Genomic DNA, 115,343 nt, shown 5'->3' with positions numbered 1-115,343 from the left:
GAAATGGATTTCACAGCAAGCTTTTTCAGGAGCAATCCGGGTCATTATGGTAAAATAAATCGTAATCGTATTCGTTCCCGAGGGAGGCTGCAAGAGCGATGGCCAATATTAAAGAAATTGCCCGGATTGCCGGCGTTTCAGTTACAACCGTATCCCGTGTGCTGAATAACCATCCCTACGTGAGTAAGGATAAACGGGCAGCTGTTCTGCGGACGATCCAAGAACTTGACTACTCCCGTAATATGAATGCCGTTCACCTCATTACCGGCCGTACCCGGGTAATCGCCGTAGTCATCCCTTATATTAATCTGTTCTATTTCTCGGTGATCATGGAAGGATTGGCGCGTGAGGCGCTCGCCGTTCAGTACAGGCTGATTTTGTGTCAGACGGATTACAAGCCGGATGAAGAAATCAAGGTCCTTGAAATGCTGCGTAATAAGGAAATCGATGGTGTAATTATTGTATCCACTGCTTTACAGCCTGAAATCATTGAAGAATACACGTCTTACGGACCTATAGTGACCTGCCAGGACAGCGGAGTCCGGCGTTATTCTTCCGTATATATTGAGCATTACACCGCTTTTACCCATGGACTGCAGTATTTAATGGACAAAGGCTACCGCAGTATCGGCTACTGTGAGGGGAGAAGGCATGGAAGCAGCAGCACCATCAGACAAGAAGCCTTTCATGACTTCATCTCCAGAACAGGCCTTCCCTTTCAGGAAGAATGGATGCTGTTTGACTGCATGACGGAGGAGGATGGAGCCGCTGCACTGCATCGCCTTTTGGGGATGAAGGATCGCCCTGCAGCCATGATTATCGCCGGAGATCATGTGGCTGCCGGGTTCATTCTGGAAGCAGGCAAACATCAGATTTCAATTCCAGAGGATATGGCAGTTATCGGGTTTGATAATCAGCCTATCGGAAGACTGCTGGGGTTAACCACGATTGATAACCAGCTTTTTCAGATGGGAGCTTCTGCATTTCAGATTATTTATGGGCAGATTACCGGTACCGAGGACAGTAAACCGGTCTATCGAAAGCTGGAGCACCGTATTATTGAGCGCTCAACTGTTTGAGGATCAAAGAAAAGCATGTCCTTGTCTTTAGCAGAAAAAGTGACGACAACAGGCCTCTCCCATCCGGGAGAGGCTATTTAGCATGTCCGAAAAGTGTGATATAAATCATATATTTTTATTGACAGTCCCAGTTTGCAGATTTATGATGAAGCCAACGCAATTGATAATCATTATCAACCATACATATAAAAGGGGTGTCTTCATGAAGTTTCAATACGTTGTCCCGGCAGGTCTGCTTGCTGCATCGATTCTGTTCGCCGGATGTGCGGCCAGTGAAAATAAGGTCAATACTAGCGGGAACTCATCGGGTACTGTCAACGGCTCAAACGCCGGAGCGGGAAACCCTGTGAATGCCGCAGCTGCTCCTGAAGCAACAGCTGCAGCCGCTGACTTCACATCCGCCATTGAACAATACCGGGCTTTCGTGATTGAGCAGTGCGATGCTTTTGTGAAAGAAACGGAGAATTTCACGAATGCCGTCAAGGAAGGGAAATTGGAAGAAGCCAAAGTCCTCTATGCCCCGGCCCGGATGTATTACGAACGGATTGAACCGATTGCCGAAGCACTTGGCGATTTGGATCCGAATATTGATGCCCGTGAGAATGATGTGGATCCTGCTGAATGGCGCGGCTTCCACCGGATTGAGAAAGCCCTCTGGCAGGACAAGACTACGGATGGAATGACGGAAACAGCCGACCGTCTGCTAAGCGATGCTCAGCTGCTGCGGGCGAAAGTTGAGACTGCCGAAATTGATGCAAGTCTGCTTGTAACCGGCGCAGTAGAGCTCCTTAACGAAGTCTCCTCCTCTAAAGTTACAGGTGAAGAGGAGCGCTATTCACATACGGATCTCTATGATTTCGTTGCCAATGTAGAAGGTGCGGAGAAAATATACGAGCTGCTTAAACCTCTGCTGGCTGCGAAAGATCCGGCACTGGAGCAGACCATCGGTGAACGGTTCACCGCGCTTGAAGATGAGCTTGCCCCATTTAAATCCGGGGATGGATATGTTTCATATGAAGTGCTCAAGGAAGAGGAAGTACGCAAGCTAAGCCAGAATCTCGATGCTCTGGCCGAGCCATTATCCAATATGGGGACGATCTTGGGAGTGTGACCAGAATGAAAATCAACGACGAATACGCCCAAGGGCAACACCCGGCAGAAGGCCGCTTACCAAAGAAAGACTCTTCGGATCATCTGATGGGCAAAAAAGTAAGCCGGCGGGATCTGCTGCGGCTTTCAGGAGTTGGCGGACTAGGACTGCTGCTGGGAGGCAGCTCCATCGGAGGAATCATGGCTGCACGCAGCGCTGCTTCCTCTGATAGTACTGTATCGAGTCCGGTACCGGCAGAAGATACTATTCCCTTTTACGGTGAACACCAGGCCGGGATCTTAACACCTGCACAGAACTTCATCTGCTTTGCAGCCTTTGATTTAACAACAAGCAAGCTGTCTGACGTCAAAAAGATGTTTCAGGACTGGACCGCAGCCGCCGCAGCCATGACATCGGGCCAACTGATCGGGAGCGCTAACGACAATCCCAACCTGCCGCCGAGCGACACAGGTGAATCCGACGGATTGTCACCTTCCCGTTGCACATTGACCTTCGGTGTCGGGCCTTCTTTCTTTGACTCTAGATTCGGATTGTCCGCCAAACGACCTGCCTCTCTTCAGGATCTGCCAGCCTTTCAAGGTGACAATCTCGAGCCGCAGTGGTGCGGTGGCGATCTCTGCGTCCAGGCCTGTGCCGATGATATGCAGGTCGCTTTTCACGCCATCCGGAACTTGGCGCGGATTGCCCGGGGGACAGCAGTTCTGCGCTGGACACAAGAAGGCTTCCAGCGCACCGCAGCAGCAGACCCCAAAGGGGCTACTCCGCGCAACCTCCTCGGTTTCAAAGACGGTACAGGCAATCCCGACGTGAATGACAGCCAAGAGATGAATAAAGTGGTATGGAACAGCAGCAGTGATGGCCCCTCCTGGATGAGCGGCGGTACTTACATGGCTGTCCGCCGTGTCCGACTACGCATCGAGATCTGGGACCGTTCTTCACTGAGCGACCAGGAGGCAACCTTCGGAAGGCACCGGCAATCCGGCGCCCCTCTTGGCGCAAGCGATGAGTTCGCAAGTCTTGACCTGAAGGCAGAGGATGCTTCAGGCAGACCTGTTATTCCTGCGAACTCTCATTCCGCGCTGGCTCACGGGGACGGGACCATAAAAATGCTGCGGCGCTCCTACTCCTTCTCCAGTGGAATGGATGTGAAGACAGGACAGCTCGATGCCGGATTGCTGTTCATCAGCTATCAGCGCGATTTAATCAAGCAGTTCGTAAGCATCCAGCAACGGCTGGCCGCAAACGACAAGCTGAACGAATATATGACCCATACCGGCAGCGCAGTTTTCGCCTGCTTCCCGGGAACCCGCGAAGGAAGCTATATCGGGCAGGCACTGCTTGGTTAAGCTTGCGGGGGATGGATGGAAGAGAAAAAAATAAGAGTTAAAGTGCTAAGAGCCAGAGAGCTAAGAGCCAGAAAGCTAAGAGCCAGTGAGCTAAGAGCCAGTGAGTTACGAGCCAGAGAGCTAAGAGCCAGTGAGCTAAGAGCCAGTGAGCTAAGAGCCAGTGAGCTAAGAGCCAGTGAGCTAAGAGCCAGTGAGCTAAGAGCCAGTGAGCTAAGAGCCAGTGAGCTAAGAGCCAGTGAGCTAAGAGCCAGTGAGCTAAGAGCCAGTGAGCTAAGAGCCAGTGAGCTAAGAGCCAGTGAGCTAAGAGCCAGTGAGCTAAGAGCCAGTGAGCTAAGAGCCAGTGAGCTAAGAGCCAGTGAGCTAAGAGCCAGTGAGCTAAGAGCCAGTGAGCTAAGAGCCAGTGAGCTAAGAGCCAGTGAGCTAAGAGCCAGTGAGCTAAGAGCCAGTGAGCTAAGAGCCAGTGAGCTAAGAGCCAGTGAGCTAAGAGCCAGTGAGCTAAGAGCCAGTGAGCTAAGAGCCAGTGAGCTAAGAGCCAGTGAGCTAAGAGCCAGTGAGCTAAGAGCCAGTGAGCTAAGAGCCAGTGAGCTAAGAGCCAGTGAGCTAAGAGCCAGTGAGCTAAGAGCCAGTGAGCTAAGAGCCAGTGAGCTAAGAGCCAGTGAGCTAAGAGCCAGTGAGCTAAGAGCCAGTGAGCTAAGAGCCAGTGAGCTAAGAGCCAGTGAGCTAAGAGCCAGTGAGCTAAGAGCCAGTGAGCTAAGAGCCAGTGAGCTAAGAGCCAGTGAGCTAAGAGCCAGTGAGCTAAGAGCCAGTGAGCTAAGAGCCAGTGAGCTAAGAGCCAGTGAGCTAAGAGCCAGTGAGCTAAGAGCCAGTGAGCTAAGAGCCAGTGAGCTAAGAGCCAGTGAGCTAAGAGCCAGTGAGCTAAGAGCCAGTGAGCTAAGAGCCAGTGAGCTAAGAGCCAGTGAGCTAAGAGCCAGTGAGCTAAGAGCCAGTGAGCTAAGAGCCAGTGAGCTAAGAGCCAGTGAGCTAAGAGCCAGTGAGCTAAGAGCCAGTGAGCTAAGAGCCAGTGAGCTAAGAGCCAGTGAGCTAAGAGCCAGAGAGTTAAGAGCCAGAGAGCTAAGAGCCAGAGAGCTAAGAATATAGGAGCTTCAAAGCCTAAGAGAATCAGAGCTTCATGACTTAAGATCTTACGAGCTTCAGACTAAGAGCTTATGAGCTTTCTATATCGCCTGCTTCCGGCAGAGACCATCTGCAGAAAGACCAAGGAGGATTACCCCTAATGTTATCTCCAATGAGCACCACTCTAAGGGTGCGAAAGTCAGCAGCGCTGCTGCTCATATTGTGCGCGCTGCTGCTGTGCGCGCCGCTTCCCGGCCTATCGGCGGAGAGCTCCGGCCGGCATGACGAGCTGCTGCCGCCGCTTGGCGCAGCGCTCGTCGAAGCTGGCCAAGGGCGGTGGGACGCCGCTGCTGCCGATGTCGAGACGTTCGCGGCGCTATGGCGCGCCGCGCAGGAAGGCACGCCGGACCCGGCACTCGCCGGTCCGGCTGCCGCTGTAGAAGCCGCGCTTGCAGACGCGGCTTCCAGCCTGGCGGCGGGCGGCGCTAAGCCCGCGCCCGCCAAAGCTGCGCTGTCCACGCTCGCCGGAGCCGTGGACGCGTACGTCACCGCCGCCTCCGGGACGGGCGGCGGCGAGGGCAGCACTGCCGCTGGCCGCGAGGCAGCGGCAGTGCTGCTTCCCGCGGCGGAGCACACGCGGGATGCGGCGCTCCGCGCCGATTGGGCGGCGGCGAAAGCGGCGTATCAAGCCATCGTAGATGGCTGGACACCGGCCGAAAGCGCCATCCGCAAGGATAATCCAGCTGTATATGGACAGCTGGAGACTACAATGAGCCTGCTGCGCATCGCATTGCAGGCAGAGCCCCTTCGCGTGGACGCAGCGAAGGCGAAATCCGAGGCGCTGTATACGCTGCTGGCGGATTACAGCGCAGGTAAATCAGCCGCTGGCGGCACCACGGATGCCGCACAGCCGGCTTCCATTGAGGGCTTGCTTGCCTACTTGAGCGAAGCCCGCTCCGCAGCAGCCGATTTGGATAGCACTTCCGCTGCTGATGTCATGGAGCAATTCATTGCCGCTTGGCCGCAGGCGGAAGGTAAAGTGCAGATCGCTGCCCCTGAAGTTTATACCAGCATAGAGAACGAAAGCGCTGCGGCCACCGGCTATCTGCTCTCCGATCCTCCTAAGCTGGAACAGGCTTTAACGGTCTTGGACAACATGATCTCCGAGCTAATACCACTTGCTGGTGAGGCCAAATATACTGCTTGGGATGCAGCACTGATTCTGCTTCGTGAAGGACTCGAAGCAATTCTTGTACTCGCTGCACTGCTGGCTTATCTAAAGCGCAGCGGCAGCCAGGGGGCCCGCAAATGGATCTGGTCCGGCGCAGCTGCAGGATTAGCCGGAAGTGCCGGGATGGCCGTCATCCTGACTTACGTTATTTCCCGGGCGGCAGCGGGCGGTGCACGTGAGATGATTGAAGGCATCACCGGCCTCATTGCCGTTGTGATGATGCTAACCATCGGACGATGGATGCACGGAAAGTCGAGCACTTCCTCTTGGAACAGCTATGTCGGGCGCCAGATGGATGGGGCTCTAGCCACAGGGAGTCTTTGGTCCTTATTCTCTATCTCCGCGCTCGCAATATTGCGGGAGGGTGCTGAAACTACGATTTTTTATGTGGGAATGGCGCCTTCCATTGAAGCTTCTCAGCTCCTTCTGGGTATTGGAGGCTCGCTAATCCTATTGATCCTTCTCGGTTATGCCATCATCGCGCTTAGTGCCAGACTGCCGGTTGCTTTGTTTTTCCGTGCAGCGACCCTGCTCATTTATTATCTGGTATTCCGGTTTCTGGGCGAAAGCCTGCACGCACTACAAGTGGCGGGCAAAATTCCGGCACATGTCCAGGCAGGTTGGCCTTCCGTAAGCTGGCTCGGCTTGTATCCGACACTTGAAACTATAATACCTCAGCTCTTACTCCTTCTCTTCATTGCCTGGGAGCTGGTGCGCCGGAGAACGCCAAAAACTGCACAAACGGTATAGTATAAAAGCTTGTTAATAGGGTGTGTTCCGGAAGCCGCGAAAAGGCTTCCCGAACACACCCTTGCTTTATTTCTAGGGATTCACTCGACGCTTGTCTTACCAAAGCTTGTCTTAGCAAATTTACCCGAAAAACTGGCGCTAATCCCGCGAAATATGCCGAAATTGAAGAATTAGCGTGAAAAACCACCGTTAAATCCGAGAAATAGTACGTTTGGGCGTGCCAATCTGTGCATTAACGCCAATTTTTACAACTAATTAAAGTAAGAGAGTGAGTAACAGCAATTTAACGTTAGAAATTCCAGCTAATATACCAGTGAAGGATCAATTTATCTCCATCACTTCATCAGTTGAAACTTCCGCGGGAGAACATTACTTTATTAAATATTCTTTCTGAGAAAACCGCTTCTATTTGTGGTTGTTTCTATAAAGAGCTTCTGATTCTGGTAAATATCTCATCTATCTATGTCTCAGCGGGTGCAGTTCTATAGGCTTTCTATAGGCTGAAGGTGAATTTTTTGCGAATAAGGGCATCCTACAGAAGTTAACTATTGCATCGTGGGAGGTTTTATTTTATTCTATAGATGAAAATAATTTTCTTTATTTTGAGTATATTAATAAAAATAATTTCAAGAAACCAGATGCTGTTTTAAGTTCTTATTATCAGAAGAGGTGGAACGATGGCTCCGATCCTACACGCCCTGGATCACGAAATGTCCAAGCTTTCGCAAATGGAACGCAAGCTCGCGGAACGTATTCTGGCAGCTCCGGGGGATATTATTCATATGGGGATTACCGAACTTGCGGAGCAATGCGGCACCAGTCCTGCCACCGTCACGCGGTTCTGCAAGGCATTTCATTTCAAAGGCTTTCCCGATTTCAAAGTAAAGCTCGCCTCGGAAATCGCGCAAAGCGACAGCGGTCTCCAGGATGGAACGTCCTCTTATCAGGATATCGTGGCCGGCAATCCGCTTTCAGTCATTGTGGAGGCTATGCAGACCAACCATCTGGCTTCGATCCGGGATACGACTTCGCTGCTCGACCTCGGGCGGCTTCAAGAAGCCGTAGAACTATTATGCCGCGCCCGGCGGATTGATCTGTACGGAATGGCTACCTCATCGATTGTCGCTCAAGATTTCTACCAGAAGCTGATCCGCATCGGTGTGAACTGCACCGCTTTTGCTGACTCCCATATGCAGATTACTTCCGCTTCCACATTGTCGGAGGGTGATGTTGCTTTTGCTGTATCCTACTCAGGAGAAACGCCGGAGACGATTGATGCGTTAACCTGTGCCGGAGCAAGCGGAGCCAGCACCATCGCTTTAACCTCCTACGGGAGCAGCACTTTGGCTACGAATGCCGACATCCCGCTCTTCTCTTCTTCGCTGGAGCAGGGAATGCGCCGGGGGGACATGGCGTCCCGAATTGCCCAGCTGCACATTATTGATATTTTATTTACCGGAATGGTCAGCACCCGATTTAAAGATTTCATTCCTAAGCTGGAAGAATCCTATCGCAACGTCCAATATTACCGTAATAAACGGGGAGGCTAAACTTAATGAATATTTTTAAATTTCAAAATGACGAGGATTTCGTCCAAACTGGTGCTAATCTCATTGTCAGTCTGCTGCAGAGCAATCCTAAAGCAGTGCTCGGCTTGGCTACCGGCAGCTCGCCAGTCGGCGTGTATGCGCGTGTAGTTGAAATGTACCAAAAAGGGCTGGTGAGCTTCTCTAAGGCTTCCTCCTACAATCTCGATGAGTACGTGGGACTGCCTGTAGACCATCCGCAAAGCTACCGCAGCTTCATGAATGAGCATCTGTTCAATCATGTTGACATCGACCTGTCCCGGACTCATGTACCAAACGGCAACGCTCCTGACCTGGATGCAGAATGCCTGAACTATGATAAAATGCTCGAAGAAAACGGCCCGGTTGATCTGCAGATTCTGGGTATCGGCGCAAACGGTCATATCGGCTTCAATGAGCCAGATGCCAGCCTGAGCAGCGGTACGCATGTTGTAGATCTCCTGGAAGAAACGCTTGAAGCTAATGCGCGCTTCTTCCCGACGATTGATGATGTTCCCCGCCAAGCGGTAACTATGGGTATCGCCAGCATTTTGAAAGCCAAACAGATTGTACTGCTTGTTCGCGGTGAAGAGAAAGCCGAGGCCATCCGCAATGCGATTGAAGGTCCGATCACAACCCAATGTCCAGCCTCTCTCTTGCAAAGCCATCCCAATGTGGTCGTTCTGCTTGATGAAGGAGCCGGAAAATGGCTGAAATAACAACGAACCCGGGACAATTACTGTTCGGAAAAATACTGACTCCCCACGGCCTCATCCAAGAAGGTGTCATTGCAGTCTCGGATGAGATGATCCATTATGCCGGTGAAGCGCAGTGGCTGCCACAAGATTATGCGGACTGGACTCCAATCGAATCGAAGGAAGGCTTGTTCATTCCCGGCTTTGTAGACGTGCATGTGCACGGCGGTGCCGGTTATGATTTCATGTACAGCAATGCAGAAGCGCTTGATGCCATCACCCGCTTTCACTGCTCGCAGGGAACTACCACAATGCTCGCTACAACAATGACCGCTCCTAAGCACGAGATTGATTCTGTTCTGTCGGAAGTGGATGCATACCGCTCACGCAGCATGCCGTACGCCCAGCTTGCCGGTGTCCATCTGGAGGGACCGTTTATCAGTCCGAAATGGCCCGGAGCCCAGAATCCCGAGCATATCGTACCGGCCAACATCGATTGGCTGGAGGAATGGGAAGCTCTCTACCCTGGTCTGATTCGCCAGGTTACACTGGCTCCTGAACGGGAGGGTGCGCTGGCTGCTATCACTTGGCTGCGCAAACGGGGGATCACTGCAGCACTCGGCCACACAGATGCAACATATGATGAAGTTATTACAGCTGTCCAAGCGGGACTCAATCAGGCAGTGCATGCCTTTAATGCTATGACACCGCTGCATCACCGCAAGCCGGGTACAGCAGGTGCAGTGATGGGTGAAGAGCGTATCCGTGCGGAGCTCATTGGCGACGGGATTCATGTTCACCCGGCCGTTGTCCAGTTGCTTGCCCGCCTGAAGAACAACAGCAATCTGCTGTTGATTACCGATGCGATGTCCGCTGCCGGACTTAGTGACGGAGAATATAAGATTGGCGATCTTCCTGTGCTGGTTCAGCAAGGAATCGCGACACTCAAGGAACATCCGGAGTCCCTTGCTGGCAGTACGCTTACTATGATCAAGGGCTTTCAATTTCTGATCAAAGAAGTTGGCTTATCCCTTGCCGATGCCTCGCGGGCGGCAAGTCTTACTCCTGCGATGTCACTTGGAATGGAACGCAGTATCGGTACCATCGAAGCCGGCAAACAAGGGGATATCCTGCTTCTGGACAGTAATCTGAACCTTGAGGGTGTATGGGTTCAGGGTCGACGGGTTACGTTCTGATTCGAGTGAATTGAACTCCTTACTAAATAGAACAGCCATCCTTAGCCTGCTCGGCGATAAGGATGGCTGTTCTTGCATTTAGACACTTCATATTGAATATAACGTATTCCGTTAACGGTTATTGATGTCGCTCCGTGCCGGAAATATACGATTCACCATGGTCCGGAACTCATTTACGAAGCCCTGCAGCGGGTATCCGGCGCGTGCCTGATCGGCATAACCATTCACACGCTGTACGAAATCGGGATTGGCCGATACATATACTGTTGTAATCTCCGGGGCGTAGCTTCTGATTTGATTAGCTACCTTGTCCTTTATGCCCATGGAGATATCGCCATTCCTATTGTTCATCCGATTTCCTGTCCCCATGCTTCCGATACCCATCGTACCCTTTGATCCGCTTCCTCCTGCTGTTCCGGTCATGGCTCCTCCTGCACCGTCTGCAGCTCCGCGGCCTGCACTTAAGCTGTTCAGCATACCGCCTCTCATTGTGCCGCCATACGCAGAACCACCGTTCATGCCGTTCATGCCGGTCATGTTCCCGTCCGTACCGTAAATTCCATTGTTGTTCAAGTCGCCTACACCGCCGTACTGGGTACTCCCTTTACCGGTAATCCCTTTGCTTTTACCGAACATCGCTCCACCGGTACCCGTCAATGCCCGATTAGGCATCTCTTCACTGTAGCCGGTCATCGTCCGGTCAAGCCCCGTCCGTGTCGTTCCCCTGGCTTCTCTTGTGCCGTTTAGACTTAATGGTGTTGGTCCGTTACCTGTACCTAAAGCCGAGGGATTCCCTGCACCAGTAACATTGTCCAGTGTAACAGCTACATATGCGCTTTTACCTGCCAGCATGACGTTCGCCGTTCGGATCTCCGGCATTGCCGCGATACGGTCAGCCAGATCCTGGCTCATCTCCAGCCGGTCGAAGTTATGTGTTCCGTTCATCCGTCCAGTCGTATTTACATTTAGCCGCCCGTCGTTTACTCCCCTGACATTCTTAGTAGTGACTTTATTATTCCCGGCGGCGTCATTCGTGCCGCATCCCGATAAACTGACCATGCCAAGAAGTAAGGCCACTGAAAGGGATGTGTTGATTGTGGATCGCAACATGACTGAACCTCCATCTCTGCAAAATATAATGTTTAGTAACACTGGTTAGCATGTACTGCCCCAGGGCAGGTTATGCTGAAAGGATTTGACATTCGATCTGCTTAACCGTCACCGGTCAGTGTTGAGCGGCATATTTTATAAACAGTAAGCATGATTTCCGGCAATTTGGTTCAGGAGGGTTGGGCATGAAGATATTATTCACGTTCTATGTACCGAGTGGCGGTGTTGAAACACTGAACAATCTGAGGTGCGAGAGCCTGCAGCGTAGCGGTATCGAATGCCATGCACTGTATCTCAAGCCGGGAACGGCAAGCCACAATAAGGCCGCATACCCGGTATTTATTACTTCTGAGGATTCAACCATCCAGCAGTTACTGATTAAGCATCGTTATGACGCGATTGTTGTCACTTCGGATTTTAGTATGATGGAGCGACTTCGGCGACTGGGTTATACAGGGATACTGATATATGAATCACAGGGTCTAGGAACCCGAGACTATGCGGAGATTGTAATTAAGAATGCTGCTCCTTTTCTCCAGTCGTACTGCAATGCAGTGCTGATTCCGCCTACGGATCATTTGCTGGAGCTTTTTATGTCCATATGTCCTTGGCTGCACCGGTTTGTTATTCCCAATATCGTGGATGTGCATACGTTTTGTTACAAACCGGCGGAACCGCCTATAGATCCTGTAATCGCTTGGGTAGGCAGGATTGAACCTAATAAAAACTGGCGAGAATTCCTCCATATTGCGAAACGCCTCCGGGAGCATAAGCCTAATCTGCATTTATGGATGTTTCATGATCCTGATTTGGCGGGAGAAAGCGAGAAGGAGCAATTTGATATTGTTCTGCATGAACTTGGACTGAGCGACCGTCTGGTCGTGTTCACTAATATCCCGAACGGATTCATGCCAGTCTATTATTCCTCGATCGTTAACTCCGGCGGGTTTCTGCTCTCTACATCCATAACGGAAGGATTTGGTTATGCGGTTGCTGAGGCCATCTGCTGTACCTGTCCGGTACTGAGCACGGATTCCGACGGTGTCCGTTCTTTTATTTCACATAATGTTACAGGCAAGTTCTACCCGCTGGGCAATGTGGATGTAGCTTTAATGGAGGCATTGGAGCTGATGGACAATCTGCCTTTGCGGGAATCTATCCGACAGCAGGGAAGAACATCTATGGTAGCTAATTATGGATCAGAGCAGTATGCAGAGTCTTTTCGTAAAATGCTGAATGCCTTTTCCATATTCTAAGGAACAACAAAAGAACCTTCATCCCGCTTATGCGGTTTGAAGGTTCTTTTCGTTGTATTCATCTGCTTATTTGGACAAAAAATGATATATTTCCTTTTGAAATACCTCTGCGCTTCGTTCCCAGTTGAACCGCTGTGAATCCTGCTCGCCATTCCCGGCTAGCCGTTGGCGCAAGCCCCTGTCGTTAATTAAGCGGATGACATCGTTACCTAATTGATTCTCATGGCGGTAGGACATCAGGCAGTTATGCTCATGGACGCAATATTCCATATTCCCCCCGGCATAGGTAGTGACTAGAGCAGCTCCACAGCGCATAGCTTCCAGTCCCGGCAGTGAACCTGAATCATAGGTACTGGAGCTTACAAAGATATCTGTCTCATTATAATGAAAGCAGAGTTCTTCATCATTCCCGGGTGTACGCATCTGAAACATGCCGTCATCCGCAAGTTCCTGAAGCATTACAGATTGGGATAATTCTGCAGGTGGAGTAATCAGGTAGATATCCACCTCCGGATGGACTTCCTTGACCCATTTCAGCTGCCGAAGCAGATATTCCTGCTCCCGGTGTCCCGAGAATCCACCTTCTGGCTTCCGGACAATCGCCGAGACTAACACCCTCTTCCACGGCAACTCCCTGAACCCTTGGTTATAGAAAGCCGGTCCTACTCCAACCGGAATAATCTTCCCTTTAATTCCGTGATTCAGACGGATGGTTTCTTGCTCCCAGCGGGAGATAACCATCAGATTTTTACAGATGTGATATGAGGCATAGGACAGATTGTTATTCGGCAAAAAGGAGGGCTCGTAACATAGCGCCAACCGGATATGAACTCCTCTGCCCAGCTCGCTAGCCTCTTGCGCCGGAGCAACAGTCGTATAATAATTCGAGACAATAACATCTGCATAGGGAAAGTCGATGGCTTCCAGATTTTTTTTGCCAGTCAAAATGATTCCGCACCGTATCTCATACTCCACAACTCCACCAAGCGGCATTACCAGATTCACTTCATGTCCTAACGTCACGAGATGATTAGCCAGTTCAAGCAGCATTCTCTGCGCTCCACCCCGACACAAGGTCAGTATTGGAATGGTTACTCTCATCGCCCCCGCTCCTTCCGCAACAGACGTGAAAGACTCTTGTAATGAGACTCCTGGACACGGACAATCTCGCGTTTCTGCTCTTCACCATGCAGGGCTGAGCCCATGAGTGCATGAACACGATAGTCCAGCAATGGCTCTTCGAGATATGACCAGTCATACCGCTGCAGGATGCGAAGCCATAGATCATAATCCTGGGTATATAGAAGCGACTCGTTAAACAAGCCCACTTTGCGTAATATATCAAAACTCATGACAACCGTACTTCCGTTCACGGGGCATCCCTTCATCATGATCTCGATCTGGTGAGCCCGGTCCCGGAACGGATTACTTATAATAGAAGAATACCGCTCTCCGAGGTTGTTGATATAATAAAAACCGGTATGGCAAAAAGACGTACCCTCCCGCTTCATCAGATCGACCTGCTTCCTGATCTTATCGGGGTGAAACCGGTCGTCTGAGCTTAACCACGCGAAATAAGAGCCGGAGGCGGCACTTATTCCGTGATTAAGGGCTGTTGCTGTACCGCCGTGAGCTTTATGAATATATTTAATTGTATCCAGGTAAGGCGCCAGATTCCCGGTATGGATCGTTGAGCCATCATCAACAACGATGATCTCGATATTCTCATAGCTCTGGGCCAAAACGCTCTCGACAGCCTCATGAACGTACGGGCAATTGTAGAATGGAATAACCACCGAAACCTTTGTTCTCTTATCCATGGGTCCAAGCTCCTTCTCCGATGAACGGCCCTATAGATTTTTATAGGCAAGGAGAGCATCCAGAGGAGGATGATCTGCACCGAAGGATTCAAGAAATGATAGATTCCCTGCATGATGGAAACCTTTCAGCACAATCACATCGTAGCCCAGCTCCTGAAAATCCTCCGGCTCCCAGCCACTGCTATGCTTCTGGTAATACTCTCCATTTAAATGATAGTGATCCACTCCAGACTGCGGAAAAAAACCCTTAGGGGTGAAGACAATTACTCGCCGTGAGGCGATACGTTCCGCCATGGCCAGCACTTTTTTTCCGTCCGCCATCGTAAAATGCTCTATCGCATCAATCATCGTAACCATCGAAAAGGACTTTGGCATAAAAAGCTTACTCAGATGACGTGCATCCGCATGAACAGGGATGATGTGGGGAGAATGGAACGCGCGGTTGATGAGATAGGGACGGTGTATTTCAAGGCCTACGATGACGGCAGCCTCATATTGTTCAAGTAATGTGCCCGTTCCGCAGCCAATGTCCAGAATACTTTCGGCGAATTTCAACTGCTCAAGCAGCAAAGGCAGAAAGTCCTTTACAGTGATCTCCTGCAACATCGTTCATTCCTCCTACACGTTATACGTTTGCGGGTTATCCTCCCATGGATGTAATCAAAGCCTGGAGCGGAGCATTGTACCGTGCTGATGTAGCTGCTGCTTCGGCCATGATCTGGTTGTAGTGTTTAAGCGTACCCATTCCATCATGGCGGCGGTAGGCAGTTAAGGACTGATTCAGCATGACCGGCAAATAGCCGTTAAGAATCGCCCGATACCACAAATCAAAATCATGGGTGAACGGCAACCCTTCATCAAACAACCCGATCGCACCGAATATATCTCTCCGGAACATAACAGTGCAGCCGTTGATAGGATTGGCATTTAGAAAGCATCGCAAGAATTCAAGCGGATTCGTAAAAACCACGGAGGCATTCAGCTCAGTCAATTGGGATAATCCGTTGATATAGTTAAAGTTGGTATAAGTGATCAAGAGGCCATTCTGCTGCATGAAGATCGCCTGATTATTCAATTTATCGCGGTAAAACATATCATCCGAGCTGAGCCAGGCGACATAATCTCCCGTAGCATGGCGAATGCCATGATTCAGCGCGGAGGCAGTACCTCCATTGCCTTTTCCTAAATAATGAATGTAAGGAAGATACGGAATGATCCGCTCTCCATGAGAGGTTGAGCCGTCATCAACTACGATAATCTCGTGAGGCTTTAGCGATTGGGCCAATGCGCTCTGCAGCGCCTGCTCAATATAGGGGTCATTATGAAAAGGAATGACAATAGATACTTTCGGATTCATCTTATACCGCCTCCCGTGCCGCTTCGGAAATAGTCCATTATATCAGAAAGTGACCGATCCAGCGGAATTTCCGCCTGCCAGCCGAGATCTGCTGCATCCACCTCAAGGGGGACAGCCCTTCCAGAAACAGGTATGCTATCCCTGACCCTATTCGGAGAAGAAGGTGAAGGGGCTGGAGTACTCCCCCCGACCCCCTCTGGATCGGGCCCCCAATCCATGGGTATAGGAGCACCCGACAATTGCAGCAGCCGTTCCGCAATTTCTCCTAGCTTACGTTGTTCTCCCGAGCCAATTCGGTATATGGTGCCGTTCTGCCCCTTCTCCAGTATCCTTTCGTATGCCTTGACCGCATCCCGCACATCGAGGAAATCACGAAGAGTCAAGCGGGAAGACAATTTGAAAGGGGGGCGGGGCTCCCCTCTTTCACTGCGGATAATATGCTCTGCCAGCAGCGAACAGAATCCGGTGGAAGGTCCGGGACCCATAAGGTTACACGGCTCCGCCAACAGAATCTGCTGCTTAAAGAGCGTACCCCAAGCCAGCGATACTAACTCCTCCAGAGTTTTAGTGAGACTATAAGGATGAGGCGGCAGGGCTGTGCCGATTCTATACTTCAGCCCCGATCCGGCAACCAGCACGCGGATGGAAGGATTGGAACGCGCCGCCTCCAATAAATACAGCGTAGACATGACGTTAGTCTCCATGTAGAGCAGCGGATTCTCCCAGGACTCCGGCACGGAGTTCTTACCGGCCAGATGAAGAATTTCATCCGGAGCGGTCTCCCCAACCATCCGGGCAACCGCCTGCCGGTCGCTCAGTTCGCAGATATATACCTGAACCCCATCCGGAAATAAAGGTAGGGCAAGATCGCCGGGGCGAATCTGCTGACGCAGCACCGCCGTTACTGCTGCCCCCTTCTGGACGAAATAGTTCACGGCATGCCGCCCGGTGAACCCGCCGGCTCCCGTAATCAGCACTCTCCGCCCTCTCATGAGGTACCTCCGGGAGTCTTCATCCATGCCGCAAGCTCCGAAAGCATCACAGGATAGGAAGGAAGATCAAAATGGACATCTGTACGTGTGCATATGAGAGTCCGGTCCTGCACAGGAGTATCGTCCGGAATAATCTCGACATTCTCCTTGCCAAAAGCTGTCTGCATGTATTGCAAAAGTCTATATTTACTAAGAGGCTCAGGATGAGCCAGATGAATCAATCCATCAACCGGGGATTCCAGCAGGTGATCAATTACCTTGGCCAGCTCCAGAGTGGTCACCCCGTTCCACATGACATTAGAGTATCCAGGAACGGTTCCGGTCTGTGCCAGAAACCACTCCATCAGTCCGATGCCCCCGGTGCGGATCTCCGGACCAATAATGGAGGTGCGAATGGTTAGATGTCCCGCATCCCGAACCTCCCCGAGGCTCTTGGTAATGGCATAAACGGAAGTGCCATCTGGAGTATCGTCCTCCGTATAACCGCCGCGTGTTCCTTCGAACACGCAGTCACTGCTTATATGAATCAACCGGGCATGAATCATGTCGGCGGCCCTCCGCAGACGGTGAGGCAGAAATCCGTTGACATGGTAAGCCCCGATAACATTCTCCTGGGCAAATTGATTCAGTATGCCCATCGCATTTATGATGCAGTGGGGGGAGACGATCTCCACCAGCTTCTCCACCCCGGCAATATCGTCCGCATCCACATACAACCCTCCGAGATCACGCTTATCCCGGGTTGTATGGAAGACATGATGTTTGCCCTGGCGGCGAAAGTAGTCCGCCAGCATATGACCCGCCATCCCGTTTCCGCCGAGGATAAGCAGCTTCATTGCAGAAAACCTCCCCGGATGAGTATCTCTTTGATCTCCTTTTTATTCATGAGATTTGTCTCAGAACTGAAGCTGTTGAAAGAGACTGGTGTATACCGGCTGTAATAGGCTTTCAGCCCCGGCATATCCAGCGTAGGCAAAATTACGAGGTATTGCTCGTCGTACACCACAGTCGTCTGGCTTTCAAAATCACTCATCAGGATTTCATGAATTTTCTCTCCGGGCCGGATACCTGCCTCCACTAGACTTACATTCTCCTTCCCGGATGCTTCTATCAGCACCTCAGCCAAATCGATGATCCGGCATGTAGGCATGGTCATGACAAATATTTCACCGCCAATACTGACCTCAGAAGCTTTAAACAGTAAGGTGATCGCATCACGCAGGGTCAGGAAGAAGCGGGTCATATTCATATCTGTAATACGGACCTGCCCTTTATCTTTAATCTGTTTCATGAATAAATGCACAACACTGCCGTTGGTTCCCAGAACATTGCCGCCCCGTACGGTAACAAAACGTGTATTGGAGCCGAGCAGATTAGCATACACAATCAGCTTCTCGCCAATCGCCTTCGTCATTCCGTAGAAGTTGGACGGATTGGCTGCTTTATCGGTCGAAATATAAATTACTTTGCTGACATTACAGGCAATAGCTGCCTCAATCACATTCTGCGTACCGACCACATTCGTCTTGAGTGCTTCATAAGGCTGATCCTCACAGACCGGAACATGCTTCAGGGCCGCCAGATGGAATACATAGTCCACCCCCCGGCATGCTGCCGTTAAGGCATCCTTGTCTCTGATGTCCCCAATGACAAAGCTGAGTCGGTGATCCTCGAACTCCCGGCTCATCGCTACCTGGGCAGACTCACTGCGTGAGAAGATGATGATCTCTCTCGGGCCTTGCGGCAGTAGCTGTCTAATCAATTCATGCCCCCAGGAACCGGTACCGCCTGTGACCAGAATCCTTTGATTATTAAACATGCAGGTTCCCTCCAAGCAGAAATTTAACTACCTTCATCGAAACGTCCGGGGTCAGGTATCCCTCGGGTGCCTCCCAATTCCGCTCCAGCGCTGTCATCAATTTGACGCAGCGCACGATGCTTCCGCTATCCACTCCCGATACTACGTTGCTCCCGCAATCTACAGTTTCCGGGCGTTCGGTAGTTCTGCGAATCGTAATCGTCGGCACACCCATCAAGCAGCATTCCTCCTGGACGGTTCCACTGTCCGTAATAGCACAGCGTGCATGCTCCTCCAAAGCTACGAAGTCAAAAAATCCAAAGGGTTCATAAAATTCCACTAGCGGGTTCATATGCAGGGATAATTGCTCTGTAAGCTTGGAACGTGTGCGGGGATGAATACTGCAGATCAGGCGGATTCCGAAATGCTCGGCAACCCCGTTTAGACCGGACATAATTTCCTTGAGAGACTGTGGATCATCAACATTTTCAGCCCGATGGGCTGTGACCAGGAAATACTCATCCGGTTTTAATCCGAGCTTCTGCAGTATTTCACTAGCCTGGATTTGCTCCTTATAACGGGTTAACACCTCGAATATCGGATTTCCCGTCAGGACGATACGCGAACCGGGAAACCCTTCCTTGAGCAAATGCCTTTTGCTCTGCGGCGTATAAGGCATGTTTATGGTAGACACAGCATCAATGACGCGGCGGTTTTTCTCTTCCGGTACCCTCAGATCAAAGCAGCGATTCCCCGCTTCCATATGCATGACTGGAATACCCATGCGCTCGGCAAGGATTGCACATAAGGCGCTGTTGGTATCCCCCAGCAGCAGGACGCGGTCCGGCTGTTCCTTCTGGAGAATCGTCTCCAGTCCGCCGAACATCGCAGCGAGCTGGCCTCCCAGTCCCGACTGCTTCTCTTGCAGTACATAATCCGGAGCACGAAGCCCAAGCTCAGTAAAGAAAATCCCGCTAAGACTGGCGGTGAAATTCTGTCCCGTATGCACCAGCACATGCCGGTCCGCATGCTGGTCAAGAAGCGGAATGATCACGCTTAAGCGGATGATCTCGGGCCGTGTGCCCAAAATCGTCATGATCTTCATGAGTTCACTCCCCTGCCTTCTTTATTGATGAATTGGCCCATTGACCACAAGTAAATCTTATATATCACGGTGAACTTTGGGCGTTAAGGCGTTAGGGTGTTAGGCCGCTCTGCGGCGGCGGCTTGCCCGGCGCTTGCCTGACTTGCGCCGCCGGGCGGAACCTGACCGCCGCTTGCGCCCGGCGCGGCGCGGCTTTGCCGCCGGGTGACGCCGTCCCCGGCGGGCCCGGGTCTTGGCGCGGCTCAGCTTGCCGCGCCGGAGCTTACGACGGCGCAGGCGGGCCCGGCGCTTGCGGCGGACACGGCGCGGCGGTGCGGCTACTGGCCCAGCCGCTGCCGCGTCTTGCGCTAACGCCGCAGCTTCCGCTGCCGCAAGTGCGCCTGCCGCGGCGAGTGCCTCCGCTGCCGCGGCCTGTCTCGCGGCGATGCGCTCCGCCTGCGTCAAGCAATAGCGGAGGTTCCACACCTCCGCCAGCCCCTGCAGGCGTGCGCGGTAAGCGAGCGGCCCGTATACGGCCTCCACCCGCTCACGTGCATAGAGCCCTACGGCTTGCGCCAGCCCCGGCTCCGCCAGCAGAGCGCAGACCTTATCGGCGAGCGCCTCCTTATTGCCCGCCGGAACGAGATACTCGGAGCAGCCTACCGCTCCCAGTATTTCAGCCAATCCACCGGAATCATAAGCAACAACCGGTTTGCCGAATGCCATCCCCTCCAGAGCTGTCATTCCGAAGCCCTCGCGGATCAGGCTTGGTACTACAAGCAGATCCAATGCGCAGTAAGCGGCAGGTATACACTCCTCATATCCTTCAAAATGAAAATGAGAGGATAGTCCCTCCAGCTTCACCTTACGTACGCAACGCTCATAATAGCTCTTATCTCCCGGAGTCCCTATAACTAGGAAGTGGCTGTCCGGGTGCCTAGCCGCCACCAGTACGGCCATACTTACGAAATGTTCCAAGCCTTTTTCCTTATTAATGAAGGAAGAAATGTATCCAATCAAAGGTTTAGCCGGAGCAACATGCAGCTCTCTGCGGCGTTCCCCCCTCAGCTTGCTCCAGGCCTCCGGCATAAAATCGGCATCATTCCAGGAAGGTGGCAGCAGGATGACCTTACTTGCACGAATATACTCCGGGAAAGGTGAAGCAGCCGTATGCGAAATAATCAGGATCTCGTCACTATTCTGGTGAATCAGATCCACACTGATGGATGTGTATTCGTTATCCGTAATCGTCTCGGAAATTTTCCAAACTACCGGTATCCCGAGTGATTTAGCTGCAATCGCCGGCAGCACGTGTACGCACGTGCTGGTAATGACTAGCGCCGGATTAATATTCTCCAGCCATTGCCGCAGCTCCCGATATTCAGATCCGGCCTGAAGCTGCCGGGCATCTTCCGGAAGCCCGGCATAGGGAGTGTACATCCCATAGAGCAGTGGAATCGGCAGCAGATGAACCTGGATTCCGCTGTTTCGGGCTTGGTGCGTCAGCTTACCCTCCTGGGGAGCTACAAGCAGGCAGTTGAAATAGAGGGACAGCTCCCGTGCGAAGAACAGTAGAAGCTTCTCTGCACCCGTAATACTGCGTGTATTGGATACATGGGTAAAGAGGACAATCGTCGCTTTATCCGCCATGGGCGTCTTGGCGCTCCCTCGAAAGGTCTCGGAGCAACCATTCACCTCCTAAAAGTTTTGCGAAGCAAAACTCACTTCGTAAGCATGCCATACCCGGTACTCCAGTATATGGCCGGAGGGACAGATGCTGGCACGACACCTGTCCCCCCAGTATTCGCACAAATTCATTTCCGGGTCAGCCAAAAATAACAGTCAGCAGCTGATTCAAGCGTTTAGTATACGTATGATCCTGGAGTGTACGCTCCAGAGCACGCAGTGCAATCGCCCGGCGTTCCTCTTCATGCGTCAGATAAAAACGGACTTTCTCCATCATTTCCTGCGGACTGGTATAGGTTTCAATCTCTTCACCCGGTTTATAGAAAGAGCTTAGGTCATCCCTTGCGTCACATAGCTGCAGTGTTCCGGTAGCGGCGATTTCGAAGGTTCTCGGATTAGGTGAAGCTGCCGGGATCGAAAGAGTATTGTTATTGCCAAGCTCATCGATATGGGAACGATGCAGGTTAATGACAATTTTGGACCCGCTGTACGCTGCCGCAGTCTCCTGCGGTGACATCCATTTGCCGATCTCAATCCGTTCCCCATATAACGGCGCTTCCGGAAGACGGTCCCACCAGATTCCGTTAATGATCGTGTTGTATTGCATCAGTTCAGGCATAATGGGCCGGAAGAAATCCACCCTGTTCCAGTACGCAGAACCGATAAAGCTGATTTCCCGCGAGATCGGTGAACGTGTAAGTGTCGGACGGTAGTGGTCGCGGTGAGCGGCAAAAGGCAAGTAATGAACCTCCTTGCAGCCGAGACCTCGGTAGAACTCAATACAATTACGTTCAAGCGTAAAGACGTAATCATAATGGGCGACGAGTTTCATTGTAAAATCGGTATAATACGGGTCATCTGTAAGCCAAATCGCCGTAAGGATGCCAAATCCCCGCAGAATGGCGATTTGATCCAGCGGCAGATCCATTCCATCCAGCACGAGCACCAGATCCGGCCGGTTCTGTGACGCAAGTTCGACCAGATTTTGACGAACGTCCGTTACGGTGACTTGGGTTGTTAATTTCTGCAGCGAGGACAGGACCGCATCATCGAGCGGAGAATACGGATACCCCTTGCCGGATGCAACATACATCACGTGAATATTTCGGACAGGCTGCGGCTCTTCTGGACGACCGTCCAGTATAGCCAATCTCCCTCTCAGATAGCCCTCATCATAACCACCCTTGAAGCCGATAAGTCTTCCTCTCAGTTTCTCTTCTTCCGCAATCGTCAGCGGGAACGGCGGAACAGGCATTACAAAATCATTGTGCATGGGTTGTCGCTCCTTTTGTACGAGTCATGTCGTTCAAACACGCTGGGTAATCACATTAAGCAGGTGTGGCAGCCGGGCCATAAAGGTATGTCTGGTCAAAGTAGTATGGAGACTTCTCACCGCGTAGAGACGGCGGTCCTGTTCATGCCCCAGGTAATACTCCATCTTCGCCTGCAGCTCTTCAGCTGAGCCAAAGGTATCCAGATCATAGCCGGGTCTATAATAATTCCCCAGATCCTCTCTGACATCAGTTAGCTGCATCGTCCCGCAGGCACTAATCTCATACGTACGGGGATTAATGGAGCGTGATGGCAGTCCGAACGAGTTGCGGTTATCCTGACCCGGTTCCCAAGGTCTGTGGATGTTGATTACCAGCTTCGCGCCGCTATAATAGTTCGCTGTCTCCCCCGGTGGAATAAATCCATTGCTAATACAGGGGGCCAGCTTGTCGTAAGTGCCTAATCTCTCCCAGAAGCCTCCGGCAATCAGTGTCTTTTTACGGCTAAGGTAAGGGGCTAGCTGATCAAAAAGCTCTGTACGGTTAAAAAAGGCGTTGCCGATAAAAACAATGTCATAGTCATATTGGGGTCCGGTGCGGCGCGGATAAAACATTTTGGGATTGACGCATAAGGGCAGGTAATGAACCGAGTCCGCACCCAAAGTACGGTAGAAGTCCACACAGCCCAGCTCATGCGTGAATACATGGTCATAACAATTGCAAATCACTGAGGTATCCTCTGTAAAATAAGGATCATCCACAAACCAGATGGCTGTCCGGATACCCATCTTGCGGATCTCCGCAATCTGATCCAAATGATTCTCAGGGAATACATGCAGCCCGTTCATCACAAGCACCACTTCCGGATGCTCCCGGGCCGCCATTTCGAGCATGGCTTCAGGAGAACTGATGATCAGTTCACTCACGAGCTGGCCCAGCGCATCTATTACACCGGCGTCTATCGCCTCGAACCCTTGAGGCACGTACATCAGCTTAAGCGGCCTGTGTTCCCCCGTCTGTTCGGGAACCATTCTTCGTACAGCCTCGCACATGCCGAGCAGGTACCCATCCTGATAGCCGTTACGGTATTCCCGCTTGCGCTCTCTTTTCATGTGATCTCACGTCCTTCACTTGGCCCTTTCATCTTCTCAAGACAGTATAACTATATGCGGAGTCAGCATCCGCCTCATGGACATCTGTCTGTAGCAGGGCGAAATTGGCATTTGTCCCCTGTCTTTCGCCCGAAGCATGAGCCTTTCGGAAGGCTCCATACCAAAAAAGCAGCAAGCTCCGTTAGGGAACCTGCTGCTTTTTTTCTGTATAAACAAGCTGAACTTAAGAATCTAACAAAAAGGCAAAGGTAACGGAGGGGGATTTTTGGAACTGTAGGAGCGGGAGCGTCCGCCTTTGTCTCCGGATTTCAACCGCGAACAGCGGTTTTAATAAAGAAATCTGGAGACAACAGCGGCCGGAAGTCCAAACATTCACCGTAGTTACTAACTCGCCTAACTGGCAAATTCTTAGCTTCATTCCATATAGAAAGAAGATAGAATAGAGGGTCTGCTATCCCCTCCGAGTACCCCTCGCAACTAGCTTGCGGACAAGCCATGCGAACATCACGACCGCCATCATATCGAAGCTGACATTGAACATAAACAAATGTTTGCCGATATCCGCGCGCCCGTCACCCATGATTGGAACAAGGAACGAAAAGATCCCGATCAATCCCAGCAGCATCAGCAGCTCAATCGCCATTTTGCCCCTTCGGCTGGTGCTGCGGAAGTATTCGTAGAGCGCTCCGGCGAAATAAAGCAGATAGAATGAGCCCAGAAAACCAAGCGTGTGGGGCACAGTTTTGTTCTTGAATTCGCTCCATCCACTGTATGTATAGGTAAGCGCCCCAGGCGCTTTATGTTCCAGCTTCTCGTAATTCCCAAGATAATAAGGGCGAATGGACATGCTGTTTCCGGCCGCATATTTCATATTATCCAACAGCCGACCCGGATGTTTAATATAGAAGAATAGAATATCCTTGTGCGACACACGGTCATAGAAATCGGGTCCAAGCGAAGGATCATCCTGTTTAATGGCTGTTCCGCTCTGGAAATAGTTCGTTCCCGCCAGCACCTCAAGTCTCTGAGGCAGCCCGAGCTCCTGTAGATCCCCTCTGACATCCTTCGATTCGTTCAGCACCCCGAAGAATACCGTCTGATACAGATTAATATGCTTGAGCTCCTTCGGCGCACCGGCGTACAGTAAGGCAGAAACCGCAAGCACAGCCCCGGAGAACCACAAAGCCAGCTTTCTCCAGCTTCCCGCCCCTTGCAGGGTGGACAACCGCAGAAAGATTAAAGCAAAGGCGATGCCAATTGGAGCATTCTGGATTTTGGAGCAGACCAGAAAGATTACCGCGATAAAAAATAGCGTGAGCTCTTTCGTGGTTGGCTTCTCCCGAGTGACTAATCGCAGTCCGAGCGCAAAAGTCAGCAGCATAAACACCATGGATACCGGTTCGCCAAACAGCGAATTGAAATAGGCCAAATATCCGATGTCATAAAAAACAAACAACAGAACCGCTCCCAGCAGCAGCCCCTCCGTCCATGAGCCGCGAGCAGTATTCTTTACGACAAGCCAGGTTGCGGCGAGCAGAAGAAGAATATATACCGCTCCCAACATCCGGATATCAAAGTAGCTGCCGTGAACCAGACCGCCGAGCAGCCGGGGGATCAGCACCAGAAAGATTTGACTGGAAGGATAAAAGCCGGTGAATAAATCATCATAGGCAAAGCGGGAGTGGCTGTAGCTGAAAAAACGGTCAGCATACGGCTCTCCAGCCTCATAGTAATTCAGACCGATCGTATTCATCATCCGCAGGAAATCGCCGTTATCGGCAACTCCCGTAAACGGGGTGAAGAACATTAGTCCAACAGCAATGACAAGGCCTGCGAGGACCACTGCATTCTCCGGTTTGAAGAACTTTCTCATCCATATTCCCCTCCTAGCGCTGCGGAAGCAGCTTCACATATTCATCCGATAGATTCATCAGCTTCAAGATATAGTTGTAGTCATTTTCATATTTTGCGAAGTCGGTAACCGGCTGATAAGTATCCAGCGACACCGCCTCACCATCGCTGAATCCCTTGCCGGGAACAAACATAATATCATTATTAAAAAAGGACCCCGTCGGCAAATAATAGCGCATCCCGACTACATTACGATCTATGTTGAGCAAATCATGTCCAAAAGCCGTATAACCCTCGGCCGGCAATGAGACACCCAGCACGTTGGCCAACGTAGGCATAATGTCCATTTGACCGCCAGTGGTATCCACCTTCTGTCCTCCGGCAAGCCCGGGCACATGCATAATCAGAGGGATATTAAAGCGGCTGATCCGTGAATCGTACCGGATGCCAAGGGCTTCCTCTACCTGCGCAGCATCCACATCCTGCGGCTGCAGCCCAAAGTGATCACCATACAGCACAAGTACGGTATTCTCCCACAATCCATTTTTCTTAAGTCCGTCAATCAGTGTACCCAGTGCATAATCGGTATAATTGATCGCCGTCAGATAATCTCCAAGCATGGTGTCCTTCAGATGGTCAGGCACTGTGATTTTCTTGAAGGAATCCGGAATCTTGAACGGATGGTGACTGGATGCTGTAACAAACTGTGCGTAAAAAGGTACTCCTTTGGCCTGCAAGGCACCCAGTTTCTCTACTCCCGTCCGGTACAATTGCTCATCTGAGGCTCCGAATGCGTTGAAATGATCATTCGTGAAGGAGTTCTTGTCGTAGTAGCCGTTAAATCCGATCGCCGGATACAGCTCATTTCGGTTCCAGAATCCTACCTTATTTACATGAAACGTATACGCCTCATACCCTTGCTCACGCAGAAGACGGGGCAGGCTCGGCAGCACTCTATCGCCGAATCCGGTGGACATCGCAAGCGTACCGATGGGATAGATTGACGTATTGCTCATGAACTCGGCATCGGATGTATTTCCCGGGCCGATCTGCTGAAAGACATGCGGGAAATAGAATCCCTCTTCAGCCAATCCGTTCAGCACCGGCGTCAGCACCTGGCCATCCAGGGACTGATGAAGCGGGAAATTCTGAAAGGCTTCCATCTGCACAACAATAACATTCTTGCCCTTTTGTGAAGCAAAATACGACGGGGTCGTTCCCGCTGCCTCATCCGTGTAGGAATATCCGGATTCCAGGGCAGCTACTTTTGCCGCCGTCTCCTTGATATCTCCGGTTCCTACAAGACCGTTATCTTCATTAGCCTTAATGGCAGCCACCACTTCATAGTTCAGGAATCCGGAGCTTTCCGCCTGTACCAGCTCATTCGTAATTCCGCGTGCCGCATGAATAGAATAGACCGAAAGAGACAATCCGCCGATGACGCTGATCAGAATAACAATCAGATGAATTCGGCGGGTTCGCAGTGAGATATAGCTGCTAGAACTACGGGTTCTTGCAGAGCTCCGGCTCCAGCGACGAATAGCAGCAAATAGTATAAACAGTATAAGGTCAACAAAAAATAAATAATCAATCCACTGTACCGTAGACTCCACGCTTTCCTTCACCTGAAATACCTGGTTCAGCTCATAAAACGCCAAATAGGTGGGGACCGAACCAAAGTGATTAAAATATACGCTTGCCGCAAACAGCAAGAAAGAGAGTATTCCGTTAAATATCCAGAACGCGCTCGTCTTCGCTTTTGCAGGTGTCACAAGATAGATAATTCCCATCAGTAGCAGCATCGGTGCAGCATCTGCCGCGACCCATTCCCAAGCTATCCTGTCAAAGAACAGTATTCGCAGCAGAAGCAGCTTCAGCAGCAGAATTCCTGACACCATATAGAAATGGACTCTCCCGCGCCCATATATTACATCCTTATTCATGTTCCTCTTACCTTTCATTTGTGAAATAATTTCCAGATGTCTGTAAAATATCAGATTTACTTAGTATAGCAATACTTAATATGTATATCAAAACTAAGTTCCCGACTATCAGGTGGAATAAAATCGCAAATTTGTCGAACAAAGCGGGGAATCAAGCGAAAGAGGCTACGAAATCCACCCTTAGCACTGACTCAGCGGTTATGCTGCGAAAGCGGCAGGGCAGATCGTAGCCTATGGTTTTAAGGCAATGGGTCAGTCACGGATCAGGTTAATGCCAATGGAGTTCGCGTAAGGAGCCGTTGAATAGAACGGTTCGCCTCATGCAGCACCGTCTCTTTATCAACCGTTCGAAGTACGCCTTTCTCCATAAGAATTTCACCATCGACAATTGTCGTTTCCACATCTGCACGTGTGGCCGAATATACAATTCGGGAAATCGGGTCCACATCGTATGAGGGGAAGGTATGGAAATTATACAGGTTTAGAATGGCGAGATCGGCCTTCTTTCCCACTTCAATACTCCCGATTTGATCCTCCATCCCAACGGCTTTGGCCCCGCCAATCGTAGCCATGCGGAATACGGTTCTGGCATCCATCGTTGTTGGTCCATGCTGCGGCTTCTGAACGAGCGCCGCAAGTCTCATTTCATTGAACATATCCAGATTATTGTTACATGGTGCTCCATCTGCTCCAAGACTTAGGGAGATATGCTCCTGCAGCATTCCGGGAATATCGGCAATGCCGGAAGCCAACTTCAGATTGGAGCCGGGGCAATGACTGACATGAACTCCTCTGTCATGCAGAATCCGGTGCTCCTGCTCATCCATCCAGATACAATGGGCCAGAATAAGACGCTCATTGGCGAGTCCCAGATGATCCAGGTAGACGATATTGCGCATGCCTGTCATCGCCTGCACAATTTCGATTTCCCCAAGATTCTCTGAAGCGTGGGTATGAACCTTTACCCCGTAATGCGCGGACAAATCGCGCACCTCCGTGAGCAGCCGTTCCGTGCAGGAGATTACGAAACGAGGAGAGAACGCATATTGTATACGTCCGCCGCCATACCCGTTCCATTTCTCCAGCAGATCAACACTCTCCTGAAGAGATGCGGTTGTATCCTCTTGAAGCGGCTCCGGTACATCTCCACCTTTTTGATCCATCATCACTTTACCGGACAAGGCTCTGATTCCGCTTTTGGCAATCGCTTGAAATGCATAATCCGTATGATGCACCGTCTCCATATCTACAATCGTTGTAGTTCCGCTAGTGATCAGTTCCCCGATGCCGAGCATAGCTGAGTAATAAATCGACTCCTGATCATGCGCCGCCTCCAGTGGCCAAATCCGCTTGCGCAGCCAGTCCATCAGCTCCAGATCATCCCCTTTGCCGCGAAACAATGTCTGGCATAAATGAATATGCGTCTGCACAAACCCGGGAATGATCGTACGATTTGTAGCATCTATCACCTTTTCATCCAAGAGGGGAACAAGGCTGCCGCCAATTTCAGTGATTATATTACCCCTGATTCTGATATCGCCCCGGAGAATCTCCTCCTGCTTGTTCATCGTTACAATTTCCGCATTTTTGATAAGCAGATTGCCCATAGCCGATTCCCCCTTGTCATTATTGATTGCCCAGCTTGGATGTAACACAAAATGGCCACAAAAATATGCCGGAGCATATTTTCGTAGCCAGAAATTTACGGTTCCCGGTAGAGACCCTTAAACCAATTATTAAGGATATACGAAAAAAGGACTATTCAATTAGAATTTGAATAGTCCAATCATAAAGCAAAGACAAGTTCAATGTCAAGAAAGTTGACGCCAAATTCGAATTAATTCAATATTTCCACAAAAAAACGCAATGCATGTAACTTTTTATAACACAAACTCTAGTTCAGTTGCTTTTATAGGTTCATCGAAGAGATTATCTTCTCAAATACAGGAAACTCTGCGGTTCGCCCCGGAAAATGCACCTCGCCCCGGCGGTCATACCCCAAGCGGGAATACAGATCCAGTGCTCTCGAATTTTTAACATAGGTATCTAGCCGGATACTTCCATAACCATGCACCGCCGCATACTCTTCGGCAAAAGTGATCAGCTTTCTCGCGATGCCTTTCCCCTGGACCCCGGGATGTACGGCAAGCCGGTGCATCACTAAATGCGGCCCCTTATTGTCAGTCCAGCGTATATGCTGATATTGCTCCGCCTGATTCTCATCCAGGACCAGAATTCCGGTGATCCGCTCTTCCTCCAGACAGACAAACAGCGCGTTGCGTTCAATATCCCCACTAAGAATCTCCCGGTTCGGGTAACTTTCATCCCACTGGTCGCTTCCACCCTTTTGCATCACCAGCACACATTCTGCCACAAGCTCCATAATCTCATCCAGTTCATTCATCTGCGCAGTCCGAATAGTATTGTTCATGGTTACCCTCTCCCCTGTTGTCTTTAAATGTTGTATCTACTTCTTATATTCTAGCAGTCTACCACGAAATGAAGGTTTCGGTCTCCTTAACGCAAACTGACCCGTTCCAATAACCATGAACATGGTTAAAGAAACGGATCAGCTTCAGTTCTTAACAAACACTTCATGAGAACAGTGGGAGACTCTTCAATTACGAGCTGACTACATTCACATTCACCTTATTAATCACATAGGTACCCAGCAATTCGAATTCTTCAATCATTTTACCGGCGTCCATGTCATAAAATCGTTTAACGGCAATTTCACCAAACAAATTTTGCCGCTGGGAAATAATCGCATCCAGTACACCCTTCTTCAGGTACTCCAGATTGTCCGGGTTATTGTCGAACCCGATGAATTTGGCCCCTGTCAATCCATGACGCTGTGCATAAAGCGCGGCAACACCGCCGAAATCTCCGTCCACACCTGCTGCCAGATCAAAGGAAGGACTACTCTGCACTATTTTCTCAAAATCATCGAGTCTTTGGCGATGGTCCAGGAATCCTCTTTGTACACCTACAATTTCAACATCCGGATAACTGGTAAGAGCATCCTTAATCCCTTTCAAGCGGCGTTTCTGGTTCTGTTGCTCATCGTTCAGCGCACTGAGGATGACCTTTCCGCTGCCGCCTAGTATTTTAGAGATCAGGTTACCCATATTCTGGCCTGCTTCATAGTCATCCGTGCCTATAAATACGGCTCTACGGCTATCCTTCATATCTGTATCCACGGTGATGGTTCTTACTCCAGCGGAACTTAGCTCGTCCACCACAGGTACGAGAAGTCCTCGGTCGGCCGGAATTAGAATTAGGTAGTCTATGCCTTCCTGCTTAAGCTGGGCAATCGTCTCCATTTGCTCTTTGGCACTCGATGTGCTCGTATGTCTGCTTACAAATTCAAAGCCGTATTTGTATGCTGCCTTGCGTGTGTTATCAATCATGACTTCAGTGAAAGGATGACCTTCCGGCAAGTTACTGACAAAGGCTACCCGCTTGCTTCGAATGTCCTGAAGTTCCACCTTATACTGATTCACGGATTCACCGATCTTATCCACAACACTCCACAATGTACCGGCTAAATCGTACAAAATATCATTCGATCCCTGCTGCTGCATACTGAGTGATGCCGCTTCTTCCGTAGATGCAGCAGACTCCTGTGCAACCGCAGCAATGCTGGTAATGGAATGGATAATGTGATCCTTGGACTCGTCGAGCACCGCAAATTGTTCTCTGATCATCCCCTGATGCTCGATCAGTTCTGCTACACTACCGTTAATATGTTCAAAAGCACTGCGGACATCTTGGATCGTCTGCTGCTGTAACTCAAACTTCTCCGATGTGGAGGCCATCTGGGAGACCGCTAAGGTAATCTCATTCTTAAACGATGCGACAAGCTTGCCGATTTCTGCAGCTGACTTGAAGCTTTGATCCGACAGCTTGCGGATTTGCTGGGCTACCACAGCAAATCCGCTGCCTGCTTCGCCGACTCTCGCAGCTTCAATCGTTGCATTTAATGATAACAGGTTGGTCTGTGAAGCGATATCAGTGATGGTCGATGTAATCAGGTTCACCTGATTTGCGCTTTCATCCAGCTTTTGCATCCGGTTGATAACGTTCTTCAACTCTTCCTTCGTCTTATCACTTGACTCAATCGTACGCAGTACGTTGGAATTCCCCTGCTCCTTGAGCTCTCTCAGACGGGCAACACCCTTGTCCATCGTATCAATAGCCGTAAGCATCTGCTGAAATCTTACGGCCAGCTCAGTGGTTGCCTTGATTCCATTATCCGCGTCTTCCGCTTGCTGGCTCGCGCCATGGGAGACAGCCAGATTGGCTTCCGTCATTGCCTTGGATTGTTCGGAGGATTCAGCCGCCGTGTCAATTACTATGGAGGTAAGCTTCATGATCTGACCGAGTGAGTTCTGAAAATCTTTAGTGAGATTCGTAAACTCGTCCAATATGTATGCCGCTTCCGCACTCTCTTTTATTAATTGAGAGGTTTGAGCATTAAGCAGCAGGTCCTTGTTTCGCAGCACTTCCGCTGTCAACCCGATGTAATTCTCTGTTCGAGGTCTTATAAAAAGTACAGAAGCGAAGCCGATAATCCCTAATACCAGAAGAATATTTCCAGTTAAAGCATCAACTTGCCTCAGCGCCAGACCCCCTAGCAACAATACGAATACTGCGGTCCCACTGTACTTCCCGATTCCCTTGAGCACGGCATTTCCTCCATCCGGGTGTTGTATATTTGTATTGTAAGGGATTACAGTGGTAATTACAGTAGTTTTTTTATTTTTTGCATTCTGGGGAGGCAGCACCCACAGGCTGCCCCCCTTTAGCATGCTTCTCAGCTAAATTCCAGTTTATGCCCGTCCTCGAAGCCCTTGGCGAAACCCGCGTCGAATCCCACGTTGTACGCTTCGGTGTAGCCCTGCTGAAAGGCGTCTCCCGGCGGCATTTCCGGCGGGACGCCGAGATCCGGGGGGAGCGGAACAACCTCCACGGCGGCCGGAGGAACAACGACAGGTACTACGCTGACCGGCGGGTGAACCGCAACCTTCCGGACAGCACGCCGGCGGATACGTCTCTTTCTGCGCAGCAACAGCCCTTTCTTCCCCTTTCCGTAGCGGATGAGTCTCCGCGTACGGCCTCTGCGGACCTTACGGGCAAGACCCTTACGGACTCTAGCTTTAGCACGCAAAAGCGCTCCTCTGCGCGAGGATGCTCTTGAACGAAGCGCTCTGAGGCTTTTCTTTTTCTTCATGCTCTACTCCTCCTGTACTCCGTGACTCTTGCACTTGCCTCCGGCACAGGCTTGCTGAGCCATGGGGCAGCGGGTACCCCTGTCTTCTGCCGGTGCAGCGAAATCCCGGACATCATCCGGCACATGGCGCTTTGATATTCACTTAAAATCCTAACATTGTCACTCAGTTTGCGGGCGGTCACTTCGGAGTGCTCCGTAAGTTCGGCAATACTCTCCAGAATGGTCGCCAGTGCAGCCTGACTCCGTGCTATAGAGCGGATCATCTCCAGCTTGACGGCACGTTCCGAGAGTAAAGGATCTGTCATTTGTCTTCATCCCCGAATCCGAAGCCATCCCCCATACCGCCAAAGCCTTCCCCGCTGCTTTCTTCCCCACTGCCAAGAACAGCTTTCAAATTGCTGTACAGTCCATTCTCCAGCTTGGTTAGTCCTTCCACCAGTTCCACAACCTGCTCATGGATGGACAAGGATTCCTTTAATTGTGACTCGTGATTGTCGAAAGCCTTTGCGTGGATGTGATGATATGTCCACTGCTTCACCTTCTCCGCTTCCACCGCCTTGGCTTCCAGAATCATTGCGATGTTCCACTGGATAGCGGCGCTCGACTCCAGCATTTGCAGATATGCTTTTTCTCTGCTCATGATCCGCCTCCCGCTTTTAACGCTACTCTTCTTCCAGGCCGTTCAGCTCCTTGATGACTCTGCCAACACCTTCAGCCATCGCTTCTTCCAGATCAGCAAGCGCGTTCAGGTAAGAAATGATATTCTTGTTCACCTGACCTGAGCTTTCAATTAAACCGCTGGTATCGCCAAAATCGGGGTCCGAATCCGGCAGATCATGAACGATCTGCGACATTCGGACAGCAACATGACGTTCAGCATCCAGAATTCGCGCCATCTGTTCGTGCGTATGGGCCATGTGCTGCAGCACCTTGGTGATCTTATCCTGCATCTTCATGTCTCCTTTGCTCAAACGCCCTGCTACAGCATATGCGGCAGAAGCCCTAGCTGTGCCGGGTAAGCCGCAGGCTTCAGCGAAGGTGATAAATATAAAAGACACGAATACCTCCCTAAGGTACCCGTGTCCTTTATTGGGTCATCCGTTTAATTGCTGCCTTATGGCAAAACATCTCTCAGCTTATCCCCGGCCTCCTGCAGAGACTGGAACGTTCCTGCATCACTCCACCATTCCTTAAGCACATCGTAGCTAAGCTTGCGGTCTTTGGCGTACAGATTATTGACATCTGTAATCTCCAGTTCTCCCCTCTTTGAAGGAGATACGTGCTTGATAATTTCAAACACCTCATCATCATACATATAGATGCCAGTTACACAATATCCGGTTTTGGGATGCTTCGGTTTCTCTTCTATATAGGCAATTAAGGCCGGGTCCACACTGTCAAACACAGGAACACCATATCTGCGGGCATCCTCCACCGGCTTAAGCAGAACTTTAGCCGTTCCTTTCGGTTGTTCGAGGTAGCTTGAGATATAGGGTGTTAAATCGTCGAGAAAAAGATTATCCCCGAGCAGAACCACAAACCGTTCACCTGCTGGAATGAAACTTCTTGCCAGTTCCAAAGCCTCCGCAATCCCTCCGGCAGCTTCCTGAATTTTGTATGTCAGGGATACACCGAATGCTTCACCGCTGCCTAAGAAGTCCGTATACAATCCGGCTGACTGCTTGCTGATGACGAGAAGAATATCGGTTATGCCACCCCGGCGCAGCCGGTCAATGCCGTAACACACCATAGGATATTTGCCGACCGGAAGCAAATGTTTGTTCATAAGCCGGGTCAGCGGATGCAGCCTTGTGCCTGTTCCGCCCGCCAGTATGACTCCTTTCACTACCTTTCCTCCTCAACATTTAGTGGAGCACAGCGCTCCCAGCACCTTGGTCATCGCAATACAAGTTATTAATCTCCGCATTTTCACATGAATACCGCGGGATCAATATGCCATTTATCTACAAATAGCTTACGGTTTCGCTCCACCAGCTCCTGCAATCTCTCGTTATAATCCCTTTTAAAGCTCGCGCTTCCTTCATGGTGTACCAGGCAATCCCCGGCGATTAGCAGCCGATAACCCAGCAGCCGGGCACGAAAGCAATAATCATCATCTTCATAATGGCCCGGCGAGAACCTCTCATCAAGCAATCCTGTCCGTTCAAGCAGTTCCCTTTTAAACAATAAGCACAACCCTACCAGACGCCGGCATTCGCTCCATTTAGAGGGATCGGGCATATTAGCATTTTCTGTAACCCTATGAAATTCTTCTATACCCTTGTACGTAGTCTTCACCTGCTGCCTGCCGCTGGCATAATTGGTGACAGGCCCAACCATGCCGGTATCTGGAGAACTGTACAATGCCGACCTCAGGTTGGACAACCAGTTTCTTGATACGGTAACATCATTGTTCAGAAGCAGTAATTCTTCACCGGAAGCAAGACGTAAGCCCCAGTTGCAAGCAGCCGGAAATCCGCTATTGGCAGGCAGTGAGACGAAAGCAAGCTTCTCGGTCCGGCAGTATTCCGCCGTTCCGTCCTTTGATCCATTGTCGACCACAATGATTTCATATTGTTGGGGCGTATGCGCCCGAATCGCCTCGATACAGGATCGCAGCATGCTAAAGCCATTGTAAGTGGGAATAATTATGCTGGTCTTCGTCATAACCCATTCCTCCATGATGCCATTAAGCGCCTTTTCTCCGCATGGTTACCACCGGTGAGCAGCCGGTTTCCTTCTCGTGCCAGCACCTCTTGCAGTGCTTCAGCATGATCACCTGAGATCAACAGCTCCATAGCATTCCCCTGACCCGTGTTCGCCTGGCGCTGGCGATTCTTCTTAATTACATTCACTGTCCCTGCTTTCGTTACAAGCAGCTTATGCATTAAGGCGATTGCCTGCGCTTTCGGCGGAACCATGAGCTCTTGGTATCCAATGACTTCCACCGCCCGGCGGGACAAGGCATGAGGTACTGCTGTCAAGGAGCCGGTACCCAGATCATCCCGACCCAAAATTGTATTTAAAAACAGTTTGCACCGGGTCACATCGTCCCAAAGGGCAAAAGAAGGAAGCAGGGAATCAATATCATTAAGCGCTACATCAGCCCCTTTGGCAATGACCTCCAGGAAGGGCAGAAGCAGGGGTGCAGAAATCACCATATCCCCATCCAGAAAGAGCAAGATATCCCCCCGGCTCAGCTTAGCTCCAATAGCCCGGCCCACATCATGTCCGGCAGATTCCGGACAATGTACAATAATCGCCTCCCTGCTCAACCTCGCCCGCTGAAAGCTGCGATCCTGGCAGCCGTTGAGTACAACAATAATCTCCTCCGGATTCAAGCGTGAGGCCTGCCTGATCACCTGTGAAATCGTATCTTCTTCATTACGTGCCGATATAATGACCGACAGCGTGCGGCGTAAACCTGATATACCGGTACGCCATAAGCTCTGCAGTTTACGGGAATTTGGAGGGCCAGATGTTTGAATTCGCTTTAAGGTCTTACGTGTCTTGCGACCCGGACTCCCTGCGGAGATCCCCTTCCGGGAATAGGCTGAACCTCTGCGTTTCCTCATAGCCATTTCACCTCACCAACTCCCGGCGGCGCGCCCCGTCAGGAAACCCGGCTCTGCTTCCCCGTCTTTTGAGCACCAGATCGATAGCTTCCAGATGATCTGTGACAACCAGATGCTGTAGAGGATCTTTACCATCTTTCTTGCGGCGGACTGCATTCAGCTTACCGACGGGCACAGCATGCACCGGCTCTACCCTAAGCCCTTCCAGAACAGCATAGACATGCGCAACCGGAGGCCGCGATAAAATTGAAGTTCCCAGCACCTGGAGCGCCCTGCGGCTCATTGCATGCGGCACGGCCGTCATGGAACAACCTTTCAGATCGGGACGGTCAAGCATAATATTCAATACATGCTTGGAGAGTACAACCGGGTGAGGACACGTGCTCCGGACCGGACCGGAATAATCATTCAGGGCCACATCCACTCCGCCCGCAATAGCCTTGACAAAAGGACGGAGGAGGGAAGCTGACAGCATCAGATCACCATCGGTAAATAGCAGAATATCTCCTTTGGCTGCTTCAGCCCCGATACCGCGGCCGACGTCGTGCCCAAGCGGCTCATCAAAGGTGATAACATGTGCTCCGCAATTTCGGGCTATAGCTTCGGTACCGTCCGCTGATCCATTGGAAATAACAATGACCTCGCAACGCGGGTGAACACCTCTGGCTCCAGCAATCGCCTTCGCAATGGTTCCTGCTTCATTCATGGCAGGAATGATGACCGAAACCAAAGGCTCAGGATGATTAACCGGGTACAACTGTGCAGTTTGCCGTGCGGGCTGCACGGAACGCTGCAACGGACGGGCAAGCCGCCGCCCCGTGCGGCGGGCAACTGATCTTCTGGTTTTCAAGCTCATCCACCTTCCTTGCAGGGGCATGTTCCCAGGCTGAGGGTACACCACAGTTTATGTATTCCGTCGTACAGGGTAACGGCCAATGTCTCCTTTCACCAGAAAACGGGACAAATGTAGGGGGTAAGCCAAAAAACAGTACGCCACCAATTACCAGTGACGTACTGTTTTGAAAGTTCGGCGTTATTTTATTGTTATCAGTCAAACAACCGGTCATCTCCCGTAATGGTATATAGCGGAGTACCGATGGCAATCCAGGAAACCACACCATAGAAATGCTGAGTTTCTTTCAGGCGCACCACTTCAATAACGGCATCGCCTTCATTCCTGCTCTTCAAGGAAGCGTGGAAGAAAGGCTGGTTGGTCATTGCAACAAGCACATATCCGGTGTGGCCAAAACCTTCCTCAAAGGTGATGTTGACATCCACGCTGGTACTATTTCCATTGAACATGAACGCCGTCATGCCGAACTGCTGGAGTGCCTCGCGGCTGCCTGCGCTTTGCACCGGGCTGAAAGCCAGATGATGGCTCTGAATCGCTCCGCGTGCCAGATGTTCGCCGCTAATGGCAGAAGGTGCAATATGGAAGCTTTGCACGCTTTCTTCCTCCAAATGGCGGGACTGTACAGCGAACGGAGATAATTTGGAGGAATCAATGACTTCATCCTGAAGCTCATCGGCCCCTACAGCTCCGGGAGCCAGCTGTTGCTGACCGACACTGCCCGCTGCCAATTTATTTCCGGTGATGCTGCCGTCTGGAAGCAGATCGGCGGTTTTTACCTCATCGGCCAGATGTGAAAGCTTAATACTGCCTGTGCGAATATGCCGGCTGTCCACAGCATCTTCTGCCAGATGGACGGCGTTCACGCTGTCCTGCCCCAGCTGTCCTGCACCGATGGCACCTTCCTGCAGCTTGACGCTGGTGATACTACCATCCGGAATCAACTCTGCACTCCGTACTTCCTCAGCCAGATGCTTAAGCCTAATTTCGCCTTCACGGATGTGCCGACCGTCAACCGAACCGCCAGCCAGATGCATATCTCCTACACTCTCCGGCCGAATATGGATAAAGCTAACGGATTGCTCTGCCAGCTTATCGCCGTTCACACTACCGTTCTGAAGCTGAATGGATGACACCGCGCCAGGCAGAAGATGGCTGTTGCCGATGGTCAACGGTCTGATCTGCGCCCCGCCGACACTTCCCGTAGACAGATGCCGGGCTTGAATCGAACTGTCTGCCAGTTTGTCGGCCGATACCGCACCAGCTTGCAGAGCAGCTCCCGTGACACTGTTCTCAGCCAGATGCTTGCCTTCAACCGCTCCCGGTGCCAGATGCTCCGAATCCACAGCCTCGATCTGCAGTACGCGTCCGCTGACACTGGCATCGCTCAGATGCTTCTCCTCCACGGTGTTCAAAGCGATATGTCCGCCGCCTATTGCCTCACTTGAAATTGTTCTTCCGGTCACCGCTTCATCGGAGATATGGCGTGTTTGTATGACGGCTTCCTGAAGCTGTGCCGGCCCTACGGCTTCCGCGCTCAAATGGTGATTGCTGACCGATTCATTCTGCAGGTGAGTTCCCTCTACGGACTGAGCCGCAATTTGGGGTCCACACACTGCAGAATTGGCAATATGTCTGGACTGTACCGCCTCATCGGCAAGCTTCGTCCCCAGCACGCTTTGATCGGCAAGCTTGGAGGTAGTGACCGCCTGTTCTGCGAGCTGTGAGGTGTGTACCGCCTCCTCCGCCAGCTTCTCCGAAGAAACGCTTTGGTCGACCAGATGATAACCGCTCACACTGCCCTCTGCCAGATGATAACCGTCAATGCTACCTTCCTGCAGCTTGCTGCCGCCCAGAGTCCCGTCAGGAATCAGTTCCGCACTCCGTACTTCCTCTGCCAGATGCGAAAGCGTAATACTGCCTCTGCGAATATTCCGGCTGTCCACGGCCTCGTCTGCCAAATGATCGGTGTTCACGCTGCCCTCTGCCAGATGATAACCGTCAATGGTACCTTCCTGCAGCTTGCTGCCGCCCAGAGCGCCGTCCGGAATCAGCTCCGCGCTCCGCACTTCATCCGCCAGATGCGTAAGCGTAATACTGCCTCTGCGAATATTCCGGCTGTCCACGGCCTCGTCTGCCAAATGATTGGCGTTTACGCTGCCTTCTGCCAGATGATAACCGTCAATGGTACCTTCCTGCAGCTTGCTGCCGCCCAGAGTCCCGTCCGGAATCAGCTCCGCGCTCCGCACTTCCTCTGCCAAGTGCTTAAGCGTAATTTCACCTTCACTTATATGCCGGGCTTGAACTGCATTGTCACCAATCGCCTCGGCACCAACCGAGCCTGCGGACAGATGCTCTTCCTGCACTGCCAATGGAGCAAGCTTGCTGGAAGAAACGCTGCCGTTGGCAAGTTTGGCGGTAGTAACAGCAATATCGCTGATTTTATCGGTCGATACACTTTCCGAAGCAAGCTTTAATGAAGTAATCACGTGATCTGCCAGGTGATACGGCTGTATGGCTCCAGCGGCAAGGTGAATTCCCTTCACTGAACTGACTGCTAATTTGTCACCCGATACCGATCCGGACTGCAGAGCGGCTGCTGTGACACTGTTCTCGGCCAGATGTTTACCATGAATGGCTCCCGGTACCAGATGCTCCGTATCCACAATTTCTTTTTGCAGTGCGCGTCTGGAGACGCTTGCGTCGTTCAGATGGTGTTCCTCCACCGCGGAAGAAGTAATATTTTCTCCGCTTACCGCTTCAGGGGCAATAGCCTTAGCAGTTACCGACCCGGATGCAAGTTTCTCGGAAGTTACAGTACCATCCGCCAGCTTCACAGTAGAAATACTTTGGTCCGACAGATGATAACTGCTTACGCTGCCTTCTGCCAGATGATAACCGCCAATGGAGCCCTCCATCAGCTTGTTGCCACTGATGCTGTTATCAGGCAGCTCCGCGCTCCTTACTTCCTCTGCCAGATGCTCAAGCATAATGCTTCCTGTACGGATATGCCGGCTGTCTACAGCATCATCTGTCAGATGATCAGCTTCCACGCTGTCCTGCGCCAGCTGCTCTGCACCAATGGCACCATCCACCAGCTTGTTGCCAGTGATACTGCCGTCCGGAATGAGCTCCGCGCTCCGCACTTCCTCTGCGAGATGCTTAAACCTGATTTCACCTGCACCAATATGCCGGCTGGCAACCGAACCATCAATCAGGTGCAAATCTCCCACACTCTCCGGCAGCAGATGGACAAAGCTAACGGATTCCGCTGCCAGCTTATCGCCGTTCACGCTGCCGTTCTGAAGCTGAATAGATGATATCGCACTTGGAAGAATGTGCCCGTTACCGATGGTTAAAGGTCGGATATGCGCCCCGCCGACACTGCCCGGGGACAAATGCCGGGCCTGAACCGCACTGTCACGGAGGGCTTCAGCAGCAACCGAGCCTGCGGACAGATGTTCTTCCTGTATTGCCGAAGGGGCAACCTTCTCGGGAGTAACACTGACATCGGCAAGTTTGGCGGTTGTGACGGCATAATCATTGATTTTGTCGGTCGATACGCTTTCCGGAGAAAGTTTTAGTGAAGTAACCACGTGATCTGCCAGGTGATGCGGCTGTATGGCTCCGGGGGTAAGATGAACTCCCTTGACCGCACTGGCTGCCAGCTTATCTGCCGATACCGAGCCAGATTGCAGCGCATTTGTTGTTACACTGTTCTCTGCCAGATGTTTGCCTTCAACCGCTCCCGGTGCCAGATGCTCCGAATCCACAACCTGGCTCTGCAGTACCCGTCCGCTAACACTTGCATCGTTCAGATGCTGCTCCTCCACGGTGCAAAAAGCGATATGTTCTCCGTTCACTGCTTCACGGGAAATAGCTCTTCCCGTCACAGCACCAGGTGCGAGCTTCGCAGAAGTTACGCTAGCGTCTGCCAGTTTGGCGACAGTCACACTGGACGGCAGCAGATGTGTTTCGGTCACAGCCCCAGCAGCAATCTGTCCACTGGTCACTGCACCATCCGAGAGGTGACGTGTTTGTACGGCTGAATCCTGAAGCTGTGCCTGCCCTACGGACCTCCCGCTCAGATGCTGATTGCTGACCGATTCACTCTGCAGATGAATGCCCGCTACGGACTGAGCTGCAATTTGCGGTCCGCGCACAGCGGACTTGGCGATATGACGGGTCTGCACAGCCTCATCGACGAGCTTGTGACCCAGGATACTCTGGTCAGCAATCTTTGATGAAGTGACTGCCTGTTCCACGAGTTGCGAGGTACCTACCGCTCCGTCCGTCAGCTTCACGAAAGAAATACTGTGGTCCGCCAAGTGATAACCCTGAATTTCCCCTTGGGCAAGATGACGGCCGAGTACACTGTCGGGACTCAGATGCTGGCTTCCTACTGCGTCTGCACCAAGCTGGCGTGGACCAACGGCTCCATCTACCAGATGCCCGGTTTCTACGCTGCCCGGCTGCAGCTGATTTCGGCCGATTAACCGGCCGGTAAGCTGCTCGGGGCCGATGGCACCATGCGCGAGATGCTTCGCAGTGATGGAACCCTCGATGATATGGCTGCTGTTGATCGAATCTTCCTTCAGCTTGGCGCCTGTGATTTCACCATCAGCGATATTGTCGCCGGATACTGCATCGACGGCTAATTTGGACCGGTCGATAATCCCATTGGCCAGGTGGCGGCCGGAAATACTGCCACTCTGGATTTTGTCACCGGATACCGCTCCGTCCTCAAGCAATTCGTTATTAATGATAAATTCACTTAAATGTCTGCTCTCAATGGATCGATCAGCGATTTTTCCGCCGCCGATAATCCGGTCTGCCAGTTTCTCCGGACCAATGCTGTCATCCTTCAGCTTTTCTCCACCGATAGAATGATCGAGCAGCTTGCCGCCGGAGATACTTCCTTCCGCCAAATGCTCTCCCGAAACGGATTGCTGGGCGAGTTTCGAGGAAGTTACCGCCTTATCGGCAATGTTTATGTTTTGTACTGCATAATCCTGAAGCCAAGGTGTGCCAATAATGCCGAATTTCAATTTGGAACCGTCAATCGTGCGGGGTGCAATCTTTGGTCCGGTAACTGCGAAATCAGAAAGATCGTCAGTATATACCGGCTGTAGCCGTTCCTTCCCGGGATCTGACAACGGCGCTGCAAAGACGGGGGCGGGTTGATAATTCTCTCTCTCCAAGGTAAGCGAAGAATGCAGCGATACTTCACCGGCCGTTTGTACGCCGTCCTGCCACTCTATAACCTCCTCAGGTAGACTCTCCTGCTGTTGATTGCCGGCCTCCGGATAATCTGGCGTCTTCCGACTGCTCTCCAGCATACTGAGTTCTGTGATATTGGGATTATCGACAAAATAAAGCCGCTTCTTCATTTGATTCGGTTGCTTCTTTTTGGGACTCCTCACTAGCAGTCTCCTCCTTCCAGCTAATGTTTCTCCTAGGCATCATATGCAGTGGAGTGGGCGAATGACACCCAAAAAAAGGGCATCTGCCGCACCTCATTCGTCCACCCTGACACCCGCGTACAAACATACACTAGAGGTAGCAGGGAAGCCGGTATGTAAGACAGGACAGGAGGGGCCAGCATGGAGCGCAGATTCGCCGGAATTTTGCTCAATTCCGTGATGTACCGGGGGATTCCCCGCCTTAATACGGGTCAGGAATCTCTATCCAACTATGAGGAAGCAGCTTCCTTATATGGCGTGACCCCCTGCTACCTCAGGTTGGAGGATATAGATGCTGAGACCGGATTCGCCTATGCCTTTATCAAAGGTACACGCGGCTACGCTAGAACAATCATCCCGATTCCCGGGGTTATTCACAACCGGGCCATCATCGGTCCGGAAAATAAACGCATAGAGCAGCTTATCCGCAAAGGCCCCAAAGTATTTAATACCTGCAACCGGTATGGCAAGGATATCATCCACGGGCTTCTGGAGCAGCACGAGGACCTTAAGGGATATCTGCCAGCAACGGAAAAAGGGGCTTCAGGCTTGAAGACAATGATGCAGCAGTTCCCGGATCTTATTCTTAAGCCGTGCCGAGGCAGCGTAGGAAATGGGGTTATGCGCCTGACTCATGTCGGGAACGGCCGCTGGATCTGGAGCTTAATGCCTTCTCAAGGACGCTGGGTCACAGTCCCGGTGCATCAGGATGCTCTGCCTAAGAACCTCCTTCTGCGCCTTGCGGCGGTTCCTTACTTGGTGCAAGAACGTATTTCACTCGCCGAAATTACCGGACGGCCGTTTGATCTTCGCGTTTCAGTCCAGCGTAACTGGGGAGGAGAATGGCAGCTTACCGGAATGTTCGCCAAGGTTGCCCCTCCGGGCGGATTTGTCTCCAACATTGCCCGGGGCGGTGAAGCTGTAAATGCATCTGATGCATTAGACCATGTCTTCCCCCGGTCTAAAGCCGCGAATCTGCGAATGGCAGCCGGAAGCCTGGGCCTGTCCGTCGCCCGCGCACTGGACCAACATTTGGAGGGACTTGCCGATATTGGTCTGGATATCGGAATTACGGGAGACGGACGTTTGTTTTTTATCGAATGCAACGGGCGTGATCAGCGTTACGGCTTCCTTAAGGCGGGACTCGCGGAGACATGGAAAAAAAGCTATACCCATCCCATCAGCTATGCTCGTTATTTGATGGAAAGCGGCGTACCGAGATAAGTTTTATTGATTTGTCTTCTATTCTATGTCAATATAATGCAGAGCGGAGACGGCCGGGTTCCTACTGGCCGTACTGCTGTATTATGGAAGGGAGATGGGCATGGTTAAACAATTGTTACGGCTGATGACCGAGCTGTCTTCATACAGATGGCTTTCCAAGCTGATGGGATACATCGCCCACAGCAGAATCAGCCGCTTTTTGATCCCGGTATTTATTCGTATATATCAAATTCCTGCGGCTCAGGCCGAGAAGAACCCTGAAGAATACCGTTCACTGAATGAATTTTTCAGCCGGCGGCTGAAAACAGGAATGCGGCCCGTTGCTGCAGATCCGGATGCGCTGGCAAGTCCTGTGGACGCGCTGATCACCGCTATGGGTGAGATTAATGCAGGTACCATCATGAATGTAAAAGGTCAGGATTATTCCCTTGAGGAACTGCTGAATCATTCTCCACATCTGGAGCTGTACAAGAAAGGATACTTTTTTGTATTGTACTTAAGCCCTACGGACTATCACCGCATTCATTCCCCGCTGAGCGGACGTTTGGCGGAGAGCGATTATCTTAAGGGCCGGGCTTATCCCGTGAACGAATTTGGTATGAGGCACATGAAAAACGTACTTAGCCGCAATGAACGACTTATTACTTATATAGCGGGTGAATACGGCGAAGCCGCTGTCGTCAAGGTAGGCGCGATGAACGTAAGCAGCATCCGTTATGCGCAAGAAGATGCGAAAGCCTGGGAGAAGGGTGAAGATCTGGCTTACTTTGAGTTCGGTTCTACTGTAGTGCTCCTAACGGAGAGCGGCACATTTACTCCGAGACCCGGCCTTACGCCTGAGACCAAGGTGAAGATGGGAGAATGGCTGGGCACGCTTCATCCGCGTCAATAGACGAAGGGAAGCCGGTTCTCTTATGCCAAAAAGGATGCTTACCATCAAAGGCAGCACCCGCAGATTGAATATGATACAAGACTGTCCCGCTGGCCATGGTCAGAACGGGATAGTCTTTTTTTATATTAATCAATATAAGACTCATAGCTAATAGAGATACCGTCTACTCCGTAACCTTACCCTGGTTGGCGACCTCGCGGGCTTTAGCCTCTACCTCATCACGTTCCCCCAGATAAAATCGGCTCAGCGGTTTGATCTCGTCATCTAATTTGTACACGAGAGGTACGCCGGTTGGAATGTTAAGGTCGAGAAGCGCCGCTTCATCAATATCCTCCATGTATTTAATCAAGGCTCTGAGCGTATTACCGTGCGCCGAAATAAGAACACGCTCTTTTTTGCGCACCAGCGGCACGATCCGGTTGGCCCAGAAATCACCGACCCGGTGCATCGTGTCCTCAAGGCTCTCCCCGCGGGGAATCTCGCCGGCGCGAACCTGCTGGTACCGCACATCATTACGGGCATAACGCGGATCATCGGTCTCCAGCAGCGGAGGCCGGACGGACAGGCTGCGCCGCCAAATATGCAGCTGTTCGTCGCCATACTTTAGCGCTGTTTCGCTTTTGCTCAGACCCTGAAGCGCACCATAATGCCGTTCATTCAGTTTCCACGATTTCTGCACCGGAATCCACAGCAGCTCCATCTCATCCAGGATATAGTGAAGTGTCTTAATGGATCTCTTCAGTACCGAAGCGAACGCCAGATCAAAGGTATACCCGTTATCTTTCAAAAGCTTACCTGCAGCCTTAGCCTCCTGAATACCTTTCTCAGTCAGATCCGGGTCACTCCAGCCCGTGAACAGATTCTGCACATTGTACTGACTTTCGCCATGACGGATAAGTACGATTTCATACATATTCCTTCTCTCCTTTCGGCATAACCTCGGGCAACAGCGATGCATCACTTATTCCTTGATTCCATGTCAGTTCTGTCCACCTCACGTGCTTAGGACGTGCTCCTCTGCAACAGGGATAGTAGGATACGCCGGAACAGAGCATCCGGCAGCCATTTCCCGGCACGGGCAGTCCACACCGTTGAACGAGGCAGCTTATAACGCGGACGGGGACGGCGGGTGCAGGCAATGTGCCCTACAAGCGACGCCACCTCCTGCGGATCACCGCTCCCGGTGGCACTCTGCCTGGCATAAGCCAGCACGGACTCCATCATTCCGCGGTAAGGCGAATCCTCAGTCCCCTGCATGGAAGCGAAGCCCTTCTCCCAGATGTCCGTGCCGTACGAGCCCGGCTCCACCAGAATGACATCGATGTCAAATGGCTTTAGCTCCAGTGCCAGGCATTCACTGAACCCTTCCAGCGCGAACTTGGAGGCAGCATATGGACCAAAGCCGGGAAACCCGACCAAACCGCTGATGCTGCTCATCTGAATAATTCTGCCGTATCCCTGCTCCCGCATACCTGGAAGTACCGCCTGAGTAACCGACACATTGCCAATAAAATTGGTCTCCATCTGCAGGCGCCACGTATCCAGGGGGATCTCTTCCGCGAATCCGCCCCATACACTGCCTGCATTATTTACGAGCAAGCTGATCCCGCCAAACAAGCTCTCTGCCTGCCCTATAGCAGCTTGAACCTGGCTCTCCATGGTGATGTCCATCTCGAGTACGGTTATATTGGCCTCCACTCCAGCCAGACGGGCTGCCTCCATCAAAGGCCCCGCGGCCTCAGGCCGGCGCATCCCGGCAGCTACTTTATACCCTTTTTTAGCCAGTTCCACGCTGATCAGCAGTCCGAAACCTGACGAAGTGCCGGTGACAAGAGCAGTCCGCCGCCTTGCCTCCTCCGTTCTTTTATTCATCTCACGATCATCCTCTCACGCCTGCAAGCGGCTCTATCTTTGTATTCTGTCACAGGCTTAGCGGCAACCTGGTTCCCTACTATTTGAAGCAACCCCGAAATTTAACGGATCTCTGACGGACTTTTGCCGGTATGCTGTTTAAACTGTCGGCTGAAAAAGAAGATATCACGGTAGCCAAGCGCGTCCGCCACCTCCGTTACATTCATTCCCGCATACAGCAGCAAATGCTGTGCGCGTTCAATACGGGCATGAATGACATAGGACTGGACCGAGGTGCCAATGAGCTCCTTGAATTTAATGGAGAAATAACGCGGTGACAACCCGGCGCGGGCTGCGAGATCCTCCACCCGATGTGATGCACTCGGGTGTTGGCTCACATAGTTAGCCACCTCGTGAATAACCTCCGTCAATTGGTTGCTGGCACTGCGTTCCACAGGCTGCACCTTGTCCTCCCGCAGCAGATGGATCATCAACTGCTTCAGAATGAGACGCCCCTCCTCCTCAGCGGCAAAGGTCTTTACCAGAAAGAGACGCACATACCGCGCCAGCATATGCTCGAATTCAACGGTTTCATCCAGCATGCGGTAAGGAAGAGGAATTTCCTTCACTTCCTCCTCGATATCGAAATGGATATATGTAATGACCAGCGGTTTTTGCGGATTATGAGTTGCACTGGTATGGTCTCCCGGACGGAACAAGAAACAGCTTCCTTTACCAACTGGATAAGAAACCCCGCCGCGAATAACCGTACCTTCCCCGCTCCAAACATAGAATAAATCATAATTTTGCAGCGGCTTCTCTCTTTTTTGCCATTTCCACCCTGGCTCGCAGACGATCTTGGCCAAAGCAGGCAGGATGATAAAAGAGGATGGCGATGCATGCAGCATACTCTTCCCTCCCGAAGTATATTTTCACCATCATACCTTGTCACGTTCGATTTTGCACATCATTCAGAAGCCCGTTCGCAAACTATTTGGAAATTAGGTCCTTTCGTCAGTGACGGGCGCATTCTACGATGATATAATGTTAGGCAATGTTAGCAGTATGTATCCCCAAGATAGCGGAAGGATGAAAAAAATGAACGAACTTGCTGGACAATTGAATGAAAATATCAAGTCCGGAAATAAACATGTATACGACATGCTCTCCACACTCGGCAAGGAAATTTATTTCCCGAAAGAAGGCATTCTAAGCCAGTCCGCAGAAGCGGCTGCCCATGCCAAGAAGTACAATGCCACAATCGGCATTGCCACTGAAAAAGGTGTTCCTATGCACCTAGGCGTTATCCAGGATAAGTTGTCCGCTTTCCATCCCAAAGACCTGTACGGCTATGCTCCTCCTGCAGGTAAGCCGGAACTTCGCACAGTATGGCGCGAGAAGATGCTCCGTGAGAACCCGTCACTTGCAGGCAAGTCCTTCAGCAATCCTGTGGTTACCAATGCGCTGACCCACGGGCTGAGTGTTGTAGCTGACCTTTTTGTAGAAGAAGGAGATGCTGTCGTTTATCCCGACAAGAACTGGGAGAACTACGAACTGACCTTCGGAATCCGCCGCCATGGCGTGACAGTGAACTACCCGCTGTTTACGGAAGATCTCAAGTTTAACAGTGCAGGCCTAACCGAAGCGCTGCTGGCACAGAAGGATAAGGGTAAAGCAATCGTGCTGCTGAACTTCCCAAACAACCCGACTGGCTATACCCCGAGCAGAGAGGAAGGCGAAGCCATCGTTGCCGCCATCAAGACTGCTGCGGAAGCCGGAATTAATATTGTGGTAGTCAGCGATGATGCGTATTTCGGACTTTTCTTCGAGGATTCGCTTAAAGAATCTCTCTTCGGACAGCTGGCGAACCTGCATCCGCGTGTTCTAGCCATCAAGATTGACGGAGCAACCAAAGAAGAATTCGTCTGGGGCTTCCGTGTAGGATTTATCACCTACGCTTCGGATGACAAGGACCTGCTTGCAGCATTGGAGCAAAAAACACTCGGCATCATCCGGGCGACCATTTCCAGCGGAGCGCATCCTTCACAGACCTTCGTGCTGGAAGCACTCAAGGCATCCGAGTTCGAAGCTCAGAAGGAAGAAAAATTCCAAATTATGAAAGGCCGCGCCAACAGAGTGAAGTCATTGCTCGACAGCGGCAAATACGGCGATGACGTATGGACCTACTATCCGTTCAACTCCGGTTACTTTATGTGCCTTAAGCTGCACACCGTTAACGCTGAAGAACTGCGGCTCCATCTGATCCATAATTACGGACTGGGTACCATTGCCCTAGGCGAAACCGATCTCCGCATTGCCTTCTCCTGTATTGAAGAGGAGAACCTGGAGGATTTGTTCGATCTCGTCTACTCCGGAATCCGTGATCTGGAGAAAGCCTGATCCTTCGGATGAATAGAAGTCTGCATCAGCTCCCTTTAACCGGAGCTGATTTTTTTATGCTCCTTTCCGGCATTGGCCTATACACGCTTATTCCTCCGCACATACAATACCGTGTACAGATCAAGTACAATCACACACGCGAAAGGGGAATGAACATGAGCGAAGAAGTAAGAGGCGGATACGGATACGGACCTTTCACAAGTACTGGTGCTATCCTTGTTCTTTTTATCCTGTTGGTTATCATCAGCCGTTCACTCTTTGTTTAATTAATACCGGGAGCAATCCCCGGGAGGGGGCTGTCGCTCCCTCCCAACCAAGCGTGTCCATACCAATATTCAATTAAGAAAAAGTGGCTCTGAGCTTACACTTTCTGATATCGAAGATACATTCTCATGCCTGTAATTTAAATAAGACGCCTTACGGAAGCTGCAACTTCCTGTAAGGCGTCTTGTTTGTTATAACTATACAGGATTGCCTGTCGGCACAGCCTGATCTTAATAATCGTCATCTTCCGGATGTAGGGTAACCTTGCGGGACAAATAGCCCCTGAAGAAATAAGCGAGAACCACTCCTGCCAGTAGAGTTCCCGCCGCAGGAAGCGGCCGCTGCAAGGCTGTACTCAGAAAAGGAACCCATAAAAGGATGACCGCCAGAAGATGGAGGTGAAAGACGAATTGCATCGTATTCAAACCTCGTGTGCCTTCCGGAAGCGGATATACCGTGAGCCAGAAGGATTCATTGTGCAGCTTGCGCAAAGAAGTCAACTGTACCCCGATGACGAACAGGAAGAACAGATACAGCGCGCTGCCAATCAGACTGGCGCGGTTCCACCAGTTCAGCAACAGAGATAACAGAGCAATGCGCATGACCATTCCGAGTACATCGCCCCGTGCAAAGCTCTTGGTCAGAAGATACCGATAGGCGTTCTCCTTCTGCCAGGGAATACGACTTCCGAAACCAGAGAGCAGTCTCCGGGAATATACCCGCTGACCACGGCCCGGCACATCTACAAACCATCCCAGGACCAATAAAGCCCGGTTCCCCTGATTCTTCTCTGTTGTGATAAGCTTCTCCCACGGTACCGCATGCCTCCCCGGCACAGCAAGCGCTGCAACATAGGCGGCAGCCAGCAATACGATGAAGATCAGCCCCCGCCCGGCAGGCTGCCAGAGCCATGCCGCTATCATCAGTCCACCTGCAGCCCAGCGCAGCAGAGTAAAGGCTTTGGAGGCAGCGCTTGAGATCACCGCCAGCTCCCTCCAGTACCCGTAAGCCGACAGCAGCTTAATACCCAGCAGTAGCAGCCCCGTTGCCCACAGCGCTTTTGGGGTTGTTTCCGTACGTATGTATAACGGCCATAATGTAATTAGAATAAACGCTAGACGCAAGGTCTTCCATAAAACTCCGCTGACCCAGACCGGCCGGAAATATTCTCTCATCCGGTGACTCTGAGGCAGAAGAAAGACCGTGTCCGGGCTCTGCAGATACGTTCTGAAGCTGCTGTGTACCGCAGCAGGCAGCAGCAGGGCCAGCATAATCCAGCGGATTGGAACTCCCTCCGGTATATTTCCCAGTAATGAAGCATACCAGGCCGAGAAAGCGATTAGCACGAACATGAACACCATCGCCACACCGCTTTGTATGATATAACCGGCATAAGGAAGCATACTTCCCATAAATTGGCCGCGCCGCTCCCGGCGCAGCTCTTTCAAATCCATATTATACCCCTCCCTGAACCAGCTCGTAGAACAGCTGTTCCAAAGACAGTCCATGCCGTCCGGCAGCGAAAGCCATTTCCTTCAGGGTGCCTTGGGCAATGACCTTGCCTTGATGCAGCACGATGAAACGATCACAGTAATTCTCAATGGTGGACAGAATATGAGAGCTAAGCAAGATCGATGCTCCATCCTTTTTCAGCTCCAGCATGAAATCCAGCAGGGAGCGAATGCCGAGCGGATCAAGCCCGAGGAAAGGCTCATCAATGACATAAAGTGCAGGCCGCGCGACAAATGCGCACATAATCATTACTTTTTGTTTCATCCCTTTGGATAAATGGGCTGACAGACTGTCCATTTTATCCTCCATATGAAACAGCGCAGCCAGATGATTGCTCCGGGATTCATAATCACTTCTGCTGACACCATAAGCCCGGGCCGTGAACTCTACATGCTCCCTGACGGTCATTTCTTCATACAGCAGAGGGGATTCCGGCACAAATGACAAAGCACTATGATAACGGCTGGAATCGGCTTCCCGCGTGCCCCCCTGCACTTTGATTTCACCCTTGTGTGGTGACATTAGTCCAAGAATATGCTTCATGGTCGTGCTTTTTCCGGCTCCGTTAAGACCGATCAGACCAACCATTTCTCCAGGCCGGACCTGCAGGGAAATATCATGCAGGACCGGCTTGTTCAGACTGTAACCTCCGCTAAGACCCGCAATTTGCAGTACGGGCGTTGGATTCATTGGCCTTCACCTCTTGGCGTTTTGTCCTTTAACCATTTCGGCGCTCCCTTATTCTTACGGTTCTTCTCCCGCTCCGACTTACTGCTCCGCGCGCTGATGCCAGGAGCATTACTGCCCCGCGCTGGCGCTTGCTTGGCTGCTGCACTACCTTCGGGATTTGATGCTTTAGGCTGGATCGCTGCGGCTCTACTCCCTGTATCCTGTGTAGGAGCGGCAGATGCAATACGCGCCTGAGGTTTGCCGCTGCGGGCAGTTCCTTCCCTGCGAACGCCTGTACCAGTCCCCCGGGAAGCTCCTTCTCCACCGCGATGGGATGATCGGGCTTCATCTGCAGGAAGTACTTTACCAGCGTACATCTCCCGTTCTGAAAGCTCGATGTCAAGCTCACGCGCGAATTTACGCATTATAAAGGTCTGCTGCTCCGTTACAATGGTAACGGACAATCCTTTGCGCCCCATCCGGCCGGTTCGCCCTGCCCGGTGCACATAGTGCTCGGAGTCGAAGGCAGGATCATAGCTGATTACCAGCGGCAAATTCTCAATATCAAGTCCTCTTGCCGCCACGTCGCTGGCAACAAGCACCCGGAATTTACTATCGCGGAACTTCGAAAGCACATGGCTCCGCGTTACCTTATCAGCATCCCCATACAAAGCTGCAGCCGTAAGGCCAAGGTATTCCAGCTTGCTTGTTACTTCGGCAATATCCTCGGTTGCATTAACGAACACAATGGCCCGTTGCGGATTATAATGGCGTATCACCTTACGCAGCATATCGATTTTATTCCGTTCCTCTGCCACCACATAATGATGCTCCAGTGTCCGGGAGGTCATCACCCCGGGATCAATCCCTACCTCGGCCGGGTTCTTCATCTCCCGCGTAGCCAATGCTTTGGTCTGCGGTCCGATCGTGGCCGACAGCATAACGAGCTGGCGTGTGCGCAGCGCACTAGCCACTACCTTCTCCACTTCCCCGGCACCGCTCAGTTGAAACATCTGGTCTGCCTCATCAATAACAATCGTGGTGACCTCATGCATTTTCAGCTTGCGCAAGCTGATCAGTTCCTTCACGCGTCCCGGCGTTCCAACAACCAGTTGCGGATGCTCGCGGAGCTTGTCGATCTGCCGCTTAATAGCCGCGCCGCCGATCAGCCCCAAGACGCCTATACCACGGTGTGCACCGTAACGTTCCGCTTCCCGGAGAATCTGCATAGCCAGCTCCTGTGTTGGCGCCAGAATCAGCTTCTGCACTGTCCGCTGGGAGGGATTAATCCCCTGAAGAAGAGGCAGCAGATAGGCCAGAGTTTTCCCTGTGCCTGTTTGTGAAGCGGCAATGACGTCTCTGCCCGCCAGCAGAAGAGGAATGGTCTGCTCCTGAACGGGTGAAGGCGCGTTAATCCCGAATTCCGACAATCTGGCAGCCAAATCTTCCTCGATGCCAATTGACGTAAAAGTAGTGCTCATATAAGAATTCATCCTTTTCGCTTAATAGAATATCTTTATTATATGCCAAAAAGGCCTCTCCACCAAATGGAAGGCCCGCTTAGGTCAACTGCAATTTATTTCTTATTCATTGCATTGTGTGTAAGCTTATCCGCTAAGCGAGGAAACAGCCCATACAGGCGTATACCCAGCGCTGCGAGCCCGGGAAGATCCATTTCTTCTTTTCCCGACTCTATCACTTTGACGATCTTGGCTGACACATGTTCAGGTGTCATCATCATCCTGGCCACGTTTCTTTCATAATTGCCTGTTGGGTCGGCAATTTTAAAGAACTCTGTGGCAATCGGCCCCGGATTCACTGCCGACACAATGATGCCGCTCTTGCGATATTCCTGGCGAAGCGCATTCGTGAAGCCAAGTACCGCATGCTTGGAAGCCGTATAGGCTACTGCGCGGCTGCTGCCGATTTTGCCTGCCATGGAAGCCACATTCACAATATGTCCGCTTCCACGTTTCAGCATACTTGGCAGAACAGCTTTAGTACATCGGACAATGCCCATATAATTGACATCCATCATATCGTCAAATTCTTCAATCGGCATTGCCGTGAAATCAGCAAACTTACCGTACCCCGCATTATTGAGCAGAATATCTATTCTTCCGTAAGTAAGGAGTATATCTGACATTGTCTTCTCGACTGCGGCCGTATCCCCAACATCACAGACATAAAGACCGTATTGTCCTTGAATTCCCGCAGCCGTTGCCTTAAGCTTGTCCTCTGAACGGGCCACAAGCACAGGAACCGCACCCCGCTGGCTAATCAACTGCGCTGTAAGCGCCCCGATACCGCTGGAAGCGCCGGTAATCACAACAATTTTGCCCTTTAAACCCTTGACACGCACGTTGTCAACTCCCAATGCTGAATTAAGAGACCATAACCTGGATATCAAGTTCTCCGATTCCGTCCATAAGCAGCGGAATGCTGAGCGCCTTGCGAGGTAAAAAGCTCATGCTTTCAGACTTCATAAGTTTAGGAGGTGTAATATCAACGGATACGCCTTGATTCGACAAAATCGTACTGGCATTGCCGCTGATCATGTTGCCCAGCTCCGATATGGCACTTTCGCCCATTTCATTCATTTCAGTCATGACATATCCACCCATCATAACCGATACCATACGCAGTGCAACCTGCTCTGCTATACCGAAGATTACATTCCCGCTCAATTGTCCAGTCATTCCTACTTGAATCCATATATGACTGTCGGACAGCTCAATTTCCTTTATTCCCAGATTGCCGGTTGACGGCGAAACCTGTATCACCTGTTCTATTACAATACGTGCTGATTCCAAAAACGGATTTATCACTTCAGCCTTCATGAAAGTGCTGTCCCCCCTTACCGGGCTTTAAGGCTATACCAAAAGTCCCAAGCAATATTGATTTATTATACTCCATATATCGGCACAATTCACCAAAAATGAATGGTTACGTCGAAGGATTTATTTAGGCTTTTTTCAAGTATGATTGCCGAGCCTGATGTAATCTCCTATAATTTAATATAAAGCACACATTGAGCGTAAGCTATTCCTAGTAACAGACGCGGCAAATCGCTTGGCCTTAAGGGAGGTAGTCCATGAATATCAGCCAATTGGAGACACTTATCACGATCTCCAAGACCATGAGTTTCCGTAAAGCAGGAGAGCTGCTGAACCTGACACAGCCTGCGGTTTCGGCCCAGATTAAAAGCCTGGAGGAAGAATTCAAAACCCAGCTCGTTGACCGGAACCAGCCAGTTACACTAACGGACAGAGGCCGGGTATTTCTGGAGCATGCGGAGCAAATCGTCAGTATTGTCGAGGAGCTTAAGCAGCGGCTGGCGGATCTGGAAGATACACCTCAGGGACATATCGTCCTCGGGACAACCACTTCCATCGCCATACAGATATTACCGCGTATTCTTTCGTACTTTCAGGATCAGTTTCCACATATCAAAACCTCTATCCAGTCCATGTCCTCTTCTCAAATTTATCATCATGTGGAGAATGGGCTCGTTGATGTCGGTATAGGGTACTTAATTGGTCTCAGTCCGGGAATGACCACATCGACACTGTATTATGACACTTTCGAACTCGTCGTATCCCCGCGCCACCCTCTGGCTCAATTACGGAGTGCAGGTGTGGAGGTCCTTGGCACAACCCCTCTGATTCTGCTTTCTCCGGATACCGTAGGCCGGAGATTTGCGGAGGATATTTTCTCTAAGCACGGAATCAAACCTCAGGTCATTATGGAATTGACGAGCAGTGAAGAAGTCAAACGGATGGTTGAGCTTGATCTGGGAGCTGCCATTGTTTCCAAACAATCTATTACGACCGAGGTCAGAATGGGTACACTAAAAGTCATTCCGATTTTGGAGCTCGAGGTTACACATCCCGTTGGTGTCATTACCAAATCCGGAAAATACGTCAATTCCGCCATGAGACAATTCCTCAGTGACCTGAAGGGCATGCCCGAAACACAGTTCATCGGCTCGGAATAGGTTCTCTTGCTGACTTGACTTGCTGAGGACCAAGATCAGCCCAAAGGAGATGTTCACCCATGAAGTTCGATCTGCATACCCACCATTTCCGCTGCGGCCATGCTGATGGAAATATTCGGGATTATATTGAAGCCGGAATAGCCGCCGGTCTTGAAGTAATCGGCATATCCGACCATACGCCCTATTTCGGAAGTCCGTCGGAGCAAGCTTTTCCCCACATTGCCATGGGCAAGTCGGAACTATCCAGTTATGTCAAAGAAGTATTGGCATTGAAAGCAGAATATGAGGGCGTCATTGATGTCCTTTTAGGCATTGAATCCGATTATTTCCCGGAGCACGCCAAGCTGTACCGCGATACGCTTGCGGCATATCCTTTTGATTATATTATCGGCTCGGTGCACAATACGGGAGGAGTAAGCATCTTCAACAAAGGCCGCTGGAAGGGGTTAAGCCCCAAGGCGCAGATTGCCACCAAAACCGAGTATTATCGCCTCATCAAGGAGTCTGCACGCAGCGGCATGTTCCAGATACTCGGTCATATTGATGCTATGAAAGGCAATTATCCGGCCTTTTCCGATATACAGGCCGAGGAGCCTCTCGAAGACTGCCTGCGTACAATCGCCGAATGCGGGGTAGCCATCGAAATCAATACATCCGGTAAAACCAAGCTGAGCGGGGGCTGGTATCCTTCCGATGCGATATTGGAGCGTGCATTACACTACGGAATTGAGGTAACCTTCGGTTCTGATGCGCATAAACCTTCCCGGGTCGGGGATGAGCGGGAGGCTGTCGCCGTCCGTTTGAAAGAAATCGGCTTCACGCACTGGGTCTACTTTAAGCAGAAAGACAAGATTACAGTTCCATTTTAAGCACTAAATGCAGAAAGATGCTTTCTCATAAACAGAGCAGGGATTCTCAACTTATTGGAGAGTCCCTGCTCTGTGTTTATGGTTACTGTGTCCGTGACTAAATGATTTCTCATTTCATGATATTTGGAAGGAATGTAGAATCGTTTCCCGCTTAACCAGCGGAGCAGACAGACTGAATGTGGAAAAGCGGTAGCGTTCGCCTTTGTGTCGGGATTATTACCGCTAAGGAGAATAAATAAAATTCGGACACAACAGCGATTGGAGCATCGGTCCGTTCGCGGAGCGTCTCACGAGCACTTACGTCTGTCCCACTCAAATATCAAAGGACTATCCTTTTCGGGAACAAAAAAAATGGACCCGAAAGTTCGGGTCCCAAGATGTTTATATTTTCAAAAGGGGGTCATGTACTTAGTTTAACCGGAGACTGTTAGAGTTTCATAACAGCATTATTTCAATTGTGTAACAATCGGAACACCATCGTAATTTCGTCTTTTTCAGTGATGACAGGTATGCTCCGCATGTACTGCATTCCGTTCTTCTGCATGACCTTCGCCGATCGCAAATTACTTCCCCTGCACCGGCCCTCCACCTCTGTAATCCCCAGCTCTTGATGTGCGTAATTAAGCATCAGCCCTACGGCTTCTGTAGCGAATCCCCTTCCCCACCAGGCTGGATCCAGCATATAGCCGAGAAGAGCAGAGCCTGTGCGGCGATTCCAGCACTGCAGGGAGATAATGCCAATCAGATCAGGAACTTCGCTGCAGTAGATTCCGGCATGCACCGCCCCCGGATCTTGAGCATTCACCATCCGGTGTACCAGCTTATCCTGAGCTGCACCGGAGAGTCTGTCTCCGCGCATGACAATATGAGGGGAGAGCTCCGGCTCGGCAAGCAGCGCCCGAAGTGTAGCGGCATGGTCAGGCAGTAGTGCTCTCAGCTCCACAGCCTGCCCTTTCTGCACTTGAAATGATACATTCTCGTAAGTGCTCATCTGTCCCCTTCCCCCTTAGGCACGCCGCAATGTGAGCATAACCAGCTCCGGCCGGCAGAACAGGCGGAAAGGCATATAGGTCTCTCCGAATCCCCTGTTCACATATACCGGCATTCCTTTAGCTTCCGTATAATACAATCCTGATATGTATTTCTCCGAACCGTATGGTGTGAACAACGCTCCTACCAGCGGCAGACGAATCTGTCCTCCATGGCTATGCCCTGATAACTGGAGATGAAAAGGGTATACCTCCGCTGTGAGAGCATAATCCGGCTCATGCATCAGCAGTAGGTTGAAGGTGTCTGCGGGGATATGTTGGATGGCTGTCTCGGGATCAGGTCTCCCCTGGAGCATATCCTCAAGTCCTGTGACTGCTATGACCGCTTGCCCCCGCCTGATTAGCACGAATTCATTTCGCAGAACACGAAAGCCGGAATCTTTGAGCAGCCCGGTTAACAACTCCGTATTTTTGTAATCATGGTTGCCCAGTATGGCGAATTTACCCAATGGAGCCTCAAGCCGTGACCAAAAGGGTACGGCATCGATCAGATCCTCCGCATAACTGTCGACCATATCCCCCGTAAAGCAGATCAAATCGGGTGCATCTGCCTGAATCCGGTCCACCAGGCCCGCGATATCCTTCGCATCCTTATTAAAACCCAGATGGGTATCACTGATATGCGCCACTTTCACGCCGTCAAATGCAGCAGGCAGCTCCTGTAGCGCCAGCTCCAGCCTGGTTGTCTCCAGCCGTCTCGGTTCCCATTGCCAGGCATAGCCGCCCGTCAGCAGACCGGCGCCAACAATGGCTGCAATCCCTTTTCCGAGAAACTGTCTGCGGGTGATTTTCGTCTTATGATTTCTTACTTTCTCTGATTCAGTCCTCGGGGATATCCCCGGTGTGGTTTCATGCATACAGGCGATTCCCCTTTCCTGCACTTGAATATCAGTTAGATTGATTCTGCGAACGTTCCTGCAGTCCTAATTCATCCGCCTTCTCACTGACTTCCTTATCCACTTCTTCTTCAATTTCTTCCTCCGTAGCGGGTCCTAGGATTTTGCGGAATACACTTAGCATGGATAAAGCATAGGCCACTGTAATGAAGCTGAAGCAAATCTGCAGCACTACCACCAGCCGGGAAGTGTTGTCCACCGGTGCGATATCTCCATAACCAACCGTCGTAAATGTAGCTACGCTGAAATAGAGGAACGTAATCAGCTGGCTGAGCAGATCGGCACCGATGCCATCTCCCTGAAAAGAGGTCTGCCCGAACAGCTTGTAAATGGATGTGTATACGACAGTGAAAAAGAGGATACAGGAAAACGCCGCGATACTAATCCGCAATAACGTCTGCTGCAGCTTGACTTCCCTTTTGTTCGATTCCTTGATCTCATTAAAAATAAAAAAGATATAAAATAAAACCGAGGCGAGGCAGAACAGCAGGATCAGGCTCCTCATTCCGCTATTCCCGGGAATAATGGAACCCAAATCCATGAGGCCCAGCAAATCCTCTGCGGATATCAGCACATAAACCAGAATAGGCGCCAGCAGTACACCTTTACCGATCCATTTCAGCTTGATCCGGGTGAACCAGTAGGCCAACAGCAAGAGCACCGATAGATTCAGCATCCATAACCACCAGGCCAAGGTTCATCCTCCTGTTCTAAGAAAAGCTATTATTAGTTTACACTTTCGGACCTGCCAATGTTATTTCGTACGCTTGGACAGGCGCTTCTTTGTAAGCCCGTGCAATCCCCTTGGCTCTTACTTCAGATCTGTGCACCCTGCGAACTTCAAGAAATACGGCGAACTCTTCGGTAAAAGGGAACGGATCAAGCACCAGCTTGTTCTCCCCATCCCACTCTGCCGTTATCACCTTTCCGTCTGTGAAGCCAAAATCCTCACTCCCTGAGAATCCATCCTTCCACCAGGGGTGCACCTTTGACTTAGGCGCTCCCGGCTCGTTCAGAGCGATGTACAGTGAAAGGTCATCACAGAACTGGAGAAGCCTGCTGTCGTAATACAGCTCACTGTCCCCGATGGGCTCCGATTGTTCCAAACCCCTGCGGATGCGGGCTCTTCGCTCTTCCTCGTGCTTAAGGTACTCCGTAAGCTCCGGAGACTCCTCACCCGACACCTCGATCAAACGTTCAAAATGCAGGCTGCACAGCAATGCGCCATACGGGGTGTCGACTTCAATTTCATCTAGGCCTCTTCTATAAAAGGTAAGCTTGGGTACGACCGGAAAATCAATGAAAGTATAAGGTGCATTGGCTTCATCATTCCAGAAGGGTGTCTCGTCGAGATCGATCCAGCCCCGGTCATGGTTGGCTATCGCCCGGAGCACTTCACTGCGTCTCGCCGGCTCCGGTACCTGCTGCGAGATAAACCGTTTAGCGAATTCACCTGCAAGCCTTCCATGCTCATGCTGCTTCACCATAATAAAAGCTTCGTCCTGCTCCCGGCATATCACAACCCATTCCTCCCAAAGTAAATTCCTGACAATAACATACTATGGAGATTATAGCATATCCGGCTTTCCAATTATAAAATGACCCGCTGGTAGGAGGGCTTCCGAAAAAGCCCCATCCTGCGGGTCATGCATTAGATGAGCCATATGATTAATATATAAACCGATTTGTGCCTTTTTACACGCCCAGCCACCGCTTGAACATATGTTTGGTGGTCTGCTTGTTGATTTCGGCAATAGAAGTCGTCAGCGGAATCCCTTTCGGGCAGGCCCGTACACAGTTCTGCGAGTTCCCGCATCCGTCAATACCGCCATCCAGCATCAGTGCCTCCAGACGTTCGTCAGCATTCATTTCCCCTGTTGGATGCGCATTGAAGAGCCGCACTTGGGAGATGGCTGCCGGACCGATGAAATCCGTCTTCTCATTCACATTCGGGCAAGCCTCCAGACATACACCGCAGGTCATGCATTTGGACAGCTCATAAGCCCACTGCCGTTTCTTCTCCGGCATTCTTGGACCCGGACCCAGATCGTATGTGCCATCAATGGGAATCCAGGCTTTAACTCTCTTGAGTGCGTTGAACATCCGGCTGCGGTCGATAACAAGATCACGTACCACCGGGAAGGTCTTCATCGGTTCAATACGTACAGGCTGTTCCAGATTATCGATCAGTGCGGCACAGGCCTGCCGGGGTTTGCCGTTAATGACCATAGAGCAGGCGCCACATACTTCCTCCAGGCAGTTGGAGTCCCAACAGACCGGGACAGTGGCATCGCCACCGGCATTTACCGGGTTGCGCTGGATTTCCATTAAAGCACTGATTACATTCATCCCCGGACGATAAGGGAGACTGAATTCCTCCACATAAGGCGAGCCTTGCGGATCGTCCTGGCGGGTAATGATAAATTTAACGTTTTTGGTAGCTGCCGCTGTTTCCGCCATATCTGTTACCTCCTAAAGTTTGGTCCGTACCGCATCCTTTTATCAATCCTTGGAGTAGTCGCGTACCCGGGGCGGGATCAGAGAAACATCAACCGGCTCATACGAAATCTGCGGTCCTTCCGCGCTCCAGGTAGCTTTCGTGGTCTTCAGGAATTCCTCGTCATTACGTTTCGGGAACTCAGGCTTGTAATGTGCACCGCGGCTTTCATTGCGAAGCAGTGCGCCAAGCGTCATCGCTTCTGCCAATTCAAGCATATTCCACAGCTGGCGGGTAAAGGCAACCCCCTGATTATTCCAGCGTGAAGTATCACTCATATTGATGTTGTGATAACGTTCCTTGAGCTCCTTGATCTTGCCGATGGTAGCTTCCAGCTTATCGTTATGGCGGACCACCGTCATATTGTTAGTCATCCATTCGCCTAGCTCCTTGTGGATCACATAGGCATTCTCCGTGCCGGACATCGCCAGCAGCGATTCATATTTATCATTCTGCTTCTTATGGAATCGGTCAAATACCGTGGAAGAGATATCCTGTACGGATTTCTTCAGCCCCTTGATATATTCGACAGCTTTAGGTCCCGCCATCATCCCGCCATAGATTGCCGAGACAAGGGAGTTGGCTCCCAGCCGGTTGGCTCCATGATATTGGTATTCACATTCCCCTGCCGCAAAGAGGCCGGGAATATTCGTCATTTGATTATAGTCAACCCATATGCCGCCCATGGAATAATGAACCGCCGGGAAGATTTTCATTGGTATTTTGCGGGGATCATCACCCATGAACTTCTCATAGATTTCAATAATCCCGCCCAACTTGACATCAAGCTCCTTCGGATCTTTATGGGAAAGATCCAGGTACACCATATTTTCTCCGTTAATGCCAAGGCCCTGATCCACGCAGACGTTGAAAATCTCGCGGGTCGCAATATCACGCGGTACCAGATTTCCGTAAGCCGGATATTTCTCCTCAAGGAAATACCATGGCTTGCCGTCCTTGTAGGTCCAGATACGTCCACCCTCACCTCTCGCTGACTCCGACATCAGCCGCAGCTTGTCGTCTCCCGGAATGGCTGTAGGATGAATCTGGATGAATTCACCGTTGGCATAGTGCACACCCTGCTGATATACAGCGCTTGCAGCTGTACCGGTGTTAATCACGGAGTTCGTTGTTTTACCAAAAATAATACCAGGACCGCCGCTGGCCATAATAACAGCGTCCGCAGGAAAGGACTGAATCTCCATTGTCTTCAGATTCTGGGCGCTGATGCCGCGGCATACACCCTCATCATCAATGATTACCGAGAGGAACTCCCAGTTCTCGCTTTTGGTTACGAAGCCTTCCGATTCCCACCGGCGGACCTGCTCGTCAAGCGCGTACAGCAGTTGCTGTCCGGTAGTCGCCCCAGCAAAAGCCGTCCGGTGGCGTTTCGTCCCGCCGAAGCGGCGGAAATCGAGCAGCCCTTCCGGTGTACGGTTGAACATGACGCCCATGCGGTCCATTAGGTGAATAATACCCGGAGCGGCTTCACACATGGCTTTGACGGGAGGCTGGTTCGCCAAAAAGTCGCCGCCATAGACCGTATCGTCAAAATGCTCCCAAGGTGAGTCTCCTTCACCCTTGGTGTTCACAGCTCCATTAATGCCGCCCTGCGCGCAGACCGAATGCGATCTTTTCACAGGGACGAGCGAGAATAAATGAACATGCGCGCCGGATTCTGCCGCCTTGATAGTAGCCATCAGGCCAGCCAGTCCGCCGCCCACAATAATAACATCGGAGGTTGCCATGGTAGTTCACTCCCATTTATCGAGATATCGGAACGTGTACGGAGGAGCAGTCACTGCCTTGAAAGACAGGGCTTCCATTCCCGCTTAAATAGATTGCTGCAGCGTTTGAGCAAGGGATGCTGCCGCCTGGAACTCATTGTCACGGAAGGTGACGAGCGAGATCAGGAACATAAACGTAACCAGCACGAACAGGCCAAGGCAGAGATAAGAGGATACTTTTTGCGAACGGGGTCCAACGGTAATTCCCCAGCTGATGAGGAAGGACCAAAGTCCGTTGGCGAAATGGAAACTCGCTGCCACGATACCGATGACATAAAAAGCAAGCAACAGCGGCTGAGTCACAATGTTATGCATTAAGCCGCCCAGTTCTTCATGTTCAACATTGCCCAGGGCCACCTGAAATCTGGTTTCAAACACATGCCAGACGATAAAAATAAACGTAATGATTCCCGTCACCCGCTGGAGTGTATAACGCCAGTTTCTTTCCAGGTTGTAACGGTTCAGGTTCGGCTTCGACTGGTAGGCAATGTATAGACCGTACACCCCATGGTACAACAGAGGAAGCCAGATTAAAAATAATTCCAAAAAGAAGACGAGCGGCAGGCTGTTAAGCCATAGCACACTGTCAGTGAAACCGGTAGCGCCCCCCTCTACCGCCGAGAAATTCGTCAGCATGTGCTCAAAGAAAAACCCTCCGAGCGGGAGTACGCCGAGCAAGGAATGAATCTTTCTGGAATAAAATCCTCTCATACTGTTGTGTCCCCTCTCCGATTAAAACAGCGTTTTCATTAAAATGCATACACCGCCGGGCCCCTGGTTGAAACAGGCTGATGTCAGCCGGATAATGTAGAAAAAATTCATTTTTCACCGCTATCCCTTGGTTTCCTGGTGTTTGCTGCATTATTCACAAAGTGTGAATATCTTGTGTCACTTTTCATGTTACTCTTTTTTCTCTTATAAGGGAATTGCAATCTAATTATAGATCGTTATAAAATAATTGCATAAGAATATTTTTTATCTGATAATAATTCTCATTTAACAAACTGTAGAAATCTTCCCTTATCTATTCTCCAATTAAATAATATCACCAACTCACCTGGACAATGCGTTTTGTCACTTGGGTTAGCTACATCATCGTGCTTCACATTTAGCTTTCAGGAGGAACCTGTATGTTTGACGATTTGGATATTTTTGCAGCGGTAGTGGAGCATTCCAGCCTTAACCGGGCATCCCGCCAGCTTAATCTGTCCCAGCCCGCCTTGTCACGCAAAATCTCCAAGCTGGAGGAACGGCTGGGCGTTCCCCTATTCAACCGGTTCGGCAAACGTCTGGAGCTGACTGAGGTCGGCAGACTGACTTATACCTATGCCTTGGAGCAAAGACAGCAGCGCTCCAGGTTTCTGGAGGCACTATCCAAATTCAAGGAAGGCGAACCTGTTCTTGTGACACTTGGGGCCAGTCTTACTACACTGCAGACCACATTGCCACCGATGATCAACGCCTACATGGAGAAGTATCCAGCAGCCGAGCTGAAGCTGATCACGGGGAAAACCCATGAGATTGTCTCCGCAGTGAGCGAAGGCAAATGCGATGTCGGGATTATCGCCTCTTCCATTCAGGAGCCGGGCCTCCGCTGCATTCCCTTGTTCGAGGATCAACTCCGTCTGGTTGTCTCGGATCATCATCCGCTAACTCTGATTCCGAAACTCACAATGGATCATCTGTCCCGGCTGCCAATGATCCTGTTCTCTAAAGGCACCTGGTACCGGAGGCTGACGGATGATCTGTTCCAGCGCAGCGGCGTTGATCCCGATGTGCGCATGGAGATCGATTCCTTCGAAGCGATTGTAAGGCTGCTGCCGACGATCAAAGCCGCTGCACTGCTGCCCAAATCCTACCTTCGTCCGGAACTGCTGGATGGTGGAGGCCTCGCTTCCCTGCACATCAAGGAGCTGGAGCAGACACAGCGGATGACCTGCCTCATTTACCGCGACAGCGGGGGACTGACCACGGCTGCTCGCAGTCTTGTGCAGGTGACTGAGGAGGTATTCCTGACCGGCCGGGGCGGCGGAATCGGGGACTAATTATTCCCCGGGATACAGAAAGCCCTCTTTCCCGTTGTAGGGGGAAGAGGGCTTCTCAGATGTAAACAATACAAACCGGTTATTACTGTTCCATAGCCTTTTGTTCAAATTGTTCGATGCTGTCATTGGAGCCGATGACCACCATCACATCACCTTCATTTAAGTGATCATGGGCTGTGGGAGCGACGATTATTCCGCTTTCCTTATTAACGGCGATGATGCTGCAACCGTATTTGGCGCGCGTGTTGAGCTCGGAGAGGCTTTTTCCATTCATGCAAGCAGGGACCGTCAGCTCAACGATCTTGTAATCCTTAGAGATTTCGATGTAATCCAGCAGATGAGGCGTTACAAGCTGGTGTGCCACGCGGACCCCCATATCCTTTTCAGGGAAAATAACCCGGTCCACGCCAAGCTTCGAAAGTGCCCGGCCATGGAGAATGGAGAGCGCTTTGGCAACCACCTGCTTCACCCCAAGCTCCTTGAGCAGAATCGCTGCCAGGATGCTGCGCTCCATATTATCACCAATCGCTACAATGCCGCAGTCAAAGTTCCGCACGCCCAGCGAACGCATAATCCCTTCATCCGTGGCATCTGCAAGAACGGCATGCGTCAGTTTGTCGCTCATCTCCTCCACACGCTCTTCAAGGTGGTCAATCCCGAGTACCTCATATCCCATTTCAATCAGCTCAAGCGCCAGGCTTGAACCAAACCGGCCCAGGCCGATGACAACAAACTGTTGTGTTTTCATAGCGGTTGACTCCTTATCCGATAATCATTTTACCTTCGGGGTATCTATAGAGTGGCTTACCCTGTTTCGGGCCCATTGCATAGGCAAGGGTCAGAATCCCAAGACGGCCGCAGAACATCGTCAGGGAGATTAGGATTTTACCAGTCAGCGAGAGCTCCGGCGTTATTCCCATACTTAACCCAACTGTAGCAAATGCCGAGGTGGTCTCAAATAAAATCGCCAGAAACTCCCGGTCCTCTGTGGTGGAGAGTACCATCGATACGGAGACGATCAGAAGAAGGGCAAGGAGTGTAATGGCCAAAGCTTTAAAGACCCGCTCCTGAGCAATCCGGTAACGGAAGAGCACAATATCTTCCCGCCCGCGGAGCATCATAATTACCGAGCTTATCATCAAGGTGAACGTCGTAGTCTTAATACCACCACCCGTAGATCCGGGAGATGCACCGATAAACATCAGGATCACGATGAAGAATTGCGATGCCTGACGCAGGCCGGCAATGTCAACCGTATTGGCTCCGGCCGTACGCGGAGTGACTGACTGGAAGAATGCTGCCCAGAGCTTACCGCCGAAATGGAGAGGACCCAGTGTCTTCATATTCGTATATTCGAATATCAATATAACGAGCGCACCAAGCAGGATTAAAGCCCCGGTCATGGAGAGCACGACCTTACTGTGCAGGGACAACCTCCGCTGCCGCGGGTATTCCATGACATCCGCCATCACGATAAAACCAATGCCCCCCAGAATAATCAGCAGCATAACTACGATATTTACAATGGGATCATTGACGTATCCGGTGAGACTCCGATAATGTCCGAACAGATCAAATCCGGCATTATTGAACATCGAGACAGCGTGAAAAATTCCGAAATAAATAGCCCGGCTGAGCGGCATATCAAAAACAAACCGGATGGACAGAATTACTGCCGCAGTGCCCTCTATGACCAGGGAATAGATCAACACCCGGCGGATCAGCCGCACGATGCCTTCCATAGATCCCTGATTCATCGCTTCCTGCAGAATAAGCCTGTCCCGCAAAGAAATTTTACGTTTCAAAACCAGCGCAAGCAGGGTAGCCATCGTCATGAAGCCAAGGCCCCCGACTTGAATGAGCAGCATTATGACCGTTTTTCCAAAAAGCGAAAAGTACGTCCCGGTATCTACTACAACGAGACCAGTCACACAGGTTGCTGAAGTTGCTGTAAAAAGCGCATTAATAAATGATGTTGAATGGCCGGCTGCACTCGACACTGGAAGCATTAGCAGCAAGGCTCCGAGTAAAATAGTAACCGCAAATCCTGTTACAAGAATTTGAGGCGGAGAAAACCGTAAGAACCGGAATTCAGAAATTTTGGGAAACTGAGAAGACATCTGTCTCACCTCTTCGAAGTAATCATTGTGGGTGCACTGCAATTTCATACAAATTATAAACGTATTAGTGGTACTACACAAAGAAAATAATTAATGTGATATCTAGAACAGTTTGTTGAAGGAACGGGGTAAATTAAATAGGCATAAGCTCGGCTTCCTCCACGTAAAAGGATAATACAACATTTTCTGTAATTCTTTCAGCTCACCCATTATAATGCAAGGAGGAGAAATACAACATTTCCCACTCATCCAAGGAGGCGTTCCATGAATCCCGTCGGCCAGCCCCTAAAGATGCCTGCCCTTACTAAAAGGGTTATCATCTCGGGCATTATCGGTCTTTTACTGTTTCTTACCTTTCAAGTAGCCCCCTCGATCCTTTCTGTCTCTTCTGAAGAGAATGTCGCAGCCATCAGCAAAGATGAGGCAGCAGCACAAGCAGCGGATTTCGCTGCGCGCCTTCTCGGTTATGTGGAGCATGCGGGAGACGAATGGGGTATAACGTACCAATCGGACTCCTCCTTCTATGGTTATATGTCCAGAGAAAAGCTGCTTGAGGATTACACAAAGAATAAACTGGACCAGCGTTTTCCCTTCGATGTATTTCATGTGGTACTTCATTCTTCTGAACCTGCGGCTCAGTCTATAACTGTAGACCTCAATATGTACACCGGTGAGCCCGTAGGCTTTACAAAGGGAGCGGAAGCCGAGTCAGGGCGAACGGTCACTGCCTTTAAATCTGCAGATTCCACTGATCAGGCTGGTCCCGCACCTACGCTGGAACAAAAAGAAAAACTCGCTGCCCCTTGGCTGAAGGAATGGGGCGTAAATCCTGTGAAGTTGCAGATTGAACCCGCGGATAGTGAATACAGCCTGGTCTATACCGACAACTCCATTAAGGTTGGAGAATCGCAGCTTCGTTATGTCTTCACTTTCGCCCGTGACGAAGTTTCTTCCTATAAAGCCGGATTTACGGCTCCGGCCTGGCATACTTCATATGTGGAAGACCAGACTTCACTTGCCCAGGTAATTACGTTTCTAGGTTACGGTCTTCCTTCCTTAGCCCTTGGCATCCTGGCTATTGTATACAGCGGCCTGCGCAGATCGCATACCTCCTTCAAACGCGGGATCTTTCTGAGTTCGGTCCACTTTCTGATCATGATGGCCAGCACCTATAATATGGTTCCGGAAGCTATTGGAACCAGTACAGAAAGCCGGGTTACCGCTGTAATTATGTTTTTCATCTATGTATTATACAGTTTGATGATGTCGGCACTACTTTATTTCTCCCTAGTCGGAGGCAATGGACTCTGGCGGCAAGAAGAAGGCCTCAATCCATGGCCGAGGGCGAAAGAACCGGGATATGGCAAATACATTCTCGACAGCATCCGGGTTGGTTATACTTGGGCCTTTGTACTACTCGGTGTGCAGACTATTATGTTCATCATCCTATCGTACACGCTGAACAACTGGTCCACCACAGACGCCACACAGTCTCCGTACAATATGAGATATGCCTGGCTGCTCCCGATCATGGCTTGGCTTGCCGGACTTTCCGAAGAAGCCATCTACCGGCTGTTCGGAATCCGGATGCTCAAGAAGATCGTCCGCAACACCTTTGCCGCATGCTTGATCACTACGCTGATCTGGGCCTTCGGCCATACGCTATATCCGATTTATCCCATCAGCTCCCGACCGATTGAACTGACGGTAATCGGACTGCTCTTCAGCTACATTTTCCTGCGTTACGGCTATATTGCCGCCATGTTCAGCCATGTCGTGTTTGATAGCATTCTAATGGGCGCGACGCTGATCTTTATGAAAGAGAGCGTAAATATTGGTGCCGGCATCGTAGCAATCGTGTTGCCTTTCCTAGTGGGTTACATTGTGTACCGGTTCAACCCGCCGCAGAAGACGAAGGATACGGAAGCTTCTAACTTGATAATCTAAACCTGAACAAATCAAAATGCCCGGAGCAAGCCGCGTTTGCGGTGCTCCGGGCATTTTGTTGATTTCTTCTACCTTAGGATATCGGCTCTTCATCCTTCAGGGCATCAAGAATCTGCCGGGCGAGCTTGTCACCGATAGACAGCGGACGGAAATCCTCGACACTGGCTTCCTTGATCTTCTTCAATGAGCCGAAATGCTTGAGCAGCAGCTTCCGCCGCTTCTCGCCTATACCAGGAATGGAATCCAGCTTGGAGGTAATCATCGACTTGCCCCGCTGTTCCCGGTGGAAGGTAATGGCGAACCGGTGCACCTCATCCTGTATCCGCTGCAACAGATAGAACTCCTGGCTGTCTCTGGCCAGATCAACCGGCTCTGCCGGATCTCCAACAAGAAGCTGCGCTGTCTTATGTTTGACATCCTTGACAAGGCCACAGACCGGTATGAACAGCCCCAGCTCATTCTCCAGAATATCAACAGCCGCAGAAATTTGGCCCTTACCGCCGTCAACTACGATGAGATCGGGCATAGGCAGATCTTCCTTCAGAACCCGCTCATAGCGGCGGCGGATGACCTCACGCATCGTCTCATAATCATCAGGTCCCTTGACTGTACGGACCTTATATTTACGGTATTCCTTTCTGGCAGGCTTACCGTCGATAAACACTACCATGGCGGATACCGGATTGGTCCCCTGAATGTTGGAGTTATCAAACGCTTCGATCCGGCTTAATCGCTCCAGACCTAAGCTTTCCCCGAGTCCTAGAGCCGCTCCAGAGGTGCGCTCCTCATCCCGCTCAATAAGACGGAATTTCTCATCCAGCGCAACCCGCCCGTTCTCACAAGCCATGCCCACCATCTGTTTCTTCAGCCCGCGCTGCGGTACAAGCACCTTCACCCCCAGCCACTCCTGCAGAGCAGCCGCCCCGCCGATGGCATCCACAACCCCAGCATTGGCGGCCGCTTCAGCTGCAGAAACACGGTTCTCCATTTCTTCCGGCGTCTCAGCGAGCTCACCTACGGGATCTTGCAGCACATCAGCTGCACCCGAAAGCTCACGCTCGGGCAGGGACAAATGAGCAGCAGCCAGCTGCAATTCATCAGGATCCACAGTTTGGCTATCATCAGCACCTGCCTGTTCAGCAGTAGCGAGTACTGCTCCCTCTGACGATGAAAGCTTTGATTTCCCGTCTTCGCCTATTTCGTCAGGTAGCAGAATCTCCTGCGGAGGTGCCGGATTATCACTATAATATTGGGTAACATAGGACATGAAATCACTGTACGCATCGCCATAGAACGGAAAAACTGAGGAGTGACGCTGAATCATTTTCCCCTGACGCATGTACAGAATCTGCACGCACATCCAGCCTTTGTCCACGGCGTAACCAAACACATCACGGTCCTTGGTGTCCGGCGTATTAATCTTCTGCTTCTCCATCAAAGCATCAATATGGATAATTTGGTCACGGAGTTCTTTCGCACGCTCAAAATAGAGTTCTTCGGCGGCCTCCTGCATCTTCTTCTGCAGGTCTTTCTTGACCGCCTCGTGTCCTCCCCCAAGAAATGAAGATATGCTCTGAATAATCTGTTCGTAGGCTGACTTCGGCACCTCTTTCTCACAAGGCGCAAGACATTGGCCCATATGATAATACAGGCAGACCTCCTTCGGCATCACGCCGCATTTCCGCAGAGGGTACATCCGGTCGAGCAGCTTTTTGGTCTGATGGGCCGCATAGCCGTTCGGATACGGTCCAAAATATTTCGCTTTATCTTTAATCACACGGCGCGTAACTTCAAGGCGCGGATGTGCTTCATTCGTTATTTTTAAATACGGAAAGGTCTTGTCATCCTTAAGCTGGACGTTATACCGTGGCATATGCAGCTTGATCAGGTTGCACTCCAGGATGAGCGCTTCCATATTGCTGGCGGTAACGATATACTCGAAATCGCGAATGTCGGCGACAAGACGTTGAGTTTTGCCATTATGACTGCCGATAAAATAAGAGCGGACCCGGTTCTTCAGAACCTTTGCTTTACCCACATAAATGATGGTGCCTTCTTGATTCTTCATCAGATAACATCCGGGCAAATCCGGTAATAACGCCAACTTATTGCGGATGTTCACCATATAGTCCAATACATTCCCCTCCTACATAAACGGTCCCGACTTCATTCCCGGGCGGGAAGATAGCGCACAAAGCGCCTCCGGCAAGTACCGAAGGCGCTAGGCTGCGGGGCCAAAGGACCCAAGGCAGTGCGTACACGCTATTATTGATGTTTGGCAACGATATTCTTAAGCGATTCCTTGGAGTTCAAGCCTACTACTTTATCTACAGGCTGACCGTCTTTGAAGAAAATAAGTGTAGGAATGCTCATTACGCCGAAACGGGAAGCCGTTTCCGGATTCTCATCCACGTTGAGTTTCGCAATCTTTACACTGTCTCCAAGCTCGGTGGAAAGTTCCTCAAGGATCGGAGCAAGCATTTTACAAGGGCCGCACCAAGGAGCCCAGAAGTCAACAACAACAGTACCCTCACCAGCAACATCATTGTTGAAGGATTGGTCAGACACATTCACAATAGCCATGATAGTGTTCCTCCTTAAGTTTTTCGAAGATGCATCAACTCTTCAGGCAGAGGCCTGACACGATATCAGCTTCGTTATTGTAGGGTATAAAATGTTTCATGTAATATGATAACCAAATTACCATTTACCGACACGCCATAAGTATAACATATTTTAAACGTATTTGTGAAATATATTATGCAATTATATTGTACACCAACTAAAATTCCGGATCTAAAACACACACCTCGCCAACGTTACTTGAACCCTGCAGCAGGTTTCTCTAATCATCCGTATCTTTACAATACCAGTATAGGTCCGGTATAATCAAGGAAAGCGCATTAATTGTCAATGACTTATTTCATAATACTGATATCCATTTTAGATTGCGGGCTACGGAACCCGCGAGGGAGGCAGAAGTGATGGAGGTTAACGCGCGTACCAGCGATCCACGGGAGCATATCAATGAAGAACCCCGTAATGACTTAGGCGATCTCATGAACGGATTCTTTGGAATGACGACATTTATGGCGGTTGTGTTTTTTGGAATGGTCATTATCAAGTTTGTTTTTTTGGATTAGCACCCGCTCCAGAAGGTCCACTGTTATCGACACAGAGAGTATCTCAGGCCAGAATGCACTGGCTGCCGGGATGCTCTCTTTTTACATGAGAATGAATGTCTGGACAGACACATAGAACGGCCGCCTTGAGTGCATGAATTAGCATATTCGCACGATATCGGACGAATGTACCTGCTCCCGGGGCGGCCGTCAAATTTAACGGTTTGATTAGTCTTAAATTGTCTTTCAAATAGAATCAGTCTTGCATTCTCATCAATCAGCGGAATAAATAGATGGAAAAAGCCAAATTTAACTATATATTTCCAACAACTATCTGTTCCCGCGCTGGTTCTCCCCGTGCAGAGGCATGACATCAACGAAAGGAGCAATTCGGTCCATCAGCCGCTGGCCTTTATATATTTCCTCGCCATCCTTGCTGGTGAAGCTCAAATGTTTCTCCAGCCCATCCAACGGATAATTGGAGGTATAGAAGGTAGGCTTGCGGTTCATACGGTAGTTTAAGATCGCACCCAGTACGTGGTCACGCGCCCAGGGATTGAGATTCTCGGCGCCGATATCGTCAAAGATCAGCACATCGCAGTTCTTCATTGCGTCTACGGTCTCCTTCAGCTTCTGACCGTCCATCATAATCGATTTCAGATCTTCAACGAAATCAGGCATATATACAATGACACCGCTATGGCCTGCCACTGCGAGCTCATGCAGCAGATAACACATTAAGAAAGTCTTGCCGGTTCCGAAGGAGCCGTACATATATAATCCACGGGAAGGAAGCCCGCTTGTTTTAACATTCTCAATATATCGGAACAGCTGATTGACTGCCGGTGCACGGCGCGGGTCTTTACCCATAATATCAATCTCGTCGTACCCTTCATTAAGCACCCGCTCATCCACATAAAAGCTGCGGATCCGCTTGCGGATCGCATCCTGCTTATCCTGGGCTACTTTCAGTGCACAAGCCGTCTTCCGTTCATACAGCTCGGGGGTACCGCTTACGCTCTCCACGGTCAGCTTACTGTAGTGTCCCTGGAAATCGTTCGGACAGTTCGCTAGTCCCGGGCAGTTGCTGCAATGGCGGTTATCTTCTACATATTGATACAATCGGCTGAGGTGAAGACGCAGCCGTGAATCATCCAGTTCCGGGTGCTCAGCAATAAGCTGCTTCACTAATGGATGATTTAGCAGTGTCTGCTCCAAATCCCGCGAACGCTGGCGTAAGGCGGGATTGTTCATGGTACGCAGTACCTCACTCATGGACTCCATCATTCCACCTCCATTCTACGTGGCATCATTAACGCCTTTTTTCTTATTCGCTTTAATTTCTGCCGCTTTCTTCATCATCGCAGCAAATTCTTCATCAGATACGGTTCCGGCTTGTCCATCATCGAGAGCAATCTGGATCTCAGGCTTACCGGAACGCCCTCCACTTTTACTATTATATGAACGTGTGCGGGTTCCCGTTGTTCCCGAAGTTCCCGCTGACCCGGTTGTCCCCTTGCCCTTCACTTTGGACTGGTCCCGGATATAGCGCACCGCTTTCTCATACGTATTCACTTGCTTAACCAGCATATTTGAAGCAATCGCTTCAACGAAATTCCGGTTCATGCGCTGATCGCCTTCCGAAGCTACCATGGTCATGAGGTAGTGGATCAGCACATTGATAACCTCACCGCTTAGTTTGTAGTTGAGATCTATCTTCTCGAACATATCCATCAGTTGCCCAGGCACTGCTCCCGGGAAAAAGGTCTGTAGCAGACGGGTATAAGGTTCATTGCGCAGCATCATATTATACTGATGGATATCACATTTGGACAGAAATTGCGGAGGAACCTCCACATAATACTCCATCTCGACAGACTGCTCCGGGGAGACCATAGGCTCGTCCGCTTCACCGATCAATCCTGACCGGATCGAGACCACCTTAGCTGCGGCAATCTCCCGTTTCTCCTGGCGCTTCATATCCTGGCGGAAATGCTGACTGGCCTTTTGCTGCAGGACGTCCAGCAGAACCTCACCCTCTGGTGAGAACACTCCATCCTCATCCAGCAGCCGCGAGAGATCCTGTGCGCTCAAATTATATTTACGGGCAACATAATTAATAAGGCCCAGTTGATTATGGTCGAAACGCAGCTTCTCTACATGGCTCCGGTTAGCTGACTCCCGCGGGAAGCGCAGAATGATGTCGCTGTAACCGATGGCAGGCTCCGCAGACTCTTGCCCAGCGGGCTGGCGGATGGTGGCTACCTCAGCCAATGCTTGCTCCAGCTCATAATCTATAACATGCGTATTAAGCTGAAAAATATCATAGAATGGCAAAGATATATTTTCCTTGCCAATGGATCTGCTGCTCCATTCCTCCGGCTCCCGACTCCAGAACTGCTCGCGCAGGGACAGAACGGCGAACTTGCCAATCTTGTCGCGCAGCAGCAGAGTCAAATGCTGGGTCGCAAAAAACTCAGACGGCGAAAGCGGCGGCATCAGCTCGTATTCGTACATATAGTCATCAGTTTCCGGCACATAAATGCGGCTGGTCTGCAGAAGACCCACCGCTTCCAGCCGGGAAGCCTGGTCAATGATATACTTGCGGCCTTTCTCGTTCGGCTCAACACCCAAGGTCATAAACAGGCGGCGCTGCTGCTCCACACCGGAGTAGCCAATGCTTTCTGCCGGGATATGTTCGAACAGCAGACGGTATAGACTGATGGCGAAGGCTCCCACCATCGGCTGATACACAGATCCGAGCATGCGTCCATCCAGAGCACTAAGACCGAATTCGCGGGAAACGCAGTACCTGTGATGTTCGGTAAAATGATGTAAATGACTCATGTGCATCTGCGGATACCTCCCTAGTTCTCTATGAATTCATATAGATTTCTATTCTATCATAAAACGACAACCTGCAAATGTGGAAATAAGCCCAATTTCGACGTTTTAATCCAGCGCGCAGAAAAAAACGGCCCCTACTTGGAGAGCCGCCCATCTTCATGAATATTTATTTAAAACATTTTATATCCGCCGATCCGCAGCTTATGGATGGTCCAGCCGCTGAGGACGGCACCTCCAAGCCCGAATACCCCCGTAATATAATCAACAAGACGGAACGAAGCCAAATGCTCCCAAAGGGTCATTGCATTACGGTCCCAAATGGAATACACCACAACCGGCAGAATGACCAGAACGAATAAATAAGCGGGAAACCAGGTTGTCTTCATTAGCATATTAAGAATAAAACCAATGCCGAACATCATGACAAAGAATAAAACAGCCAGTACAAATACAGGAATGAACCCCATCTACCGACTTCCCCCTCTCACCGGTCACATCTGCACATTTCAAGATTACGTAGTAAGTTTACTAGAAAAATTATATCGAAGCAATGAACATTCCAAAATTGAAGGGTCCTCAGGTTTGCTCTTGGCAATGTGCATGCGCTACAATGCATAATAGGATAATCGAAGGAGTGAAGACATGAACGAAGCTGCATTAACGCTGGAGGGCTGGTACGCCCTGCACGACTTCCGCTCGCTGAACTGGACCGCCTGGACGGCGGCAGACAATGAGGAACGTGCCGTGGCGCTGGATGAATTGCACGCTTTTATAGAGGATTGGAGCCGCGTGGAAGAAGCCAAGCAAGGCAGTTCCGCGGTGTACTCCATTATCGGACAGAAAGCGGACTTTGTAATGATGTTCCTACGGGAGACCCTGGAAGAGCTGAACAAGGTAGAAACCGCATTCAACAAAACGGCATTTGCCCGTTTCACCACCAAGGCCTATTCCTATGTCAGTATTGTGGAGCTTAGCAATTATGCAGCTGGTGGAGGAGATGGCAGTGATCCGATGCAGAATCCGCATGTACTTGCCCGCCTTAAACCTGTACTGCCGAAATCAAATCACATCTGCTTCTACCCGATGAATAAAAAACGTGAGCTTGCCGATAACTGGTATATGCTGGATATGGCGGCACGCCGGGAACTAATGCATTCGCATGGTTTAATCGGTCGGGGATATGCGGGTAAAGTCAAACAGATCATCAGCGGCTCGGTAGGGCTCGATGACTGGGAGTGGGGAGTGACCTTGTTCGCAGATGATGCTCTACAGTTCAAGAAACTTGTTTATGAAATGCGCTTTGACGAGGTCAGCGCGCGTTATGGAGAATTCGGGTCTTTTTATGTCGGTAATTTGCTGACGCCGGAGTCCTTTGAAGAAATGCTCAAGCTGTAATACATAAAGCGCCGGAACCCTTTCTATGGGTATCCGGCGCTTTTTTCATATTAAATAGTATCTATAGTCAGAATAGTTCATGAATCCGCGGAGTCTTCATCCGAATCTTCTTTCTGGAGGCTCTCCAAATATTCCGCCGTTTCCCGGTCCCGGGCACGACTCTTGTCCTTCAGCCTTTCAATAGCCGGAAGAATTAGAATATCGATCTCCTTCTGAACCACATATGCCAGGTCATATTGTCCTTGATCCTCCAGGTAGGACCCTACTTCAATAAGCCCATTATACCGGTCCAGCTCATCTCTGGTCAGCAGGCCGCGTACCTGCACGCTACAATGGCGCATCCTACAGGAATCTGCCTTTCTTCAAGACAAGCGGAATCCCGCCGATGATGAACAGATAACGCATGTCTACAAGTTTCTTAAGCTGTGCTGCCGTCCAGCCTTTATATTTCTTCTCGCCAACCACAGCAATCCCCTGTCCTTTGCCGAGTGAAGCGACCGTCCCCTTATTACTGAATGAGAACTTCTTCGGCTGCTGGCCCCGGATGGAAGCGACCAGATTATAGGCGCAGCATTCTCCCTGCTGCATCGCAATTTGTGCAGTAGGCGGGTATGGGCGTCCTTCCGGATTAATCATCAGGGAGCCGTCTCCGATGATAAAGATATTCTCATGACCCGGAGCATGCAAATAATCGTCAACCTTCACACGTCCGCGCATCGCTTCGAAGCCAGCTGCTTCAATCAGGCGATTGCCGCGGATACCACCCGTCCAGACAATCGTTGAAGCTTTGATCTCTTCACCGGTTGCAAGAATAACCCCGCCAGGCAGACATTCTTTGATTGCCACCCCGAATTTGAAGGTCACACCTTTCTTCGAAAGAACAGTCATGGCGTGCTCTACCAGCTCAGGCGCAAAGCCCGGCAGTGCTGTTGGAGCCGCCTCCACGTTATATATATTCACCAGACTCGGATCTACATCAAATTCCTTACACAGTGCTGGAATACGGTCAGCAAGCTCGGCCACGAATTCGATTCCACTGAATCCGGCGCCGCCGACCACAAAGTTGATATGTTCCTGAGCATTGTTCTCGTTCTTGTATTTGGCGAACTGATATTCAATATGCTCACGGATCAGTCGTACCGAATTAATGCTGCGGATCGTCAGTGCATATTTGTCCAGACCCGGAATTCCGAAGGTTTCAGGTACACCGCCAAGTGCAATAACCAGATAATCATAGGAAAGTGTGCCGTCCTCCAGAATCACTTTTTTCTGCTGTGTGCGGATCTCCTGTACGGAGGATTTAACCAAATCGATTTTGAATTCATCAATCAGTTTGGAAATAGACACTCTTGTGTGCTCAATACTGTCTGTTCCCGCAGCAGGCATATGCAAATGGGTAGTAAAGTAATGATACTCATGGCGGTTAACCAGTGTTACGTCCGCTTCATTATAATTTAGTGCCTTTTGCAATCGCTGGGCGGTTAGAATACCTCCGTATCCCGCTCCCAGAATTACAATTTTGGGAATACTGCTCATGTTCCGGCTCCTTCCAACAAGTAAATCTGTCTATGTGTTATTTTTTGTAAATCTTTTTGTGAATTAATACACTTAAAGTTAGAGGAAATTCCAATCAAACTTAAAGTAATTTGAAAATAATCATATCCATTGTAAACCTTAGTACGCTTTTAATCAAATACAATGATATAAAAAACATATAACAATTACATTACATAGAACGCGGACTTAAGGGGACAGTAAAGACTTTGCAGGGCGATGTCTCTATGTTTATAATGAATAGGTAATCCAGTATGGCAAAATGAATATATCAACTCGGAGGTGTTAATTCTGTGTCATTAGAGCAACCTGAATTTCCTATGAGTGACCTCTTAATTATAGGCGGTGGTCCGGCAGGCATGTTCGCCGCTTTTTACGGTGGAATGCGCCAAGCATCCGTTACCCTTATTGAAAGCATGCCCCAATTGGGAGGACAACTTGCGGCTCTGTACCCTGAGAAATATATCTACGATGTAGCAGGGTTTCCCAAAATAACTGCCCAAGAGCTGGTGGACAACCTCTCCCGGCAGATGGAGCTGTTCCAATCGGATATCCGGCTGGAAGAAAAGGTGGTTTCCGTCGAAAAAAGAGACGAACGCCATTTTATCGTTACCACGGATAAGGCCGAGTACCATGCCAAAGCTCTGATTATTACCGCAGGTGTAGGTGCATTTGAACCACGCCGCCTGGACCTTCCGGAAGCGGCACGTTTTGAGAAAGCAAATCTGCACTATTTTGTAAGCGATCTAAATAAATTTAAAGATAAAAAGGTACTCATCAGTGGGGGTGGCGATTCCGCAGTGGATTGGGCGCTTATGCTGGAGCCAATTGCAACGGAAGTCACGTTAATTCACCGCCGCGATAAATTCCGTGCTCATGAACATAGCGTTGAGAAACTGATGGCTTCAAAGGTTCAGGTAATTACTCCATCGGAGATTACAGAATTGCACGGAGATGAGTTCATCACCAGTGTTACACTCTCCAATATCAAGACCAAAGAGACTCAAGAGATTGAAATAGACAGCGTGATTGTGAATTTCGGCTTTGTATCCTCTCTCGGCCCAATTGCGGAGTGGGGCATTCAAATTGATAGCAATTCGATTGTGGTAGACTCCCGGATGGAGACCAATATCCCGGGAATATATGCCGCTGGTGATATTACTACATATCCAGGTAAGCTGAAGCTGATTGCCGTCGGATTCGGTGAAGCCCCCACTGCTGTTAATAATGCCAAGGTCTACATTGATCCTGAAGCCAAGCTGTCCCCGGGGCACAGCAGCAGTATGAAAATCTAAGCTCGGCTGTTTATAATCAAACAATAAAAGGGTATCCGGGATGCTGGTGTACAGCACGTCAGGATACCCTATTTGTTCATACAGCGGTTTAATTTATGTAGTTGCAGCAGCCAGTGTCACTGTTTATTAGTGGAGAACCGCATGAGATGGAGAGTGTAAGTTCCGTTTGCGAATTTCAACGAGTAATAGGGCGATAAAATCATGTTCTAAACGCAGCTCTATTGCCCTGTGATATGAATCAAGCAGCATCTCATCTGACAATTCAACCATAACGTTCACCTACCTTTCCTTTATTTGAATCTAATCCTATCATATCAAACTATCTTTTTTCGAACAAGCGTTCTCACTATCCACAAGCACTTGTGGAAATCCTGTGTATAATATGTTAGTAAGCACTGGAAAGGTTGTAGTAGCACAGGGGAAAATGGGGATAGAAGTTATACACAGGATTGTTCAAGTCTCTTATTTGCCAAATATTTCTTTATTTCGCCATATAATATTCCATTCAGTGTAACTCTCTGTTTATCCATTATTTAACCGAAATTTACACGACTAAACGCAATTTTATCTCACTACTATCATTATCGTCAATTATTAAAAATTGTTTAATTATTGCGGCCTTGTATTGACTTCTAATATCCAAATCTTCCCCGAATGATCAACGGCATAATCAAATCCCAGCTCGCCTACTCCAGGGAAATGCCGCTCCATGAGTCCGATGCACACATGAGTAAGCCGGCGCATTTCTGCTTTCTTCGCAGAAGTGCTAATACGAGGCAAAGATTTCCGTAGTCCTTCCCGGCAACTGAGCATCGTTCCACCTTTGCATAGATTGGTGACGAACAGCCCTGGACGGGCCAGACGGCCAACCATTGAACGAAACTCCCAGGTCTCACCGTTCTTTACGACCTTAACCCTGTAATCGATAGGACGACCAGAAATACGCGCAAGCGAAATACCCTGCTGGATCAAATATCTGCGTCGCAGCTTCACCATTCCGAGTGCACGTCTCATTGAAGTAAAGTCTTGATACACTCGTGTCCTGTCCATGTAGGTGAAACCATACCCGCGGCTATCGCGGAATACTTTAATCACCCCATGACCTCCCCCGCCCACAACAGGCTTAATCACAACATTCCCATGACGACGCAGCATTTCAAGCAGTGCCGCCGCACTGTATCCCCTTGTTCTCGGAATATAACCGGCGACCCGTGAATCGCTGAGCAGCGCCTCGGTTTTCAGCCATTTGCTGGCCAGTTGTCTCCCCGCCATCTTCCTCCCTCTCCTCTCATCATGAAGCCTACCATATACATTACTCAGAAGTAGTGCCGTCCTCTTGTATGATTGTCCGTGATGAAAGTGGCTCAGCACAAAAAGGGCATATGAACTGACGTTATATGCCCTCAGTCTTTCATCCCTATGAACTTAGTGATTTTATGGAATGAAATCTGCGGTCTGGAATCTTGTTAAAATTCATTGTATTATAATAGCGATTACATAAAGCCGCTGTGCACCGTAACAGCTATAGGGAGGCACTTACAATGGCACAATTCTTCGAGATTTTATATTGGTTCGCCATGATTGGAATGTCTGTCGTTCTTGCAGGTACTACTGTGCTTGTCTGTGCACTGGGCTTCAAATTCTTCAAGCAACGCCGCAGAGTGCTGGGGACCTCCTGCATTGCGTTTTCCCTCGGTGCGGCCGCTCTGATTGTATTCATGATTAATTACAAGTTTATTATTCCTGCATAAATGTGTATTGTAGAACTTTCAACAGGAAAAGCCCTCTGCGGTAATGGATGCGTATTGAAATGCATCTTTACCGCATGAGGGCTTTTTTATTGATGAGCTGGACCATGGACATAACGGAGTTTAAGGCTGGTAATATTCCGTAATCTTTATGACTGTATCATTCAAAATTCTGAACTCATACGTCGCATTCGGATTCATATTCTTCTTAAGGGTTTCAAATGAAACGGTCTTCATTCCCACCCCTTGAAGCGTATCATAGTCCGGTACAGATACCTTGCATGTACCTGATACTTCAAGGTTAGACCCGGCGTGGTCAGGGGCGTAAATATAGTAACCCCCCACCAAATCAATATAATCGTAGATATTGTCTTCTGTAATGGGCTCATCTACATTAAATTCTTCAGCAATATCCGCCAGCACATCCGGGCGGGCTAGAATATCTTCTATACGGTAGAACCATTCGTTGAGATCCATCTGTACATAACGTTTCCCACCATTTTCATAGATTTTAGTTATAAATCCGGTTTGGTAGCTATACAAGGGGCTTGTGATGGACAGGACTCTGTTCGTTTGACTCCAGGCAACCGTGCCTATCCCTATGAATGAGAGAAACTTCACTGGCACCATGGTCGTTCCGTTCATGACGATTACAGCCGCGTTCATCTGCAGGGTTTTCCCGCTAATTCGGATATTCCGTGAATTTAGTTGAAGCTGTATGGAGGTGTTGCCAATGAGCGCTACCAGCGTATTCTTTGCAGGCCCGGCTGTTAACTTCCCGCCGAGTTCCTCCAGTAATTCCTTGAGCGGAGCATAAACAACGCCATTTTTAATAACAGGCTGATGAGCCAGATTCAAATAATGGCCATTCAAGAACACACTTGTCTCGATCATGCCACTCTCTGCAGAGACAGTGCCTTGCAGGGGCAGGTTCAGGCAAGTGATGAACAACAAGAAGGACAACACAAGCTTTTTCAATACGAATACCTCCTTAAACAATATGTAACTATAAATGCTTAAAGAGCTTAGTTTATGTATAGAGCATCTGATGTCTTGGTCATAAAAATAAAAAATCCTACAGGCTTGTGTTTTAACTTTCAACACAAGCCTGTAGGATTCTGGCTGTTTCAACCCTAAATTTCTATACTCAGCAAGGCTCAGCCGCAGGTTTACCGGCATCTGCAGCTGTTCTGAAGCTGGATCCGCAGCCACAGGTGGCTGTAGCGTTCGGATTATTGATGGTAAAGCCTCCGGTCATGCCGGATTCCTCGAAATCGATCTCCAGGCCGTTCAGGTACTTCAAATCGTCTTTCTCGACCACTACCTTCAGCCCTTCGATATCCATATAGACATCCTTGTCGCTTTCGTTATCGTCAAAGCCCATAGCGTATGAGAAACCGCTGCAGCCTCCTTCAGTAACACCCAAACGCAGGAACATGTTCGGTATTTCTTGTGCAGCCAGCATCGTCTTCAATTGGCCAGCCGCTGTTTCACTGATTGTAATCATGGTCTCATCCTCCTTATTAAGATATCCTTATACACTTATCCAATGGCCAAGGGGCCAGGAATGTTTTATTTTAAATTAAGTATACTCCACTCTTATCCGGTCCTCAACCCGCTTCTGCTGATACTTCCTCTATTCTCCTAACCCTCTGCTGAAATAGGTATGTTGCTCCCCTTTTGAGAGAGGTTTATAATAGGAAAAGCGACATGGGTAAAAATTCGGAATTTCGTCACGTAATACTTCAGGAGGAATTATAATGTCTACTCTAATCACGCCCCATACCGATGCCAGAATGGCAGCAATTATCGAGAAAGTCCGCAATGGAATTAGATTAAATTTAGAAGATGGCGTTTATTTATATGAGAGTAATGACCTCCTTACGATCGGCCAGCTGGCCAATGAGGTCAATCTGCGAAAAAACGGAAATAAGGTTTATTTTATCGAAAATATGAGTCTTTATTTCACCAATGTTTGCGAATCCCGCTGTGCATTCTGCAATTTCCGCAAAGATGACGGTGAAGAGGGTGCCTATACGCTTTCAGGTCAGGAAATGGTGCAATATGTCGAACAGCATATTCATCCTGGCGTGCGTGAGTTCCATATCGTAGGCGGCCACAATGATAAAGTTCCTTTTCAATATTATGTGGATTCGCTTCGTGCCCTGAATGAGCGCTTTCCTGAGGTGACTTTAAAAGCGTATACGGCCGCTGAGATTGATTTCTTCACCCGGATCAGTGGTCTTAGTATCCGCGAGGTGCTTGAGGAGCTGCGATCTGCGGGGCTTAAGACACTGACCGGTGGGGGCGCAGAAATTCTGTCCGATCAGTACCGCCAAAAAATGCGGGTGGATAAAGCCAACGTTGAAGAGTATCTTGAGGTTCACCGGACCGCCCACCAAATGGGGATGAAGACGCATACGACAATGCTGTACGGCTCGATTGAATCGCGTGAAGACCGTATCCGTCATATGCTGCAAATCCGCGAGCTGCAGGACGAGACTAACGGTTTCATGGTATTTATTCCTTTGTCCATGCAGCCTAAGAACAAAAATGCAGGCATTATGCGCCGCAACTCTGCATATGAGGATTTAAAGACGATTGCCGTCAGCCGCTTAATGCTGGACAACTTCGACCATATCAAAGCTTACTTCATTAATATTGGTCCGCAGCTTACGCAGGTTGCCCTCAGCTTTGGTGCATCCGATGTCCATGGAACCATCTTGAAAGAACGGATCAGCCATGCAGCAGGAGCGCTTACTCCGGAAGGCATGACGCGCGACGAGCTGATCTGGCTGGTGAAGGGAGCAGGACGGATTCCGGTGGAGCGGGACACGTTCTATAACGAGATCAAGGTATACGAATAACGACAGGCCGGAATTACCGGTAATGCCATATTCGAAAGGAAGACGGTAGCATGCGAACACTGCTCGTCCTCGGCGGCGGCTACGGCGGCTTAGCCCTCATTCAAGAATTGCTCAACAGCCATCTACCCCATGATGTGGAAATTGTTCTGATTGACCGCATGCCTTATCAGGGGATTAAAACGGAATATTACGCACTTGCCGCAGGAACGGCAACCGACTATCATCTACGGATTCAATTCCCTATTCATCCCGCTCTTACCGTGCGTTACGGTGAGATCGGTTCCATTGATCTCGATGACAGGGTTGTGTACCTCGGAACCGGCGAGCCGGTATCTTACGATATTCTGGCCATCGCACTTGGTTGCACCGATAACTTCCATCATATTCCCGGAGCAGCAGAGCATACCTGCAGCATCCAGTCCTTCTCGGGGACACGTGAAACCTACCGCCGCCTGAATGATGTGAGGCCCTATGGTACGGTTAATATCGTAGGCGGGGGACTCAGCGGGGTTGAGCTTGCTGCGGAGCTGCGCGAGAGCCGCCCGGATCTGAACATCTCTATCCTGGATAGAGGTGAACGTATCCTATCCGCTTTTCCCGCCAAGCTGTCAGCATATGTGGAAGAATGGTTCAGTGAGCATCATGTGGAGACGATTGGTCGTATTTCGGTATCCCATGTAGAGTCGGATGCTGTCTTTAACGGCAGCCAGGCTATCGCTTCCGACATTACGGTCTGGACCGCAGGAATTCAACCCGTGCAGGTGGTTCAGGACCTTCAGCTTCCGAAAGACCGCGGAGGACGAATTATTGTCGGTGACTACTATAATATTTCCGATTATCCGGAGGTATATGTCATTGGTGATTGTGCCAGCCTCCCATTCGCCCCAAGTGCCCAGGCTGCTGGCGCACAAGGGGAACAGGTTGCTCATATTATAAGAGCGCTTTGGCGGAATGAGAAACCCCGGCTTCAAAAAATACGCCTAAAAGGGACGCTCGGCTCCTTGGGTAAAAATAACGGGTTTGGACTGATGGGTTCCCGCTCTGTGATGGGACGGGTACCGCGGCTCTTGAAGAGCGGTGTGCTCTGGATGTCCAAACGGCATTTCGGATAAAATAACATGGAGGTCTAATCAAGCATCAGCTTGTCCCAGGCCTCCTGTTCTTTAATCTTGGTGTTAATCGCCTCTTCCAGTTCTTCAGGCGTGTCCGCCTCGATGATTTCCCCATCCAGCATGGCAAAGGGCTTCACGTAACATTCGCCGCAATTGTTAAGACATCCGTATTCGATAACATCATATTCCGGGTTCTGTTCGAGTTTATGCATAAGCTTATCAGTACCGTGTCCCAGATTGCTGGCGCAAAATTCAATAATTGGTCTCATGTTGATCTCCCTGCCCTGCAAACCATTTTATTTTTTAACTTTTTGTACTATAATGAACTTACGAAAGGAGTGATTGAGAAATGAGTGAGAATGTACAAAGCGCCTCCATGTATGATGAAGTGCTGGAAGTTCTGGATAAGCTTCGCCCGTTCCTGCAGCGCGATGGCGGTGACGTAGAATTGATCGATGTCGAAGACGGCATCGTTAAGCTTAAATTGATGGGTGCCTGCGGCAGCTGCCCAAGCTCCACCATTACACTCAAGGCCGGTATTGAACGTGCCCTGATTGAAGAAGTAGAAGGCGTAGAGGAAGTTATTCAAGTATTCTAATCCCCGCCATATACAGATTCATCATCCCGGTTCTTCCGCTATTCGGAAGGCCGGGATTTTTAGTCTGTTGCCATTATAGAGGAAATCTCTTGGAAGATCAAAAAATCCCGCAGCCCATGAAGGGCTTGCGGGATTTCTTAGTTCAAGCTGATCTTAGAATGCAGGGATAATGGAGCCTTTGTATTTCTCTTCGATGAAGGCTTTAGCTTCCGGGGAGTTCAGCGCTGCTGCCAGCTTCTGAATCGCTTCGGAATCTTTGTTATCCGGACGGGTTACGAGCAGATTCGCATAAGGGGAATCTCCGGATTCGATGAACAAAGCATCTGTCGTAGGTACCAGACCTGCTTCAAGCGCATAGTTGGCATTGATCAGAGCCAGATCCACTTCTTCCAACTGACGCGGTAGAACCGCTGCTTCAAGCTCGATAATATCCAGCTTCTTCGGATTTTCGGTAATATCCGCTTTAGTGGAGCTGATATTAGTTGGATCTTTCAAAGTGATCAGACCATTCTTCGCAAGAAGGATAAGCGCACGGCCACCGTTTGTAGCATCATTAGGAATAGCTACTTTTGCGCCATCGGCAAGCTCATCAATGGATTTAATCTTTTTGGAATAAGCACCAAACGGTTCAACGTGAACAGCTGCAACAGATACCAGGTCTGTTCCGTTTTGTTTATTTTGATCATCGAGGTAAGGTTTGTGCTGGAAGAAGTTCGCATCCAGTTCACCTTCAGCGAGTTGTGTATTCGGAAGGATATAGTCCGTGAATTCTTTGATTTCAAGCTTTACGCCTTGTGCTTCCAGCTGTGGAGCGATAGCTTCCAGTATTTCAGCATGTGGAATCGGAGAAGCGCCAATCACCAGGGTAACAGGTTCAGCAGCAGGTGCTTCAGTAGCTTCAGCTGTTGCTTCGCCAGCAGGTGCATTCGTCGCAGCCGCGTTGGAAGAATTATTGTTGTTGTTGCCGCAAGCTGCCAGCACCACGATCAGTGTCAGGCTAAAGAACATCAGCAATACTTTTTTCATTTGTAAATCCCCCTCTTAACAGTATGATTTAAATTTATGAATAAGGATATCTATGTGGATGTACCTTATTTCCGTGTAAAATACCGGACCAGCCGGTCTCCCGCCATCTGCAGCAACTGCACCAGCAGCACCAGCAGAATGATGGATACAATCATGACTTCCTTCTGATAACGGTGGTATCCGTATCGGATTGCCAGATCCCCAAGACCTCCGCCTCCAACCGACCCGGACATTGCGGTGTAGGATACAAGCGTAACAACCGCAATTGTAATGCCGGCTACCAGACCCGGAAGTGCTTCAGGTAGCAGTACTCGCGTAATGATCTGCCAGGTGGAAGCTCCCATACCCTGCGCCGCTTCGATGACGCCACGGTCTACCTCGCGCAACGAGGTTTCAACCAGACGGGCCAGGAATGGAACTGCTCCGATAACCAACGCCGGGATAATGCCTTTAACACCAATGGAGGTTCCCACAATCTCACGGCTTAATGGAATAACGGCAATCATCAAAATGATGAAAGGCACAGACCGGAGAATGTTGACGATAAAGGATGCTATTCCGTAAAGTACGCGAATTCCCGGGGTTGTTGATCTCCCCCACAAATATAGCACAATTCCGAGTGGAATACCAAGAATAATTGTGAACAATGATGAAAATCCTAACATCTTGAGTGTATCCCATGTCCCCGTAAGCATTTCATCCCATTTAATCAAGGAAAAATCGAGTGGTTTGTTCATACCAGCACCTCCACATCAAGCCCTTGGGTGGTCAATTCGGTAATTGTAGCGCCCACAGCATCCGGCGAGCCTTCAAATCGGACGATCAGTTGCCCATAAGGTACATCCTTGATCGTCGATATCGTACCCTGCAGAATGGCAAAATTGACGCCGGTTCCGCTCGCTACCCGGGACAGGGTGGACTCATACGTTTTTTGCCCGAGGAACGTAATCTTGACCGCTTTTGACGAATCTGGTTGTCCTTCGATAGCAGCCCGGAGCGGCCCATCATTCTTCGCTTCGCTACGAATGAACTCCCGTGTAATGTCATGCTTTGGCTTCAGGAACACCTCGGTCACATCACCCTGCTCGACAATTCCGCCTCCATGGATGACCGCAACCCGGTCGCAGATACTCTGAATGACATGCATCTCATGTGTGATTAACACAATGGTCAGATGAAACCGCTTGTTGATATCCAGCAGCAGCTTCAGAATGGAATCGGTCGTCTGCGGATCAAGCGCAGAGGTCGCTTCGTCGCAGAGCAGCACGTCCGGTTCGCTGGCAAGTGCACGGGCAACCCCGACACGCTGCTTCTGTCCGCCTGATAGTTGCGCCGGGTATTTATTTTTGTGCTCTTCCAGACCCACAAGCGCCAGCAGCTCCGATACCTTACTCTCAATCGCTGCTCTAGGCGTACCAGCCAGCCGCAACGGAAAAGCGATATTCTCATAGACGGTTGCTGAGGACAGCAGATTAAAATGTTGAAAGATCATACCGATCTTCCGGCGCTGATTCTGCAGCTGCCTGCGGTTAAGCTTAGTTAACTCCACTCCGTCTACCCAAACTTCACCTTCTGTCGGACGTTCCAGCAAATTGATACAACGGATCAATGTGCTTTTTCCCGCACCGGAGTGACCGATCACACCGAATATCTCTCCTTTTCGGATTGATAAATCAAGATTTGAGAGTGCAGTAGCCGCACTTTTGCCTTTCCCGTACACCTTGGTCAAACTTTTAAGTTCTATCATGTAGCCGTCCCTCCTTTTTTGCTTATTTGCATATAAAAAAGACCCCGACGATCATTCGCAGATCGCAAGAGGCCCTGTTTCGTTTATATACAATGCCGTCTCATCTGCCAAAGGCCGCATCACGTATACGGCATTGTAGGAATTAGCACCATGACATTGCTGCTCTGAGTCAAAACTGACTGTCAGAACATCAATCGGTTGCCGGGCTTCATCGGGCCTATCCCTCCGCCGCTCTCGATAAGATTCTAGTATTCAATTAGTTAACGCTGCTTGTAAAGATGTTAATGCAAGTAAGTATAGGATATATTCAGTTTCTTTGTCAAAGAAAAAATTTTGGAACTATCATCAGCTTCTGTTTTTAGAAGCAGTTGACGTCTTATTCCATTGCTCGATACTGTAGCGGTAAGCCTGTACGAGAGATTTGCATGCCATTTCAAGCCCCTGCTGAAGATCCTCAAGATGACTATCCAGATCCTCAAGTTTCACCTTGTTGTGGAGACCCTGATGCCGCTGCCACAGATCGTCCTGCATCTCGGAATTCATGTAATGAATCTCGGAATTCCGGCGTTTTCGCAGGTTTTGCAGTGGCACCCTGTACAAATTTTTGATTGTTTCAAGCTGACCAGCAAGCACCGTATGCTCATTGATGATTTGAAACTGACGCAGCACCGTAAAGTAAGAAAAGTGGGCTTTTACTTTGGAGGTATTCAGATTATAGAGCGTGTTAAGTACTGTACCCAGCTTGTCCAGCAGGGAGAATACACGGATAAATCCATTTTTATAAAAATACACATATCGTGCATATTCTCCCTGCTCAGCGGCCTCCATATCGTCGATATTCCCGCTGACCACCGATTTACGGAAAAATGCCGCGGCGAACAGGCTTTGTTCCAGCTCATCCAGGGAGGACATCAGTCCCCGGGTCCAAATCTCCAGCTCACGGAACTCATGGCTGCGATCCTCGTGAATGTTCATTTCCTTGCGCAGCAGCGCCGCCATTCTGCCCATTTCATCCATGGCCTCGCCTAATACTCCGCTATTTACACGGGGTGGTTCCCCCAGCAGCACACGCAGCATACCGCTTCCTCCTTACGCAATCCTGTTATCCGCTTTATTCTTCCAAATCCAAGCCCGCTCTATCCGCTTCCCTTGGTCTGACCATTATTCGCTTCTTACACCAAGCTGCCAGACGCGGACGCTCATATAACACAACACGCCGAACAAACCTGCAATGAGCAATATATGAGACAACGCGGCAAAAATATAAAGCCGGTCATTATTTAAGGTCTGCACAACGGCAGCGCCGCTGAGAACCTGCAACAGGCAAAGGACAACAGCAGCAATACCTAAACCGCGCAGTTCCGTGTGCTCTTTATGTTTCCAGAAGGCCATATGTCCCAGCACAGCCGTAAGAACAAAGAGCAGCGCCGCCGCCACTCGGTGCATAAATACTATACCGACGCCTCCGGACAGCTCAGGAACCCATTCCCCGTTGCATAAAGGCCATCCGGAACAGCCGCCCTGTGAATCCGTATGGCTGACGAAAGCCCCAATATATACCACGATATAAGAATACACTGCCGTAATCCAGGTCAGATTCCGAAACCAACGCCTAACCGGAGGACCTTCAGCAGACTGACGATAGACAGATTCGCCAGCTTCAGCTTGTCTTCGTGTACCCAGAGCAAGCATGACGGAGGATGCAAAGGCAATCAGGGAGAACCCCATATGCAGCGCCATTACCGGTGCAGACTGGGCTTTCACTACCGCAAGCGCTCCCATTCCACCCTGAACAATAACAAATAACAAGGTTAAGAAGGCATAGATTAACAGATCCCGCCGCTGCCTAGCATACCGCCAAAAGGCCACCATGGACGCGAGCGAGAGCATTCCGGCCAATCCGCTGGACAGTCGGTGTGTATATTCGATTAGCGAACCTAACGTATAGGCAGGTACCAGCTTGCCATTGCAGAGGGGCCACTCATTCCCGCATTCAAGTCCCGAGCCTGTCTTTGTCACCAACGCACCGCCAAGCAGCGCCATAAACATGACCAGACAGGTTATGTAACTAAGCCATTTCAACTGTTTCACAGTCATCGTTATCACCCGCTGTATGAGAGAAATGAAGGACGGATAAAGAAAGGGATATTTCTTGAAAAAAACACCGCTTCAGCAGAGAACAGCGAAAGCGGTGTGTTTGGACTTACTTGTGGATGCTCAGGTAAACTTCTAATGCCGTGTTCAGGAAATTCTCTATTTCTTCGCGGGACTTGCGCAGCTTGTTCACATAACGAACCAGCTCACGGCCGTCGGTATAAGCGACAAAGCTGGGAATGCCCATAATGTTCTGCTCCTGGCTGACATCCCCAACAGCGTCTACATCTACCTCTACGAGCGTAAGCTTATCGCTGTACTTTTGCTCAACATCCGGCATAAAGGGATCTATAAATTTGCAATCGGAGCACCAATCCGCTTTGAATACCGCAACTGTTAATCTGGGTGATTGAATGGATACCTGAAATTCACCCGGTGATGTTATTTTGTCCATACTCCTACCGTCCTCTCGTCTAGTAAGCTTCCGTATCTCCCTTAAGTGAAGCAAAATGTGATGCGGAAGTCAAACATAAAAAATTAAAAATGAGACATTGATCATGGTAATTGGTGATAGCCGTAACTACGGTGAATGTTTGGACTTTCGGCCGCTGTTGTCTCCGGATTTCTGGATTGTAAACCGCTGATCGCGGTTGAAATCCGGAGACAGCATATGCTTTCGACGCGAGCTTTCCTGCGGAAAGCTTTCGGGCGGTCGTTTCACTGCTAGCTCCAAAAATTCCCCTACGTTACTTACTCACAGTTGAATTTTGATTTAAATTACTTGCAACTACAAAAGCACTAGTTTCTCATCCGCACCCGTGCGGGCTGCAGCTTCATCAGCGGGTTCAGCAGCTTTTGCAGGGAACGCGGGTAGCTCGCCAGCTCTTCACGGCTGAGTACGCCAAGCACAATTAGCATTACCAGGTAAATAATGACCACAACCGCACCTACAACCAGGCAGGTGATCAGAAAGGCCAGACGTGCAGGCATGAGATGAACCATTTGGATTCCGGCCACATTCAGGCCATAACCGATTCCGCCCGATACCAGCACAGTAGCGGCAAAGCTCCCCCAGCGTTTACCCATAATTTCAAAGGGTACAATGGTCTTGAGCAGGCGCAGATTCAAATACGTAATTAGAATGAAGCACAAGGCGGTTGCCGCAAGAATCCCGTACATCCCAAAGATCTTGCTGAGCAGAACTGTAAGGACGAGCTTCAGGACTATACCTGCCAGCACGTAGAACATAGATACACGCGACTTACCCATACCCAGCAGAATAGAGTTGGACGTCATCATCGTAATTTGAAAAATCGTTCCGAGCGTCAGCATCCCCACAATGCCGCTGCCATCCAGACTACTAAAGATCAAGCCGTTGACCGAATAAGCGGCGACTGTCAGAGCAAGCACAATAGGCGTGCCCGTCAAAATAGAAATACGCAAGGCAAGCGTAACCTGTCGTTTCAAATGATCCGTGTCCCGGCGGGCATAAGCGGCAGAAATCACGGGAATCAGCGATGCGCTAAGCGCAATCGCCAGGATCGGTGGAATACCAGCAATACTTTGCGCCCGGGCGGTAAGATGTGCCAATGCCGTTGTGGCATCAGCCCGTCCCAATTGATCAATAAGCAGCGGGATAACCATTGAATTGTCGATCAGATTGACCGCTGGAATCGTCAGAGATGAAAGCACGATCGGGATGGACAGCTTGAACATATCTTTATAAATGCCCGATAGCGGCAGCTTTTGAGTCGTGTCATAGATAATACCGGATGCTTTGTCAGCACTTCTAAGCTTCAAACTGTAATACAGCATAATAATAAATGCGGCGATACTGCCCAGCACGCTGCCAAATGAAGCACCAGCTGCCATCGTTGTATTGTCGTAACCCTGCTGCATCAGCAGGTAGGCGAACAAAATAGCCGTGATTACACGGGCGACCTGTTCCGTGATTTGAGATAGTCCGTTGGCCATCATATAATTTCTGCCTTGAAAATACCCGCGCATAATCGCAATTGCAGGAAACAGCAGCAGCGCAGGAGCAATCGCACGAATGGCTAATGCCGCCTCAGGCAAATCAACTACATGGGTTGCATAATACGGAGCCCCTATGTACAGCAACAGTGTGATAACTACGCCAGCCACCCCGGCGAACAATAGTGCAGCCCGGTATACCTGCTGTGCTTCACCCGGCCGGTCAAGTGCATAACGTTCCGAGACCATCTTGCTGAGTGTACTGGGAATGCCGGCTGTAGCTACTGCAAGCAACATCAGGTAGACATTATTCGCGACACCAAAGGACGCATTTCCTATTCCGTTGAACATATGCTCCAGAGGCACGCGCTGGGCAAGGCCCAGTACACGTGCAACCAGTGCGGCGGCAGCCAGGATTAGCGTACCTTTGACAAATGATTCTTTCTTAGACAAACTAACTCGCCTCATTTTCTAAAAATAATTAGTACCTGGCGATCCAGATGAAGAAGAGGATGACCATAATAACCTGCAGTACAATTTTGACTACCGTGCTGCTGAGTAAGCCAAGCAGAGAGCCCAGACTGACCTTAGCCGCTTTTCCAGGAGCAGATCCGGCAAGCATTTCACCTGCGAAGGCTCCCACGAAAGGACCGATAATCAGCCCAAACGGCGGGAAGATAAAGGCACCTGCGATGATTCCGAGCGTGCTGCCAATGACTGAGTACCTGGAGCCGCCGAATTTTTTGACACCCCAGGCTCCGACAACATAGTCAGCGACGAATAGGGCAATGACAATAAGGGTCTGCGTGATCCAGAATCCTGCACCAAAGGAATCAAAGGTAAAGAACCAGCCATAGATGAAAAAAGCCAAATAAATGGCCAGTGCCCCAGGCAGGATCGGATATACAGCCCCAATCAGCCCGACAACGAATAAAGCGATAATGAGAATCCAGCCCAGGACCGCCACATCAGTTCACTCCCAAATGTTTGGTTGCGAATACCTTCTGCAGGAGATTACCTTACGGTAATGCTATCCCCGGAAATCTTCGCATCGGATAAAATATATTTCTGAATGACTTCGGCAATTCCGTCATGATTATTTGATGATACGACAACATCAGCTTCCTGTTTGACAGTCTTCTGGGCGTTGCCCATAGCAACTCCGAGACCCGCCTTCTGAATAACGGCAAGATCATTAAGACTATCTCCAACGGCAACGACCTGGGACATGTTAATACCGAGCAGGCGGCAGACCGATTTGATCCCCGACGCCTTATTTACGCCCAGAGGATTAATCTCCAGATTATGCGGTGAAGAATTGGTAATCTCCAGCCCGCCCATATCTTGCAGCCGCATCAGCACCTGGTGGCGGATATCATCATCCGCAGTCTGGTAGCCAAATTTCAGCCACTCCCGGCCTACAACATTGCCATCCCAATTATCTTGCTTATGCACTTCATTGGTGGAATACGCCCAGAACCAGATGCCAAATTCCTGAGCGAGATCATACATGCGGGTGACCAGCTGCGGGTCCATCAAGGAACGCCGGTACAGCTCGTGAGGAGCTCTCCACACTTCACTGCCATTCACCGTGACCATTGGTGTCTTCAGACCCAGTTGCTCCGCGTACGGGTATGCGCCCCGAAAAGCGCGTCCTGTAGACAGGCATACATGCACACCGGCATTCACCGCCCGGTGAATCCATTTTACCGTCTCGGGTGTTATTTGCTGTTCATCGTTAAGCAGGGTTCCATCCATATCCAAAGCTAGCAGGCGGTATTTGGCAATCATTTGCCACCCCTCCATTCTTTTGCCCTCCTCCATGTTAGAGGGAGCTGTTTATTTAATGAGTAGTATCCGTAGTCGTCGCGGCTTGGCCGTCCTCCTTCGTATTATTAACCTCATTTTGTACAACTTGCTGATTTTTTTTCGGTACACCGTCTAAGCCGTATTCCCAGTCATAAGCATCAAATATTTTACGCGCCACCGGAGCAGCACTGTTGGAACCGAATCCACCCTCAGGAATAATTACCGCAACCGCAAGTTTCGGATTCTCGCGCGGTGCAAAGGCGATAAATACGCCGTTATCCCGACGCTGTCCTTTAGCGTCTTGTTGAGAAGTTCCCGTCTTACGGGCAAAGTCATATGGAAAGTCATTAAAGGCAGTTACGGAACTATTCATACCTGTCTTAACTTCTTTCCAGAATGCTGGGTCGAAATCTACTTTATTTAGCACCTGACGGGAGGATTTTTTCACCACATTCCCTTCCGCATCAGTGATTTTGCTGACCAGCTGCGGTTTAATGCGAATCCCCTCATTAGCCAAAGTCGACGCATATTGCGCCAGTTGGAGTGTTGTATATCCAGCTTGTTGTCCGAAGGAAGCGTAGACGAGACTGGCTTGGGCGCTGCCTGTGGACTCTGTTTTATTATAGTTGATATACCCATTAAACTCTTTAGGAAGGCCAATTTCAGTGGATACGCCAAGTCCAAATTCCTTCATGTAGGTATCCCAGACATCTATTCCTTTATCCTGATATTTCGTGTACAACTTTTTTCCAACCATATCTACCATAAACACGTTGGATGATTTCTCAATCGCACGTGACGGATCCATACTGCCGTATACGTGATTCGAAGCATTGCGGACACTTGTTTCATGCCCTGCTTTACCGAAATTAGTAATCCCCTTGTCTTGATATGTGGTTGATGTGGTAAAGAATCCTTCATTCAAGCCTATTAATACACTTAATGGTTTGACCGTTGAACCCAAATACACTGTGGACTCTAAACCATTTCCGGATCTGCCGGAAGAATATGGGGTGATCGTACCATTTTGATAATTAGACACTATTTCATTCCATATTTTAGGATCAATACTGCTGCCGCCGCTGCTGGTCCAGGCATTCGTATCATAATCCGGCATGCTCGCCATCGCGACAATATTTCCAGTGTCTACTTCCATCGCTACAGCGTAACCTGTCAATGCATCCGGATGCAGCTTGCCGAGAACCGGATTAGTGTGCAGCCATTTAATCTGATCCAGGATCGCCTGCTCCGTCTTCATCTGTACATTCTTGTTAATTGTTGTCCAGATATCATTACCCTTGACCGGAGGGACCACCTTCTCGATTTTCTCCGCCATGTTCTGGGCGTTGATCGATACCTCCTGGTAACCATTCTGGCCGCGCAACTCTCGCTGGTATTGCAGCTCCAGGCCGTCATATCCTACATACTCATCGTCTTTATAAGTTAAACCCGCCTCGGGATTATTACGAGTCGCGTTGATAATATTCTGATATATCGGCAGACTGTTGGAATATTTATAGAGCTTAACATACCCCACCGTTTGTACTGCTACCGTGTCTTTGTCATAGTGACGCTGGTTCTCTTCAACAATTTCAAGCCCAGGGTATGAATCCTTATGCTCCATGAAATACGCGACTTCGCTTTGGGATAATCCAACCTTGATCCGGCGGGGGGTATACCCCTGGTATTTCTTATAGAACAGATCCATTGCTTCAATGACGTCCGCCTGAGTCATCTGGATTTCATCTGCCGCTCCGTACTCTTTAAAATCAGCAGCTAATTTGGCGGCAAGTGCATTCGATTTGGCCTGCGCATCTGCCGTAAGCACCAGATCGCCTGTCACTTTATCTGTTTCTTTCGCGGAATAGTCCTTCGTTAGCGTAATATAAAGCGATTGGACAGGCGTTGAATACGCCAGCTTTTCCCCACCGTCCGCATAGATTACGCCGCGCATGGCCGCTAGAGGGACATTTTTCACTTCACGGTTGGTCTCCACCTCACTGAGCGTTGGACCTTCCACAAATTGAAGAACTGCTAAACGGATAATAATAACGCAGAATATAATAAATGTGCTGAAGAAAAACACATTAATTCGCAGACCCATGGAATTCTTGTGATTTGTATCGTCCGAAGACGGGTTTTGCTTGCCGAAGAGGCCCACCATCATTCTCCCCTTTTACTATAAAGAATATATACTTGCTCATTGTAACATAATAAACGGTTCAGAACCCCCAGCGGTCACAGCACGTCCTCTTTAATATGGGATGAGCTGAAGTCCTGCGGATTGAACCAGTCCCCGCTTTGCGCCCATGTGGAATCCAAAGGGATCCAAGCTTGCTGTTTCTCTATATATACTTCATTCCAGGCATGAGGTCCATAACCGCCGCGGCCGTCATAGCCCTGACCGGTAACCACCCTAACCTCTAAATTCTGAGAACGTGCCATCACCGCATAAAGACGGGCATAGTCTATACATACCCCAAGACGGGTATCAAAAGTATCCTGCGGCGTTTGTTCATGCCAGATGCGGTTCTGCTCATAATTCTCCGCCTTGGCGTAATCATAGGAAATTCTCGTGCCAATCCAATCATACAGAAGCCGGGCCTTCTCTTCCTCATCACTGCTTTTTCCGGTAATGGACGCAGCAGCTGCCTGAATATCAGCAGGAATGTCACGGTCAATGACTTCATATTTACGCCGGAGGATACCATCCATTTCTGCTGCAACAATTTCGGTCAGCACAGGCAGCTTATCCTGCATCGTCTTTCCCGCAATGGGTTCAATCACCGTTGAAGCACCTTGGCGGTAGACCGGAGAAGATTCCACATACTGGCTGAACTGGCTATCCGGATTCATCCCGACCAGAATAAATAACATAACAATAATAAAGAGGCAGCGCGCTGCCCCAATTAATGCTCCAATGGCACCACCACCCAGCCTGCTAACGGTTGATATTTTCCGGTCACCGATTCTTGATGGTATTCGTTTCTGCATGGGAAGCAGCGGTGTCAGCAGACTAAGAACCAACCGGATCAGACTGTACGTTACCGCCAGAATAACCAGAAATCTGAGCACTGGTGAGTCCGCCAGCACGGCGACCAGCGTGTACCATATTTGTTCCCATGCTTTAAGCGCTCTGTCTGGCTGCTGCAGTCCTGACATCCAGACCTGTAGACGCGGAGAAAGATACAGCGAAGCAGCTATTGCCAATACAAGTGCAGCTATGGTGAACAAACTGGAGCCCAGCATTCCGAACAGCCTGCGGATGGAATGAAAGAAGCCACGGATGAATCCCTGCACTATGGAGAAGACAGCAGTAAGAATCAGGAGGATTGATATGAGATTAGTGCCGCTTAGATGTTCTACCCATTGATTCAGCATGATTCACTCCCGTCTCCCATCTTCATATGCTGTCACTTGGTCTCCCTAACGTTAAAGACCGAAGTCCTACTTATTTTTACTGGCTTCGTCGATAAAAGACTTCACGGTATCATTAATACTCCATTTCCCAAGGCTTACACCACGGAAAGTGACATCCACCTTATCTTCGCCTGTCGTTCCCTTAACTTCAATGTTCGGGGTAGTAATGGTAAACGTACCATCGCTGCCCGGGGTGTATACCGCTTCCTTCGCTTCATCCAGCATGACCTGTTGTGCTTCGGTTTTAAGCGTACTCACCGTACTGTCAGTTACCTTGTCGACCGCATTCCCGATCTGATCCATTGTGACCCCGCTGTAGATGAATAGACCGACAATAATTACAATAACAATCGCCCATTTCAGCACCGTCTTAACCAAATTAATAACTACGAACAACAATACAAGGGCAATAACGATAACCAGCCAATTCTCTCTAATAAACTCTGACCACACCTGTGTATCCATCATCTTCACAACAACTCCTGTCGACCTGATTCCCCTGAAGGGTATCCTATTCCCGCATCCATACGCGGATATTCATTATTATACATGAATGTCAGCCAGAATTGAAAAAAAGGGTATATGCTCATCCCGTCCCACGTAAAGTACAAGTAGCTGTTTCTGCCGCCCTTCTCCCAATGTCTATCGATTCTGCCCGCGGCAATCCTTTGCCGAAGCGGCAGGCCAAGGAGGTTCTTTCCGTGAAGACTGCGTTGTGGCTCTACTTGTTTCTTTTTCTGGCGTTCTTTGATCTGCACGCGCAATATCCTGTTCTGACCCCTTTTGCCCTATCCCTGGGTGCAGGACCGGCGTTTATCGGCTGGATGATGGGCATGTATTCGCTGACCCATCTTCCCGGAAACCTGCTGGCAGGTGTTCTGATCGACCGCAAAGGCAGCCGCCGCTATATCGTGTTCAGTCTGACAGCAGCGGGCCTCATTCTACTGCTCCAGGCCCACGCGCAGCTTCCCTGGCATTTGCTGCTCTTGCGGGCAGCAAGCGGTTTTGCTCTCGCCTTTCTTTCACCGGCATGTATGACACTGCTGGCTTCGCTCTCCTCTGACGCCACGGTCCAGGGCAAATACATGTCAGGTCACGGTATCGTCCATACCTTAGCCTCGGTCGTTTCTCCCGCAGCAGGCGCTTTTATCGTCGCCAAAGCAGGCTTCTCGGGTACCTTCAGTACCTTGGGCTGGCTGCTGATCGCCACAGGCATTATGGCTTACTTCAGCGTACCCAAGCATTCAGCTGCTGCCGGGGCTTATCCATTGCTGCCATCCAAGCAGAATGCCGGGACACACATACAGCAAGGCAGCGGCATGCAGAAACTGGATTTCTCCAAACGCTTCCTGCTGCTTCCTTTCTTCGTCTCTTGCTCCCAGGGGATATTGTTCTTCGAATTTCCGCTGTCGAAGAGCGGGGAAACCGGAGGAGGCATTCTCTCAACCGGACTACTCCTGTCACTTCTCAGCCTAGGTGCGTTGCTGACACTCAGCATGGTATTTCTTAACCGTGTGGCTCCTGTAAGCCGGATTGCTTTTGCATTACTTGGCATGGCCTTCTGCTTCTTCTCCCTTGCCACCTTCAGAAGTTTGCCCGCCGGACTCATTCTCTTCATGCTTGGCTCCGCGAAAGGGGTTCTTTTCCCCGCAATGGCTTCACTATTTATCAGTCTCGCCGGGCCCGGCCGGCTGGGCAGAACGTTCTCGCTGCAATCCATTGCTATGTCACTTGGCGCGTTCGCCGGACCCGTTACCGCTGGTGCAACCAGGGAATATGTATCACCTTACTTCGTTGCTTTCCTGATCCTGATGACGGCGCTGCTGCTATTGCCTGGTGGACGTGAGTCCAGAATCTCTTCTGCACCTAATTGGAATGAAAATGCAGCGTAACTGTACGTCCTAGCAGCATTCAAATGCCCTTATTCAGACAGTCGGCTGAAGGCTTAATTTCAGGCGGCTGTCTATTTTTGACGACATTTCCCGGGGAATGATTCCCAAGGTCCAACCGTTTCCGTCGAAAGAAGTGAATTCCGGATTGTTTACCTGATAGATAAGGGGATATTATATGTATAACAGCTAAGACGAGGAGGCAATCCGCCGATGTCCATCTACATCATTGTGGAGGGTAAAAATGACCGCAGCAAATTAAGACGCTTATTGATGGAGAACGTCAACATCCTCTGTACCTTTGGTTCATTGAACACAGAAAAGGTGGAAACCTTGCGGAAAGAAGTCGGTGATGGCGAAGTCTTCCTCTACATGGATAATGACAGCTCAGGCAAAAAAATACGCGGAATCCTTAGAGACACCTTCCCGGATGCCGAACATATATACACGCGGCGCGGATATGCAGGGGTTGAAGGCACTCCAGATGAATACAATATTACTCAGCTTGAAAAAGCCGGCCTTGAGGAATATATTGTCTATCCGGAGCCGTTACCCTTTTGATTCTCATACAATACACATTGAAAAAGCCTTCTCCGATAGCTCCCATTGCGGGAGAGTTCGTATCGGAGAAGGCTTTATTAATTCCTATTGTTCGTCAGCCAGTGCCGAGACGGCGTCGGCTAGAAATTCGGGAGTGACTTTCTCAGAATCACCAGCATCATAAAGCGCCCGCAGATTATTCTGCTTGTCAACCAGTGCAATAAGATTGGCATGAGCGAAATTGTCCTTACGATTGCCGGCAATCATAATCTTGAAGGATTTCGCCGCAAGATCGCGGATGACATCCTGACTGCCTCTCAGGAAATACCATCCGTCATAATTGGCATGAAAGCGGTCTGCGAATGTGCGTATAGCCTCCGGTGTATCATTCTCCGGATCAAAGGAAATAGAGATGAAATCCACATCTTTGCCGAATCTTCCAGACTCCATCAGCAGATCCTGGGCTTCCGACATCGCAAACGTAGTGATCGGACAGACATCGGGACACTGTGTGAAAAAGAAATACACCAGCCGTGCCTTTCCTTCTGTATCTGCCAGCGACACAGTCTTGCCGTCCACATTCTCAAGCTGGAAGTCCTGCACCTGCCCGATTACCGGCAGATCATCTTCACCGGATGCAAGTGCGGTAAATGTCAGATAACCGGCCATAATCAGCGCCAGCAGAAGAAGAAGCCAGGTCCACATGTACCGTCTGATGATTTGCAAGGACACTCCCCCTTACACATGTATCGTATTCAGCACCAGCGCAATCAGGCTGACAGTTAAATAATTGATGGAGAAGAAGAAATTCTGCTTAGCCCAAGCGTCGTCATCCTTCGCCTTAAACCCCTTCAGCGTCAGATATAGCCAAATCAATGACAAGCCCGCAGAAATAATCAGATAAAAGATCCCTGCATATCCGTACACATACATCAGAATCGGAACAGGCAGCAATAGCGCCACATATGGAATCATCTGAAATTTGGTCCGCCGAGTTCCCTTAACTACTGGCAAAAGCGGGAAACCCGCAGCCCTGTATTCTTCCTTGCGGCGGATACCCAGTGCCCAGAAATGCGGCGGCTGCCATAGAAACAGCATAGCGAACAACAGCCAGGCTCCCAAATCAACCCGGCCCGTAACGGCAACGTAACCGATTACAGGCGGCATCGCGCCTGAAATGGCACCCACTGAAGTACTCCACGTTGAAGTCCGTTTGAGCCAAAGTGTATAAACCACTACATAAACGAACATGCCTACGATTCCAAATAACCCAGCGAGCACTCCGGAAAAAGCAAACAGAACAATCAGTCCGGCAATGCCAAGTGAAATAGCATAAACCAGTACGGTCTGTGGTTTCAGGCGCCCTGTAGGCAGTCCTCGTTCTCTGGTCCGTTCCATCTTCATGTCCAGATCACGGTCAAAATAATTATTAAAAACACAAGCTGATGCCATAACGAGCATGGTGCCAAGCAGGGTCAATATAAGAGTCCCATACTGAACATCCCAGCCTGAAGCCAGCCAATAGCCCGCAAAGGCGGCAATCAGATTCGATCTGATAATTCCCGGTTTGGTCACAGTAATAAAATCACGCCAGGCCGAGCCTTTATGAGGCGTTTTGGCCGGCACTGCTGCGGAATCGGAAGAAGCTTGATATCTCCATTGATTGTCCACGCGATGTGTTCCTCCTTCACAACTTACTTCTAAGCAATTCCGCGAATGAAAATCACCCTTGCTGTTAACTTTATCATAACAACCCCCAAAGACTTTGACAATCATTGACCATGATGTTCATGAATTCGACAATTCCGTGACGATATTTATTCCATAACAGTAAATAACGGAGTATGAAATTGGGTAGTTAATTATTAGAGAACATCTGCGCAAAGGAGAACTGTCCTATGGATACCGCTACACATTTCGTCATGGGCCTGGGTCTTGCAGGCTTATCTTTCGTTGACCCGGCTGTCAGCTCTGATCCGATGCTTGCCGGGGCGGTAATGCTCGCAACTATAATCGGTTCACAAGCGCCTGACGCTGACACGGCACTTCGGCTGAAGGATAACGCCCTCTATATCCGGAATCACCGGGGGATAACTCACTCCCTTCCGTTCCTGATCATATGGCCCGCCTTGATTACCATAGTGCTCGGCCCTATATTCGGATATATGGATCTTGACTCACTGGGCCATATCGTGCTTTGGAGTTTCATTGCAGTTGCAATCCATGTCTTCTCCGATCTGTTCAATACGTATGGCACTCAGGCCGCCCGACCGTTTACGGAGAAATGGATTGCCTGGAATATTATCCACATCTTTGACCCGTTTATCTTTGGCAGTCATAGTGCAGCCATTGTGCTCTGGATCAGCGGAATTATCCCGCCCGTTCCGATATTTGTTACCTTATACACCTGTACTGTCCTTTATTATATATGGCGAACAGCGGTTCATTTCAGGGTAACCAGCAGGATTAAGCATAAAGATATCCGGCACGAGGCGAGTGACCGGTATTACGTAATCCCAACGATTTCGCCCCGCAAGTGGAATGTGGTCAAAGCCAAGAAAGACGGAACCTACGATGTGGGAACCCTTAGCAACGGTCGTCTGACATGGTTTAAACATGCTGTATGCTCCACCCATCCGGCAGTAGAGCATTCCAAGTCCCATCCCGATATCCAGGCATTTCTGTACTTTACATCCTATGCCGTTGCCGAAGTTGAAGAGCTGCCTTCAGGTTATATTGTGCGCTGGGGAGATGTCCGTTATTTGCACCGCAAGCAGTTTCCGTTTGTTGCCGTTCTTGTTATGGACAGCCAGTACCATCCGCTTAATACTTATGTGGGATGGCTTAGCAACGATAAACTGGATGAACGTTTCGCCATCGATCCGGGCACCCTTTAGCCCTTGACTCCAAAGCCAAACATAAGGCACAATCAGCTTAATGCTGCAAATCCCAAAAAACCGAATGAGCGCAAGGCTCTTCGGTTTTTTTAACGGGTAATTTAATACATAAATTTATAGTAGAAAGGATGTTACCGCACATGAGCAAAGGGCTTTCTCTTTGGTTCGCCAGTTCTTCCATCCTTATTCTTACGGCTGCCTCCATATCCATCAGCTACAACATTTGGCTTGCACTGTTGCTTGGCGCGGTCTGCATCCTCAACATTGGATGGGGCTTCATTATCAAAGCACGGCTTAGGAAGAAATAACCTGCCCTCTTAATTAAACCTTCAACTTAATGCGTTCTATCTTGGAGGGAGAAAGCCCATCCGTTCTTTTACGCCTGACAATGTTTCTGCAGCCAACACACGGGCTTTCTCTGCGCCTTGGGCCAAGATATCAGTAATCGTACCAGAGCTGCGGATTTCATGATATCTCTGTTGAAGTGGTTCAAGGGTTGCTACAACTACTTCTGCCAGTTCCTTCTTAAATCCGCCGTACATTTTACCTTCAAAACGATCCGCTACCTCCTGCAAAGTCATACCTGCACATTCAGCATAGATTACCATCAGGTTGCTTATCTCAGGTTTATTAGCCGGATCATATCTTACCTCGCTGCCGGAGTCGGTGGTTGCACGGCTTATTTTTTTACGGATCACATCCGGCGGGTCAAGCAAGGCAATATAGCTTCCCGGATTGGGATTACTCTTGCTCATCTTCTTGGAGGCGTCATCAAGTGACATAATCCGGGCACCGAACTCCGGAATATATGGCTGTGGAATTGTGAAGAACTCCCCATACCGGTGATTGAAGCGTCCTGCCAGATCGCGGGTAAGCTCCAAGTGCTGCTTCTGATCTTCACCCACGGGTACAAGGTCAGCATTATAGACCAGAATATCTGCAGCCATCAGCGACGGATACACGAACAGTCCGGCTCCCACCGAATCCTTGCCCGACGACTTATCCTTGAATTGGGTCATCCGTTCCAGCTCGCCCATATTAGTCAGCGTCGTCATGATCCATCCAAGTTCAGCGTGCTGCGGCACATGGGACTGCATGAACACGTTAGCACGTGTGGGGTCAATACCTGCTGCAATATACAGCGCCGCCACAGATTCCGATTGCTCACGCAGTGCAGCAGGCTCCTGAGACACAGTGATCGCATGCAGATCAACGACCATGAAATAACACTCGTTCTCATACTGCAGTTTGACATAATTCTTAATGGCACCAATGTAGTTCCCAAGTGTTAATGAACCACTGGGCTGAATCCCGGATAATACTTTTTTAGTCATAACTATTCCTCCATTTTTTATACGTCTATTCAAATAATCACGAAAACGCAAAAAAGGCCACATCCGCAAGGGACGTGAGCCGTGGTGCCACCCTTATTCGCCATTCATCCGCTACATCGCGTACAAACAGCCTTTAAGCTTCCTTTAACGGGGAAGATCCGGCCGGACTACTTAGGCATTCTGCCCGTTCAAACTCGGCACTCAGGGGTCCATTCTGCAACAGACTTCCCACCGGTTCGCATCATCCACCGGCTTTCTGAAGGTCCATCCATTGCCTACTTATCCCCGTCATCACATTACCATGATATATTATTGCATCCATCATAGAACTACGAAAGGAAGTTTGTCAATTCCCTTAACCGCAGCAACATAAATCTGTTATGATAGGGTTACCATGTTCAACTACGATAACAGTTACGATAAAGGAGCAACTCTCATGAAACAGGTAACCAAAGGGCAATGGGGCGGCTATGATACTTATATTCTGCACAGCCGCGAACTTGAATTCACGCTTTTGCCGCGGCTGGGGAACACTGTAATCTCGCTGCGGGACCTGAAGGAAGACCGCGAAATCCTGCGAAGACCCGAGGAGAGCGAATTTGACTTTTTCATGCAAAAGCCTTATCACTTCGGCATCCCTTTACTCGTTCCGCCTGGACGTATACGCAAAGGACAATTCAAGTTCGCGGGAACAAGTTACCAGTTTGATCAGAATACCGCTAACGAGAACCATATTCATGGCTTGCATCGTACGCAATCCTGGTGCGTGAGTGATATTGAGGAAGATGAGAATGGCTGTGCGATCACGACAGAGTTTCGCACCGTAGAAGATCCTAACTGGATGAGACAGTTTCCGGTGCCGCTTAAATTTGAAATGACGTTCAGACTTGAAAATTCTACCCTGAAGCAGACCTTAAAGGTTAGCCATCTCGGAGATCAGACTATTCCATTCGGAATGGGTTACCATACTTGGTTTATGATTGATGGTGAGCCTGAGCGCTGGAACCTCAAGCTCCCTGTGCAAGGCATATACGAATTAAATGATGAATTGTTGCCCAGTGGCAATATGACTCCTCTTGGCAATTTGGAACCACTGATCGAAGGTATGAACCTTCAAGGTACTGATTTTGACACTGCGCTGCGCATCTTAGAAGGCCAGCCGGCAGAAGCACTTCTGACCCGGGAAGACGGCTACGGTCTGCGATATACCGTAGACAGCAATTATTTTCGCCATTGGGTGCTTTATACGAAGGGAACCGCTGACCAATTCCTCTGTATTGAACCCTTTACCTGGCTCCCGGATGCTCCAAATGTGTCTGAGGATTCCTCTCTTACTGGTCTGATCACCTTAGAACCCGGTCAACACCTGGAGTTATATACAACTCTTGAAATGATCTATCCCGTTCTTTAGAAGCTTATAAACGGCTAACATTTACCAGCCTCCAAACCTTTCTGAAGCGTGTATGATTTGACGCCCTCGCGCTCATACTATCTTCACAACGGGTGAAGGAGGTGACAAACATGGGTCAAGCAGGTCAAGGTCGCAGTAGTCGTTCCAATCTCGTCGTTCCTCAAGCGAATGCAGCGCTGCAACAATTGAAATATGAAGCAGCACAAGAGCTTGGTGTAACCATTCCTCAAGACGGGTATTACGGAAATTACACTTCCCGCGAAACCGGTTCTTTGGGTGGATACATTACGAAACGTCTCGTTCAACTGGCAGAGCAACAATTGTCTGGTCGTTCGAATTTGTAACAATTCCAGCGTTAATGCTTGATCCGGCCTAAACCTTCGGTCTTAGCCGGAATAGACAGCCAGCCCTCCACACTTCTAGAGTTGAAGTGTGGAGGGCTTTTGTATACTGCAGGTTTTATGCTATGTATAAGATTCAGCCATACATCTGGTCGGAGTCAGTCTGCAACCCTTTGGGACGAATCAACAGGTTGGCCATATTATAATTGGATTCCAGAGTCGCATCTACTACAACCATGCCTTGAATAATTGCAAATTCATAGCTAATTTCACCATGTGTCCAGCGTTGTTTGTATTTCAGGCTTTCGAGGGCCATATTGCGGAAGGAAGTTTGCTGCACCGCGTTCATACCCTGGTTCTCTTCACTAAAAGCACCGCTGCGACCCGTTAGCGGGTTATGACGAATTCCGAATTTACCAATTACATTATTGCGTATTTGCACAAATAATGTACCCGAAGATAAACCTGAAAGCTCCTCACTTAACTCTTTAAACACTAAATCCACTTGTCTTGCCAGTGATAATTGATCTGTCTTGAGCATACGTTTCCTCCTCGGAGTCCTAGCCTGAATTGATAAGGCTTAAGACTCATTATAAGGTACTCCCCCTAGACCCCACAACATTATTCAACATAATTGGGTTAATATTACTATAAATGCGCGCTTATTCATGCTTTTTCGGGATTTTTTTCGATTTATTTCGACAAAATACAAGAAAAAAGACCTCATAAATAGAGGTCTTTCGCGTTAATGCCAATATTAGACTAAATTCTTGGTCATCTCTAAAAATTCACTGATATCCGCAGTGATCAAATCTACTGCTCCTTGCCAGAAATCAGGCTGCGTAAGATCAGTTCCAAGATGCTTCGATACAAGTTCTTCCAGCGTCATAACCCCTGTATCCCGAAGTAAATCATCATACTTGTCTGCAAAGGTTGAACCTTCCTGCAGAGCCAGACGGTACAGTCCTGTACTGAACATGTAACCGACTGTATACGGGAAATTATAGAATGGAACTTCGGTTGCGTAAAAATGCAGCTTAGCAGCCCAGAAGTGCGGGTGATATTCCGAAAGCACTCCACAGAAAGCTTCTTTTTGCGCTTCCACCATCAGGGCAGAGAGCTCTTCTGCGCTTACTAATCCATTCTTGCGTTGCTCATAAAATCTCGTCTCAAAGAGGAAACGGGCATGAATGTTCATGAAAAAGGCCACACTGTTCTGGATCTTAGCCTCTAGCAGTGCCAGCTTCTCTTCCGCATTACTTGCCGCTTTCACCTGTGCATCGGCTACGATAACTTCTGCGAAGGTGGACGCGGTCTCTGCAACGTTCATGGCGTAGTTCTGATTAAATACGGGCTGGTCGTCCAGCAGATAGGAATGATAGGCATGACCCAGCTCATGAGCCAGCGTGGAGACACTGGAAGGTGTGCCACTGTAAGTCATAAAGATCCGCGATTCCTTCCGTTCGGGGAAGGAGACACAGAAGCCGCCAGGCCGTTTGCCTGAACGATCCTCAACTTCTATCCATTTGCTGTCAAATGCACGCTCGGCGAACTCCGCCATCTTTGGACTGAATTTGCGGAATTGGGCAACAATGTCTTCCGCTGCCTGATCATAAGGAATTGTCCCTGAAGATTGACCTACGGGAGCACCTACATCCACCCAGCGGAGCGATTCAAGGCCAAGCAGCTTGGCTTTACGCTTCAGGTAGGACACAAGAACCGGCTTGCTGTCCTCGATAACCTTCCACATGATATCAAGAGTGTCAGCGGACATGCGGTTGATGCTCAGCGGCTCCTTAAGCACATTATCCCATCCCCGTCCTTTATACAGCTTCAGGCGGAATCCGGCCAGATGGTTCAGTGTATCCGCACAGAAATCTGCAGCCCCGCCCCAGGCTTCTTCCCATTTCTGAAACATCAACTCCCGAACTGCAGGATCAGGATCATCCAATTTGTTAAACGCCTGGCCCACAGACAACATTTTACCTTCAAACGGAATTTCGATGGAGCTTACGATCGTCTCATAATGTTCACTCCAGCCATGGTATCCGTCTACCGCCAACTCTAGTGCCAGGCTTTCGAGTTCGGGACTCATCTTCTCACGGGCGATGCTCCGGCTTTCACTAAGCACGAATTTCAGCGGTGCTATTTCAGGCCGCGCCATCCAAGCTTCCCACACGCCGTCATCGGTTTGGCGAAGAATATTATTGAACTCCGATCGAATGCCCTGATAACCTGCGCTAAGCCCTGTAACTTTGCCTGAGAGCCGCACCGCCGCTTTGTCCTGTTGATTCTGGGCACTAAGGCACACAGTGAATTCCGATGCAACAACAAGACGTCCGGAACAGCTCTGCAGCAGTTCGATTACGTTATCCAGAGCTTTCGTTGACTCTGCATCAACAGGAACTACAGCACTTTTAACGCCATGACGAAGCTTCTCCAGATCGCTTTCCAGAATACTCAGAAACGTTGTAAATTCAGAAGACGAGGATCCGCCATCAAAAAGGGAATCCAGCTCCCATGTTAATGATAAAGGGGACTTCATTTGAATATCACCAATCCTTTGTATATATTGGGTTTGCTTTGTATTTGGCATGGAGCCGTGGTAAAGTGGATATCGACCGAAACCATCACATGTCAGGAGGACAGAACATGCCACCACTGCAAATCTCACCGGAAACGGCCATTGCATTATCCAAACAGCTGGGCGTCCCACTGGAGCATTTAATGCATATGCCAAAACATATTTTACTACAAAAAATAGCTGAACTCTCGAAAAAAGAGGAAAATTCCTCCAATGCTGATCATCAGCCTTCCCAAGAAGAGAAACCGCGAAAGGAAGAATCATGATTCCTTTCAGTCATTCCTGGCCTTATGATATCATCCTTGGCGATATTTATGTACAGTACTGCCCGTTCTGCGGAAGTGAGAATGTCCTACTCCCCATGAAACCGAAAGAGCTCAAACTCGTGCGGGAAGGCAAAAAGAAACTGCTTGTTTTTCCCTGCTGCCATGCCAGCCCTACCTTAATTGATAATGACGGCGATTACTTTCTGTTTGACAGAGAGGTGCGTCGTTAATCGGTGATTAAGCCTGTCCATGAGCAAGGGAACCTGAGTAGCTCAGGTTCCCTCTGTTCCAAAAATCATGCTGTCCGGATCCATATCAGCATCTCTCATCTGCTCGCGTAAAACTCCCCACTGTTCTCTCGCTGCCCTGATCATCGCCGCGTCCATAATTCTCTGGTCATTAATCAGGCGGGAAAACCACCTTACCGCTTCCGGAAATTTCCCGATCCGCCGGTTCAGTTCCCCAATCAAATACATCAGGCGTGCATCATTACCTCCGATACCGTCCCTTTCGTACACATTAATATAAGCTTCCAACGAGAACTGCAAAAACCTCAGCTCTTGATCCTTCTGCCCTTTGTACCTGTAAAGCCAGGCGATATGGTGTAGCAGACTGGCAATAATGCGGTCCTTATCCTTAATGCTCTGCGCACATATCAGGGCAAGTTTATACGTTTCAAGCGCCATTTCCCAATTCCGTGAACTACCGAATTCACGAGGTACCCAGCGGATGCCAATTTGGTCTCGAAAGGCGTTACGCTGAATATCTGATAACCGGTCGAGTGAATTCTCCGTGGAGGCAAAACCGCAGCGGGGACAAACCCGGACCACATAGAAATCCGGGTTCTCTGCTTTATAATAAGAGCAAAAATCCGTATCGCGACGTATGGCCTTCTTTAGGCTCGGCCGGACTCTTGAGGTTTCAAACTCCATCTCACAATAGGTGCACTTCACTTTAATAGAATACAATGGTATCAAATCTGACAAAAGCCCTCATTCCTTTCACGCTATACCTTTACTCTAGCTCATCAGGCGAATTAACAAAATGGTGCGCAGGGCCTGCCAAGCGACTTAAGACTAATGACCGGAGCGGTTCTTCCACCGCAATATCTTCCAATGCTTCCTTCATACACCCGAGCCATTCTTCCGCAAGTTTCGGAGTAACAGGTACATGCATATGCCTTGCTCTCATCATGGGATGTCCGTGCAAGTCAGAATATAAAGAGGGACCGCCAAAAAACTGGCTTAGAAATTGATACTGCTTCTCCAGCACCGGAGTAATATCCGGGGGAAATAATGGTCCAAGGGACGGGTGTAATTGTACCTTCTTGTAGAAAACCTCCACCAGATGGTGCAATCCTTCGGCTCCCCCTAAGCTCTCGTAGATGCTTTGATTTGGATTCATATCTTCAGTTACCAGCTTTCGTCCGGATTGATTTTCCAACCAGTTAATTATAGCAAAAAAGCTCGAAGCAGCATAATGCTCCGAGCAAAAGATGTCGCTGGTTGCAATGTGTATAGTAGCTATGTACATATAATCGACAAGATATTTCTATTTTATTTCAAAAAAGACGCTAAACCTTAGTTTAGCGTCTGGCGGCATATATTAGTAGGTACGAAACTCCTCATCTCCGGGAGGGACAAGGGAGGCCCGGATCACGTACACAAAAGCACAAACAAGAACTCCGGCTACTACACTCATCACCATCACTCCATCCTTAATTATCGATGTAAAAAAGGTGTGCATTAATTAATTTTATAATATCACAATTTCAGCAGAAACGCATTACATTTTGAAACCGCTTTCGCTGTTTTTTTGTGCTGTTTGTCCACACTTCAGCATAAATCTATTCATAGGTCACAAGCGTTCACTAAAAGGGCCTGGAGAAGCAAGAATAAAGGAGTGAATCCATGAATACTAATGACCTCAGAAGACAGAACATCCTGTTTGCATTAGCTATGTCCGGATGTGTGCTTTTGCTCCTTCTCCACCCTGAAGCATCGCTTACCGCGGCGCTTCGTGGACTGGCCGTATGGTGGGACGTGTTGCTCCCTTCTTTATTCCCTTTTTTTGTTATTTCTGAGCTTATGTTGGGTTTCGGAGTTGTGCACCTGATCGGCGCACTGGTGGACCCGCTTATGCGGCCTTTATTCCGAATTCCGGGCTGCGGTGGTTTTGTGGCTGCGATGGGATACGTGTCCGGATATCCTGTAGGGGCCCGTCTTACCGCGAAACTGCGGGAACAAAACCTGATCACACGGGTTGAAGGTGAACGACTTGTAGCTTTTACAACCTCATCTGACCCTATTTTTCTGCTTGGGGCCGTATCTGTCGGTTTCTTCCACGACGCCTCGCTTGGATTCATCCTAGCATTATCGCATTATGGAAGCGGCCTGCTCCTCGGACTGATCATGTCTTTTCATGGGCGTAAAGAGGATCCCGTAGCAAGTATTACTCTAAACACCAATAAGAAACATCAGCCTGGACGTCTGCAAACTGCGTTCTCTTCCATGGCAGAAGCACGCAGAAGAGACGGACGAACCCTGGGAGAACTGTTAAGAGGTGCCGTACAATCCTCTTTACAGCTTATTATTGTCGTAGGAGGGCTGGTTGTATTCTTTACCGTCCTTATGGAGCTGATGAGCCGGGCAGGCATCATGTCTTTCCTCTTTCGTTCAGTCGGGTATTGTATTTCCCTCGCTGGTTTCCCGCCTGAATTGGCGGAGGCACTTTCGAACGGATTGTTCGAGGTAACCTTGGGGGCCAAATCCTCAGGGCAAGCTTCAGCTGCTGTTCCTCTCCCATTTAAAGTTGCCGCAGCGGCGGCCGTTCTGTCCTGGGGAGGATTGTCAGTGCATGCCCAAATTGCCAGCATTCTGAATGGTACCGGCCTGCGTTATTATCCCTTTCTGGTAGCACGCATTATTCACTCTGTGCTGGCAGCGGCATTTGTCCTCCTTCTCTGGACCCCCATTAACGGCGGAGGACATGAGGCAGCCTGGACTTCGCACAATGCGGCAGCAGCTTTCACACAGATGCCTTCAGGATTCCTAGCCGCCCTGGCAGCCTTGAGCCTGATTCTGGCCTTCATTCTGCTGTTGTCCCTGCTCCTGGTGGTATCGATTAGGCTTATTTCTCTGCTCCGCCGGCTGAGGTAAGCTTCTCCCGATCTCTTTTATATCCCGCAATAGTCCTTTGGACCCTGAAACGTTGTGTTCCGGGGCAAGATTGATTATGATCGGTATATGACTGATTACACAAAGGAGCCTGTTCATCTTGAGATATTATGTTCTGGACCGCGGCGACCAGCTGTCAATGAATCTTGCCGAGCAATTCCATAAGCTAGCGGCGGAGCGGAATCTGCAACTCGATGCCGAGTCTCCCGAAATCGTGATTTCCATTGGTGGGGACGGGACCATGCTGCATGCGTTCCATACTTTTATCGACCGGATCTCCAGCCTCGCGTTTGTTGGAGTGCATACAGGTCACCTCGGGTTTTACGCCGACTGGCAGGCGGAGGAGCTCGCCTCCCTAATTGATTATATGGCCGGAACAGGCGGTACTGGCTCTCAAAAACCACGGATCGTCAAATACCCGCTGCTGGAACTGGAGATACACAAGAAATCCGGTACCAGCACGCATATTGCCCTTAACGAATTTACGCTTAAGGGAGTCGACGGAACCGTTGTCATCCAGATTGATATTAATGACGAGACTTTTGAAATGTTCCGCGGCGACGGCCTGTGCGTATCTACGCCCTCCGGAAGCACGGCATACAACAAAAGTCTGGGCGGCGCCATGGTACATCCTACGATTGAAGCGCTGCAGATTTCAGAAATTGCATCTATTAATAACAGAGTATTCCGTACAATGGGATCACCGCTTCTGCTCCCTAAACACCATCATTGCGATATATTCTCCCGGAAGGATCAACGTTTGCTGCTCACAATCGATCATAATAATATTCCAGTGGATGATCTTATATCCGTACGCTGCCAGGTCTCACAGCAAAAAATCAGCTTTGCCAGATACCGTCCGTTCCCTTTCTGGAACCGTGTACGCGAGGCTTTCCTGGTCTAATCCCCTCGTTCAAGGGCCGGAAATGGGAACATTACCGGCCTTGTTTCATACTGCCTTTACACCGATGATTTAATAGACATAGAATAAATAAATGGTATAATGAGGATATTTTACATAGAGTTGTATATTGAAGCCTCACTATCCAAAGGAGCGAATACTGTGAAAAAATGTTTATCCTTGCTAGGCATAGCGGTACTGGCTCTCCTGTTAGCTGTTCCTGCCTTTGCCGCAGCGAAGCCGATTGAGGTATATATCAATGGCAGCAAGGTTTCCTTTAATGCAGGATCTCCTTATCTTCAGAATAATACAGTGATGGTTCCCTTTCGGGCTGTATTCCTGAAACTAGGTCTGGAGGTGCTATCGGACGCTAAGACAGGAACGGTTACCGGCACCAGCAGTGATCTCGTCATCAAGCTCAAGATCGGCAGCAACCGCGCCAGCATTAATGGCATCGTCCAAAAACTGAACGCTGTTCCCGTGACCGTCGGAAATGTTACTTATATCCCGCTGCGTTTTATCAGCGATGCAACGAAGGGGACCTTTTCATGGAATCCGGTAACCAGAAGCGTTCAAATTACTACTCTTCCTTCCAAAGAACAGGATACAGCATCAATCACCGCTTTATTCCGTTCAATGGTAGCCTATTATAATGAAGAGAATGCAGCCGGAATCAAATCCTTAATGAACCCAAATTCAGCTTTCTCCGAGTATGCCTCCACGCTTCAATCGACTTTTGACAGCTTTGGTTTCAAAAGTATACTTGATGACCTGAATATTCTCAGCATTCGTGCGAACGAAGCCATCGTCTCCTCAACGGAAACCTCGCTTCATATTAGCGGTCCGTATATTCCCGATCAGCAGGAACAGTACTTGTACACCCTTTCGCGCCTAAACGGCACCTGGAAAATCTCTGATATCCAGCTGATGCAATCAGCCGTTTTATTATCTACGGCCGAGGCTTTAAAACCTGCAGTGATGCCGCAATCTGAGTTAACCTCCATCAACGGTGTTTTAAGCACCTATTACAAAGCTTTGAACGGTGAAGACATTGATGGAGTAACAGCACTTATGACCTCATACGGAGAAGAGTCGGATACTCAGGTTTCTTTAAGCTTCCAGCAGTTGTTTAGCCAGTATAATATTAAGTATATTCCCGGCGTTTCCAACGTTTATTATTACAATGGCAGTGAGGCAGCCGTCTATGCTGAACAGAAGACCCAGGAATCAGACGCTAATGATGTTTACGAACAAGGAATAATTTATATCCTATCCAAGACATCCTCAGGGGAATGGACAATTGACCGGACCTACAATGTATTTGACGAATTATCGCATTCCTAAAATCAATCATAAAAAAGGATGTTGCTGAAATGAAATTCTCCAGATTGACAACAGCCCTGCTCAGTGGGTGTCTCACATTATCCATCGTCTTCACCCCGGCTGCTCATGCAGCGGAAAGTGCCCAATCCACTAAGGATACCGAGCTAATTAACGAAGTCATGCAACTTTTGGAAACTTACAACCTCGAAGGTATCGAGAAGTCGGACCTCATCCGCGCTGCGATTGACGGCATGGTTAATTCACTTGATGATCCCTACAGCCAGTATTTCGACAGTGATGAAAGCTCCGATTTCATTCATCAGGTTGATCTGGAGTATGTCGGTATTGGAATTAAGCTGCAATACACTGGAGCAGAGCTCTATATTGAGGAAGTGCTGCCCGGTTCACCTGCTGAAACGGCTGGCCTGAAGCGCGGAGACACTCTTTTAAAGATCAATGGTGTGGCCATAGAGGATACCGAAGGCGATGAGCTGTCTGGCGAACCCGGCACTCTGGTTACACTGCTTGTCCAGCGGAACGGAGTAACCAAAACATTCCGCGTCACTCGCAAAGAAATCACCACGGCGTCGGTTACCGGAACTCTGATTGGACCCCAAATTGCGTATGTGGCAATTAACGGATTCTCGGAAACCGCCGACGAAGAGTTCAGCACAGTGCTGAGCAAAATGCGGGCAGGCGGCATGAAATCCATGGTACTGGATCTAAGAGACAATGTGGGCGGTTATATGGATTCGGCTTTTAATATCGCTTCAGAATTTATGGATAAAGGAATTATGATGTATACCTCCGACCAAAGCGGGACGCTCTCGCCTGTGGTCATTACGGATGGCAGTAAAATCAATGTTCCTGTGGTCATCCTGACCAATGAATATACCGCCAGTGCCTCCGAGGCATTAACCGGAGCGTTACGCGATAATAATCTGGCTACCGTGGTCGGTACGCGCAGCTTCGGCAAGGCACGGATTCAGAGTCTTCTTCCGATATCCAACGGTGACACTCTTAAGCTCACCACAGCTAAATATTTAACGCCAAACAAGGAAGATTTCAACCATATCGGACTTTATCCAGACTTTGAAGTACAAGGCAAAACGGCTCAGCTGATTTCAGCTCTGCAAATTGCCGGAATGAAATCTATTGAGGCCTCCGGGGACAATCACATATTGAACGTCAACGGGCAGCCTTTTGCGGGCAATGTAGGTCTGGTTAAAAAAGGGAACGTCCTGTACGCCTCTTCCAGAGTACTGGCTGCATTAATGGAAAGTGATGTTTCATGGGATGCTAAGAATAAAAAGGTCATCATTACGAGTGGTGCAGGCAAGACCGCCGGTTTCGCTTTATCCTCCAAAGAGGCCTTATCCCAAAATGATGAAACGTATATTCAGCTCGATGCTTTTAAAAAGAAGTTCCCTGCATTCTCCTGGAGTTACAATGCTTCGCAGAATCAGTTGAAATTATCGATAAAAATCGAGTAGGAGGGGGCGGCGAGCCCCCGACCTCTCACACCACCGTACGTACCGTTCGGTATACGGCGGTTCATGGAATATTCC

General features: G+C 49.8%; 110 protein-coding genes and 2 riboswitches. Of the genes, 36 read left to right on the top strand and 74 right to left on the bottom strand.

Features of this window, described 5'->3' with window-relative positions; genetic code table 11:
* Positions 1-98 precede the first annotated feature (98 nt).
* The 8 genes from ACAN55_RS08190 to nagA all read left to right on the top strand — a co-directional run bounded on the left by ACAN55_RS08190 (position 99) and on the right by nagA (position 10,086).
* On the top strand, positions 99-1,079 hold the full coding sequence (locus tag ACAN55_RS08190; protein WP_379130642.1) for a LacI family DNA-binding transcriptional regulator: 981 nt from the start codon (positions 99-101) through the stop codon (positions 1,077-1,079).
* 202 nt (positions 1,080-1,281) lie between these two features.
* Complete coding sequence (gene efeO, locus ACAN55_RS08185) at positions 1,282-2,190, top strand: iron uptake system protein EfeO (protein ID WP_379130640.1); 909 nt, start codon at positions 1,282-1,284, stop codon at positions 2,188-2,190.
* An 86-nt stretch (positions 2,191-2,276) separates the two neighbouring features.
* Entirely contained in the window at positions 2,277-3,536 is a 1,260-nt protein-coding gene (gene efeB, locus ACAN55_RS08180) for an iron uptake transporter deferrochelatase/peroxidase subunit (RefSeq protein WP_379130906.1), read from the top strand.
* A 15-nt stretch (positions 3,537-3,551) separates the two neighbouring features.
* Positions 3,552-4,673, top strand: coding sequence for a pentapeptide repeat-containing protein (locus ACAN55_RS08175; RefSeq protein ID WP_379130638.1), 1,122 nt, complete (start codon positions 3,552-3,554; stop codon positions 4,671-4,673).
* 136 nt (positions 4,674-4,809) lie between these two features.
* Positions 4,810-6,630 carry an FTR1 family iron permease gene (locus ACAN55_RS08170; RefSeq protein ID WP_379130635.1) on the top strand — a complete coding sequence of 607 codons (1,821 nt, stop codon included), beginning with the start codon at positions 4,810-4,812 and terminating at the stop codon, positions 6,628-6,630.
* Between the two features lie 677 nt (positions 6,631-7,307).
* Complete coding sequence (locus ACAN55_RS08165) at positions 7,308-8,180, top strand: MurR/RpiR family transcriptional regulator (RefSeq protein ID WP_379130632.1); 873 nt, start codon at positions 7,308-7,310, stop codon at positions 8,178-8,180.
* A gap of 5 nt (positions 8,181-8,185) precedes the next feature.
* Complete coding sequence (gene nagB, locus ACAN55_RS08160) at positions 8,186-8,914, top strand: glucosamine-6-phosphate deaminase (protein WP_379130629.1); 729 nt, start codon at positions 8,186-8,188, stop codon at positions 8,912-8,914.
* Entirely contained in the window at positions 8,902-10,086 is a 1,185-nt protein-coding gene (gene nagA / locus ACAN55_RS08155) for an N-acetylglucosamine-6-phosphate deacetylase (protein WP_379130626.1), read from the top strand. Before nagB ends, nagA begins: the two co-directional genes overlap by 13 nt.
* A 111-nt stretch (positions 10,087-10,197) precedes the next feature.
* Here nagA and ACAN55_RS08150 read toward each other — a convergent pair whose 3' ends face one another.
* Positions 10,198-11,196: a YhcN/YlaJ family sporulation lipoprotein gene (locus ACAN55_RS08150; RefSeq protein ID WP_379130623.1), complete on the bottom strand. Its 999-nt coding sequence runs from the start codon at positions 11,194-11,196 to the stop codon at positions 10,198-10,200.
* Positions 11,197-11,381: 185 nt separating this feature from the next.
* Between ACAN55_RS08150 and ACAN55_RS08145 the strand changes: the two genes are divergently transcribed.
* Positions 11,382-12,452 carry a glycosyltransferase family 4 protein gene (locus tag ACAN55_RS08145; RefSeq protein ID WP_379130621.1) on the top strand — a complete coding sequence of 357 codons (1,071 nt, stop codon included), beginning with the start codon at positions 11,382-11,384 and terminating at the stop codon, positions 12,450-12,452.
* Positions 12,453-12,518: 66 nt separating this feature from the next.
* Here the strand turns inward: ACAN55_RS08145 and ACAN55_RS08140 are convergent, their stop codons facing one another.
* The 25 genes from ACAN55_RS08140 to ACAN55_RS08020 form a co-directional block, all read right to left on the bottom strand.
* Positions 12,519-13,553: a glycosyltransferase family 4 protein gene (locus ACAN55_RS08140; RefSeq protein WP_379130619.1), complete on the bottom strand. Its 1,035-nt coding sequence runs from the start codon at positions 13,551-13,553 to the stop codon at positions 12,519-12,521.
* The gene (locus tag ACAN55_RS08135; protein ID WP_379130616.1) at positions 13,550-14,272 is read right to left on the bottom strand and encodes a glycosyltransferase; all 723 of its coding nucleotides are present in this window, start codon (positions 14,270-14,272) and stop codon (positions 13,550-13,552) included. Before ACAN55_RS08135 ends, ACAN55_RS08140 begins: the two co-directional genes overlap by 4 nt.
* A 30-nt stretch (positions 14,273-14,302) precedes the next feature.
* Positions 14,303-14,878: a class I SAM-dependent methyltransferase gene (locus ACAN55_RS08130; protein ID WP_379130614.1), complete on the bottom strand. Its 576-nt coding sequence runs from the start codon at positions 14,876-14,878 to the stop codon at positions 14,303-14,305.
* Between the two features lie 34 nt (positions 14,879-14,912).
* Positions 14,913-15,629, bottom strand: a complete 717-nt coding sequence (locus tag ACAN55_RS08125) for a glycosyltransferase family 2 protein (RefSeq protein ID WP_379130612.1) — start codon at positions 15,627-15,629, stop codon at positions 14,913-14,915.
* On the bottom strand, positions 15,626-16,621 hold the full coding sequence (locus tag ACAN55_RS08120) for an NAD-dependent epimerase/dehydratase family protein (RefSeq protein ID WP_379130610.1): 996 nt from the start codon (positions 16,619-16,621) through the stop codon (positions 15,626-15,628). The genes ACAN55_RS08125 and ACAN55_RS08120 overlap by 4 nt, the downstream gene beginning before the upstream one ends.
* Positions 16,618-17,457 carry a dTDP-4-dehydrorhamnose reductase family protein gene (locus ACAN55_RS08115; RefSeq protein WP_379130607.1) on the bottom strand — a complete coding sequence of 280 codons (840 nt, stop codon included), beginning with the start codon at positions 17,455-17,457 and terminating at the stop codon, positions 16,618-16,620. Before ACAN55_RS08115 ends, ACAN55_RS08120 begins: the two co-directional genes overlap by 4 nt.
* The gene (locus tag ACAN55_RS08110; RefSeq protein ID WP_379130604.1) at positions 17,454-18,440 is read right to left on the bottom strand and encodes a polysaccharide biosynthesis protein; all 987 of its coding nucleotides are present in this window, start codon (positions 18,438-18,440) and stop codon (positions 17,454-17,456) included. Before ACAN55_RS08110 ends, ACAN55_RS08115 begins: the two co-directional genes overlap by 4 nt.
* Complete coding sequence (wecB, locus tag ACAN55_RS08105) at positions 18,433-19,524, bottom strand: non-hydrolyzing UDP-N-acetylglucosamine 2-epimerase (protein ID WP_379130601.1); 1,092 nt, start codon at positions 19,522-19,524, stop codon at positions 18,433-18,435. The genes ACAN55_RS08110 and wecB overlap by 8 nt, the downstream gene beginning before the upstream one ends.
* Positions 19,525-19,623: 99 nt before the next feature.
* Complete coding sequence (locus tag ACAN55_RS08100) at positions 19,624-21,198, bottom strand: glycosyltransferase (protein WP_379130598.1); 1,575 nt, start codon at positions 21,196-21,198, stop codon at positions 19,624-19,626.
* 130 nt (positions 21,199-21,328) lie between these two features.
* Positions 21,329-22,444, bottom strand: a complete 1,116-nt coding sequence (locus ACAN55_RS08095; RefSeq protein ID WP_379130903.1) for a CgeB family protein — start codon at positions 22,442-22,444, stop codon at positions 21,329-21,331.
* A gap of 51 nt (positions 22,445-22,495) precedes the next feature.
* Positions 22,496-23,572: a CgeB family protein gene (locus ACAN55_RS08090; RefSeq protein ID WP_379130595.1), complete on the bottom strand. Its 1,077-nt coding sequence runs from the start codon at positions 23,570-23,572 to the stop codon at positions 22,496-22,498.
* Between the two features lie 451 nt (positions 23,573-24,023).
* Positions 24,024-25,445, bottom strand: a complete 1,422-nt coding sequence (gene wsfD, locus ACAN55_RS08085) for a glycan biosynthesis hexose transferase WsfD (protein WP_379130592.1) — start codon at positions 25,443-25,445, stop codon at positions 24,024-24,026.
* 13 nt (positions 25,446-25,458) lie between these two features.
* A complete protein-coding gene (locus tag ACAN55_RS08080) occupies positions 25,459-27,366 on the bottom strand; it encodes an LTA synthase family protein (RefSeq protein ID WP_379130588.1) in 1,908 nt (635 codons plus the stop codon).
* Positions 27,367-27,629: 263 nt separating this feature from the next.
* Positions 27,630-28,973, bottom strand: a complete 1,344-nt coding sequence (locus ACAN55_RS08075; protein WP_379130586.1) for a 5'-deoxyadenosine deaminase — start codon at positions 28,971-28,973, stop codon at positions 27,630-27,632.
* 64 nt (positions 28,974-29,037) lie between these two features.
* Positions 29,038-29,136, bottom strand: a riboswitch (purine riboswitch).
* Positions 29,137-29,275: 139 nt separating this feature from the next.
* Complete coding sequence (locus ACAN55_RS08070) at positions 29,276-29,797, bottom strand: GNAT family N-acetyltransferase (protein WP_379130583.1); 522 nt, start codon at positions 29,795-29,797, stop codon at positions 29,276-29,278.
* A 190-nt stretch (positions 29,798-29,987) separates the two neighbouring features.
* Positions 29,988-32,054, bottom strand: a complete 2,067-nt coding sequence (locus ACAN55_RS08065) for a substrate-binding domain-containing protein (protein ID WP_379130581.1) — start codon at positions 32,052-32,054, stop codon at positions 29,988-29,990.
* Between the two features lie 128 nt (positions 32,055-32,182).
* Positions 32,183-32,599 (bottom strand): hypothetical protein, encoded by a 417-nt coding sequence (locus ACAN55_RS08060; RefSeq protein ID WP_379130578.1) that lies wholly within the window; start codon positions 32,597-32,599, stop codon positions 32,183-32,185.
* On the bottom strand, positions 32,596-32,904 hold the full coding sequence (locus tag ACAN55_RS08055) for a hypothetical protein (protein WP_379130575.1): 309 nt from the start codon (positions 32,902-32,904) through the stop codon (positions 32,596-32,598). The genes ACAN55_RS08060 and ACAN55_RS08055 overlap by 4 nt, the downstream gene beginning before the upstream one ends.
* Positions 32,901-33,239 carry an alpha-helical endospore appendage domain-containing protein gene (locus tag ACAN55_RS08050; RefSeq protein ID WP_379130572.1) on the bottom strand — a complete coding sequence of 113 codons (339 nt, stop codon included), beginning with the start codon at positions 33,237-33,239 and terminating at the stop codon, positions 32,901-32,903. The genes ACAN55_RS08055 and ACAN55_RS08050 overlap by 4 nt, the downstream gene beginning before the upstream one ends.
* A gap of 22 nt (positions 33,240-33,261) precedes the next feature.
* Positions 33,262-33,657, bottom strand: coding sequence for a nucleoside-diphosphate sugar epimerase (locus ACAN55_RS08045; protein ID WP_379130570.1), 396 nt, complete (start codon positions 33,655-33,657; stop codon positions 33,262-33,264).
* A 56-nt stretch (positions 33,658-33,713) separates the two neighbouring features.
* The gene (locus ACAN55_RS08040) at positions 33,714-34,445 is read right to left on the bottom strand and encodes a sugar phosphate nucleotidyltransferase (protein ID WP_379130568.1); all 732 of its coding nucleotides are present in this window, start codon (positions 34,443-34,445) and stop codon (positions 33,714-33,716) included.
* 83 nt (positions 34,446-34,528) lie between these two features.
* Positions 34,529-35,266, bottom strand: a complete 738-nt coding sequence (locus ACAN55_RS08035; RefSeq protein ID WP_379130566.1) for a glycosyltransferase family 2 protein — start codon at positions 35,264-35,266, stop codon at positions 34,529-34,531.
* Complete coding sequence (locus tag ACAN55_RS08030; protein WP_379130563.1) at positions 35,263-36,174, bottom strand: glycosyltransferase family 2 protein; 912 nt, start codon at positions 36,172-36,174, stop codon at positions 35,263-35,265. The genes ACAN55_RS08035 and ACAN55_RS08030 overlap by 4 nt, the downstream gene beginning before the upstream one ends.
* A gap of 7 nt (positions 36,175-36,181) precedes the next feature.
* Complete coding sequence (locus ACAN55_RS08025; protein ID WP_379130561.1) at positions 36,182-37,030, bottom strand: glycosyltransferase family 2 protein; 849 nt, start codon at positions 37,028-37,030, stop codon at positions 36,182-36,184.
* A 191-nt stretch (positions 37,031-37,221) separates the two neighbouring features.
* Positions 37,222-42,447 (bottom strand): WIAG-tail domain, encoded by a 5,226-nt coding sequence (locus tag ACAN55_RS08020; RefSeq protein ID WP_379130559.1) that lies wholly within the window; start codon positions 42,445-42,447, stop codon positions 37,222-37,224.
* A 180-nt stretch (positions 42,448-42,627) separates the two neighbouring features.
* Between ACAN55_RS08020 and ACAN55_RS08015 the strand changes: the two genes are divergently transcribed.
* Positions 42,628-43,710: a YheC/YheD family endospore coat-associated protein gene (locus ACAN55_RS08015; RefSeq protein WP_379130556.1), complete on the top strand. Its 1,083-nt coding sequence runs from the start codon at positions 42,628-42,630 to the stop codon at positions 43,708-43,710.
* 100 nt (positions 43,711-43,810) lie between these two features.
* Positions 43,811-44,602, top strand: a complete 792-nt coding sequence (gene asd / locus ACAN55_RS08010; protein ID WP_379130552.1) for an archaetidylserine decarboxylase — start codon at positions 43,811-43,813, stop codon at positions 44,600-44,602.
* Between the two features lie 163 nt (positions 44,603-44,765).
* On the opposite strand, the gene gpmA is transcribed toward asd, so the two are convergent.
* From gpmA to ACAN55_RS07995, 3 genes are all read right to left on the bottom strand, one after another.
* Positions 44,766-45,515 (bottom strand): 2,3-diphosphoglycerate-dependent phosphoglycerate mutase, encoded by a 750-nt coding sequence (gpmA, locus tag ACAN55_RS08005; protein WP_379130550.1) that lies wholly within the window; start codon positions 45,513-45,515, stop codon positions 44,766-44,768.
* An 89-nt stretch (positions 45,516-45,604) separates the two neighbouring features.
* The gene (locus tag ACAN55_RS08000; RefSeq protein ID WP_379130548.1) at positions 45,605-46,474 is read right to left on the bottom strand and encodes an SDR family oxidoreductase; all 870 of its coding nucleotides are present in this window, start codon (positions 46,472-46,474) and stop codon (positions 45,605-45,607) included.
* A gap of 101 nt (positions 46,475-46,575) precedes the next feature.
* Positions 46,576-47,361: a helix-turn-helix domain-containing protein gene (locus ACAN55_RS07995; protein ID WP_379130546.1), complete on the bottom strand. Its 786-nt coding sequence runs from the start codon at positions 47,359-47,361 to the stop codon at positions 46,576-46,578.
* A gap of 190 nt (positions 47,362-47,551) precedes the next feature.
* On the opposite strand from ACAN55_RS07995, the gene ACAN55_RS07990 reads away from it, so the two are divergent.
* Both ACAN55_RS07990 and ACAN55_RS07985 read left to right on the top strand, forming a co-directional pair.
* The gene (locus ACAN55_RS07990) at positions 47,552-48,853 is read left to right on the top strand and encodes an aminotransferase class I/II-fold pyridoxal phosphate-dependent enzyme (RefSeq protein WP_379130543.1); all 1,302 of its coding nucleotides are present in this window, start codon (positions 47,552-47,554) and stop codon (positions 48,851-48,853) included.
* A 155-nt stretch (positions 48,854-49,008) separates the two neighbouring features.
* Positions 49,009-49,119, top strand: a complete 111-nt coding sequence (locus tag ACAN55_RS07985; protein WP_238652264.1) for a YjcZ family sporulation protein — start codon at positions 49,009-49,011, stop codon at positions 49,117-49,119.
* A gap of 228 nt (positions 49,120-49,347) precedes the next feature.
* On the opposite strand, the gene ACAN55_RS07980 is transcribed toward ACAN55_RS07985, so the two are convergent.
* From ACAN55_RS07980 to ACAN55_RS07960, 5 genes are all read right to left on the bottom strand, one after another.
* Positions 49,348-50,571, bottom strand: coding sequence for an ABC transporter permease (locus tag ACAN55_RS07980; RefSeq protein ID WP_379130540.1), 1,224 nt, complete (start codon positions 50,569-50,571; stop codon positions 49,348-49,350).
* A 1-nt stretch (position 50,572) separates the two neighbouring features.
* On the bottom strand, positions 50,573-51,319 hold the full coding sequence (locus ACAN55_RS07975; RefSeq protein WP_379130537.1) for an ABC transporter ATP-binding protein: 747 nt from the start codon (positions 51,317-51,319) through the stop codon (positions 50,573-50,575).
* A complete protein-coding gene (locus ACAN55_RS07970) occupies positions 51,316-52,779 on the bottom strand; it encodes a DEAD/DEAH box helicase (protein WP_379130534.1) in 1,464 nt (487 codons plus the stop codon). Before ACAN55_RS07970 ends, ACAN55_RS07975 begins: the two co-directional genes overlap by 4 nt.
* Positions 52,780-52,874: 95 nt before the next feature.
* Positions 52,875-53,660, bottom strand: a complete 786-nt coding sequence (locus ACAN55_RS07965) for an SDR family NAD(P)-dependent oxidoreductase (RefSeq protein ID WP_379130532.1) — start codon at positions 53,658-53,660, stop codon at positions 52,875-52,877.
* A 22-nt stretch (positions 53,661-53,682) separates the two neighbouring features.
* Positions 53,683-54,138: a chemotaxis protein CheX gene (locus tag ACAN55_RS07960; RefSeq protein ID WP_379130529.1), complete on the bottom strand. Its 456-nt coding sequence runs from the start codon at positions 54,136-54,138 to the stop codon at positions 53,683-53,685.
* Positions 54,139-54,392: 254 nt separating this feature from the next.
* Here ACAN55_RS07960 and ACAN55_RS07955 point away from each other — a divergent pair, with 254 nt between their 5' ends.
* Both ACAN55_RS07955 and ACAN55_RS07950 read left to right on the top strand, forming a co-directional pair.
* Positions 54,393-55,295: a LysR family transcriptional regulator gene (locus tag ACAN55_RS07955; RefSeq protein WP_379130527.1), complete on the top strand. Its 903-nt coding sequence runs from the start codon at positions 54,393-54,395 to the stop codon at positions 55,293-55,295.
* 59 nt (positions 55,296-55,354) lie between these two features.
* The gene (locus ACAN55_RS07950) at positions 55,355-56,164 is read left to right on the top strand and encodes a histidinol-phosphatase (RefSeq protein WP_379130525.1); all 810 of its coding nucleotides are present in this window, start codon (positions 55,355-55,357) and stop codon (positions 56,162-56,164) included.
* A 451-nt stretch (positions 56,165-56,615) separates the two neighbouring features.
* On the opposite strand, the gene ACAN55_RS07945 is transcribed toward ACAN55_RS07950, so the two are convergent.
* The 7 genes from ACAN55_RS07945 to ACAN55_RS07915 all read right to left on the bottom strand — a co-directional run bounded on the left by ACAN55_RS07945 (position 56,616) and on the right by ACAN55_RS07915 (position 63,104).
* Positions 56,616-57,155: a GNAT family N-acetyltransferase gene (locus ACAN55_RS07945; protein ID WP_379130522.1), complete on the bottom strand. Its 540-nt coding sequence runs from the start codon at positions 57,153-57,155 to the stop codon at positions 56,616-56,618.
* Positions 57,156-57,170: 15 nt separating this feature from the next.
* Positions 57,171-58,070 (bottom strand): metallophosphoesterase, encoded by a 900-nt coding sequence (locus ACAN55_RS07940; protein WP_379130519.1) that lies wholly within the window; start codon positions 58,068-58,070, stop codon positions 57,171-57,173.
* Between the two features lie 31 nt (positions 58,071-58,101).
* Positions 58,102-58,803 carry an ion channel gene (locus ACAN55_RS07935; protein WP_379130516.1) on the bottom strand — a complete coding sequence of 234 codons (702 nt, stop codon included), beginning with the start codon at positions 58,801-58,803 and terminating at the stop codon, positions 58,102-58,104.
* Between the two features lie 37 nt (positions 58,804-58,840).
* Positions 58,841-59,629 (bottom strand): DUF3891 family protein, encoded by a 789-nt coding sequence (locus tag ACAN55_RS07930; RefSeq protein ID WP_379130513.1) that lies wholly within the window; start codon positions 59,627-59,629, stop codon positions 58,841-58,843.
* A 175-nt stretch (positions 59,630-59,804) separates the two neighbouring features.
* Positions 59,805-60,569, bottom strand: coding sequence for a succinate dehydrogenase iron-sulfur subunit (gene sdhB / locus ACAN55_RS07925; protein ID WP_379130510.1), 765 nt, complete (start codon positions 60,567-60,569; stop codon positions 59,805-59,807).
* A 42-nt stretch (positions 60,570-60,611) separates the two neighbouring features.
* On the bottom strand, positions 60,612-62,354 hold the full coding sequence (gene sdhA / locus ACAN55_RS07920) for a succinate dehydrogenase flavoprotein subunit (RefSeq protein WP_379130507.1): 1,743 nt from the start codon (positions 62,352-62,354) through the stop codon (positions 60,612-60,614).
* An 84-nt stretch (positions 62,355-62,438) separates the two neighbouring features.
* Positions 62,439-63,104: a succinate dehydrogenase cytochrome b558 subunit gene (locus tag ACAN55_RS07915; protein ID WP_379130504.1), complete on the bottom strand. Its 666-nt coding sequence runs from the start codon at positions 63,102-63,104 to the stop codon at positions 62,439-62,441.
* Positions 63,105-63,523: 419 nt separating this feature from the next.
* Between ACAN55_RS07915 and ACAN55_RS07910 the strand changes: the two genes are divergently transcribed.
* Positions 63,524-64,438, top strand: a complete 915-nt coding sequence (locus ACAN55_RS07910) for a LysR family transcriptional regulator (RefSeq protein WP_379130502.1) — start codon at positions 63,524-63,526, stop codon at positions 64,436-64,438.
* 82 nt (positions 64,439-64,520) lie between these two features.
* Here the strand turns inward: ACAN55_RS07910 and ACAN55_RS07905 are convergent, their stop codons facing one another.
* Both ACAN55_RS07905 and ACAN55_RS07900 read right to left on the bottom strand, forming a co-directional pair.
* Positions 64,521-65,186, bottom strand: a complete 666-nt coding sequence (locus tag ACAN55_RS07905; protein ID WP_379130500.1) for a potassium channel family protein — start codon at positions 65,184-65,186, stop codon at positions 64,521-64,523.
* 13 nt (positions 65,187-65,199) lie between these two features.
* Positions 65,200-66,558: a TrkH family potassium uptake protein gene (locus ACAN55_RS07900; protein WP_379130498.1), complete on the bottom strand. Its 1,359-nt coding sequence runs from the start codon at positions 66,556-66,558 to the stop codon at positions 65,200-65,202.
* 264 nt (positions 66,559-66,822) lie between these two features.
* Here ACAN55_RS07900 and ACAN55_RS07895 point away from each other — a divergent pair, with 264 nt between their 5' ends.
* On the top strand, positions 66,823-68,505 hold the full coding sequence (locus tag ACAN55_RS07895) for a CPBP family intramembrane glutamic endopeptidase (RefSeq protein ID WP_379130495.1): 1,683 nt from the start codon (positions 66,823-66,825) through the stop codon (positions 68,503-68,505).
* 73 nt (positions 68,506-68,578) lie between these two features.
* Here ACAN55_RS07895 and uvrC read toward each other — a convergent pair whose 3' ends face one another.
* Together uvrC and trxA are read right to left on the bottom strand one after the other, a co-directional pair.
* Positions 68,579-70,630, bottom strand: coding sequence for an excinuclease ABC subunit UvrC (gene uvrC, locus ACAN55_RS07890; protein WP_379130900.1), 2,052 nt, complete (start codon positions 70,628-70,630; stop codon positions 68,579-68,581).
* A 140-nt stretch (positions 70,631-70,770) separates the two neighbouring features.
* The gene (trxA, locus tag ACAN55_RS07885; RefSeq protein ID WP_379130492.1) at positions 70,771-71,088 is read right to left on the bottom strand and encodes a thioredoxin; all 318 of its coding nucleotides are present in this window, start codon (positions 71,086-71,088) and stop codon (positions 70,771-70,773) included.
* 401 nt (positions 71,089-71,489) lie between these two features.
* Between trxA and ACAN55_RS07880 the strand changes: the two genes are divergently transcribed.
* Positions 71,490-71,648 carry a YqzM family protein gene (locus ACAN55_RS07880; protein WP_379130490.1) on the top strand — a complete coding sequence of 53 codons (159 nt, stop codon included), beginning with the start codon at positions 71,490-71,492 and terminating at the stop codon, positions 71,646-71,648.
* Between the two features lie 309 nt (positions 71,649-71,957).
* Here ACAN55_RS07880 and dnaI read toward each other — a convergent pair whose 3' ends face one another.
* From dnaI to ACAN55_RS07865, 3 genes are all read right to left on the bottom strand, one after another.
* A complete protein-coding gene (dnaI, locus tag ACAN55_RS07875; protein WP_379130487.1) occupies positions 71,958-72,911 on the bottom strand; it encodes a primosomal protein DnaI in 954 nt (317 codons plus the stop codon).
* A 15-nt stretch (positions 72,912-72,926) separates the two neighbouring features.
* The gene (locus tag ACAN55_RS07870) at positions 72,927-74,480 is read right to left on the bottom strand and encodes a replication initiation and membrane attachment family protein (protein ID WP_379130485.1); all 1,554 of its coding nucleotides are present in this window, start codon (positions 74,478-74,480) and stop codon (positions 72,927-72,929) included.
* A gap of 164 nt (positions 74,481-74,644) precedes the next feature.
* Positions 74,645-74,941: a YuiB family protein gene (locus ACAN55_RS07865; RefSeq protein ID WP_379130483.1), complete on the bottom strand. Its 297-nt coding sequence runs from the start codon at positions 74,939-74,941 to the stop codon at positions 74,645-74,647.
* 175 nt (positions 74,942-75,116) lie between these two features.
* Between ACAN55_RS07865 and hemQ the strand changes: the two genes are divergently transcribed.
* The gene (hemQ, locus tag ACAN55_RS07860; protein WP_379130481.1) at positions 75,117-75,869 is read left to right on the top strand and encodes a hydrogen peroxide-dependent heme synthase; all 753 of its coding nucleotides are present in this window, start codon (positions 75,117-75,119) and stop codon (positions 75,867-75,869) included.
* Between the two features lie 77 nt (positions 75,870-75,946).
* On the opposite strand, the gene ACAN55_RS07855 is transcribed toward hemQ, so the two are convergent.
* Positions 75,947-76,210: a hypothetical protein gene (locus ACAN55_RS07855; protein WP_379130478.1), complete on the bottom strand. Its 264-nt coding sequence runs from the start codon at positions 76,208-76,210 to the stop codon at positions 75,947-75,949.
* A gap of 1 nt (position 76,211) precedes the next feature.
* Positions 76,212-77,405: an NAD(P)/FAD-dependent oxidoreductase gene (locus ACAN55_RS07850; RefSeq protein WP_379130475.1), complete on the bottom strand. Its 1,194-nt coding sequence runs from the start codon at positions 77,403-77,405 to the stop codon at positions 76,212-76,214.
* A 338-nt stretch (positions 77,406-77,743) separates the two neighbouring features.
* On the opposite strand from ACAN55_RS07850, the gene ACAN55_RS07845 reads away from it, so the two are divergent.
* Positions 77,744-78,718: an NAD(P)/FAD-dependent oxidoreductase gene (locus ACAN55_RS07845; RefSeq protein WP_379130472.1), complete on the top strand. Its 975-nt coding sequence runs from the start codon at positions 77,744-77,746 to the stop codon at positions 78,716-78,718.
* 126 nt (positions 78,719-78,844) lie between these two features.
* Here ACAN55_RS07845 and sda read toward each other — a convergent pair whose 3' ends face one another.
* The gene (gene sda, locus ACAN55_RS07840) at positions 78,845-78,988 is read right to left on the bottom strand and encodes a sporulation histidine kinase inhibitor Sda (protein ID WP_379130470.1); all 144 of its coding nucleotides are present in this window, start codon (positions 78,986-78,988) and stop codon (positions 78,845-78,847) included.
* 339 nt (positions 78,989-79,327) lie between these two features.
* Positions 79,328-79,990 carry a YheC/YheD family protein gene (locus ACAN55_RS07835; protein WP_379130467.1) on the bottom strand — a complete coding sequence of 221 codons (663 nt, stop codon included), beginning with the start codon at positions 79,988-79,990 and terminating at the stop codon, positions 79,328-79,330.
* Positions 79,991-80,259: 269 nt separating this feature from the next.
* Here ACAN55_RS07835 and ACAN55_RS07830 point away from each other — a divergent pair, with 269 nt between their 5' ends.
* Positions 80,260-80,469, top strand: coding sequence for a hypothetical protein (locus ACAN55_RS07830; RefSeq protein ID WP_379130465.1), 210 nt, complete (start codon positions 80,260-80,262; stop codon positions 80,467-80,469).
* A gap of 120 nt (positions 80,470-80,589) precedes the next feature.
* Here ACAN55_RS07830 and ACAN55_RS07825 read toward each other — a convergent pair whose 3' ends face one another.
* Both ACAN55_RS07825 and ACAN55_RS07820 read right to left on the bottom strand, forming a co-directional pair.
* Entirely contained in the window at positions 80,590-81,444 is an 855-nt protein-coding gene (locus ACAN55_RS07825; protein ID WP_379130463.1) for a copper amine oxidase N-terminal domain-containing protein, read from the bottom strand.
* Between the two features lie 169 nt (positions 81,445-81,613).
* Positions 81,614-81,973 (bottom strand): HesB/IscA family protein, encoded by a 360-nt coding sequence (locus ACAN55_RS07820; RefSeq protein WP_379130461.1) that lies wholly within the window; start codon positions 81,971-81,973, stop codon positions 81,614-81,616.
* A gap of 253 nt (positions 81,974-82,226) precedes the next feature.
* Here ACAN55_RS07820 and mqnE point away from each other — a divergent pair, with 253 nt between their 5' ends.
* Complete coding sequence (gene mqnE / locus ACAN55_RS07815; protein WP_379130458.1) at positions 82,227-83,333, top strand: aminofutalosine synthase MqnE; 1,107 nt, start codon at positions 82,227-82,229, stop codon at positions 83,331-83,333.
* 50 nt (positions 83,334-83,383) lie between these two features.
* Entirely contained in the window at positions 83,384-84,445 is a 1,062-nt protein-coding gene (locus tag ACAN55_RS07810; RefSeq protein ID WP_379130455.1) for an NAD(P)/FAD-dependent oxidoreductase, read from the top strand.
* A gap of 14 nt (positions 84,446-84,459) precedes the next feature.
* Here the strand turns inward: ACAN55_RS07810 and ACAN55_RS07805 are convergent, their stop codons facing one another.
* Entirely contained in the window at positions 84,460-84,714 is a 255-nt protein-coding gene (locus tag ACAN55_RS07805; protein WP_379130452.1) for a YuzB family protein, read from the bottom strand.
* Between the two features lie 80 nt (positions 84,715-84,794).
* Here ACAN55_RS07805 and ACAN55_RS07800 point away from each other — a divergent pair, with 80 nt between their 5' ends.
* The gene (locus ACAN55_RS07800) at positions 84,795-85,043 is read left to right on the top strand and encodes a NifU family protein (RefSeq protein WP_379130449.1); all 249 of its coding nucleotides are present in this window, start codon (positions 84,795-84,797) and stop codon (positions 85,041-85,043) included.
* A gap of 153 nt (positions 85,044-85,196) precedes the next feature.
* On the opposite strand, the gene ACAN55_RS07795 is transcribed toward ACAN55_RS07800, so the two are convergent.
* The 12 genes from ACAN55_RS07795 to ACAN55_RS07740 all read right to left on the bottom strand — a co-directional run bounded on the left by ACAN55_RS07795 (position 85,197) and on the right by ACAN55_RS07740 (position 97,578).
* Positions 85,197-86,069 carry a MetQ/NlpA family ABC transporter substrate-binding protein gene (locus ACAN55_RS07795; protein WP_379130445.1) on the bottom strand — a complete coding sequence of 291 codons (873 nt, stop codon included), beginning with the start codon at positions 86,067-86,069 and terminating at the stop codon, positions 85,197-85,199.
* Positions 86,070-86,134: 65 nt separating this feature from the next.
* Positions 86,135-86,806: a methionine ABC transporter permease gene (locus ACAN55_RS07790; protein ID WP_379130443.1), complete on the bottom strand. Its 672-nt coding sequence runs from the start codon at positions 86,804-86,806 to the stop codon at positions 86,135-86,137.
* Positions 86,803-87,816: a methionine ABC transporter ATP-binding protein gene (locus tag ACAN55_RS07785; protein WP_379130441.1), complete on the bottom strand. Its 1,014-nt coding sequence runs from the start codon at positions 87,814-87,816 to the stop codon at positions 86,803-86,805. Before ACAN55_RS07785 ends, ACAN55_RS07790 begins: the two co-directional genes overlap by 4 nt.
* Positions 87,817-87,913: 97 nt before the next feature.
* Positions 87,914-88,060, bottom strand: a riboswitch (SAM riboswitch).
* A 101-nt stretch (positions 88,061-88,161) separates the two neighbouring features.
* A complete protein-coding gene (locus ACAN55_RS07780) occupies positions 88,162-88,893 on the bottom strand; it encodes a Cthe_2314 family HEPN domain-containing protein (RefSeq protein ID WP_379130438.1) in 732 nt (243 codons plus the stop codon).
* 84 nt (positions 88,894-88,977) lie between these two features.
* Positions 88,978-89,913, bottom strand: a complete 936-nt coding sequence (locus ACAN55_RS07775) for a COX15/CtaA family protein (protein ID WP_379130435.1) — start codon at positions 89,911-89,913, stop codon at positions 88,978-88,980.
* A gap of 106 nt (positions 89,914-90,019) precedes the next feature.
* Positions 90,020-90,364 (bottom strand): thioredoxin family protein, encoded by a 345-nt coding sequence (locus ACAN55_RS07770; protein WP_379130432.1) that lies wholly within the window; start codon positions 90,362-90,364, stop codon positions 90,020-90,022.
* A 344-nt stretch (positions 90,365-90,708) separates the two neighbouring features.
* Positions 90,709-92,337 carry a putative polysaccharide biosynthesis protein gene (locus ACAN55_RS07765; RefSeq protein ID WP_379130429.1) on the bottom strand — a complete coding sequence of 543 codons (1,629 nt, stop codon included), beginning with the start codon at positions 92,335-92,337 and terminating at the stop codon, positions 90,709-90,711.
* 28 nt (positions 92,338-92,365) lie between these two features.
* Entirely contained in the window at positions 92,366-92,851 is a 486-nt protein-coding gene (locus ACAN55_RS07760; RefSeq protein WP_379130427.1) for a DUF456 domain-containing protein, read from the bottom strand.
* 47 nt (positions 92,852-92,898) lie between these two features.
* On the bottom strand, positions 92,899-93,675 hold the full coding sequence (locus ACAN55_RS07755; RefSeq protein ID WP_379130897.1) for a Cof-type HAD-IIB family hydrolase: 777 nt from the start codon (positions 93,673-93,675) through the stop codon (positions 92,899-92,901).
* 52 nt (positions 93,676-93,727) lie between these two features.
* Positions 93,728-95,857 carry a peptidoglycan D,D-transpeptidase FtsI family protein gene (locus ACAN55_RS07750; RefSeq protein ID WP_379130895.1) on the bottom strand — a complete coding sequence of 710 codons (2,130 nt, stop codon included), beginning with the start codon at positions 95,855-95,857 and terminating at the stop codon, positions 93,728-93,730.
* A gap of 74 nt (positions 95,858-95,931) precedes the next feature.
* On the bottom strand, positions 95,932-97,074 hold the full coding sequence (locus tag ACAN55_RS07745) for a transglutaminase domain-containing protein (RefSeq protein ID WP_379130425.1): 1,143 nt from the start codon (positions 97,072-97,074) through the stop codon (positions 95,932-95,934).
* A 66-nt stretch (positions 97,075-97,140) separates the two neighbouring features.
* Positions 97,141-97,578 (bottom strand): hypothetical protein, encoded by a 438-nt coding sequence (locus ACAN55_RS07740; RefSeq protein WP_379130892.1) that lies wholly within the window; start codon positions 97,576-97,578, stop codon positions 97,141-97,143.
* Positions 97,579-97,814: 236 nt separating this feature from the next.
* Between ACAN55_RS07740 and ACAN55_RS07735 the strand changes: the two genes are divergently transcribed.
* On the top strand, positions 97,815-99,005 hold the full coding sequence (locus ACAN55_RS07735; protein WP_379130422.1) for an MFS transporter: 1,191 nt from the start codon (positions 97,815-97,817) through the stop codon (positions 99,003-99,005).
* Positions 99,006-99,215: 210 nt separating this feature from the next.
* Positions 99,216-99,563 (top strand): toprim domain-containing protein, encoded by a 348-nt coding sequence (locus ACAN55_RS07730; RefSeq protein WP_379130419.1) that lies wholly within the window; start codon positions 99,216-99,218, stop codon positions 99,561-99,563.
* Between the two features lie 84 nt (positions 99,564-99,647).
* Here the strand turns inward: ACAN55_RS07730 and ACAN55_RS07725 are convergent, their stop codons facing one another.
* Positions 99,648-100,268 (bottom strand): SCO family protein, encoded by a 621-nt coding sequence (locus ACAN55_RS07725; protein WP_379130415.1) that lies wholly within the window; start codon positions 100,266-100,268, stop codon positions 99,648-99,650.
* Positions 100,269-100,280: 12 nt separating this feature from the next.
* Positions 100,281-101,213 (bottom strand): heme o synthase, encoded by a 933-nt coding sequence (cyoE, locus tag ACAN55_RS07720; protein WP_379130412.1) that lies wholly within the window; start codon positions 101,211-101,213, stop codon positions 100,281-100,283.
* A gap of 227 nt (positions 101,214-101,440) precedes the next feature.
* On the opposite strand from cyoE, the gene ACAN55_RS07715 reads away from it, so the two are divergent.
* Entirely contained in the window at positions 101,441-102,439 is a 999-nt protein-coding gene (locus tag ACAN55_RS07715; protein ID WP_379130409.1) for a metal-dependent hydrolase, read from the top strand.
* A gap of 140 nt (positions 102,440-102,579) precedes the next feature.
* A complete protein-coding gene (locus tag ACAN55_RS07710; RefSeq protein ID WP_379130406.1) occupies positions 102,580-102,747 on the top strand; it encodes a hypothetical protein in 168 nt (55 codons plus the stop codon).
* Positions 102,748-102,783: 36 nt separating this feature from the next.
* On the opposite strand, the gene trpS is transcribed toward ACAN55_RS07710, so the two are convergent.
* Positions 102,784-103,773 (bottom strand): tryptophan--tRNA ligase, encoded by a 990-nt coding sequence (gene trpS, locus ACAN55_RS07705; RefSeq protein WP_379130404.1) that lies wholly within the window; start codon positions 103,771-103,773, stop codon positions 102,784-102,786.
* A 436-nt stretch (positions 103,774-104,209) separates the two neighbouring features.
* Here trpS and ACAN55_RS07700 point away from each other — a divergent pair, with 436 nt between their 5' ends.
* A complete protein-coding gene (locus tag ACAN55_RS07700) occupies positions 104,210-105,184 on the top strand; it encodes an aldose 1-epimerase (RefSeq protein WP_379130402.1) in 975 nt (324 codons plus the stop codon).
* A gap of 110 nt (positions 105,185-105,294) precedes the next feature.
* On the top strand, positions 105,295-105,528 hold the full coding sequence (locus ACAN55_RS07695) for an alpha/beta-type small acid-soluble spore protein (protein ID WP_379130399.1): 234 nt from the start codon (positions 105,295-105,297) through the stop codon (positions 105,526-105,528).
* Positions 105,529-105,661: 133 nt separating this feature from the next.
* On the opposite strand, the gene ACAN55_RS07690 is transcribed toward ACAN55_RS07695, so the two are convergent.
* Positions 105,662-106,066 (bottom strand): O-methyltransferase, encoded by a 405-nt coding sequence (locus ACAN55_RS07690; RefSeq protein ID WP_379130396.1) that lies wholly within the window; start codon positions 106,064-106,066, stop codon positions 105,662-105,664.
* Between the two features lie 216 nt (positions 106,067-106,282).
* Positions 106,283-108,070 (bottom strand): M3 family oligoendopeptidase, encoded by a 1,788-nt coding sequence (locus tag ACAN55_RS07685; RefSeq protein WP_379130393.1) that lies wholly within the window; start codon positions 108,068-108,070, stop codon positions 106,283-106,285.
* Positions 108,071-108,177: 107 nt separating this feature from the next.
* Between ACAN55_RS07685 and ACAN55_RS07680 the strand changes: the two genes are divergently transcribed.
* Together ACAN55_RS07680 and ACAN55_RS07675 are read left to right on the top strand one after the other, a co-directional pair.
* Entirely contained in the window at positions 108,178-108,375 is a 198-nt protein-coding gene (locus tag ACAN55_RS07680) for a YycC family protein (protein ID WP_379130390.1), read from the top strand.
* The gene (locus tag ACAN55_RS07675; protein WP_379130387.1) at positions 108,372-108,605 is read left to right on the top strand and encodes a hypothetical protein; all 234 of its coding nucleotides are present in this window, start codon (positions 108,372-108,374) and stop codon (positions 108,603-108,605) included. The genes ACAN55_RS07680 and ACAN55_RS07675 overlap by 4 nt, the downstream gene beginning before the upstream one ends.
* 42 nt (positions 108,606-108,647) lie before the next feature.
* Here ACAN55_RS07675 and ACAN55_RS07670 read toward each other — a convergent pair whose 3' ends face one another.
* Positions 108,648-109,361 (bottom strand): DUF2225 domain-containing protein, encoded by a 714-nt coding sequence (locus ACAN55_RS07670; RefSeq protein ID WP_379130384.1) that lies wholly within the window; start codon positions 109,359-109,361, stop codon positions 108,648-108,650.
* 28 nt (positions 109,362-109,389) lie between these two features.
* A complete protein-coding gene (locus ACAN55_RS07665; protein WP_379130890.1) occupies positions 109,390-109,779 on the bottom strand; it encodes a globin domain-containing protein in 390 nt (129 codons plus the stop codon).
* 506 nt (positions 109,780-110,285) lie between these two features.
* Between ACAN55_RS07665 and ylbJ the strand changes: the two genes are divergently transcribed.
* The 4 genes from ylbJ (at position 110,286) to ACAN55_RS07645 (ending at position 115,268) form a co-directional block, all read left to right on the top strand.
* On the top strand, positions 110,286-111,533 hold the full coding sequence (gene ylbJ / locus ACAN55_RS07660; protein WP_379130382.1) for a sporulation integral membrane protein YlbJ: 1,248 nt from the start codon (positions 110,286-110,288) through the stop codon (positions 111,531-111,533).
* 118 nt (positions 111,534-111,651) lie between these two features.
* The gene (locus tag ACAN55_RS07655) at positions 111,652-112,455 is read left to right on the top strand and encodes an NAD kinase (protein WP_379130379.1); all 804 of its coding nucleotides are present in this window, start codon (positions 111,652-111,654) and stop codon (positions 112,453-112,455) included.
* Between the two features lie 159 nt (positions 112,456-112,614).
* Positions 112,615-113,796, top strand: coding sequence for a copper amine oxidase N-terminal domain-containing protein (locus ACAN55_RS07650; RefSeq protein WP_379130376.1), 1,182 nt, complete (start codon positions 112,615-112,617; stop codon positions 113,794-113,796).
* Between the two features lie 29 nt (positions 113,797-113,825).
* Positions 113,826-115,268 (top strand): S41 family peptidase, encoded by a 1,443-nt coding sequence (locus tag ACAN55_RS07645; RefSeq protein ID WP_379130374.1) that lies wholly within the window; start codon positions 113,826-113,828, stop codon positions 115,266-115,268.
* The last annotated feature ends 75 nt before the right edge of the window (positions 115,269-115,343 follow it).

It is taken from the genome of Paenibacillus oryziterrae (genome assembly GCF_042610485.1).
GTDB lineage: Bacteria > Bacillota > Bacilli > Paenibacillales > Paenibacillaceae > Paenibacillus_AQ.
The sequence above is the reverse complement of the archived record's forward strand: the minus strand, read 5'-3'. Positions and strand labels throughout refer to the sequence as shown.

Bases quoted from the DNA above. Each gene is read 5' to 3' on its own strand.
- ACAN55_RS08170 (WP_379130635.1), top strand. From the start codon at position 4,810: ATGTTATCTCCAATGAGCACCACTCTAAGGGTGCGAAAGTCAGCAGCG.
- asd (WP_379130552.1), top strand. From the start codon at position 43,811: ATGGTTAAACAATTGTTACGGCTGATGACCGAGCTGTCTTCATACAGA.
- ACAN55_RS08050 (WP_379130572.1), bottom strand. From the start codon at position 33,239: ATGAGCAGAGAAAAAGCATATCTGCAAATGCTGGAGTCGAGCGCCGCT.
- ACAN55_RS07895 (WP_379130495.1), top strand. From the start codon at position 66,823: ATGAATCCCGTCGGCCAGCCCCTAAAGATGCCTGCCCTTACTAAAAGG.
- ACAN55_RS07835 (WP_379130467.1), bottom strand. From the start codon at position 79,990: ATGGCGGGGAGACAACTGGCCAGCAAATGGCTGAAAACCGAGGCGCTG.
- ACAN55_RS08055 (WP_379130575.1), bottom strand. From the start codon at position 32,904: ATGACAGATCCTTTACTCTCGGAACGTGCCGTCAAGCTGGAGATGATC.
- ACAN55_RS08080 (WP_379130588.1), bottom strand. From the start codon at position 27,366: ATGAATAAGGATGTAATATATGGGCGCGGGAGAGTCCATTTCTATATG.
- ACAN55_RS08165 (WP_379130632.1), top strand. From the start codon at position 7,308: ATGGCTCCGATCCTACACGCCCTGGATCACGAAATGTCCAAGCTTTCG.
- ACAN55_RS07645 (WP_379130374.1), top strand. From the start codon at position 113,826: ATGAAATTCTCCAGATTGACAACAGCCCTGCTCAGTGGGTGTCTCACA.
- ACAN55_RS07730 (WP_379130419.1), top strand. From the start codon at position 99,216: ATGTCCATCTACATCATTGTGGAGGGTAAAAATGACCGCAGCAAATTA.
- ACAN55_RS07995 (WP_379130546.1), bottom strand. From the start codon at position 47,361: ATGCTGCATGCATCGCCATCCTCTTTTATCATCCTGCCTGCTTTGGCC.
- ACAN55_RS08030 (WP_379130563.1), bottom strand. From the start codon at position 36,174: ATGAGGAAACGCAGAGGTTCAGCCTATTCCCGGAAGGGGATCTCCGCA.
- sdhB (WP_379130510.1), bottom strand. From the start codon at position 60,569: ATGGCGGAAACAGCGGCAGCTACCAAAAACGTTAAATTTATCATTACC.
- nagB (WP_379130629.1), top strand. From the start codon at position 8,186: ATGAATATTTTTAAATTTCAAAATGACGAGGATTTCGTCCAAACTGGT.
- ACAN55_RS08140 (WP_379130619.1), bottom strand. From the start codon at position 13,553: ATGAGAGTAACCATTCCAATACTGACCTTGTGTCGGGGTGGAGCGCAG.
- ACAN55_RS07715 (WP_379130409.1), top strand. From the start codon at position 101,441: ATGGATACCGCTACACATTTCGTCATGGGCCTGGGTCTTGCAGGCTTA.
- dnaI (WP_379130487.1), bottom strand. From the start codon at position 72,911: ATGGAGTCCATGAGTGAGGTACTGCGTACCATGAACAATCCCGCCTTA.
- ACAN55_RS08025 (WP_379130561.1), bottom strand. From the start codon at position 37,030: ATGAGCTTGAAAACCAGAAGATCAGTTGCCCGCCGCACGGGGCGGCGG.
- sdhA (WP_379130507.1), bottom strand. From the start codon at position 62,354: ATGGCAACCTCCGATGTTATTATTGTGGGCGGCGGACTGGCTGGCCTG.
- ACAN55_RS07785 (WP_379130441.1), bottom strand. From the start codon at position 87,816: ATGATAGAACTTAAAAGTTTGACCAAGGTGTACGGGAAAGGCAAAAGT.
- gpmA (WP_379130550.1), bottom strand. From the start codon at position 45,515: ATGTATGAAATCGTACTTATCCGTCATGGCGAAAGTCAGTACAATGTG.
- ACAN55_RS07950 (WP_379130525.1), top strand. From the start codon at position 55,355: ATGAAGTTCGATCTGCATACCCACCATTTCCGCTGCGGCCATGCTGAT.
- wecB (WP_379130601.1), bottom strand. From the start codon at position 19,524: ATGAAGATCATGACGATTTTGGGCACACGGCCCGAGATCATCCGCTTA.
- ACAN55_RS07770 (WP_379130432.1), bottom strand. From the start codon at position 90,364: ATGGACAAAATAACATCACCGGGTGAATTTCAGGTATCCATTCAATCA.
- ACAN55_RS07940 (WP_379130519.1), bottom strand. From the start codon at position 58,070: ATGCATGAAACCACACCGGGGATATCCCCGAGGACTGAATCAGAGAAA.
- mqnE (WP_379130458.1), top strand. From the start codon at position 82,227: ATGTCTACTCTAATCACGCCCCATACCGATGCCAGAATGGCAGCAATT.
- ACAN55_RS07975 (WP_379130537.1), bottom strand. From the start codon at position 51,319: ATGAATCCAACGCCCGTACTGCAAATTGCGGGTCTTAGCGGAGGTTAC.
- ACAN55_RS07910 (WP_379130502.1), top strand. From the start codon at position 63,524: ATGTTTGACGATTTGGATATTTTTGCAGCGGTAGTGGAGCATTCCAGC.
- ACAN55_RS07805 (WP_379130452.1), bottom strand. From the start codon at position 84,714: ATGAGACCAATTATTGAATTTTGCGCCAGCAATCTGGGACACGGTACT.
- ACAN55_RS07675 (WP_379130387.1), top strand. From the start codon at position 108,372: ATGATTCCTTTCAGTCATTCCTGGCCTTATGATATCATCCTTGGCGAT.
- ACAN55_RS08070 (WP_379130583.1), bottom strand. From the start codon at position 29,797: ATGAACAATACTATTCGGACTGCGCAGATGAATGAACTGGATGAGATT.
- ACAN55_RS08190 (WP_379130642.1), top strand. From the start codon at position 99: ATGGCCAATATTAAAGAAATTGCCCGGATTGCCGGCGTTTCAGTTACA.
- ACAN55_RS07700 (WP_379130402.1), top strand. From the start codon at position 104,210: ATGAAACAGGTAACCAAAGGGCAATGGGGCGGCTATGATACTTATATT.
- trxA (WP_379130492.1), bottom strand. From the start codon at position 71,088: ATGGCTATTGTGAATGTGTCTGACCAATCCTTCAACAATGATGTTGCT.
- trpS (WP_379130404.1), bottom strand. From the start codon at position 103,773: ATGACTAAAAAAGTATTATCCGGGATTCAGCCCAGTGGTTCATTAACA.
- ACAN55_RS07690 (WP_379130396.1), bottom strand. From the start codon at position 106,066: ATGCTCAAGACAGATCAATTATCACTGGCAAGACAAGTGGATTTAGTG.
- ACAN55_RS08125 (WP_379130612.1), bottom strand. From the start codon at position 15,629: ATGAATCCGAAAGTATCTATTGTCATTCCTTTTCATAATGACCCCTAT.
- ACAN55_RS08130 (WP_379130614.1), bottom strand. From the start codon at position 14,878: ATGTTGCAGGAGATCACTGTAAAGGACTTTCTGCCTTTGCTGCTTGAG.
- ACAN55_RS08115 (WP_379130607.1), bottom strand. From the start codon at position 17,457: ATGAAGCTGCTTATCCTCGGCGGAAACGGGATGGCGGGTCATATGCTG.
- ACAN55_RS07790 (WP_379130443.1), bottom strand. From the start codon at position 86,806: ATGAACAAACCACTCGATTTTTCCTTGATTAAATGGGATGAAATGCTT.
- ACAN55_RS07970 (WP_379130534.1), bottom strand. From the start codon at position 52,779: ATGAGCACTACTTTTACGTCAATTGGCATCGAGGAAGATTTGGCTGCC.
- ACAN55_RS08150 (WP_379130623.1), bottom strand. From the start codon at position 11,196: ATGTTGCGATCCACAATCAACACATCCCTTTCAGTGGCCTTACTTCTT.
- ACAN55_RS07865 (WP_379130483.1), bottom strand. From the start codon at position 74,941: ATGGGGTTCATTCCTGTATTTGTACTGGCTGTTTTATTCTTTGTCATG.
- ACAN55_RS07845 (WP_379130472.1), top strand. From the start codon at position 77,744: ATGAGTGACCTCTTAATTATAGGCGGTGGTCCGGCAGGCATGTTCGCC.
- hemQ (WP_379130481.1), top strand. From the start codon at position 75,117: ATGAACGAAGCTGCATTAACGCTGGAGGGCTGGTACGCCCTGCACGAC.
- ACAN55_RS08035 (WP_379130566.1), bottom strand. From the start codon at position 35,266: ATGACGAAGACCAGCATAATTATTCCCACTTACAATGGCTTTAGCATG.
- ACAN55_RS08110 (WP_379130604.1), bottom strand. From the start codon at position 18,440: ATGTTTAATAATCAAAGGATTCTGGTCACAGGCGGTACCGGTTCCTGG.
- ACAN55_RS07740 (WP_379130892.1), bottom strand. From the start codon at position 97,578: ATGGATACACAGGTGTGGTCAGAGTTTATTAGAGAGAATTGGCTGGTT.
- ACAN55_RS08120 (WP_379130610.1), bottom strand. From the start codon at position 16,621: ATGAGAGGGCGGAGAGTGCTGATTACGGGAGCCGGCGGGTTCACCGGG.
- ACAN55_RS07830 (WP_379130465.1), top strand. From the start codon at position 80,260: ATGGCACAATTCTTCGAGATTTTATATTGGTTCGCCATGATTGGAATG.
- ACAN55_RS07810 (WP_379130455.1), top strand. From the start codon at position 83,384: ATGCGAACACTGCTCGTCCTCGGCGGCGGCTACGGCGGCTTAGCCCTC.
- efeB (WP_379130906.1), top strand. From the start codon at position 2,277: ATGGGCAAAAAAGTAAGCCGGCGGGATCTGCTGCGGCTTTCAGGAGTT.
- ACAN55_RS08145 (WP_379130621.1), top strand. From the start codon at position 11,382: ATGAAGATATTATTCACGTTCTATGTACCGAGTGGCGGTGTTGAAACA.
- ACAN55_RS07780 (WP_379130438.1), bottom strand. From the start codon at position 88,893: ATGCTGCGTGTGCTGCTGGGGGAACCACCCCGTGTAAATAGCGGAGTA.
- ACAN55_RS08060 (WP_379130578.1), bottom strand. From the start codon at position 32,599: ATGAAGAAAAAGAAAAGCCTCAGAGCGCTTCGTTCAAGAGCATCCTCG.
- ACAN55_RS07990 (WP_379130543.1), top strand. From the start codon at position 47,552: ATGAACGAACTTGCTGGACAATTGAATGAAAATATCAAGTCCGGAAAT.
- ACAN55_RS07985 (WP_238652264.1), top strand. From the start codon at position 49,009: ATGAGCGAAGAAGTAAGAGGCGGATACGGATACGGACCTTTCACAAGT.
- ACAN55_RS07905 (WP_379130500.1), bottom strand. From the start codon at position 65,186: ATGAAAACACAACAGTTTGTTGTCATCGGCCTGGGCCGGTTTGGTTCA.
- ACAN55_RS07775 (WP_379130435.1), bottom strand. From the start codon at position 89,913: ATGACTGTGAAACAGTTGAAATGGCTTAGTTACATAACCTGTCTGGTC.
- ACAN55_RS07850 (WP_379130475.1), bottom strand. From the start codon at position 77,405: ATGAGCAGTATTCCCAAAATTGTAATTCTGGGAGCGGGATACGGAGGT.
- ACAN55_RS07980 (WP_379130540.1), bottom strand. From the start codon at position 50,571: ATGGATTTGAAAGAGCTGCGCCGGGAGCGGCGCGGCCAATTTATGGGA.
- ACAN55_RS08000 (WP_379130548.1), bottom strand. From the start codon at position 46,474: ATGAATAAAAGAACGGAGGAGGCAAGGCGGCGGACTGCTCTTGTCACC.
- ylbJ (WP_379130382.1), top strand. From the start codon at position 110,286: ATGAATACTAATGACCTCAGAAGACAGAACATCCTGTTTGCATTAGCT.
- ACAN55_RS07695 (WP_379130399.1), top strand. From the start codon at position 105,295: ATGGGTCAAGCAGGTCAAGGTCGCAGTAGTCGTTCCAATCTCGTCGTT.
- ACAN55_RS08090 (WP_379130595.1), bottom strand. From the start codon at position 23,572: ATGAAAAGAGAGCGCAAGCGGGAATACCGTAACGGCTATCAGGATGGG.
- ACAN55_RS07665 (WP_379130890.1), bottom strand. From the start codon at position 109,779: ATGAATCCAAATCAAAGCATCTACGAGAGCTTAGGGGGAGCCGAAGGA.
- ACAN55_RS07955 (WP_379130527.1), top strand. From the start codon at position 54,393: ATGAATATCAGCCAATTGGAGACACTTATCACGATCTCCAAGACCATG.
- ACAN55_RS08095 (WP_379130903.1), bottom strand. From the start codon at position 22,444: ATGCCTGTTCCGCCGTTCCCGCTGACGATTGCGGAAGAAGAGAAACTG.
- ACAN55_RS07755 (WP_379130897.1), bottom strand. From the start codon at position 93,675: ATGATTGCCAAATACCGCCTGCTAGCTTTGGATATGGATGGAACCCTG.
- ACAN55_RS07960 (WP_379130529.1), bottom strand. From the start codon at position 54,138: ATGAAGGCTGAAGTGATAAATCCGTTTTTGGAATCAGCACGTATTGTA.
- sda (WP_379130470.1), bottom strand. From the start codon at position 78,988: ATGGTTGAATTGTCAGATGAGATGCTGCTTGATTCATATCACAGGGCA.
- ACAN55_RS07900 (WP_379130498.1), bottom strand. From the start codon at position 66,558: ATGTCTTCTCAGTTTCCCAAAATTTCTGAATTCCGGTTCTTACGGTTT.
- ACAN55_RS07800 (WP_379130449.1), top strand. From the start codon at position 84,795: ATGAGTGAGAATGTACAAAGCGCCTCCATGTATGATGAAGTGCTGGAA.
- ACAN55_RS08015 (WP_379130556.1), top strand. From the start codon at position 42,628: ATGGAGCGCAGATTCGCCGGAATTTTGCTCAATTCCGTGATGTACCGG.
- ACAN55_RS08135 (WP_379130616.1), bottom strand. From the start codon at position 14,272: ATGGATAAGAGAACAAAGGTTTCGGTGGTTATTCCATTCTACAATTGC.
- ACAN55_RS07880 (WP_379130490.1), top strand. From the start codon at position 71,490: ATGGAGGTTAACGCGCGTACCAGCGATCCACGGGAGCATATCAATGAA.
- ACAN55_RS07750 (WP_379130895.1), bottom strand. From the start codon at position 95,857: ATGGTGGGCCTCTTCGGCAAGCAAAACCCGTCTTCGGACGATACAAAT.
- ACAN55_RS07855 (WP_379130478.1), bottom strand. From the start codon at position 76,210: ATGCGCCATTGTAGCGTGCAGGTACGCGGCCTGCTGACCAGAGATGAG.
- ACAN55_RS08075 (WP_379130586.1), bottom strand. From the start codon at position 28,973: ATGGGCAATCTGCTTATCAAAAATGCGGAAATTGTAACGATGAACAAG.
- efeO (WP_379130640.1), top strand. From the start codon at position 1,282: ATGAAGTTTCAATACGTTGTCCCGGCAGGTCTGCTTGCTGCATCGATT.
- ACAN55_RS07870 (WP_379130485.1), bottom strand. From the start codon at position 74,480: ATGCACATGAGTCATTTACATCATTTTACCGAACATCACAGGTACTGC.
- ACAN55_RS07685 (WP_379130393.1), bottom strand. From the start codon at position 108,070: ATGAAGTCCCCTTTATCATTAACATGGGAGCTGGATTCCCTTTTTGAT.
- ACAN55_RS07945 (WP_379130522.1), bottom strand. From the start codon at position 57,155: ATGAGCACTTACGAGAATGTATCATTTCAAGTGCAGAAAGGGCAGGCT.
- uvrC (WP_379130900.1), bottom strand. From the start codon at position 70,630: ATGGTGAACATCCGCAATAAGTTGGCGTTATTACCGGATTTGCCCGGA.
- ACAN55_RS07820 (WP_379130461.1), bottom strand. From the start codon at position 81,973: ATGATTACAATCAGTGAAACAGCGGCTGGCCAATTGAAGACGATGCTG.
- ACAN55_RS07710 (WP_379130406.1), top strand. From the start codon at position 102,580: ATGAGCAAAGGGCTTTCTCTTTGGTTCGCCAGTTCTTCCATCCTTATT.
- ACAN55_RS07915 (WP_379130504.1), bottom strand. From the start codon at position 63,104: ATGAGAGGATTTTATTCCAGAAAGATTCATTCCTTGCTCGGCGTACTC.
- ACAN55_RS07745 (WP_379130425.1), bottom strand. From the start codon at position 97,074: ATGCTGAATCAATGGGTAGAACATCTAAGCGGCACTAATCTCATATCA.
- ACAN55_RS08175 (WP_379130638.1), top strand. From the start codon at position 3,552: ATGGAAGAGAAAAAAATAAGAGTTAAAGTGCTAAGAGCCAGAGAGCTA.
- nagA (WP_379130626.1), top strand. From the start codon at position 8,902: ATGGCTGAAATAACAACGAACCCGGGACAATTACTGTTCGGAAAAATA.
- wsfD (WP_379130592.1), bottom strand. From the start codon at position 25,445: ATGAGAAAGTTCTTCAAACCGGAGAATGCAGTGGTCCTCGCAGGCCTT.
- ACAN55_RS07680 (WP_379130390.1), top strand. From the start codon at position 108,178: ATGCCACCACTGCAAATCTCACCGGAAACGGCCATTGCATTATCCAAA.
- ACAN55_RS07795 (WP_379130445.1), bottom strand. From the start codon at position 86,069: ATGAAAAAAGTATTGCTGATGTTCTTTAGCCTGACACTGATCGTGGTG.